The following is a 115,343-nucleotide window of genomic DNA, read 5'->3' as shown; positions in this document are numbered from 1 at the left end:
GAGATGGAAGCGGAAGAAGGCGGCCACGAGCTTGCCGGTCTGGACCGGGTGCCGCTTGAGTCGGGTGTCGAGCCGGATGTAGGCGTACCCGTTGATGGTGCCCGACATCGGCTCCGGCAGCAGGCGGTCGACGCGCGGGTCCCGACCGGACCAGTTCTGCTTCCACTCGCGCACCAGGCGGGGGAAGAGCGTCGTCGCGAAGAGCGGGGACAGCGGTTCCGGCAGCCACGAGTCGCAGATGCTGATCCGCGCCCACTCGGCGCCCTCGATGGGGCTGCGCCAGCGGACGTCCTCGGGCAGCACCACGTCCCGGGTGAGCGGGCGTGCCTGCAGGATCGCGAACCGGCCGTCCGTGATCGCCCACTCGATGTCCTGGGAGGCGCCGAAGTGCTCCTGGACCGCGATGCCCAGCCGGGCGAGCGCCACGGCCTGATCCCCGGTCAGCGAGGGGGTGTCGCGCAGCTCGGGCGGGACGTCGACGACGGTGGCGCCGTCCTCGGTGGGCGTGACCATGAGGGTTTTGTGGGAGTGTTCCGTGCTGAGCAGCCGATGGCCGTCGCGGTCCACCACGTGGCGGTCGGGTGTGACGACGCCGCTGACCACCGCCTCGCCGAGCCCCCAGCTGGACTCGATGACCACTGGTCCGGTGACCGCGACGGTCGGCGCGGTCACGAACATGACACCGGCGGCGTCGGCGGGCACCAGGGCCTGCACGACGACGGCCATCCGTGCCTCGGCGTGCGGCAGTCCTGCCCGGTCCCGGTAGTGGATGGCGTGGCCGTCCCAGAGCGAGGCCCAGCAGCGCAGCAGCGCGGTCACCAGCCGGTCGAACGTCCGGACCCCCAGCTCGGTGTGGTATTGGCCGGCGAAGCTGGTGCCCGCCGTGTCCTCCGAGGTGCCGGAGGACCGGACAGCGACGGCTCCGCCGGCCGGGCACACCGTCCGGAACGCCTCCTCCAGGTCGGTGAGCAGGGTCGCCGGCAGCTCGATCGCCCCGATCGCCGCGCGCAGCGTTCCGGCGGCCTGCTCGTCCTCGCGGGCGAGCAGGGCCAGGTGCGGCGCCACGGCCGGCTGTGCGAACCGCTCATAGACCGAGGTGGGCAGGCAGAACCCCGGCGGCACCGGCACGCCGACGGCGATGAGCTCACCCAGGTTGGCGGCCTTGGCGCCCACGGTCGGCGTGTCGTCCCGGCCGACCGCCGACAGCGCGATGACGTCAGGCATCGTCGGCCACCCGTTGCACCCAGTGCTGGTAGTGCTTGCGGAAGGCGCGGATGCCGCTGTCCCGTTCGACGTAGATGCCATGCTGGTCGCCGGGTTCGAGGGTGTTGAAGATCGGCAGATCCTGGTTCGACGTGACGGTGATCTCCGGCCGGTGCACCAGGTAGTTCCGCAGGTCGCGCAGCCGCCGGCCGCTCGGTTCGATGGCGACGGCGATGTGCTGCACCGTCCGGTTGGGGGCGACCGGCGTGGTGGCGAGCAGCAGCCGGTACTGGATCACGTCGTCGGCCCAGTAGGTGATGCGCTGCCCGGCCGGCCAGCCGTCGACGCGCAGCACGAACTGCTTGGCGTTGATCCCCAGCAGGTTGGCGAGGGCACCGAGCCTGCCGGTGTAGGCCGGCCAGGTCAGCTCCGCGCCCATCCACGCGCCACCGACGATGGGCGGCCCGTGTCCGGTCAGCTCGTCCGGCCGGTCGAGGATCCGCAGGCTCGGCTGGTCGGTGACGTCGAGGCCGTGCAACTCGACGAGGTGGTCCGGGTCGTACGTGTTCTCCAGGATCCGCCGGACGGTCGCTCCGGTGAGGTCGGCCAGCCGGAACCCGCGGGCGAACCCCGCTCCGGCGTCCAGCGCGGGGAACTCCGGCAAGGCGAACATCGGTTCGGCGCTGCCGTACCACACCCAGACGTAGCCGTGACGCTCCGCTGTCGGGTACGCCCTGACCCGGGCGCCGCGCGGGATGCGGTCGACGCCCGGAACAGCGACACAGGCGCCGTCACCGGTGAACCGCCAATGGTGGAACGCGCACCGCAGCGTCCCGTCGACGACCTTGCCGTCGGCGAGGCTGGCGCCCAGATGCGGGCAGGTGCGCGCCAGCACCGTGGGGCGACCGCTGCCGTCCCGCCAGGCCACCAGGCGGCGGCCGAACAGCGTGATCGCTTTCGGCGTACGCCCCAGCCGGTTGGACGGCAGCGCGACGTACCAGCTTGCCGCCAGGTTGAAGCCACGGTCCGTACGCGTGCCGGCCGGATGGTTCTGCACGGTCATCGCCCCGCACCGCCGACCGGCCCGGCGGGAACGGGACGCGAACCGGTCAGCGCCGGTGTGGCGCCGCCTGGTCGAAGCGAGTGACGAAACGCCGTTGCCACGGTGTCTCGACGGCCCGGTGCGAGTAGTGCGCGCGGACGTAGGCAACGGCCTCCGCGGGGGGCACGCCGTCGAGGACCGCCAGGCACGACAGTGCCGTCCCGGTACGCCCGAAGCCGCCTCCGCAGGCCAGCTCGACCCGTTGCGTCCCGGCCCGGTCCAGCACCTCGCGCAGGATGCCGACGAAGTCCGTGCGGTCGGCCGGTAGCCAGAAGTCCCGCCAGCGGACCCAGCGGCTCTCCCACGTCACCGGCTTCGGCGCGGAGCCCACCAGGTAGACCCCGAACTGCGGCTCGGGGCCGTCCGGCAACGGATGCCGCAGGCCGCGGCCGCGCACCAGCCATCCGGACGGCAGTCGCATGACACCCGCCGCGGTCGGCTGCCAGCTGGCTTCGGTCATTCGGAACACCCTCTCCACTACTTGGCCTCGGGGCCGGCCCGGGAGAAAGCCTAGGCGACAGATTCCCCGAACCGGGACGACGCGGCAGGAATCGTTCGGCGGCGTCGTACCCGGTGTGACTGCGGAGCACGGCCGTCACCCCTTGCCGGCGACGAGGACGGCGAACCCCACTCCGGGCAGCTCCGCGAAGGTGCGCATGCCGTCGATGAGCCCCCGCACCTCCTGCGCGTAGTCGCCCAGCGCCGAGATCCGCTCGGAGTTGGCCCGGACCCATGCGTCCACCACGGCGAGGGTTGGCGGGATCACCTGCTCGTAGATGTCCTCCACGTACCGGGTACGCAGCCCGGCGCGAGCGAAGAGCTGGGGATATTCGTCCAGGTACGGCGGCTGGGCCAGGTGGTAGCTCTGGTAGAGCTGTCTGACGAAGTCGTCCCGCTCGTGATCGTCCACTCGTTGGAGCACCGGTTGCGCGACCACCAGCCGGCCGCCCGGCCGCAGCATCCCGGCGATCGCGTTGAGCACGCCGGCCTGGTCGGGTAGGTGCTCAAGCGACTCGATGGCGAGGACCGCGTCGAACGAGTCCTTGTCGTACGGCATGGACGTGGCGTCGACCAGCTCGAACCGTACGCGATCGGCGACCCCCGCGCCCGCCGCCCGCTCGGTGGCGATGTCCACCTGTGCCTGGCTGATGGTGATGCCGACGACCTCGACCGGGACGGTCTCGGCGAGCCGGACGGCGGGACGGCCGGTGCCGCAGCCGAGGTCGAGCACTCGCTGGCCGGGCCGCAGCGCCAGCCGTTCGATCAGCAGATCGGTCAGGTTGTCGGCTGCTTCCCGCATGCCGACGTCCTCGTACCCGCCGTCCGGGAAGTACCCGAAGTGATGACTGTCGCCGAGCATGTCCTCGGACAGCACGGTGATCTTGTCGTACATCTCCCCGACGCTCTCGCGGTCGGGGCGGTAGGAGTCGTTCACGGTGCTCCTTCTTCGGCGCGGTCGACCCAGGTCGCATACTGCTTGCGGAAACGCAGGAGGGCGTGGTCGTGCCGGGTCGGGGTGGGCGCGGCGGTGTCGTCGGCGTCGCGGTAGATGGCGAGGTCTTCGCGGGTGCCCCACCAGTGGTGGGCGCGATAGGCGAGGTACACCAGCCGGTCCCGGACCGGGTTGCCGGTACGGCGGACCAGTGACCAGCCGCGCATGTGAGTACGCCCCGGACCGACCGGCGTGACGCCGAGCAACTCCTTCACCACCACCTCGCCGTCCAGCAGGAAGGTGAGGCGCTGCCCCGCCGGCCAGCCGTCGACGAGGAGTTCGAACTTCTCGCTGCGCAGCCCGAGCGCGCGGATCGCGGCGGGCACCTGAAGGCCGTGGAACTCCAGCCGGGCTCCGGTCCAGGCGTCCTCGGGGATCGGCGGCCCGTTCTCGGCGGCCGAGGCCGGTTCCGGCAGCATGATCAGTTCCGGCATCCGATCGCACGCGACGCCGTGCAGCGCCATGAAGTGATAATGGTCGAAGGCGTTCTCGAGGATCCGGCGCGGCGTCGCGGCGGTCGTGTGCGAGAAGCGGTACCTGAGGTTCTCGTTCCGGCGCTCGGTCAGTGCCGGAACCTCCGGCAGCGGGTAGGCCGGTTCGCCGCCGCCGTACCAGATCCAGAGGTAGCCGTACCGCTCGACGAGGGGATAGGCCCGTGGCTGTCGCATCGAATGCGAGAGCTGCTGCATACCGGGCACCGACGCGCACGCCCCGGTGGCGTCGAAGCGCCAGTGGTGGAACGCGCACCGCAGGCTGCCGTCGACCACCTTGCCGACCGCGAGGCTGGCACCCAGGTGCGGACAGTGCCGCGGCATGATCGATGCCCGGCCGGTCCCGTCGCGCCAGGCGACCAACTCGCGGCCGAACAGGTCGAGCTTCTGCGGCCCGCGGCGCAGCTCGGCAGAGGCCATGGCGAGGTACCAGCCCGCGGCGAGCCGCATGTCGGTGCCCGGCTGCGACGGGGCCGCCCGGCGCGGGTGGCGCGAGATCGGGCTCGTGGCGGTCACGACCGGCTCCTGACCGGGGCGGTCGTGGTCTCGACCCTGCCCACCCACGACTGGTAGTACCGGCGGAAGTGGGCAACACCGTTGTCGTACGGGGTCCGCAGTGTTCCGGCGGTGGCCTCGGTCGTGTCGTAGATCGGGATGTCCTGCTTGGTTCCGGCGCGGCTCTGCCCGTAGAGCATGACGAGGTTGAAGAGCGTCCGCAGCCGGCCGGTGCGCGGCGTGCCCGCCCAGCCGACCTGGGTGGTGACCCGTTCGGACACCGGAGTGATCGCCAGCAGGACCTTGAAGAACTCCTTGCCGTCGACGTAGCCGGTGAAGCGCTGGCCGCCGGGCCAACCGTCGACCAGCAGCTGAAAGGCGTCACCGGCCGCAAACGTCGCCGCCTTGGCCATTCCCCAGCGAGCGGGATCGCGTACCGGGTGCCCGGGCGTGGCGATGCCCTCGAACCAGGCGCCGAGCCACGCGGGGGAGTCGATCGGCGAGCCGTTGTCGGCGGCTTCCGACTGATCGCGCAGCATCCGGAACTCGGTGTGGTCCAGTGACAAGCCGTGCAACGTCTGGAAGTGGTAGTAGTCGAACGCGTTCTCCAGCAGCTGCCGGGCCGTGCCGGTGCTGCGGTCGTTGTAGCGGAAGCCGACGTAGCGATCCCGGTTCTCCGCGAGCGCGGGAAAGTCCGGCAGACTGAACAGGGGCTCGGCGGTGCCGTACCAGACCCAGACGTAGCCGTAGCGTTCCACGGTCGGATAGGGCGTCAGCTTCGCGGTGGCCGGAATGCGCGCGGATCCGGGAATCCGCACGCAGGCGCCGGACCCGTCGAACCTCCAGCCGTGGAACGGGCACCGCAGGCCGGCGTCGTCCACCTTGCCCAGCGCCAGGCTGGCGCCCTGGTGGGGGCAGTAGCGCGGAGCCACGACGGCCCGGCCCGAGCGTTCCCGCCAGGCCACCAGGTCATGGCCGAACAGCTGCAGGGCCACCGGGCGGTCGCGCAGGCGTGCGGTGGAGAGCCCCGCGTACCAGCTGGCCGCCAGGTCCTCGGGAACGGGATCGGCGGCCGGTGCGGGCAGGGCCAGCCGGTCGGTATGCCTTCTGGTCATCTACACGATCCCGTTCAGTGGGTACGGGTGAGGATGTAGTCCGCGATGGCGCACAGCGGCTGAGCACCCGCGCCGAACAACTCGACGTCCTGCTTCGCCGAGGCGATGAGTTCGGTGGCGCGACGGCGCGACTCGTCGAGGCCGAGCAGCCGGGGGAACGTCGCCTTGCGCTGCTCCTCGTCCTTGTGTGGCGTCTTGCCGAGCTCGGCCAAGGTCGACGTGACGTCGAGGATGTCGTCGATGATCTGGAAGGCCAGACCGATCTTCATCCCGTACGACTCGGCGCGGCGGACCAACTCCTCGTCCGCGCCGGCCAGAACCGCGCCCGTCACCACGGCGGCGCTGAGCAGCGCGCCGGTCTTGCGGGTGTGCATGCTCTCCAGCGTCGCCAGGTCGACGTCCTCACGGTCGGCCAGCTGGACGTCGATGACCTGGCCGCCGATCGCCCCGTGGATGCCGATGGTGTGCAGCAGAGTGCGGATCACCCGCAGGACCCGGCTCGTCGGCGCGTCGGTGTGCAAGAGCACGTGCTCCAGCGAGTACGACAGCAGCGCGTCGCCGGCGAGCAGAGCCATGCCTTCGCCGAACACCTTGTGGTTGGTGGGGCGGCCGCGCCGGAAGTCGTCGTTGTCCATCGACGGCAGATCGTCGTGGATCAGCGTCGCGGTGTGCAGCATCTCCAGAGCAACCGCGGTCGGCATCGCCACCTCGGTGCTGCCGCCGCAGGCCGTGCAGGCGGTGAGGCACAGGATCGGCCGGATCCGTTTACCGCCCGCCAGCAGCGAATATCTGATTGTCCGGTACAGCTCGTCGGGCCCGTCGATCTGGATGGCCCGCTCGAGTTCGCGGTCGATGAGCTCACGCTGTGAGCGCAGGCGCGATGGCAGACCAAGCTGTTTCAACATTGACGTTCCCCCATGGGTGAGAAGCCGGGGCAACTGTACGCCGCTCTAAGTGGAGAGTCAATGTTCATCTGTTATGCATTGACTTTGCCCAGCGTTGGCCGGCGGTGTTAATCTGGCGCAGGGCTGATCCACGGGGGTGAAGTTATGATCAGCGCGAGCGCCACCGCTCGACGTCGACGCCGACAAAAGACAATCTGAGCTGGGAAAACGGTGAGGATTCGCGGCAGTCGACACCGTGGTGTCGACCATTTGGCGGCGCTGCGGCGCCGCCATTCCCATGTCGATCTTGACACGCCCCACCTGGCGCCGAACGGACACCCGCGAGGCCTGGCTGCAATTTGGCATTGTCGTTAATTTGCTTTGACAACGATGAACAGGTCCGTTTACATTCATCGCGCCCGCATGGGCGTCACCGACGGTGGAGAAGTGAATGGCGATACCTGACGCCCCGCGGCGGATACCCGTGATCGGGCATGCCGCGGCGCTGCTATCCGACCCGCTCGGCTACCTCTCCACCCTCCCGGCGCACGGCAACGTGCTACGCCTCACGCTCGGGCCGGTGCGGATCGTGGTCGTCTGCGACCCGGAACTCACCCGCAGGGTCCTCGTCGACGACCGCACCTACGACAAGGGCGGCCCCTCCTTCGACTCCGGGCTCGAGGAGTTCGGCGACGGCCTCGCCTCCTGCCCGCACAGCCGGCACCGTCGCCGGCGGCGCCTCGCGCAACACTCGTTTCACCACAGCCGCTACCCCGGATACGCCCGAGTGATGACGGGCCACATCGACACGGCGACCGCCGGCTGGCGGCCGGGCCAGGTCCTGGACGTCCGGGCTGAGATGGCGTCGCTGTCGATGTCGATCGCCGTCGCGACGATGTTCTCGTCGTCGATGCCGGCCGACCGCCTCCGGCAGGCGGTCGGCGACCTGCAGACGCTCGTCAGCGGCATCCACCGCACCATGTTGCTGCCGCCCGTGCTGACCCGGCTGCCACTGCCGGTCAACCAGCGCTACCGGAGGGCCGTCACCCGCCTGCGGCAGACGATCGGCGCCATCGTCGCCGAGCGCCGAGCCCACGCAGGCGACCACGACGACCTGCTGGCCAGCCTGCTCGCCGCCCGCGACGACCAGAGCGACACGTCGTCCTCGCTGACCGAGAACGAGGCGGTCGACGAGGTCATGACGTTCTTCGCCGCCGGATCCGAGACGATCGCCAACACCCTCGCCTGGTCGCTGTACCTGCTCTCGCAGGACGCCGACGTGCGGGCCCGGCAGCGCGCCGAGGTCGAGCAGGTCCTCACCGGCGATGTGGCGACGTTCGAGGACATCCCCGCACTGGAGCTCACCACGCGGATCGTCACCGAGTCGCTGCGGCTCTACCCGCCGGCCTGGATCGTCACCCGAGCCGTCACCGCCGACACCGAGCTCGGCGGGTACCCGATCCCGGCCGGCACGTTCGTCGCCTGGAGCCCGTACCTGCTACAACGCCGGGCCGATCTGTACGAAGAGCCCGACCGGTTCCGGCCCGACCGGTGGGACGCGACGCGCTGCCCGGCACCGCCGCGCAGCGCGTTCGTCAGCTTCGGCGGCGGCGCCCGCAAGTGCATCGGCGACCAGTTCAGCTACGTCGAGGCCACGCTCGCGCTGGCCACGATCACCCGCCGCTGGACCCTCGACCCCGTCCCCGGGGCCCGCGTCAGCCCGGCCGCCTCGACAACGCTCTACCCGAAGAACCTCCGGATGCGGCTCGTCCGGGAGCCATCCTGATGGGGAGCCGGGCGACGACGGCACGCGTACGGGAGCGGCTCCGCACCGAGCACGCGGTGTTGTCCAAGTCGCGCGGCATCTTCCGGGAGTACGTGACCGAGCTGTACTACCCGGCGCAGGAGCTGACCCGATGGCAGCGGGCCCGGTGCACTCCGCTGGCGTTCCTCGTGGAATACCTGGTCTACCGGGTCGACGCCGTCGCCGAGGACAGCCGCGACCTCGACCTCGACGTGGCGGACAACCGGCACTACGACAAGCTGGTCCGCTACAAGGGCAAGTTCGAGGCACTTCTTCGCCGTGCCCGCGCCCACAACGACGCGGTGGCCCGCCAGCTCGACCTCGGCGAGCAGTACGTGCGCCTGGAGAACAAGGTGACCACGCACGGCGTCGCCGACGAGCAGCAGCTGCTCCGGCTCGCCGAGCTGCGCTCCTCCGACGTACGGCTGCTGCACGCCATGACGTTCGCAATCCTCCGCCGGCCGGTCGACCAGGACCTCCTCGACCTGCTGTGGCCGGTGGAGGTGCTCGCCGACATCGGCAACGACCTCGAGCACTACACACAGGACGTGTCGAGCGGGCAGTTCAACACCTATGACTCGTTCGTACGCCTCTACGGCGACGCCGCGCCCGCGCGGCTGCGCGCCCAACTCGACCGGTACGAGGCGCTCTTCCACGAACGTCTCGACAGCTTCCCGGCAGCCCGACGCGACCGCCTGGCCGCGCTCGGCACCCGCCGCTACCGGCAGCGCACCGCCCAGATTCCCCAGCCGACCCTCGAAAGGGCTCCATGACCTCGGACACCGTCGTCGTCACCGGCGTCATCTGTGTGATCTTCTGGCTGATCGCCTACGTGGGAATCATCTACCGCGGCTTCAAGGAACACACCTACGGGATGCCGATCGCGGCGCTGGCCACCAACCTGTGCTGGGAGGCCGCGTACGGATTCTTCATCAACCCCTTCGCCGACCACATCCACACGCTGAGCATCGTCTGGTTCCTCTTCGACATGGTGATCCTCTGGCAGGTGTACCGGTACGGGCCCACCGAGTTCGACGCGCCGGTACGCCGCTACCTGCGGCCGGTGGCGCTCCTCGCCATCGCGGCCGCGTACCCGGCGATGCATCTGGCCTTCTTCGAATTCAACGACCCGGACGGCGAGTACACCGGCTTCGGCATCAACGTGATGATGTCGATCCTGTTCATCACGATGCTGGTGCGCCGGGGCAGCAGCCGCGGCCAGTCGCTCTACATCGCGGTCGCCAAGTTCCTCGGCACGCTGTTCGCCTGGATCGCCACCGCGCTCACCGTGACGACCAGCGTCACCCAGCAGTGGCCGGACAGCCCGGCCTCCTTCGTCGCCGACAGCGTGACGCACCAGGACTATCCGCTGACGCCCCTGGTCAACTATCTCTATCTGCTGGTCTTCATCGCCGACATCAGCTACATCGTGCTGCTACGCCGACGACTCAGGGCCGAGGGCGTGCGGCCCTGGCGGCACTTCTGAGGAGGACGGACATGGCCTGGATCCTGTTGCTCGGCGCCATCGCGTTCGAAGTGACCGGCACGTCGGCGCTCAAACACAGCGCCGGTTTCACCAAGCTCGTGCCCACGATCGTCGTCGGCGTGGCGTATCTGCTGTCCTTCACGCTGCTCGCCTTGGCGGTCCGGCACCTACAGGTGAGCGTCGCCTATGCGATCTGGTCCGGGCTCGGCACCGCGGCGATAGCGATCGTCGCCCGGATCGCCTTCGGCGAAGCGCTGACGCCGGCGAAGATCGCCGGAATCGCGCTGATCATCGCCGGTGTGGCGACCCTCAACCTCGCCGGCGGGGAGTGACCGGGTGCGTACCGCCGTGGTGGCGGTGGCCGAGTACGCCATCTACCTGGTCACCGCCGCATTCGCCGCGTCCTGCTGGCGCCTGCCCAGGCCCTCCCGGCGCGTCATCGCCGTCCAACTGCTGGTGGCCACGGCTGCCACCGCCGCCCTGGTCGGGCTCGCGGCGCTCGCCTACCACAATCCCCGGCCGTTCGCCGACGGCCAGTTGCAGCCATGGTTCCCGCACGACCCCGACAGCGGATTCCCGTCCGACCACACCACCGCGACCACGATGATGGCAGCGCTGCTGTGGCCGTACCGTCGGGCCGTCGCAGCGGCGCTGATGGCGGCCGCCGCGATGATCGGCGCGGCACGGGTTCTCGCGCACGTGCACTGGCCGGTCGACGTCGTGGCCGCGATCGCAATCGGCGTCACCGGCGCGGCGCTGGGCTGGTGGCTCGGCGGGCTGATGATGCGACCACGCCGCCGGACGCCGGCAGGGCCGTAGGTGCACTGGCGTGCCGGCGAACAGCCCGCCGAGGACGGCGGCCAGATCGAGGCCGATCCACGACGGTCACGTCGGTTAGCAGGTGTAGCGCGCCTTGGGTGCGGATCGGCGGTGGGAGCGCTCGGGGTGAGCGGTCCAGGCGGTATCGAGGGCGTGGGCACGCATGGCTTGTTGGGCTGCGGCAATGGCCGTAGTGGACGTCACGGTCTTGACCGCGGCCTCGGAGAACGGGTTTTTGTCGCCCCGACCGAGAACGGACTCCGGAGCCTGCAACCTATACAGGTCGCCTCGCGCGACGGCGGCTGCCGCGACGACCATCCTGTCGTCGGCGAGACGGACTGTTGCCGCGACAGCGCCTCCAGAGGAAACGTCACGCCCGCGACTATCGCACGGCTCTCACCGGGCCAATCGGCACCGAATCCTGTCTGTCAGGCTGGGATGAGGTAGCCGTTCCGGGAGCGTTAGGCCTGCCCGGGGACAGGAAGAGGATCACCGCGACGTCAAGGACGTGATTATTCCTCGTCTGCGACGGGCTGAAGGGCCCGCCTGAGGTGGTCACGAACGTGCGGCCCCAGACTGCGGCGCAGACGCGCCATCGAAGTAATCGAGTGGCACTCGACTGGCCCGGTACCATGTTGTAGCACGTCGGTATGAATCACTGTAGATCATCGTGTGAACGGCAGGACCAGTGGTTTTCCGGTCGACGACTACAACAGACGGTGGTGAATCATGCGGATGCAGCCGCGCCAGGAGATCCTCGACATCTGGCGGGCCACGGTGCGCAGTTGCTGGCAGAACGGCGAATGGCACTGGGGCGGTCGGAGTGGCTCCAACTCGATCAGTGATGCCGAGCAACTCCTGACCCTGCTACTCCCGGCGGCCAAGGTCCCCGCGCTGTCGCTCGACGACCCGGACCGCGCCGACGACGAGGTGATCGAGGCGCTCAACCCGATCGGCGGCGCGATCGAAATTCCCCGCCGGCTGGTCGGCGTGATGATCGACTATTTCACGCGGTACACCGACGACACCGGCACCCCGACCTTCAGCGGCGGAAGCTACCTCACCCCGCTGGACGGTGGCCCGGAGCTCACCGACGAGCAACGCTCTATGGACATCGTCGACTCTTTCGCGGTGTCCGTCACGCTGGCCCTGGCAACGATCGGTTTCGTCAAGGTCTACCGCAACTCCACCCAGCGGCGCGACCTGCTGGCGCAACTGGACGCCCTGAACGAGATGGCCAGCGCGCGGCTCACCGCGGCCATGGTCGGCCTGCTTCGTAGCTTCAGCACCTCGGTCTTCACCGCCACCGACGAATACGGCCTCCGGCTGTGCGACATGATCAATCAGGACGAGCTGCCGCGCCGGGAACTCGTGGCGTCGCTGCGCGAACAGCTGCGGGAAACGATGGCCAGCCTGCGCAGCGTGATCATCGGGTCGGGTCGGGTGACCGAGGATCTGGACAACAGCGAGATGCTGTTCGAGTGCGGCTGGTCCTGGGGCCTCATCACCGAGGCCGAGGAGGTGCCGACCACCGAGTCGATCGGCCTGCAGCGCGAGGGCTCGGCGGAGAACGCTCCCTACCTCTACTTCACCGTCATCGCGATGGACGCGATCGAGGATCTGAACTCCGAACGCACCCGCCTGCTCGGGTTGCTCAACGAGGAGCAGCAGCGGCTGTCTCGGGCCCTGCTGCTGCGCTGGGAGCTGACCCGGACCTACTGGGCGACGGTGGCGACCTTCGGGAACCGCCGACGGTGGCCCATCGAGGACATTCCCTGGCGGACGACCGACGGCGACCGGACCGACTACTACACCCTCCAGGCCACGTCGCTGGCGGTGAAGGGCCTGGTCGCCGGCGGGCGCGGCGACGAGGAGCTCGGCCGGATCGCCTCGGTGCTGGTGGAGCTGGCGCAGCGGGCGCGGATCACCCGCCGCGCCTCGCCCGACGAGCCGGCGCTGTTCGTGCACGCGCCGGGCAAGCAGGTGACCCTGAACGCCGAGCGGTCCAAGCCGATCATGTCGTGGAACGTCAACGAATACTCCACGGTGCTGCTCCAGCGGGCCACCACCGTCGCTGGCCTGCTGAGCAACGCCCGGCGACGCAGCGAGCTGCTCGAACTGGCCGACGAGGTGTGGGATCACCTGCTGCTGCGGCGTATCCCCGACGGCCGGCACCGGGGCCTGTGGGATCATGCCGGCGGTGCCTTCCCCGGGCTGGCCACCAAGCCGGACGCGCCCTCCTGGTACCTGACCGAGCGGGTGGTGCAGGGGCTGGTCAACGCCGGTCAGCTGCTCTGGGAGCGGCCCTTTCCGCGAGCCGGCCGGCTCGCCACGTACTCGCAGGACCTCATCGACGAGGCAGAGTACCTCTTCGACCGGGAGTTGATGCGCGGCACGTTCGCCGGGGAGGCGATGCAGCGCAGCATGCGTAGCATCCGGGCCAGCCTGCGCCGCGCGCAGTTGGTGGTGGACGAACGCCCTGGCACCGCGGCGGCCCTGGCGAACACCCTGCTGCTGCTGCTCAACGACATCGCCACCGGGCAGCAAAAAGCCAGCGAGGGGATCTGAATGCTGGTCTTCGTCACGTCACACAAGGGCGGCACCGGGCGTTCGGTGACCGCGGCGAACATCGCCTACCGCAGCGCGCTGTCCGGCCGTCCCACCTGCTACCTCGACTACGATTTCGGCTCGCCGACGGCCGGCATCACCTTCCAGATCCCGCAGGCGGTCAACGGCGTGGAGGGCGCCGGGCCCAACGGTGGCGGGCTGCACCGGTACCTGCGGGGGGAGATCCCGTCTCCGGAGCAGTTGGACGTCTGGGGCACCTCGGAGCGGGCCAGCCTGCGCCAGCGGCCCACCGGGTCCGGTCCGCTGGTGCTCCTGCCCGGGCAGCGCAACGGCAGCGAGTTCGGGTTCACCAACGACATCGCCAAGCGCTGCGCCGAGCTCTTCCTCCGTCTCGAAGAGGAGTTCGACCTCACCCTGGTGGATCTCAGCGCCGGCCGGTCGTACGCCAGCCAGATCGCGCTGGCCGCGACCGCCACCCCGACCCTGCGCAAGGTCACGGTTCGCTGGCTGGTCTTTCACCGGTGGACTCCCCAGCACGTCACCGCGGCCTCGGACCTGGCCTTCGAGGCGGGTGGGATCGTGGCGATGGGCAAGGAGTACGGCCACGAACCGGACCGGCTGCGCGAGTCGCTGCGGTTCATCCGTACGGCGGTGATCGATCCACGCGGCCCCGAGGTCGGCCACCTCGACCTCGCGCAGCAGGCCTTCCTGCGCAAGTGCGACGCGGAGCTGTCGGAGCTGGCCCGACGGCGGGGCGTCGGGCGCACCACGCTGCTCGGCACGGTTCCCCTGGATCCGCTGCTGCAGTGGCGGGAGCAGCTCATCTCGGACCACGACGTGCAGAGCAAGATCGCGAACGTGAAAACCGTGGACGCTTTCGTCGATCTGACCGAGAAGCTCTTCGACGAGACGGCATGGGAGATTGTGTGATCAACGTGGACGTCAGGTTCCAGGAGGCAGCTGCGGTGCGTCGTACAGAGAGCGTGGCGTATTCGCACCTGTCGGTGGAGTTGGGGCACTTCTACGCGGAGGACTTCGGCGACGGGTGTCAGGAGCTGCGCCGCAAGTTCGAGCGGATCGCGGCCTGGTCGAGCGCCGTCCCGGCCCTGGCCCGGCAGGGGCTGGCACCGAACCGCCAACCGCGGATCAGCACCTGCTTCATGGTGGACGACTACTTCCACCGTTTCGGCACGCCGCACGAGGTGATCCCGCAGGTGCAGAGCGCCGCGGCGGAGCACGGGCTGGTGCTGGACTACGTCGCCCGGGAGTCCAGTTTCGCCCGTTACGACGGGCTCGAGCTGGCCCAGTTGGTGGTCGACACACTGGTCGTGGAGCCGCCCCGGCACACCACCGGCAGTCGCCCACCGCTGAGCGAGTCCGGCTGGCTCTCCAACGGCAAGCGGTCGCCCGGGCATGTCGACGCCCCGGCGATGACCCTGCCCCGGCCGTGGTCCCCGCCGGTGCAGTCCGGCGATCCCCAACATTCCATCTTCGTCGACATCGAGTTGTGGTCCGGCGAGCCGCAGACCCGGGTGTGGGCGTGCGCGCTGCTCGCCTCGGTCTGGCAGTTGACCCGCCTCGGCGTGCTACGGCACCAGGGCGAGACGATCCGGCAGCCGCGCCGGCTCACCGGGGAGCTGCCCACCGACTGGGATGAGCTGCCGGCGATCCTCCAGCTCAACCCGAGCGCCGCGCCGTTCTGCGCGTACCGCACGCTGACCCTGATGGACATCCAGTACCTGCCGGTGGAGTTGGCCGTACGGACCATCCTCGGCCAGGTGGCGGTGCCGTCGGCCGTCGCGCAGCAGGTCGCCAAGCGCGCCGGCGGTGAGGGCCTGCGACTGCCCAGCGAGCTGGTCGACCGGTTGAGCTACGTGTTCGTCGGCGAGTGAGCGCCCGCGCTCAGCGCTGGCAGGGCTGGTCGACCGCCATCCGGTCGGCCAGGTCGCGCAGCAGGGCCATGTTGCTCACGCTGATCTGATCCCGGATCCAGTTGACCGACGACTTCCACTGCCGGCTGAACCCGGGCACCTGCTCCAGCCGGTCCCAGATCGGCCGCAGCCGCGGATGGACCCGAGCGCCCGGCAGCCACAGGTGCAGCAGGTGTTCCAGCACCGGACGCAGCCGCTCGATGTGCTCCTGCCCGGCGGCCGGCCGGGTGACCGCGGCCTCCACCAGGGAGGAGAGCATGGTGAGCAGCCAGTCGTGCAGCGCGAGATCTTCGCAGAGGCCGGCCACGGCGGCCGGCACGTCCTGCGGGCCGACCACGAGTTCGACCGTACGCAGCGTGGGGGAGTCCACGGTGACCACCGCCGAGACCTCCCGGTCCGTCCCCTGGTCGACCCGCGTGGTCCAGCGCAGCCGGGTACGCGCCGCGCGCAGCGGCGGGCGCCGGTCCAGCAGGTCGGACATCTGCACGCCGTCGATCACCCGGCCGGTGATCGCCTCGAGGTTGAGCACGTCTGCGTTGTTGCCGTGCAGGAAGCCCGCGATCAGGTCCGCGGCGTCCAACTTGCCGACCGTCTCCAGGACGCCGGGATTGGCCAGGTAGTGCGACCAGGGCTGGCGGCGCTTTCCGTCGACGACCTGGATGACCGAGGACGCCTGCACGATCCGGCCGCCGGTGATGATGGCCCGGGTGACCACCGCGCCCACCCCGCGCAGCTGGCGCTGCCTGGCGCTGGGTAGCCAGCAGTCCACCCCGGTGCGGACGTCCGGTGACACCGCGTAGAGCGACGGGCGTCGAGAGGTCAACACCATCTCGCCCTCGACCAGGCTGAGCGCCTCGGAGCTCTGCTCCTGGGACAGCGCCGTGCTGTGCTGCAGCAGGCTGGTGTGCACCTCACCCACCGTGAGCATGGCTTCCTCCACATCGCCGCCACCGGTCCGTGGTCGCCCGCGGACTGCGGTCCCATGATGATTGATGCACGCCGCCGTGACCCGCACCGACACGGATTTGTGTGGATTTGCCGGAACCCCTTGGAGCGCGGGATTCGGCTTGCCCGGATCCGTAACTGTCCTGGCGGCCATCATAGGCCCACGGTTGATGGGATTCCCAAGCGGTAGAGGTGGCGATCATTCGCGGGTCAGAAGGATGTGACAGCAACTGATATTTTGAATGGTGCGGTCGCCAGCCACTCCCTGGAGTTTGCCGTCCATGAAGGTCTACATTTCGGCCACCCAAAAAGACCTGCTGGAATATCGCGCTGCCGTCCACGTCGTGGCACGCCGTCTGGCAATCGAGGACGTGGCCATGGAGGCGTACAGCGCCGACATCCGGCCGCCGCTGGAACGCTGCCTGATCGACGTGCGCCGGTGCGATCTCTACGTGGGGCTGTTCGCCTGGCGGTACGGGTTCCGCCCGCCCGGCCAGGGGTCCTCCATCACCGAACTGGAGTACCGCGAGGCCCTCGCCGCCGGCAAGCCCTGCCTGATCTTCCTGCTCGCGGAGGACACGCCCTGGCCGGTTCACCTGATCGACCGGGACGCTGACTGGCAGCAGGTCGTCGCGCTGCGCCGGGAGCTCAAGGAGCGCCACCTCTGTGCCTTCTTCTCTTCGGTGGACGACCTCGCCGCCAAGGTGACCGTGGCACTGGCCGAGGTGCGTAGCGGGCGGTCCCCGGCCCGCGAGCCCGCCGACCCGGACACCCACCTGCCGGAGTCCGTGCGCAGCCACTACTACAAACAGTTGGCGCTGAGATACCAGGCCGTTCCGCTGGACGCGGTCTCGCCCCGCCCCACCATCGGCTACCTCACGGTCGGGTTGTCGCAGGTGTTCGTGGAACCCCGGGTCCACGAGGACACCCGGCCGGAAATGCCGCTGGCCTGGTGGCGCTGGGCGGGCTCCGCCGCGGACGGCAGCGCCCGCGGGCTGCCCGGGGTGGTCAACCCGGAAGAGGTCGAGCGGCTCTGGGAGGAGTACGCCGCCAAGGACGCGCTGGTGTTGTTCGACGTGGTGTGCGATCCGGGCCGGCGGTCGATCGTGCTGCTCGGTGATCCCGGCTCCGGCAAGACGGCGGCCGCACGGTACCTGGCGCTGGCGCTGGCCGGGGAATGCTCCGAGCCCCGGCTGGCGGCGCTGGACGGATACCTGCCCGTCCTGATCGAGCTGCGGTCCTACGCCGCGCACTGCGGCGACGGGCGGTGCGACGGCCTGCTGGACTACGTCGGCCACCGCCACCAGCAGGGGCTGGCCGGGATCGACCAGGACGTGCTGAAGGCGTACCTGCACCAGGGCGGCCAGGCGCTGTTCCTCTTCGACGGCCTGGACGAGGTGTTCGACCCGACGCAGCGGGAGGAGGTGGCCGCCCAGATCGGCGCGTTTGTCAGCGAGTACCCGGGGGTGCGGACGGTGGTCACCTCGCGGGCGGCCGGCTACCTGCGGCACACCTTCGCCAACGCCGGCTTCGACCACTTCACCCTGGAGGATCTCGACGACGAGCGGATCGCCCGGTTCCTCGGCAACTGGTACCGCTACGTGATGCCCACACCGGCGGCGGAGGCGGACCGGCAGCGGCGACAGATCCTCGACGTGGTGCACAGTTCCCGGGAGATGCACGAGATCGCCGGCAACCCGTTGCTGCTGATGCTCATGGCGATCGTCGGCCGGGGCCACCCGCTGCCCCGCAACCGGCGCCGGCTCTACGAGCACGTCACCGACGTACTGATCTCCGAGTGGGACGTGACCAAACAACTGCGGGAGAGCCACGGCGACGTGCCGCAGCTGGATCTGCAGGCGAAGCGCCGGCTGGTGCGCCACCTGGCGTATCGAATGCAGTTTCGGGGGTCCGGTCCCGCCGGAAACTACGTCGAATCCGACGAATTGGCCCGCATCTTCCGGGACCACCTCGTCACATTCTACGGTTTTGACAACGAGCGGGCGCTCACCCTGGCCTACTCGATGATCGACCAATTGCGGCAGCGAAGCTTCATCCTGGAACGGTACGGGTTGCGGCTGTTCGGGTTCGTGCACCGCACGTTCCTGGAGTTCTTCTGCGCTGAGGAGATCGTGGACAGGTTCGAGCATGATCCGGACGCCTGGGGCCTCGACCAACTGCGCGCGCTGTTCCGGGAGCACTGGGCCGACCCGTCCTGGCGGGAGGTGCTCCGGCTGGTCGCCAGCGCCCTGCCCGCCCGGGCCGCCAATGATCTGGTCACCCTGCTCGCCACCGAAGCCAACCAGCCCTGGCCACCGCTGAACTTGACCGGCCCGCCATGGCACCTGGTGCTGGCCGCGCAGTGTGTGGCGGAGGCGGCGCAGCCCGCCGAGCTGGCCGGCGCGGGCGACGCGGTGCTGTGCCAGGTCGTGCGGTTGATCGAACACGGCATCTCCGCCGACGACCCCAACCTGGTGGAGCTCACCGAGCAGGAGCTGCTCTCCTCGATCCGGGTGCTCGGGCCCAGCTGGCCCGGCCGCGACGCCTTCCTACAGTGGTACCGCCGTCGCGGGGTGCGGAGCAGTTGGCGCTCCGGCTCCGCGTTCGCCACCCGGATCGCCGCGGTGCTCTCCGCCGCCGACGAGCAGCTGACGCAACTGCTGGTCCGGGAGCTCGGGCAGGGCCGCGAGCGGCAGGCCCACCTCACCCTGGTCGCGGGACTGGCCGAGACCGCCGGGCGGCCGGACATCACCGGCCGCAGCCGCCGCCGCTGCCGGGACCTGCTGCTCGCCCAGGCGCAGGTCGAGGTCTCCACCGCGGTGCGGCAGGCCGCCGTACGGGCGCTGGTCGCGCACTTCGGCACCGACGTCGATTACGTCGACGTGCCGCGCGACCTCGCCGACTCACCCGATGTCGCGGTGCGCGCGCTGGCCGTGCAGTCGCTCGGCGGCCGGACCGAGCTGGCCGAGGATGCCCGCCAGGTGCTGGCCAGGGCCACCGAAGACCCCGCCGCCGCGGTGCGGCGGGCCGCCGCCGACGTGCTCGCCACGCGCTGCGCCACCCTGCCGGGCGCAGCTGGGACACTGCAACGGTTGCTGACGACCGACACCGACCCCGGCGTGGTGCAGTGCGCGCTGAAAGGGCTGCTGACCCTGCCGGATCACGCCGAGACCGCCCGCGCGGGGGCGCTGCGGCGGGTGACCGGCGACGCCCCGGACGAGGTGCGGCGTTGCGTAGTGACCGAGCTGCTGCCCGGGCGGGCCAGCCCGGAGAGCACCGAGCTGTTGCTGAAGCTGGCCTGCGCCGACACCTCCGCGCGGATCCGCGCGGTGGCCGTGCAGCGGCTGGCGCTCGTAGCTGACCCGGAGGGGCGCTGCCGAGCCCGGCTGATCGATCGGATCGAGCAGGACGAGGACGCCGCGGTGCGGGCAGCCGCCGTGGCCGCGCTGATCGACCGGGACCGCGCCGACGACACCGGATGGAACGTGGCCAGGCACGCGGCTCGTGCCGACGAGGACGCGACGGTTCGCCTCGCCGCGGTGCGCGCGCTGGTTGAGGCGTACCCGGACCACCGCACCGGAGAACTGCTGCTGGAACGAGCTCGCCGCGATCCGACCGCCAGCGTCCGGCTCGCGGCGGTCGACCTGCTCACCGCCCGTCCGCCGCGCGGCGACGCGACTCGTGATCTGCTCATCAGCCGCGCCTCCCAGGAGCGGGACCCGATCGTCCGGTTGCGGGTCACCCTCCGCCTGGCCCACCTCGCCGACCCGCCCGACCCTGAGGTGCTGGCGTGCCTGGCCGAACAGGCAAGTCGGGACCCGGACCCGAACGTGCTGCGCGCGGCCGCCCAGGCGCTGGCCCGGTACGGCGAGACCGACGGCCTGGTGGAGACGCTGTGCCGGCGGGCCCGCCGGGACAGCTACGTCGGCATCCGACTGGCCGCCGTGCAGGCTCTCTGCAAGCACGGGAGCCCCGATGTGGTGACCGACGTGCTGCTGGAGTGCGTCGAGTCGGACACCGACCCCACGGTGTTCGACGCGGCGGTGCGCTGCCTGACCGAGCAGGGGGCGGCATCCATGGCGGTGACCCTGCGGCTGATGCGCCGCCTGGCTGACCAGGACCCGGCGATCCGCGCCCGCATCGCCGCCGCGCTCGGCACGCACTTCGGGGCGGACCCGGAGGTCCGGGTGCTGCTGGTGGGGTTGGTCCGCGACGACCCGGCCCTCGAGGTCCGGCGCCGGGCCGTGGAGCAGCTGGGAGCCACGCTGGCCGACCCGGACCTGCTGCTACGACTGGCCGACGACAACGACTGGGAGATCCGGCGCACCGCGCTGCTCGCGCTGACCCGGCACTACTGCGGCGACGCCCGCACCCGCGACGTGCTCCTGCGGCTCGCCCATCAGGAGGACGACGGCACCGTACGGCGGCTGGCCGGGCAACTGCTTGCCGCGCTGCCTGACACCGGGCCCGACGACTTCCCGTGACCGGGCCCGCCCGCTCGCCCGGCCGGCGTTGGTGGCGACGCCGATGAACAGGTCGGGGGCGTCGGATTGTACGCGCCGAGCCCGGTTGTATCGATCCCGTCAAATACCATATGACTCATGACAGACCCGGCCGCTGGCTCGTCCCGCCTGGCCGTATGGTGGCTGCGAGTCGTTTTCGGATTCATCGGACTGGGCGCCTTCATTCTCGGCTACGTCGGCTTCGAGCGCCTGCTTGAGTCCCGGCCCGACACCGCGCACAATCCGTACGACGTGTTCTACTACGATTTGCAGCTCTTCGTTCTCGGCGCCGAACCCTTTCAGGACCCCGGGCCCTACCCGTGGCAACTGCAGGTCGCCCGGTTCGCCGCCCCGCTGTTCACCCTGCTCGCCGTGGCCGAGGCAAGCCGGCTGCTGTTGGCCGCCGAGAGCCGCCGCCTGCGGGCCCGGCGGGCCCGCAACCACGTCCTGGTCTGCGGCGACTCCCAGTTCGCCCACATGCTCGCCGACCGGCTCTTCGCCGACGGCGAACGCGTGGTCGTGGTGCGCTCCGTACCGTTCGGACCGCTGGAGTACCGCCTACGCCGCTATCTCGGTGTCATCGGCGACCCGGCCAGCCCCGCGGTGTTGCGCGGCGCCGGCCTGTCCCGGGCCCACACCGTCTACGTGTGCAGCGAGGACGACGACCGCAACCACGCGATCGCCAACACCGCCAGCCGCCTCATCCAGGACCGCCGGCAACCACCCCGGGTCTACGTACTGGTCCACGACTCCGAGATGTGCCTGTCCCTGCAGGCCCGACGGCTCGGCGCCGTCGGATTCAGTCGGCTGCGGCTGGACTACTTCCACGTCGACGACGTCGCGGCCCGCGCACTGCACCGACACCACCCGCTGCCGCGCCCCAGCGGCCGGCCCGCGAGGGTGCTCATCGCCGGCACCGGCAGCTTCCGCCGGACCCTCCTGGTGGAAACCGCCCGGCACTGGCGGGCACGCCTGGCCGACACCCCGGCCGGCCACCTGCCGGCCCCGCTGCGGGTGGACCTGGCGGCCCCGGACGCCAGCACCGAACTCGCCGCCGTGGCGTCGCGCTATCCGTTCCTGACCGCCACCTGCGAGATCACCGCGTACGATCTGGAGCTCGACCGGCTCGCGAGGTTCGACCGGCTCGACCGCCGCCGCTACGACCGCATCTACATCTGCGCCCCGGACGAGACCAACGGGCTGCAGTTCGTGCTGGACACGCCCGCCCTCTGGCAGAGCGCGGATAGTTCGGTCTTCGTTCCGGTCTACCGGCAGGCAGCGCTTGCCGCCGCCTTCCACGGCGATGCCCGCCACGATCTGCTCGACGAAGTACACGGCAAGCTCCGCCTCTATCCGGTGTTGACTCACGCCTGCGATGCCCGGCTGATCGCCGAGGACCTCACCGAGCGGCTGGCCCGGCTGATCCACGAGCGGTACCTCCAGGCACAGCAGGGTGCCGGGCTGCGCCCCGGCGGCGCGCCTGCGATGGTGGGCTGGTCGCGACTGCCCGAGTCGCTGCGACGGGCCAACCGGGCCCACGTCCAGGACATCGCCGCCAAGCTGCATAACCTCGGGTGCGTCGTGGCGCCCCGGCGTGGCGGCACCGGCGACGCTTCCGCCGCCGGAGAGGCCATCGACGACCGGATCGAGGAACTCGCCCGCCTCGAACACGAACGGTGGTGCCGGGAACGGCGCGGGGAGGGCTGGACGCACGGCGAGTTCCGCGACGACGTCCGGCGGCGGCATCCCGCCCTGCGGCCATGGGACGCGCTGCCCCTCGACGTCCAGGAGCAGAACCGCGCGGAGATCCGGGCCCTGCCCGACGTGCTCTCCGACAGCGGGTTCGAGCTGATCCGGCTGGCGCCCGCGGTGCCCAAGCAGCGGGAAGGACCGGGGGATGCCGACTGAATCCGCACCGGTGCGCGTCGGCATAGCCGGGCACATCAACCTGACCCGCGACACCGAGTTGCTCGTCGCCGACGCGCTCCGCGTCGAGTTGCGGCGGATCAGCGACCGTCCGGTGCACGGCGTAACCTGCCTGGCCGCCGGGGCCGACCAGGTCTTCGCGCGCACGCTACTGGACATGGGCGGCACGTACGAGGTGATCCTGCCCGCCCGGGACTACCGCACCGCCGTGATCGCCCCGGAGAACCGAGCGACCTTCGACGAGCTGCTCGCTCGGGCGGCTGCGGTCGTCCACCCCGGCTACGACCGCTCCGGCACGGCCGCCTACGTGGCCGCCAACCGGGAACTGGTGCGACGGGTTCAGCGACTCGTGGCGGTCTGGGACGGTGATCCGGGCTGCCACGCGGCGGCGACCGACCGGACCGTCGACTGGGCGCGGCAGCAGGGTGTCCCGATTACGATCCTCTGGCCCGTCGGCGCCCGCCGGACGAATGCCGGCGACTGACGTGGTGCCCTAACCGCGGCTGCGGCCGGTGGCCAGCAGCATGCTCAGATATCCGTCCCGCAGGGGCGTCCGGGGCCGGACCTCGTGGACGTCCAGGTCGTACGCGCTGGTCGCGATGCTGGCAACCACCTCGGCGCGCTGCAGCGCCACGGCCGGGAACAGGTGCTCGCCGACGTGGTAGCCGCGGGAACCGAGCATGACCGTCACGACGAAGGGCGAGTCAGGCCGCAGCGCGTGCAGGAAGCTGCCGATGGCGTGCTCGGCTTCCGCCTGGTTGGCCGATATGGAGCAGGCCACGAAGAACATCGTGCCGGCGTCCCAGGCGCACCTGGGCAGGTCGAAGACACTGGTCCGCAGCACCCGGCCCACCTGAGCCAGACGGCCCCGCGGGTCGGTTACCGCCGAGTACGCCGGGTGCTCCGCGCACACCTGCCAGTACGGGTCCCAGAGCTCGTCGTAGCTGGCGATCTGCGTGCTCAGCCAGCGCACGTTCGACGCCGACCAATCACACAGGTCGAGCGTGCGCGCGATGGGCAGCAGCGACAGCGCCGGGTAGAGGTTCGCCCCCGACCCGACGTCGACACAGCACGCGTCGGAGAGTGTCGTCTCAGCGAAGAAGTCCCTGGTCCGGCGGAGGATTTCACGATCGTCGGCACGCAGCACCGCGTAGTTGTGCCGGACGTATGCCTGGGGGTCGAAGCTGTCCCATTCGACGTCGGAATTCGCCGGCCCCGGGGACTGGATCGACGATGAGGGCGTCGACGACTCGCCACAACCGCCGCCAGCCGCAGGGATCAACGCCATCGAGGCGCCTCCATCCATGTTGGTGGATCACACTGGTCGTCGTAGCGGCGCTTTTCCCTACTGACCCCTGTGTAGCGGAGGCGGTGGTGGCTGGCAAGTGGTGGCACCGCGGCAACTGCGGCAATCGACGAAGCACTGCCGCTGGTAATGGCTATCGATATTGACGAGCCGGGAGTTGTCCACCCTTACGTCGCGGTTCACGGTTCCCAGGGTCTCTGCGAGTTGCCGGGGCTCGGAGAACTGCTCCACGGCCTCGGTGACGGTCAGCTCCAGCGCTTGGTCAATTGCCCAGGGCCCCGGCACAGTCGCGGAGCGTCCGATCCCACCCGACGTTCAACTGCCTTGCGGGAATCCCGTTCCGCTCCTTGAGGGTGGCCCGAGATCCTGGGCAGGGCCTCGGTCTCGCAGGTCCTGCGCTATGTCCGGTCTCCCGCGAATGCCCCGGGAGGCCACCGCCATGCCGCTCGATGCCGCCCCGTGCACCGGGCAGTTGGGTGGCAGCCTGACGGTTGCGCCCGGCACTCGGTCGGAGACCTGTCTTTCGGCCCCTATGGAGCTGCCCCGTCTACGCGCCCGCTCCATCGGTAGCACAAACGGGGCAGCTCCATAGGGGCCGACGGAGGGTGGGCCGACTCGGCGAAGGCTGTCCTGTCAGGGGCCGTCCTGCCAGGGTCCGACTCGCCAGGGTCCGACTCGGCAAGGCCGACTCGGCAGGGGACGACTCGGCAGGGGGCGACCCCTGCCGAGTCGGCGGGGGCCGATGGTGTCGGCAGCGCGCGCATCTCCTGGGGCCTGCCGAGCCGGAGACCCTCCCGACCGCCGGGTCCGAGCCGGTGCCCGGAAGGCGCGAGTACAGCAGCCCCAGGTGCCCGTCGATATCGATGATCGTCGCGACCGTGGAGCGGGGGTCGCGGGACAGGCCGTCATCAACGGCGTCGCGTAGTGGCCGCTTCACCAGATCTCTCATCACGTGGCCGGGCCCGGTCGGCCCGTGCTGCGGATCAGGACCGGGACGTTGCGGTGAGCTTCGCGATGTCGGGTGCGTAGACGGTCATCCAGTGCGGATGCAGACGGTAGTAGACAATGTCGTTGTCCCAGTCGAAGGAGTCTTCGCCGTAGAAGCCCTTGAAGTACGCGAGCAGGTCCGGCCAGTCCTCGGCCGGCTCGCCGTCCTGGGGATTGAGAATTTCCACCGTGCCATGCGTGAACACGCCCAGGTCCTCGCCGCGCATGTGCGCGGCGCTGACGGCGGACCGGACGGCGAGGTGGCGCGCCTTGGCCGCGCCGCGCGCCGTGCCGAAGTGCCACTTCCCGTGCAGGAAGTGCCCGTCCACGCCGCTGATCCGCGGCTCGCCCTTCGCCGTCACGGTGGCCAGGGCGAGGGTGCACATGCCGGTGAGAACCTGGGTGAGCTGCTCGGCGGTAAGGCTGCGCTCGCTGTTGATGATCGAGCGGAGGTGCGAGGTGGAGCGGGCGAGGGAGGCATCAAGGAGGGTTTGAAGCTCATTGAGCTCTTCTGGCGTTTCGCGCATGAAGATCCTTGTCTATCCGTGATGCCCGGCCCACGACCACGTGGACCGGTGACACCATGCTCGACCCAAAACCTGACACCTTGTGTCGCAATTCTTCACCCGTCTTGCGGACACCACCCGGCGATTCGTACCGCCTGATCCGGTCAGGTGCCCAGCTGGCTGGCCTGCCGGACGACCGCGCGGCGCCGGACCCGGGCGGCGGGGTCCACGACGAGCGAGCGGATCGCCGCGAAGCAGCGGTTCGTCGGGACCAGCATCTGCTGTTTTAGGCGGGCACTGCGCTGGTGCTTGGTGATGTACGGGCGCAGCAGGGCTTCCCAGACGCCGATGGCGGCGTTGACGTCGTCGGGGTTCTCTCGCAATGCCCGGCCGAGCTCAGCGCCGCCCTTGAGGGACGTGCTGGCTCCCATCCCTGAGTAGAGGTTCAGGCACCAGGCCGCGTCGCCGAGCAGCATCACCCGTCCCTGGCTCCACCGCGGCATCCGCACCTGGTGCACCGAGTCGAACAGATAGTCGGTGGCCTGCGGCAGGGAGTCCAGGACGTACCGCACCAGGGGATCGTCCATGCCCTGGTAGACCGTGCGCAGCCGCTCGACTGGCTCATCGGTGAATTCGGCGTCGACGTCCTTGGTGCAGTAGGTCAGTAGCGCCGTCGGTGCCCGGTCGGCCAGCGCGAACACCCACGCCGCCCGCTTGGAGCGGGCGCTGATGATGCTGTCCTGCGGAGCGAAGCCGGGCACCTGCTCGGGCAGCTGGAAGGCGCAGATCATCGCGTTCCAGTGCGTCATGAAGCGCTCGTGCGGGCCGAACACCATCTGGCGCACGCTCGACCGCAGCCCGTCCGCGCCGATGACGAGGTCGAAGGACTCGTCGTACCGGGTGCTGGTGGCGGCGTCGCTGAGCCGTACCTCCACGCGGTCGTAGCCTTCGACGATCTCCACAGGTGTGGTGGCGTAGCGGACCTCGATGTCGCTCTCGCCCGCCGCCGGCTCGGTGATCCCGCGCCAGAGCGCGGCTTCGATGTCGCCGCGCAGCACCGCGCTCGGTCGTCCGGGCAGGTCGAGGAAGCCCAGACCAGGTCTGCGGGCCCCGGCGCGGTTCAGGGACCATACGGTCCCGCTGTCCGGCGTGCGGGTGTGCAGGTAGTCGGCGATGCCGAGGTCGTCGGCCGCTTGCCTGCCGTCGGGAAGCAGGCCGATGAAATAGCCGCCGATTCGGCGCTCCGGGGCCCGCTCGATGATCACCGGCGCCCATCCGGCCCGGCGCAGCCCGATCGCCGTGGCCATGCCCGCGATCCCCAATCCCACGATCAATGCGCGCTTCTGCATGAACCACTCCTCGTTGGTGCGGACGCCCTGCCGGAGGGGCGGGCGAGATTGCTCGGCGGCTGGCACGCCGGTTCGCGGAGGACCGCCCGTGGTGGCAGCCACAGTGGGCGATCCTCCAGGCGAACTACGGCACCAGGACGATGCGCTCCTCTGTCTCGGCGGTCCACGCCTGCGAGATCTCCGCGAGTGGGGTGCGCCGGGCCCGCACCTCGATCGCGCCCTCGGCCACCGCAACGGCCAGCTCCGGCAGTTCTTGGATGAATTCGCGGGGGGAGACGGAGCCGATGCCGCTGCCGACGATCTGCAACTGGGCGCCGCGCAGGGCAGCGGACGGGATCGGTGCGAGATCGCCGGCGATCGACCCGATCTCGATCCAGGTCAGCGGGACGCTGCGGTCGGTGCGAGCGGTGAGCAGACGCATCATGGCCTGGCCGGTGGGTTCGCCCCAGACGTAGTCGAGGACGACATCGACATCGGCTGCCTGCTCGATCTTGTCGAACGTAATCGCCTCGTCGGCGCCGAGCGCGGGCAGAGTGGCCAGGCGCGCGGCGTCGCGGCCGGCGGCGATCACCTGGGCGGCGCCGAATCGCTTGGCGATCTGGATCGCCATCCGTCCGGCGCTGCCGGTGGCGCCGAGCACGAGGACCCGCCGCCCCTTCGGGAAGTCGATGCGGCGGCGCAGCGCGACCCATGAGGACATCCCGGGGTTCATCGCGGCGGCGATCTGCACGGGATCGATGTTGTCCGGCAGGAGAACGCTGCGGCGCGGGTCGATCACGGTTCGTTCGGCGAACGTGCCCAGGGCCGTGTCGTCCAGCGCCGCATAGCGAAGCCGCCCCTGGTTGTCGCGCACGACGCCGTCGGCGCCGGGAACGAGCGGCAGTACGCCGCTGCTGGAGTAGTGCGAACCGTCGGCCTTTGCCCTCGTCAGGTGGTGCAGTCCGGCCGCGAGAACCTCCACGACCATCTCGTTCTCGCCGGTGGCGACCGGTTCGGGGTGCTCACGGTAGATCGGCGGCACGTTGAAGGCGGTGATGACGGCGGCGTGCATGTGGTCCTCCCTAAGTCGTTGGTATTGCCAACAAGAGTGATGATGGTTGGTAATGCAAACGATGTCAAGGGTGGATGCCGCGCCGCTCGCGATCGGCGCTGACCTTCCGAGTCACCGCGAGCGAGGGTGGCGGTGGTGGTCAGGGTGGCGGCGGGGCGCCGTGCGGCGATGCCACGAGGGGGGGAGGTCGCAGTCGGAGAGTCGACGACCTCGTCGAGGGGATCTGGGTCGGTGGCGCCAGGTTCGGCCGGGGACGCGTCGCGCGCGCCGAGGGAGGCGCCGGAGGATCGCCGCCGGGCGGATGTGGTGCGAGCCGGGAGCCCTGGCCAGTGCGGTGCCTGGCCCTGCTGGAGGGTGTGATTGGCCGCCCGCCTGAGCTGGCGTGCCAGGAGATGGCGGCGAGGAGGGTGGCGGCGAGGAGGGTGGCGGCGAGTGCGGCGACGGTCGCGAATGAGGGCCGGCCGGCGGAGTGCAGCAGGACCATGAGGGTGGTGGGCGGGCCCGCAATCAGCACGCTTTGATTGGCATTGCGAACCATGTCAACTAGCATGCGGACATGACCACCGACGTGCCGGCCGGCGGCTCCGCGGACCCGCTCGTGGACGCCCTCGTCCGCAACGCCTTTCAGGTGATGGGCGTGCTCACCCGGATCGGCGCCGAGCATGACCTGTCGTTGACGCAACTGCGGGTCTTTGGCCTGCTGCGCGATCGCAGGCCGCGGATGACCGAGTTGGCCACGTTCCTCGGCTTGGACAAGTCGACGATGTCCGGCTTGATCGACCGTGCCGAGCGCCGGGGGCTGCTCGCCCGTGGCAGGAGCGCCGAGGACCGCCGAGCCGTTGACGTGTTCCTCACTGCGGCCGGCTTTGAACTGACCGAGCGGCTCTACGGCGAGGTCAGGGCCGCGCTGCTGCCGGCAACCGGCCGGCTGGACCCGGAGCAGCGCCATCGGCTCGCCGAGCTGATCGAACCGATCCTCACTCCCGTCACTGGCGCCGGGGAGCCCTCGCCGAAGAGAACCCCGGCGCGCCGCCCGGAACTCGCTACCGACTGACGGTCGTCCAGCGCGACCCGGCAGACGTCCCACGGCCCTGAGGGGTAGTCGACCGGGCCAGTCCCACCATCTCGTATGAGTCAGCAGGTCGAGTGGAACAGCCCGCCGACCTGCTGTGTTGCGGCCAGGTCGTTGTAGATATCTACGGCTTGCGTTGTCTCGGCGACGTGGGCGATCACGCCTCGCTCGTCGAGAAGCTTGAGCGTGCGCGGGTCAACCTGAAGCCGAAGCTGCATGCCGCGCGACAGGACGACCACGGTGGCGCCGTGTCGGAGGAGTTCCTCGACGTCTTCGGGCTGGATGCCGGGACTATGGCGGGTTCCGGTTTCGGCCCAGTCCCACTCCTTGCCTCCGCCGGGATAGAGCTTGAAATCCTTGCCCGCCGAGAGACCTTCGACCTCCAAGCGCCCCCACGAGGCCGCCAAGATCCTCGGGGACTGCCCGGTACGGTCGGTCAAATCAGCTTCATTCGACACGGCAGGGCACCTAATTTCTGTTGTTGATTCTGGAGCGTGGGAGCTTAGTGGACATCGCGTGTCGGTCCCAGGCATCGCTACCGGCGACCGGCCCCCACCTCGGACCGCACCCGCTGGTCGCGCTCGACCCGCTCGACCCGCTCGACCACGGCGCGTGATCCGCTCCGCCCCACCTGGCCCACACCGCATCGAGGGAGAGGCCGAGGACGTCGGCCGCCCACCATGCACTTTCACGGAAAGCGTGGCCATTCCGCGTCCCATGACCACTCTTTCCGTGAAAGCGGGGGTGTCGGGCGGGGTGCCCGCGCGGGGGGCGTGAGGAGTGGGTCAGGTGAGGAGTGCAAGGGTGTCCCCGGTCGTCAGTTGGCCGGGGACACCCTTGTAGCTGAGGTTGTGCCGCGATCATTGGATCGGTTTGGGTTTTACGGGCAGTCGAACCAGCGGGTTTCCTCGCCGTCGCCGTAGTAGGCGTTCATGGGGCAGTTGTACCAGGTGTTGGTGGCGTACGCGTAGATCTGGGCGTATTCCGGGTACCATTCGGATCCGTTGCTGCCCTTGTAGACGCCGATGAAGTCGGGGCGCCCGATGTCGTACCACGAGAAGGGCCCGAAGTAGTCGTTGCTGTTGCGTTCGAAGTTGTCGGCGGCGTTGTCGAGGTTGATGTAGCCGGGGGACTCGGCGAGTGTTCCGTACACCTTCATCCGTACGGTGGCGTCGGTGCCGGCTCCGTCGATGTTCGCGGTGTGTACGAAGATTCTGTACTGCTCGACGGCGTTGGTGCCGATGCCGGTGGTCCTGGCGGCCGGGGTGGCGTTGGCGGCGGTGCCGCCGACCAGCGTTGCCATCATCATGACGAGCGCGCCGCCGACCGCGATGGGGATCCGGAATTTCATGGTGACTTCCTCCTGCCGGAAAGTGTGGATGTTTGCTGCTGTCGCAATCGAACTCTGACAGCGGCCGCTGTAGCGCGGCTGACGTGGCGCTGAAATGCCGGCACCGTCCGGTGTCCGACTGAGCCGTCCAGGTCGCTTGTTCCGCCGCTAACCTGAAGTCGAACCTTGTGGTTGAGGCGGGGGCGGACCAATGCGAGTCAGGCTTCTCGGGCCGGTCGACGTGACCGCGAGCACCAAGACCGGCACGGTCTCCGGAATCCGGCGCAAGGGTGTGCTCGCGGTGCTCGCCCTGCACCCGCGCGTGATCGTCAGCACCGACCGCCTGATCGACGTGATCTGGGGCGACCAGGCCCCCGCGACCGCGCCGAACAGCCTGCAGAGCCACGTTTCCTACCTGCGGCGCGTCATCGGCGCCCGGAGCGCGATCGTGGGTCGTTCTCCGGGATACATGCTGGATCTGCCGGGCGAGGCCACCGACGTCGAGGTGGCCGAGCGGCTCATCCGCGAAGGCACCCGGTCGACCGACCACGGGCACGCCCGTACGGTGCTGGCCAGTGCCCTTGAGCTGTGGCGGGGTCGGTCGTTGGTCGACGTCGCCAGCCTCGACTGGCTGCACGAGCAGGCCGAACGCCTGGAACAACTGCGGCTGGTCGCGGTCCGGGCACTGGTCGACAGCCGCCTGGCGCTCGGCGAGCACGCGCAGCTCGTACCGGAGCTGGAGCTGTTGACCCAGGAACATCCCCTCGACGAGCACATCCACGAACAGCTCATGGTGGCGCTCTACCGGGCCGGCCGACAGTCCGACGCACTCGCGACGTACCGGCGGTTGCGCCGTACGCTCCGCGACGACCTGGGCATCGAGCCGAGCCCGGCGTTGCGCAACCGGGAGAGCGCCATCCTGTCGCAGGACCCGGCGCTCGCCTGGTCCGCGCCGGCCGGCGAGGTGGTCGCGGTCGCGGCCCGAGCGTCCGCGCCAGCCCAACTACCCCCGGCGGTACGCGCCTTCGCCGGTCGGCGCAACGAACTGCGCTGGCTCGACGAACGACTCAACCGGCCGGGTGAGCCGGATCCGCCGGCGATGGTCATCTCGGCCGTCTCCGGCACGCCGGGGGTGGGCAAGACCGCGCTGGCCGTGCACTGGGCCCACCAGGTCGCCGACCGCTTTCCGGACGGCCAGCTCTATGTCAACCTGCGCGGCTTCGACGCCGGTGGGGCGGTGCTGGACCCCGCCGACGCGATCCGCGGATTCCTGGACGCTCTCGGCGTACCGGTGGAGCGCATTCCGGCTGGCCTGTCCGCCCAGGCCGCGCTTTACCGCAGCCTGCTGACCGGCCGGCGGGTCCTCGTCCTGATCGACAACGCCCGCGACGCCGCGCAGGTCCGCCCACTGCTGCCCGGCTCGGCCGGCTGCCTTGCCGTGGTGACCAGCCGCAACCAGCTCACCTCCCTGGTCGCCGGCGAGGGCGCCCAGCCGCTCGCTCTCGACCTGCTGCCCGCGGCCGAGGCCCGGGACCTGCTGGCCCGCCGGCTGGGCAGTGACCGGGTGGCCGGCGAGCCGACCGCCGTCGACCAGATCATCGCGAGCTGCGCCCGGCTGCCCCTCGCGCTGGCCGTCGCCACCTCGCTGGCCGCCATCCGCCCCGGCTTCCCGCTGGCGGCGCTGGCCAGCGAGCTACGCGACGCGGCCGACGCGTTGGACGCCTTCGACGGTGGCGATCCGGCCACCGACGTACGCGCCGTCTTCTCCTGGTCCTACCAGGCGCTGAGCCCGGCGGCCGGTAGGTTGTTCCGGCTGGTGGGGTTGCACCCCGGTCCGGACATCGCGGTGCCCGCGGCGGCCAGCCTGGCCGGCGTCTCGCTGCGCCAGTCCCGGATGCTGCTGGCCGAGCTGGCCCGCGCACACCTGCTCATCGAACACGCGCCCGGCCGGTACGGGATCCACGACCTGTTACGCGTCTACGCGACCGAGCTGACCCACGACCTCGACAGCGACAGCGAGCGTCAGCTTGCCGTGCACCGGGTCCTCGACTCCTACCTGCACGTCGCGTACGCCGGTGCCCGGCTACTCCAACCGTTCCGCGATCCGATCGACCTGGAGCCCGCCCGCGGTGGCGTCGCGGCGGTGGCGCCGGCCGACGCCGAGCAGGCGATGGCCTGGTTCATCGCGGAGCATCAGGTGCTGCTCAACGCCGTCACCCGCGCGGCCGACGACGGGCTGTACGCCCACGCCTGGCGGCTGGCCTGGACCATGGCCGACTTCTTCGACCGCAAGGGTCACTGGCGGGACTGGGCGGCGACTCACGAGACCGCGCTGACCGCCGCCGACCTGCTGGCCGACCGTCGGGCCGCCGCGAGCGTACGCACCGGCCTCGGCCGTGCCCGCGCCCAACTGGGCGAGTTCGCCGAGGCGCACGCCCAGCTCCGGCAGGCGGCCCACCTGTACGCCCTACTGGGCGACGTGACCGGCCAGGCGCACGTTGCCCGGAGCCTCGCCTGGGTCTGCTCCCGGCAGGGGCGTCATCAGGAGGGGCTGGCCCACGCCCAGCGCGCACTGGAGCTGACCGAGGTCGTCGGCGACTGCGCCCTGCAGGCCCGCGCCCTCAACTCGGTCGGCTGGCAGTACGCCCAGCTCCACGACCACGGCGCGGCCCTGCACTACTGTCGGCGGGCGCTGCAGCTTCTGCGCGAGGTGGGCGACCGGTTCGGTGAGGCCAACACCTGGGACAGCCTCGGCTACGCACACCACCACCTCGGCGACCACCAGCAGGCCACCGCCTGTTACCAGCGGGCGGTGGAGCTGTTCCGCGACCTTGGTGACCGCTACTACGAGGCCGACACGCTCACCCACGCCGGGGAGAGCCACCAGGCGGCGGGCGACCCGGAGGCCGCCCGGCTCGCCTGGCTGCGGGCGTTGGACATCCTCGGCGCGCTGGGTCATCCCGACGCCGACCGGCTCCGCGCCATCCTCCGTCGCCACCCGACGCACCCCCTCGTACGCCCCACAACCCGTCACCCTGCGGCTGGTCCGCCGATCGGAAACTCACGAGGCCAGTCGCTCACGTGCGTGGCGACCGGAGATGGTCAGTTCAACACCACGTTCGGACTGGTTGATCTCGGCCCACACCGCATCGAGGGAGAGGCCGAGGACATCGGCGATCGCAGCGATGGTCGGGAAGGCAGGGGTCGCCACGCGGCCCGACTCGATCTTCCGGAGGGTCTCCGGTGAGACGCGTGCACCGAGCGCGGTCTCGAGCATCGACCGCTCTCCCCTGGCGCGACGCAACAGGGCACCGAGGCGCTGTCCGCGCTCGACCTCTGCGGGTGTGAGCGGCAACCTGACCATGGCTCCGATTCTAGACCGGGATAGTATGGCCGGGATAGTTATTGGTTGCATGAGGAGGGCGCCGCATGATCGAGATCCTGGACCCCACCGAACTGCCCCGGGCGAGGGAGGCGGGTGCCCTGGTCGCTGACATTTTGCAGACGCTGAAGAGCCGCAGCGCGGTGGGCACCAACCTCCAAGACATCAACCGGTGGGCCGAGGCCATGATCGTCGAGGCTGGAGCGCTGTCCTGTTACGTCGACTACGAGCCATCCTTCGGACGCGGGCCGTTCGGCCACTACATCTGCACGTCCGTCAACGACGCCGTGCTCCACGGACTGCCGTACGACTACCCGCTTGCCGACGGCGATCTGCTGTCACTCGACCTCGCCGTCTCCAAGGGCGGAGTCGTTGCGGACTCTGCCATCAGCTTCATCGTGGGCGACTCGAAGCCCCCGGAGAGCGTCGCGCTGATCAGCGCGACCGAGCGCGCGCTGGACGCGGGGATAGCCGCTGCCGGCCCCGGGGCTCGCGTCGGCGACATCTCCCATGCCATCGGCTCGACCCTCCGCGAGGCGGGGTATCAGGTCAACACCGAGTTCGGAGGTCATGGCGTCGGGTCGACGATGCACCAGGACCCGCACATCTCGAACACCGGGCGGCCCGGCCGTGGATACAAACTGCGCCCTGGGCTGCTGTTGGCACTGGAGCCGTGGGTCATGGCGGACACCGCTGCCCTCGTCACCGATGCCGACGGCTGGACGCTCCGAAGCGCGACAGGCTGCCGGACGGCACACAGCGAGCACACGATCGCCATCACCAGCGACGGAGCCGAAATCCTCACCTTGCCGAGGCGGGCGCACCCCTGAGGTCGCAGCCACGCCTGCCCCTGTGCCGGGTGAACCGTACGCAACGAGCGTAGGCTGGGCCATCGACGATGTTGCGTGGAAGGCAGGAGAGCGGTGGAGATCATCGAGGTAGCCCCCCGCGACGGCCTGCAGAACGAGGCCGTGCTCGTCTCCACCGACGACAAGATCGCGCTGATCGAGCGCAGTATCGCCGCGGGGCTGCGCCGGATCGAGGCGACCAGCTTCGTGCATCCCAAGCGGGTTCCGCAGATGGCCGACGCCGAGGCCGTGATGGCTGGTGTTCCGCGCCGCGCCGACGTCTCCTACATCGGCCTGGTGCTCAACCGCCGCGGCTTTGACCGGGCGATCGCCGCCGGGGTGGACGAGGTGAACTGCGTGGTCGTCGCCTCGGAGACCTTCAGCCAGCGCAACCAGGGCATGTCGGTCGCGGACTCGGTCCGCACGGTGCGTGACCTCGCCGACGACGCCCGCGCCGCCGGGGTCGCGCTGTCGGTCACGATCGCCACGGCGTTCGGCTGTCCGTTCGAGGGGGAGGTGCCGGAGGCGACCGTGTTCGACCTGGCCCGGCAGGCGGGGGAGTTCGGGGTGGACGAGATCGCGCTCGCCGACACCATCGGCGTCGGCGTCCCCGCGCAGGTGGCCCGGCTCGTGGCCGGTGTCGCGGCGGTGGCACCGGGCCCCCGGCTGCGCTGCCACTTCCACAACACCCGCAACACCGGCTACGCCAACGCCGTCGCGGCGCTGGACGCCGGGGTGACGGTGCTGGACGCCTCGACCGGTGGCATCGGCGGCTGCCCGTTCGCGCCCGCCGCGACCGGCAACATCGCGACCGAGGACCTGGTCTATCTGCTCGATCGCAGCGGCGTGGAGTCCGGCGTCGACCTGCGGCAGCTGATCGAGACCGCCGACTGGCTCAGCGGCGTGCTGGGTAGCGCCGTCCCCGGTCAGCTCACCCGGGCCGGCGTCTTCCCCGGCTGAGCCGGCGAGCACGGGCTCCGGCGGCCTGGGATTGTGCACGGTGTGCGGCCGGCGGTGACCGCTGCCGAACGGCTCGCCCACGGCGGTTGACGGCGCGCGGATCTCATGGAAACACTGTTACCTCCATGGATACGCGACTGGATTGCCGGAGGTGGACGTGCCGACCACGATCGTTGTGGGCGCCGGGCCGGGTGGCCTGGCCTGTGCCATCGCCGCCGCCGACGCGGGCGGCACCGTGCTGCTGCTGGAGAAGGCGCCGGACGTTGGGGGCGCCCTGCCGTACTCCGGCGGGCACCTGTCCGCCGGCGGCTTCTCGCTGCAGCATGCGCGGGGCATCACCGATGACCCCGAGCGGCACTTCGACGACATCTGGCGGATCAGCCGGGGCACCGCGCGGGCCGACCTGACCCGCCTGACGCTGCGCGAACAGCCGGCGGTGCTGGAGTGGCTGCTCGCCGCCGGGCTCGCCGTCGATCCGGGCACCCCCCGCATCGTGTACGGGCACGAGCCGTACCGCACGCCGCGGACGGTCCACGCCACCACCGTCCCCGGCGGTCCGGCGATCCTGGCCGCGCTGCGCCCGATGCTCGACGCGCATCGGGCCGCCGGCCGCATCGACCTGCGTTGCGAGGTGCGCGTCACCGAGCTGCTGACCGAGGGCGGCGCGGTGGTCGGGGTGGCCACGGCCGACGGCGCGCGGTGGCGGGCACCCGCCGTGGTGCTGGCCACCGGCGGATTCGGGTACGCGCCGGAGCTGTTCGCCGAGCTGGAGGGCGCCCCGCTGACCACCTCGGCGGCGCCCACCTCGACCGGCGACGGCCTGCTCATGGGCCGGTCCGTCGGCGCCGGCCTGCAGGGCATGGGCCGCTACATTCCCACCTTCGGCGGGCTGCCCCCGATCGACGGCGACCTGCGGGTCGACTGGGTGCACCGGCCGCACCTGGTGGCGCCGGAGCGGCCGCCCTGGGAGATCTACGTCGACCGGGCCGGGCGGCGCTGGATCGCCGAGGACGAGCCCAGCATCGACCACAAGGAGCGGGTGCTGACCACGGTCGACCGGATGACCTTCTGGACGGTCTTCGACGCCCACGCCTTGCGCGAGTCGCACCCGATGGTGCAGGGCTGGAGCGCGGCCGAGCTGGACGCCCGGTGTGGCCGGCGCCGGGGCGTGCACCGGGCGCCCGGGCTGGCGGAGCTCGCCGGGCTGGCCGGCATCGACCCGGCGGGGCTTTCGGCCACGGTGGCCCGCTACAACGGTTTCGTCGCCGACGGCCGGGATGCCGACTTCGGCCGGGCGCACCTGCCGGCGCCGATCGTCGAGCCGCCGTTCTACGCGCTGGAGAACCATCCGGTCACCCTGATCACGTTCGCCGGCCTGGACGTGGACGAGATGCTGCGGGTCCGCCGCGCGGACGGCACGACGATCCCCGGCCTGTACGCCGTCGGCGAGGTGATCGGCTCCGCCGCCGTCAATGGCAACGCGTTCTGCTCCGGCATGTGCCTGACGCCGGCCATGGCCTTCGGCCGGCTGGTCGGGCGTCGCGTCGCGCGGGGCGCGAGCTGAGCCGGTCTCGTCCCGGGGCCCGGCGAAGTCGTGCGGGTCTCCGGCCTGGGGCGGGGCGGTTGGTGGAGACGCGCTCTTGCCGGTGGGAGCAGCGCGGGCAGGACCGTTCCAGCACCTGGCCCTTGCAGGCCCCGGGAAATGAGTCCGCTTGCCGAGGTCGTCGGTCCCTGCCGGGTCGGCCTACCCTCTTTCGGCCCCTATGGAGCTGCCCCGTTTGTGCGCTCGACGGAGCGGGAGCGTAGACGGGGCAGCTCCATAGGGGCCGCTGGGTAGGCCCCCGACCATGCGAGTGTTCGCCAGGCCGCCAGCCGCCAGCCGTCAGCCCGGCGTGCGGGACGGCATGGGCGGCGTAGCGGCGGCCCCACCGGGGCATGCGCGCGACCGGCGGCGGAGCAGGGTGGCCGGGGCCTGGTTCTCGGCCTGGCTGTCTGTAGCGGACATTCGCCCCGGGCCGGTTCAGTGCGCGAAGGCGAAGCCCTCCGCGCGCAGCCTGGCGGAGCTGATCGGCACGAACGGGGTCCTGATCTCGCCCCGGTAGGTCAGCGCGGGCCAGCCCCCGGCGGCGCAGAGCTCGTCGAGGACGGCCCGGTTGGTCTGCGGCACGGCCGCGTCCGGCACCGCGTTGAACACGCCCGTGAGGTCGCGGCTCACCACGAAATCGAGCGCGGCGGCGGCGTCGCGGTAGTCGATGCGATAGTGCAGGGCGTCGGCCGAGAACGGCACGCTGCCGCCGAGCATCTCGTGGGCCAGCTTCACCCGGGTCGGATAGTCGAGGTCGCGCGGATGCCCGTACACGTCGGGGATCCGCAGCGCGGCGCCGCGCGGGGCGGCCAGCACGGCGGCCTCGGCGGCGATGAAGTTGCGGGGTGAGGCGTCCGGGTCGTCGGTGACCGGGGTGGCCTCGTCGACCAGCGCGCCATGGCCGGCCCCGTAGACCGACACCGAACTGGTGAAGATCACCCGGGGGTGCGCGGCGGCGGCGGTGCGCGCGGACGCGGTGAGCGTGTCGGCGTACTCGGCGATGCGCTGGTCGGCGTCGAAGGCTCGGGCGATGCGCGGGCTCACGGTGAGCACGACCGCGTCGGCGTCCCGGGTGGCCCGCTCGACGGCCGCGCGGTCGCTGCCCCGGAGGACCGCCACCTCGGTGCAGACGGGCGCCAGCTCGGGCACCCGCTCGGGGGAGGTGGTGGTGCCGACCACGTGGTGGCCGGCCGAGACCCAGCGACGGGCCAGCTCCATGCCGACGTTGCCGCAACCGATGATCACGTAACGCACCTGGACCTCCCTCAGGGAAACGCCGTTTCCCACTCTGCCCCATCTCGGGTCCCCCTGCCAAGACCGTTCCGCGAACCCGCCGCCGACGCCGCGGTGTCCGCGGAGTCGATCGCATCGGCCGACGCAAATCGCCTGTCGGGCTATTGACAGGAGGGTGGGCCGGCTGCCTTTATGAACCTATCCAATTTTGGAAACCACCGTTTCCGCTAGCGAAACAGTGGCCAGGGGTGCACCGTTCCCCACAGGAAGGAGAGCGGGACCGCAATGGGATTGCTCAGAACTACGGCTACAGCGGTGGGGGTGGCGGCACTGGCCGCCGTCGCGACCGCGGTCTGCGTGTCCCCCGCGCAGGCGTACGGCCCCACCCCGGGCAACCTGGGATGCCGGCTGTACTTCAACGACGCCGGTACCGGCAGCTCGCCGACGAACTGGGCCGACTCGTTCGGGCTCACCCAGACGCCGGCGACGCCGAGCCCGGGGCAGACCGTGACGGTGACCTTCACCGCGGCGGCCGGCCCGCTCAACGGGCCGGTCGCACTCAACCCCGGTGACGTGCCGGTCGTGGTGGAGGCGACGCTGGGTGGCGCGCAGAGTGGCCCGGTCACTCTCACCCAGCCCAACTACCCGGCCGTTCCGGTCGCCGGCAACGCCCCCACCGGCCCGATCACCGCCACCGGCACCTACGTCGCCGGAGCGACGGGAGCCTCGACGCTGACGGTCAACCGGGTGATCCTCAACAACCCGGTCGCCAAGACGTACTGCTCGGCGGCGGGCGACCGGGACCACAAGGCGGCGCCGGTCCCGACCTCCATCGTGGAGAGCTTCACGGTCTTCGGTGGCACGGTCTCGGTCACCTCGGTGACCGGCCAGACCGTGACCGGGTCCGCCCGGGCCGGCAACGTCATCAACTACGCGGTGACCGGTCTCGCGCCGTCCACCGCCCTGACCGCGACACTGCGCGCGGCCAACGGCACCGGAACGCCCGAAGGCTCCGGCACGGGCACGACCGGCGCCACCGGCGCCGGCACCGGCACGCTCACGGTGCCCAGCGGCGCCACCACGGGGGCACGTACCCTGGCGGTCTCGGACGGGACCAACACGGTCTCCGTCCCGATCACGATTCTCGGCTCGCCGGGCATCGCGATCACCCCCAGCGGTGGCGGCTCCGGCACCGTGGTGACGGTCACCGGCACCAACTGGAACCCGGGCAGCACGGTCACGATCCGCGGCTACAAGGCGCTCACCGGCGCCCCGCCGCCGCCCGCGACGGGCGACCCGGCGACGACGGCCACGGCCGGTGCCACCGGTGGGATCAACGCCACCTTCACCGTCACGGACAGCACCACCGCGTACGTCGGCGCGCAGTCCGGCGCCCTGTTCGCGATCTCCGCCTGGACGGGGTCGGCTGACTCGTGCGTTGCCAAGACCGGCTCGGCCACGACCGGCAACTGCACCCTGTCGTACAACCTGTCGCAGACCGTGACCGCCGGAAACCTGTCGATGGCTCGCGCCGCCGGCACCGGCAACATCGCGTTCTCCGGCGTCACCGTCGGCGGCAGCGTGCAGACGGCGACGGGCAGCCTGTCGACCGTCACGGTGACCGACTACCGGGGCAGCACCTTCGGGTGGAGCCTCGTCGGCACGGTCACCGACTTCACCGGCACCCCGGGCGGAACCATCGCCAAGAGCAACCTGTCCTGGACGCCGGCCTGCGTCGGCACCGCCGGCGCGACCAACGCGGTCACCGCGGTGGCCGGCACCCCGGGCACGGTCGACACGGCGACGCTCTGCTCCGCGCCGACCAGCGCCACCGGTACGGGCGGCAGCTTCGACGCCTCGGCCGGGCTGTCCCTCTCCGTGCCGGCGAACCAACTCGCCGGTGCCTACGCCGCGACCCTCACGCTCACCCTGAGCTGAGGACCGCCTCGACGTGGGGGCGGTCGGCCGAGCCGGCCGCCCCCACACCGACCAGTCGAAGGGTGCAACCGCGTGCGTCACCCCCTCTGGCCACGTCGCCTCCGTACCGGTGCGGCTGCCTTCGTCGCCGCTGTCGCCGCTGTCGCCGCTGTCGCCGCTGTCGCCGCTGTCGCGCTGGCCGTCGTCCCGGCCGGGCCGGCCGCCGCGGCGGACAACGGCGAATGGGCCGTCGTGCCCACCCCGCCGGCCAACGCCGGGCCCACCCCCCGGCTCTACTTCTTCCTCGAGTCACCCGCCGGCCGGACCCTCACCGACTCGGTGCGGGTGGTCAACCGCACCGACACCGAGCGCACCTTCACCCTGTACGGCGCGGACGCCTACAACACGGCGCGCGACGGCGGGTTCGCGCTGCGCCGGCGCGACGAGAAGCAGTCGGACATCGGGGTGTGGACGGCGGTCGGCGCCGGCACCGTGGCGATCCCGCCCAAGGCGCAGGCCGACATCCCGTTCTCCATCACCATCCCGACGAACGCCAGCCCCGGCGACCACGTCGGCGGGATTGTCGCGATGGAGGCCGTCCCGGGCGGCCGGAGCGAGAGCAACGGCGTCGCCGTCGCGGTGCAGCGGGCCGTCGGCGCCCGCATCTACCTGCGGGTCGCCGGGCCGGAGGTGCCCGGCCTCAACCTCGCCGATCTGGACCTGACGCACCCGACGCCGTGGCTGCCCACGCCGGTCGACGGCGCCCTGGAATACACCCTCGTCAACACCGGCAACCTGCACCTCGCCCCCACCATCACGGTCGCCGCCTCCGGCGTGTTCGGGCACCGGGTCCGCCAACGTGGCGCCACTCCCCAGCTCGACCTGGTGCCGGGCGCCGAGGCGCGGATGCGTGCCCAGTTCACCGGGCTGTGGCCGGTCGACGTCGTCACCGCCACCGTGACGGCGAAGGCTGACGGTGGCGTGTTGGCGGTGCGGACCACCCGTACCGTGGTGGTCAGTTGGACCGGCCTCGCCGCACTCGCCGCGCTGGTCGCCGCCGGGGTCGTGGCCTGGCGCAGGCGCCGCCGCGCCCAGGTGGCCCGTCCCCGGGGCGTCCGGCCCGTCCGCGCGCATGCGGAGGTCGGATGACGAGGATCGCGCGCACCCTGACCGCCGTCTGCGTGCTGGCCGGCGGGCTGGCACTGCCCACCGGCCCGGCGTGGGCGGCCGAGGGACTCACCCTCGCCGCCCCGGCGGCCGCACCGGGCGACCGGCTCGGGGTGACCGGCACCGGCTGGCCCGGCGGCGCGCTGGTCCAGCTTGTCACCTGCGGGCAGCTTGCGATCGGCGGCTCGGCCTCCTGCGACACGCGGGCCGCCCTGGCCGTTCCGGTGCGCCCGGACGGCACCTTCGCGGTGCGGTTCGTGCTCAGCACCCCGCCGGTGCCCTGCCCGTGCGTCGTGCATGCCACGCTGGTCGGCGGCGCCGCGCGCGGCCAGGTCGACGCGCCGCTGGAACTCACCGGGCACGCCATGGGGGCCACCCCCACGGTCTCCGCCGCCCCGGTCCGGCTCGACCTGGTCGAGGCGAGGATCGTCGGCCGGCCGAGCTGGCGGAGCCTGGCCGGCGCGGCGGCGACCCGGACCCTCGTCTACACCGTGCACAACCCCGGGCCGCAGCCGCTGCCCAACCCGCCCCTCAACGTCCGGGTCGGCCGGGACGGCGGCGGCGACCGGGTCAGCACGCCCGGCACCGACGGCATCCGGCCGGGCGAGACGCGCACCTACCGGGTGCCCGTCACCACCCCGTTCGCCGCGTTCGGGCGGTACACCGTGCAGGCCGACCTGGGTGGGTTCGGCCCGGCCGAGGTGTCGTTCCGGACGTACCCGTGGGGCCTGTTCGTGGTGCACCTGCTCGGCGGGGCGCTGATCGTCGTGGGCGTCGCCCGCCGCATCGCCAACCGCCGCAACCGCCCACCGCTGCCCGCGACGGCCGCCGCCCCGGCCGGAACGCTGCTGCCCTCCGTCGTGCGGGTCGGCTCGCTCGGGGCGTACCTCGTCTTCGACGACGCTCCCGGTGCCGGTCGGCTGCGTCGGCGGGCCGGCACCCACCTGAGCGTCGCCGCGCTGCGGGACCTGCTCGGCGACGCCGGACTGCCGAACGGACCCGGCGCCGATCCGGCCGCCGGCGCCGCGGTCGTCGACCTCGCCGCCCTCGACGCGGTGCTCGCAGCCCGCCCGGGCGCGGCCGCGCCGGCCGGAGCACGCGGCGGCAACCAGACCGCCGCCGCCGTGATCGACCTGGCCGCGCTCGACACCTACCTCGGGGGCCCTCGATGAGCCGCGATCCTGGCAGCCACGCCGCCGGCTGGGACCGGACCCTGACGGTACGGGCGGCCGTCGCCGCCGTCGCCGCGCTGCTCGCCTTCGTCGGCTGCGGCGCGGTGCTGCCCGGCGTGGGCGGCGTCGACGGCACCGGCGTCGGGCCCGGCGTCACCGCCGACGCGGTCACCGTCGTGTTCGTCGGCACCGACCTGACCAAGACGGCGAACCTGACCGGGTTCAACACGGCCTCGGCCGGCGACCCGGTGCGCCAGATGCGGGCGCTGGAGAGCCACGTCAACGCCAACGGCGGCATCGCCGGCCGGCGGATGCGGGCGGTCTTCCGTAACTTCGAGGCGAGCGACGACTCACCGGCCGCCGAGGAGAAGCTCTGCAACCAGATCACCCAGGACGACCGGGCGTTCGCGGTCGTGCTCACCGGTCAGTTGCAGGCCAACGCCCGCCCCTGCTACGCGCAGCGGCGCACCCTGGTGCTGGACGCCACCCTGATCACCATCGACCAGGCGACGAACGAGCGGTTCGCGCCGTACCTGTTCGCCCCGGCCTACCCCGCGTACGACGACTTCGTGCGCGCGTACCTGCCGGCGCTGGCCGCGCAGGGCTTCTTCGACGGGGCCCGGAAGGTGGGCATCGTCGCGGTGGACGCACCGGCCAACCGGGCGATGTACGAGCAGCACGTGGTGCCGTACCTGAAGCAGCGGGGAATCACCCCGACCCCGGCCTGGATCGACTCCACCGACCTGGGCACCCTCAACACGGGGCTCAACCAGGCCGCCGTCGACCTGCGGGCCAAGCGCGTCGAGCGGGTCTTCTTCCTCGGCGGGACCCGGCTGGCCTCCTTCTTCCTCACCTCGGCCGCCGCGCAGGGCTTCACCGCCCGGTACGGCATCTCCAGTTACGACAATCCCAGCTTCCTGATCGGCAACCCGGACATCATCCCGCGCGAGGCGCTGACCGGGGCGGTGGGCATCGGCTTCAACCCCAGCCAGGACGTCGCCGACCGGGAGTACGCCTTCCCCGCCACCGACGCCGAACGCACCTGCCTGGGCATCTTCGCCGCGGCGGGTGAGTCGTTCGGCACCCGAGAGAACGCGCGCGTGGCCTTCCCGTACTGCGACGCGGCCCTGCTGCTGCAGGCCGGCGCGAAGGACCTCGGCGCGGACCTCAACGCGCACCGGTGGCTGGCGGCCGTGGGCAGCCTCGACACGTGGTTCCAGCCGGCGACCGGATTCTCCGGGCGGCTCGGCCCGGGCCGGTTCGCCGCCTCGAACGGCTACCGGGCGTTCGGCTACGACAGCGGCTGCGCCTGCTTCACCTACCGCGGGGAGGACGTTTCCTTTGCGACCCGATGACGACACCCGCCGGAGCGTCCCGCCGGGCATCGCCCGCGACGGTGCCGGGGCATGGCGGTCCCGGAGCGCGGGCTGGGGCGCGGGTACGGCCGGCGGCCTGCTGACCGGGGTGCCGCTGCTCGGCGCCGCGGGACTCGCCCGGGGTCTCGGTGTCGACCTGACCAGCGTGCTGGCCGCGGTGATCGCCGCCGCGGTGGTCGGCGCGGCCGCGACCGTCGCGGTCGTGCAGCGGGTACCGCACCGCCATCCGGTACGGGCCGCGCTGCTCGTCGGCGCCGGGCTGGGCGCGGCGCTGCTGCTGGTGGTCGACGTCGCCGCCCCGGTGCCGGGGCTGTTCGCGCTCACCGCGCTCGGGCTGCCCTGGGCGGTCCTGGTGGTGGCCGGCCGCGCGGTCGCCGCCGGAACGGCCACCCTGCGGTACTGGCACGTGGGGCTGCTGAACGGGCTCGGCCTGGCCGCGCTGCTCGCCGGTGGCACCGGCGGCGGGTCCGGGTACCACTGGGCGGCGGCGGGCGGCCTCGCGGCGCTCGGCGCGCTGGCCGGGGCGACCGCCGCGGAACTGCCGGGCGACGCCGGCTGGCCACCGGCGCTGCGCACCCTGTTCGACAACGCCACCCGCCCACCCACCGCGCGGGTCGCCGTGCTGGCCCAGGTCGGCCTCGGCCTGGTCGTGCCCGGCGCGCTGATCTTCGCCGCCGACATGCTGCGCGCCAGCTTCGGCCTCGGCCCGCGCGGCGCCGTCGGCGTGGTCGGCGACGCGCTGCTCGCCGGGGCCGCGCTCGCGGTGCTGCTGCACGGCGAGCGGGCGCTGCGCCTCGCCGTCGCCGCAGCCCCGGCCGGGCTGCTCGTCGCCGCCGGTGCGCTGCTCGTCGGGGCCGCCCCCGCCGCGCTCGGCGTCGTGCTGTTCGCATCGGGCCTGGCCGCCGCCGTCGGTGCGCTGGTCGCGCTCGCCGTCTCGGGCGAGGGCGTCGCCGCCGAGGTGCTCCACCCGGACGCCCGCCCCGCGTTCGCGGCGGCGGCGTCGGTGCTGCACCTGGCCGGTGGCCTGGGTGGCGCCGGCGTGTTCGCCCTGCTCGGCACCCGGTACGGTGCCGGTCCGGCGTTGGTGGTGGCCGCGGCGGCGGTGCTGGTCGGCTCCGGCTACGCCCGGCGGCTCCGGCGCACCGCCGCAGCCGACGCCGAGCGGTTGGCCCGGGTGCTCGCCGACGAGGCGGAGGTCGCCCGGCTACGGCGCGGCGGCGTGCGTCCGGCCGCCCTCTCCAGCTCCGGGATCGACGCGGCGTACGGCCCGGTCCAGGTTCTCTACGACGCGGCCGTACGTGTCGACGACGGCGAGATGGTGGCGATCTGCGGCCCGAACGGGGTCGGCAAGACCACTTTGCTGCGGGTGCTCTCCGGGCTGCACCGCCCCACCGCCGGGGTGGTCCGGCTCGGTGGGGTCGACGTGACCGCGCTGACCGCGCCCCGCCGGATCGAGCTGGGCATGTCGACAGTGGTCGGTCAGGCGGTGTTCGGTTCGCTCACCGTCACCGAGAACCTGCGCATGCACGGCTACGCGCTGGGTCGGCGAAGCGACGCGGTGCACCGGGGGGTCGACGCGGCGTTCGCCGTCTTCCCCCGCCTCTACGAGCGGCGGGACCAGGTCGCCGCCACCCTGTCGGGCGGTGAGCGGCAGCTGCTCGTGCTCGCCAAGACGCTGATCCAGCGCCCCCGGATGCTGCTGGTCGACGAACTGTCGCTCGGCCTGGCCCCGGTCGTCGTCGGCGGCCTGCTGGAGATGCTGCGCCGGCTCAACGCGCGGGGCACCTCGCTGCTGGTGGTGGAGCAGTCGGTCAATGTGGCGCTGTCGCTGGCCGACCGGATCTATTTCATGGAGAAGGGTGCGATGGTCGCCGAGCACACCGCAGGCGAACTGGCCGGTCGGCCGGGGCTGGTCCGGGCCCTGATGCTCGGCGGCCACGCGCCGGCCGAGGACGCCGAGCCCGCGCCCCGGGCACAGGACGCCGAGCCCGCGCCCCACACCGCCCCGGCGGACGGGGCGGTGATCTGGTGATCGGCGGTTTCGACTTCGGCCCGGACCGCATCGTGCTGGGCCTGTTCACCGGCCTCACGTACGGGCTGCTGGCGGTCGGGCTGGTGCTGGTCTACCGGTCCAGCCGGTTCGTCAACTTCGCCCACGGCGCGGTCGGGGTGTTCGGCGCCGCCGTGCTCGGCCGGCTGGTCGGTGACGGCGTGCTGTCGTACTGGCTCGCCCTGCCGGTCGGGATGCTCGCCGCCGCCGCGGTCTCCGGCGCGATCGAGCTGAGCGTGGTCCGCCGGCTGCGCCGCCGGCCCCGGGTGATCGGCATGATCGCCACCCTCGGGCTGTCCCAGTTCGTGCTCGTGCTCGCCCTGCTGGTGAACAGCTCGGGGGCCAGCGGCCCGGCGTTCCCGGCGCCGCCCGGCATGCCGTCGTTCACCGTCGGCAACACCCCGGTCGGCCCGGCGTTCACCGCGATGCTGCTGCTCACTCCGGTGCTGCTGGTCGGGCTCGCCATGTTTCTCAGGCGCAGCCGGTTCGGGCTGGCGATCCGGGCCGCCGCCGACGCCCCCGACGCGGCCACCCTCAACGGCGTCACCGCGGCCCGGATGGCGACCCTGGCCTGGTCGATCGCCGGCGCCGTCGCCGCCTTCTCGGCGATTCTCGTGGCGCCGACCCAGGGCACCCAGTCGATCGAGTCGCTCGGCCCGGCCCTGCTGGTGCGGGGCCTCGCCGGCGCGGTGATCGCCCGGTTCTCCTCCGTACCGATCGCGTTCGGCGCCTCGCTGGGCCTCGGGGTGGGGGAGCAGATCCTGCTGTCCGGTCGATCCAGCGGCGGCCTCGTCGAGCTGGCCCTCGTCGCGGTCATCCTGGTCGCGCTGCTCGCCCAGCCGGTCCGCGCGCGCCGCGACGGCGAGGACGGTGGCTGGGGCCGGATCGGCGCACCGCCGCTGCCCGCCGCGTACCAACGGATCTGGCTGCTGCGCAACCTGGGCCGGGTCGTCGCCGGAATGGGCTTTGCCGTCGCCGTCGCGCTGGCCTTCGTGATCAGCAACGAGAGCGCCTCGGTGCTCATCGCGATCATCGGCTTCACCCTGGTCGGCCTGTCGATCGGGCTGGTCACCGGCGTGGCCGGGGAGCTGTCCCTGGGCCAGTTCGCGTTCGCCGGCATCGGCGCCGCGGTGTCGGTGCAGGTCTCCGTGCGGACCGGCAACCTGTTCCTGGGGATCCTCGCCGGCTGCGCGGCGGCGGCGCTGGCCGCAGTCGCGGTCGGGGTGCCGGCGCTGCGCCTGCGCGGGCTCGCCCTCGCCGTCACCACGCTCGCCTTCGCGCTGGCCACCAGCGCGTTCCTGCTGCGGCAGGGATGGCTGCTCGGCGACGGTGCGCAGGTGCCCAAGCCGCGCATCCTCGGCCACACCTTCGACCTGGCCACCGACTACTACCTGCTCGCGCTGGTGGCGCTGCTGCTCGGCCTGTGGGTCACCGCGAACCTGCGTACCGGTGCCTTCGGGCGGATCCTGGTGGCGCTGCGCGACAACGCCGACGCCGCCCGGGCGTTCACCGTCGCGGTGCCGGTGCGGGTCCTGCAGGCGTACGCGGTCGCGGGTGCGCTGGCCGGCCTCGGCGGGGCGGTGATCGGCCACGGGCAGACCCAGCTCACCGTGAACACGTTCCCGGCCTCGGCCAGCATCGACGTCGTCGCCACCGTGGTGGTCGGCGGGATCACGCTGCTGGGCGGCCCGCTGCTCGGGGCGTTCCTGATCGTCGGCGTGCCCGGATTCCTGGAGTTGGACATCATCGGCCAGGCCGCGCTGACCCTGGTCTGGCTGGTCGTGGTGATCGCGCTGCCGGCCGGGCTCGGCGGGCCGGTGCTGTGGCTGCGTGACCGGATCGCCGCGCTGATCGCCCGCGGTCGCGGCGCACCGCCACCGTCCGCCGCCGACGAGGTCAGCGGGTCCGCCCCCGATCGGACGACCGGACCCGTGACCGCACCCGTGGCCGGGCCGGCGCCGGCCGCCGTCGGCGCAGGTGGCGCGATCACGCTGCCGCCGCGCACCGTCCCGCTGCAACCGGCGGTGGCCGGCGAGCCGCTGCTCTCGGTGCGCGGGGTGGCCCGCTCCTACGGCGGCGTGCGGGCCGTCGCCGGGGCCAGCCTCGACGTCGCCGCCGGCGAGGTGGTCGGCATCATCGGCCCGAACGGGGCCGGCAAGACCACGCTGTTCGAGATCATCGCCGGCTTCACCCGCGCCGACCGGGGCGCGGTGCTCTTCGCCGGCCGCCCGGTCACCGGGCTGTCGCCGCAGCGGCGCGCGGGCCTCGGGCTGGTGCGCTCGTTCCAGGACGCCCGGCTCTTCGCCACCATGACGGTGTTGGAGACCGTCATGGTGGCCGGCGAACGCACCGCGCCGACCAGCCTCCTCGCGGCGGCTCTCGGCGCCGGCGGCCCGGACCGGGCCAAGCGCCGCCGGGCCGAGGAGCTCGTCACGCTGATGGGTCTGGCCCCGCTCGCCGACCGGTTGGTCGGTGAGCTCTCCACCGGCACCCGCCGGATCGTCGAGATCACCTGCCTGCTGGCGTTGGAGCCGGCGCTGCTGCTGCTCGACGAGCCCTCGTCGGGGGTCTCCCAGGCCGACGGCGTCGCGCTGGGCGAGGTGCTGCGCCGGATCCACGACGAGCTCGGGGTCACCATGGTCATCATCGAGCACGACCTGCCGCTGCTCGCCCGGCTCGCCGACCGGCTGGTCGCGATGGACGGCGGCCGGGTCATCGCCGACGGCACGCCGCAGGAGGTCCGCACCCACCCCGACGTGGTCCGCTCCTACCTCGGCACCGACCACGCCGCCGTCAACCGCTCCGGCGTGCCCGCGCAGCGTACGACGGTGCCGTCGTGAGCCCCGCCCGCATCGCCCCGCCCCTTGCCCGCGCCGGCCTGCGCCGAACCTGTCAGGAGATCGCCGTGCGAACCTTCCGCCGCGCGTCCACGCGCCCGGGCGGCCGACCTGTCGGTCGTAAAGCCCGGGCGCTCACGCTCGCCGTCCTGCTCGCCACCGGCAGCGGCCTCGCCGTCGCGGCGGCACCCCCGGCCGCGTTCGCCGCGCCGACCCTCACCGTCAGCGAGACCACCGGGCTGACGGACAAGCAGCAGGTCGTCGTCGACGGCTCGGGATTCAGCCCGAACCTGAAGCAGATCGCCGTCGGCCAGTGCGTCGCCGGCTTCAAGGGCCCGACCGACTGCAACCTCGCCGGCGGCGCCGCGTTCGTCAACGCCGACGGCGGCGGGAAGCTGCCCACGGTCACCCTGAAGCTGGCGCAGAAGTTCGGCAAGTTCGACTGCACCAAGCAGGAGTGCGTGGTCGCGGCGCAGATCCTGCCCGCGAGCGGCAACGCCGGCGAGGTCGAGGCCAACAAGGTCTCGGTGGCGTTGACGTTCGGCAAGAAGCCGGCGCAGAGGCCCGCACCGACAACACCAGCCGTCACCCCACCCACGTCCGCGGCACCGCCGGCAGCCACCACGTCACCCTCGACCGGGCCGGCGGTCGCCGCCGGTACGTCGGCGCCGACGCTGGTCAATGCCAACCCGGTGAGCGCCGGCCCGGACCGGTACGCGGTCACCGTGCTGGTCGGCTCCGGCCTGCTGCTGCTCTGCATCGGCCTGCTCGTGCTGATGCCCCACCGGAACCGGAGGTCCCCATGACCCGACGTCGTTTCCCCGTCCGGATGTCGGCGCTCGCGCTCGTCCTGGCGCCACCGCTGCTGCTGCTCGCGATCCCGGCGGCGGTCCCCGCCCGGGCGACGCCGCCGGCTGCGGCGGTCGGTCCCACGACCGAGACGCTGGGCTGCCGGCTCTACTTCAACGACGCCGGTACCGGCAGCTCGCCGACGGTCTGGCAGGACACCTTCACCCTGACCCAGTCGCCGGCCGAGCCGAAGGTCGGCGACACGGTGACCGTCACGCTCACGGCGAAGGTCGGCCCCGACAACGGGCCGGTGGGGCTGAACGCCGGTGACGTTCCGGTGAACGTCACGCTGGCCCTGGGCGGCTCCCTCTCCGGCAGCGCGACGCTGCGGATGTCGTCGTACCCGGCGCGGGCCGTCGCCCCGGCGACGCCGCTCGGCCCGATCACCGCGACCGGCACCTACTTCGCCGCCGCCGCCGGAGCGGCGACGCTCACCGTCGGGCGGGTCACGTTCGCCAACGCCTCGGCGACGACGCACTGCTCGGCGGCCGGCGACCGCGACCACAAGGCGGCACCGGTGCCGACCTCCATCGTGGAGAGCTTCACCGTCGGCGGTTCCGGCACCGCGACCCCACCGCCGAGCCCGTCCGCCTCCGCGACGCCGTCGCCGTCGGCGTCCGCGTCGCCGTCGCTCCCGCCGCCCACGACGAGCGCCCCCCCGCCGGCGAAGAGCGAGGAGGTCGACACGCCGGCCCAGCCGTTCGGCCCGAAGAGCGTGAAGCTGAACTGCAAGACGCTGAGCAGCCTCTCGGCGTGGACTGCCACGCACACGCTGACCATGTCACCCAGCAATCCTGGTCGGGGCGCCAAGGTGACCGTGAGCCTGAAGTTCTCGGCCGGCCCGAAGAGCGGGCCGGTGCCGGTGGGCGCCGGTGACCTGGTGCCCAAGGCGACCGTCAAGGTCGGCGGGGTGGGCAGCGGCACGGTGAACCTGAAGGGCCCGGCGTACGGCGCGATCGCCGCCTACGCCGTGGTGCCCGGTGCGACGCTGACCGGGACGTACACCACCTCGCAGGCGGGGCTGGTCTCGCTGACCGTCAGCAACTTCCTCTTCGACCACTCGCAGGTCGACACCGAGTGCAACGCCGGCGCCGACCCGGTGACCGGCCCGGCGATGACGTCGATCGTCGCCAAGTTCACGGTGAAGTCGCGGGCCGCGACCGACGACGAGGGCGATGGCGGAGGCGAAGGGTCGCTGCCGACCACGGGCGAGGGGGGCGTGACGGCGCTGCTGCTGCTCTGGTCGAGCGCGGCGCTGCTGTTCGGTATCGGCCTGGTCGTGGTGCTGCCGAGGCGTCGCGGTACCGCGCGGAGCTGAGCCAGCAAACGACGCGGGCCGGGGAGGCACCCCCGGCCCGCGCCCTTGCGGATCGCCGGCAGCGCCGGTGCCAGAGGGTGGTTCGGGGCTGCCCGTCCGTAGCCGAGCACCGTCTCGGCGGTTGAGGAAGCGCTCGCCCCGGAACAGCTCGGTCGGCTCGTGAATCCTGTTCCGCTCCTTGAGGATGACCCGAAATCTTGGCCAGGGCTTCGGTCTGTCTGACCGGTCCTGCGCTGTGTCCCCTCTCCCGCGAATGTTCCGGGGACGTCGGCCGTCTCGCGCCGCCCCATGCCGCCCCGCACGCCGGGCAGTCGGGCGGTGGCCTGACGATTGCGCCCCGCGCCCGGTCGGGGGCCTGTCCTTCGGCCCCTATGGAGCTGCCCCGTCTACGCGCCCGCTCCACCGGTAGCACAAACGGGGCAGCTCCATAGGGACCAACGAAGGGTAGGCCGAACCGGGGAAGGCCGCCCCGAGGAAGATCGCCCCGGCAAGGGTCGATGGTGTCGGTAGCGCGCATCCCCTGGGGCCTGCCGAGCCGGATACCCACGACTTTGCGGGGCCCTGGGATTGCGCTGGATCGAGCACGATCCTGCACACCGGGCCGATCGCCGGCGGTTCCCGAGAGGACGCCGGGTCCCGGAACGCTCCGGAACTGGTAGGTCTCCGTTCGTCGTCAGGGCGGCGGTTGGTTTCGGTTGGTGGCGACTGCGCTTGCCCGCCGCCGGAGACGTGGCCGTGCGTCTCCCGCACCTCGACACCCGCCCCACGCCCGCAAGGGACATGCAGCCCAGAACAACCCTCTCAGTGCTCGCGGAGCAGGGACCCGGCGCCGTACACCTTGTCGGAGATGCCGTTCTCGCGCAGCGCCATCCACCACGTCGCCGCGTTGATGGCGATCACCGGCTTGCCGAGCCAGCGTTCGGCCTCGTCGGCCAGCCCGACCATCGACAGGTTGGTGCCGCACTGGACCAGGGCGTCCACGTCCGGGCCGTCCACCGCCAGCAGCGCCCGGCGCAACTCGTCCTCCGTGACGTGGGCGATGGAGACCGCGGTCGGGCACTTGAGCCCTTCGATCGCGGCCACCTCGAAACCGATCTCGGAGAAGAACTGCACGACATTCGTGTCGCCGATCGGCTGGTACGGCGTCACCACGCCGATCCGGCGCGCGCCGTAGAGGCGCAGTGCCCGCTCGCACGCCTCCGCCCCGGTCGCCACCTCCAGCCCGGTGGCCGCCTTGATCTGGGCGACGAACTGCCGGTTGCCCTCGACGCCGCCCCAGAACGTCTCCGCGGACATGCCCATCACCATGTAGTCGGGCTCGCAGGTCAGCACCCGCTCGCAGGCGGCGCCGATCTCGCCGCGGATCTGCGTCAGGAGGTTCTCGAAGTTGCTGTCGCTGGACAGGTCCTGGTTGCGGATGTGGATCCGGGAGAAGTGCGCGGTCACGCCGGGCACCGTCATCCGGTAGAAGTCCGGCTCCACGATGGTGTTGGTCGACGGGGCGAGGACGCCGAACTTGCGGCGCCAGCCGAGCGCGTCGGTCATGGCCTGACGGCTCCTTCCTGGGCGGGGGTCGGGTGGGAACTGGCCGGGGCCAGGGTGTGCGCACGCGCGGTCAGCCACGCCGCGACCAGCAGCGCCGCCTGGCCGAGGGTGTTGGTGCCCTGCTCCGCCCACTGCAGAGCCAGGGTCTCGTGCTCGGGGTGGTTGCGCAGCGGCACCAGCAGCAGCACGCAGGCCAGCCCGGCGACGTAGAGCGCCACCGCGCCCCAGGCGCGCCGTCGGCCGGCGATGACCGCGGCCAGGACGCTGATGGTGGTGACGCCCGTGGTGGCGAGGGCGAAGACCGGTGCGAAGATGGCGTACGCGGCCGCCACTGCGGCGGTGACGGCCAGCAGCGCGGCGAACGGCCACCACGGCACGATGCGCCCGCGCAGCGCGCCGGCCAGGCCCCAGATCAGCCCGACCGCGCCGACCGCCATCAGCGGGAACAGCGCCGCCTCCAACCAGGGCAGGTCGACCGAGAACCCGGCCAGCAGCAGCTTCCAGGTCGACTTGGCCAGGCCGCCGAGGCCGATCAGGACGGCGCCGACGCGGGCGACCGGGCCCACCCGGGGCACGACCCGCTCGGAGAGCCCGGCCAGGATCCAGAACCCGACCAGCGCCAGGCCGGTCGGCACGAAGTCCTCCAGCGCGAGGACGACGGTGTAGTCGCTGCCGTTCACGGTGTGCCCTCGCGTCGGATCACCCGGGGCCGCCGACGGAGTCGCCGAAGAGGTCGCGCTTGCGGAAGCCGGCGACGGCGAACCGTCCGGCGGCCTTGCGGTTGGTCAACCAGGCGGCCCGGCTGCCGTTGCGGCCCCCGGCGAGGACCCGGTCGGCCAGCCACGGGGTGACCGTCTCCACCCGGTCGCCGAGGATGTTGAAGATCTTCTTGGCCTTCGCCAGCTCGTCCGGCGGGTAGTCGTGGGTGAGCAGGTCGGTCACGACGATGCCGGGGGAGAGGTGGTGCACGGTGACCTTGTCGGCGACCCCGGCTGCGGCGAGCTCCTTGGCCAGCCCGTCGGTCAGGTAGGTGACCGCCCGCTTCGAGGCGCCGTACCCGGTCAGCCCCGGCCGGGCCTGGCCGTTGGAGCCGAAGCCCTCCATGTTCCACAGCGCGCCGTGACCCTGCTCGATCATCGCGGCCAGCACCACCGCGCTGGCCCGGGCCACCCCGCCGAGGTTCGCGGCGAGTACCCCGTCCAGGTCGGCCGGCGCCAGTTCCCACAGCGGGCGGCGCGCGTGGTTCGTACCCGCGTTGTTGATCCAGATGTCGACGCCGCCGAACGCCTCGGCGGCGGCCGACCACAGCGCGGACACGTCGGCGCGGTCGGTGACGTCCGCGCGCACCCCGAGCACCTCGGCGCCGGCCGGCGCCGAGCCGTCGGAGCGCAGCGCGGCGAGCGCCGCGGCCACCGACTCGTCGCTGCGTCCGCAGAACGCGACCCGGGCGCCGTGGGCCAGCAGCGCGCGCACCAGGCCGGCGCCGATGCCGCGGGTGCCACCGGTAACCACCACCGCGGTCATCCGGCCGCCTCCCAGGTGAGCAGGCCGTGCAGGACGCTGTCCAGCACGTTGCCCCGGAACAGCTCGTACACCACGGCGAGGCGCCCGCCGGCGGACATGCCCGGCTCGGCGTCGATGGCGAACTCGCGGCCCTTGACCTTCCACACGTCGCCGCCGTCGGCGTGGAAGTGCCAGGACGGGTAGCTGGCCCGGCCGAAGCCCTGCGCGTTGCCCCAGGCGTCGGGGCCCTCGAAGAAGAGCCGGTCGCCGTCGCGGCGCTGCTCGACCACGTACCGCCGGTCGAGGCCGGCGCCGGTCCAGCTCACCACCCGGCGGGTGCGGAGCAGGTCGATCGGCTCCAGGCCGAGCCGCACCGCGACCTCGCCGCGCAGCTTCTGGTCGGCGCCCCACAACTCGCAGCTGCCGGTGTACGCGCCGGCCTGCTTGGTGGGCAGGATGTGCGGCACCGGGCCGCGCCGCTCCTCGGCCGCCAGGAACCGCGCCACGCGCTCCCGGGTGTCCGGGTTGGTGTCGTGGTCGAAGCTGCGGGTGTAGACGCCGTTGAAGCAGCCCACCACCGTCCAGCCCTGGTAGAGCATCGACGAGTAGACCTGGGTCTCGCCGTCGGGCAGCACCTGGTTCCAGGTGTTCAGGTCGACCTGCCAGCCGGGGCCGTAGTAGTGCGAGTCCACGAACGACCCGTACGGCTGGCCGGTGCCGAAGAAGTCGGGGCCGGTGTAGACCCGGTCGGCGTCGGAGTCGATCACGCCGAAGGCGAAGGGCGCGCCCAGCCGGTAACGCCCGGCCAGCTCGCCGCCGCCGACCAGCCCGCCGTCCATGTAGTACGTGGTGACGCCGTCGGCGTGGACCGACGAGCGGCGAATCTCCTCGAAGCCCTGCCAGACGCCGGTGGCGGTGAACAGCGACGGCCGGCCGTGCCATTCGCCGGCGATCCGTTGCTGCCACGCGCTCGGTTCGGTGGCCGCCGGTGCGGTTGTCGGTGCGGTCGGTTCACTCATTGCCGATCAGCTCCGCCCGGATCCGGTCGGTTGCCGGCTCGCCGATCAGCCGGGTCACCCGGGCCCAGACCGGGTCGACGTCGGGGCTGAACAGGTTGACCCGCACGGCGGTGTCCCGGGCGGCCAGGTCGGTGTCGGCCAGGCCGGCCACGACGTCGGCCGGCAGGCCGTCGGTCACCAGCGCGGACCAGTGCTCGGCGTACGCGGAGACGGCGGTTCCGATCTTTCGGAACGCCTCCTCGGTGGCCCGGCTGACCAGCATCCACGGCGACATCAGCGCGTTCTGGCGCGGCCCGATGTCGGGCCGGCTCAGCCCGTCCATCGCCTCGGCCTCGGTGAAGACCTCGGTGAGTGGCTGGTATGCCGCGTCCAGGTAGGGCAGGTGGCTGCTCAGCTCGGCCCGGGGAATCAAATCCAGGTGGTACGCGTAGTAGTCGCCGCCGTAGACCGAGTCCAGGGTGAAGTGCGGGATCGCGCTGTCGGCGGCCGTGAAGGCGAAGACCATGTGGCTGTCGAGGTGGATCATCGGGACGACCAGCCCGACGTAGACCACCTTGGCCACCGGCTGGCCCGGTGCGCCCCGCCAGACCCGCAGCGCACCCACCGGGTCGGGCGACATCGGGCTGCTCAGCGGCTCGTCGACGACCGCGGTGAGCGGGTGCCGGGCGGTCAGGTGGGCCACCGCGTTCTCGCAAAGCTCTAGCGGGAGACTCATTGCTGCTCCTTCGTCGTCGCGCCGTTGGTCGGCTCGGGGCTCGCCTGCGCCTCGGCCCCTGCGGCGGCCTCGGCGCCCTCCTCCTCGGTGATGCGTTCGAGCCCGATCCGCTGCGACTCCGCCACGGTCGGGTGGTCGCCCTTGGCCTTGTGCACCCAGGCGCGGGCCAGCTCCGGGTTCTCCCGGCGGGCCGGCGAGGGGATGACGGTGGCCTCCCGGCGCGGCACGTCGCCCGTCACCCGGTCCGCGTCGGAGAGCATCCAGCCCCGCTCGGCCAGCTCCTGGCGGCGTCGCCGGTAGTGCACCGCGATGAGGTCGCTCTTGACGTGCAGCTCCGCGCCGAGGTCGAACGGGAGCAACTCGGGGCGGACGTTGTTCACCACCTCGGCGTCCTGGTAGAAGATCCGGATGACGCGCTGCACGGCGTTGCGGTTGGCCCAGGCCCCGGTGAAGAAGGTGCGCAGCGCGACCCACTTGACCAGGGTGGTCGTCTCGTCGATGGGGACGTTGGTGTCGTAGATGATCAGCTCACCGATCGGCAGCCGGACGTGCAGCTTGATCATGTTGGGCAGCATCCAGCCGGCCGAGGTGACCACGGGCGGGCGGTTGGCCAGGTCCGCGTTGTTGCGGTTGACCAGCGACCAGAGGCCCTTGGAGCGCGGGGGGTGCAGGCTGACCGTGGCGAACGCCGACCACTCGTCGCGCACCTCGACCTCGTACTCGGGAACCTCGGGCTTCTCCCGGTTGCCGAAGACGCCGCCGTGCACGAAGGGCGCGTGCGCGATGTCGCAGCCGTTCTCCAGGATCCGCTCGTAGTTGGCCTTCCACAGGAACTCGCCGGTCACCGCGCGGTACTTGCCGCCGTTCTCCACCAGGTTGTCGAACTCCGGCCAGACCGGGATCGGCGGCCGCTCGGCCTCGGGCAGGTCGCCCATGAAGACCCAGACGAAGCCGTAGCGCTCCTGCACGGGGTACGAGTCGACCCGGGCCTTGTTCGGGATGCTCCGGCCGGGCTGGTTCGCCGGGATCCTCGTGCACGCCCCGCCCGGCTCGAACTCCCAGCCGTGGTACGGGCAGACGATGTTCTCGCCGGCCGTCCAGCCGCCGGAGAGCGCCGCGCCCCGGTGCACGCACAGGTCGGACAGGGCCACCACGCGCCCGCGCGGGGTGCGGTAGAGGGCCAGGTACTGGCCGAGCACGGTGATCCGGGCCGGCTTGGTGGTGACCCGGTCGGAGAACTCGACCGCGTACCAGAAGTTCTTGAGCATGGTGGCTTACCTCCGCCGGAACGAGGCGATCGAAGAGGTGGTGTCGAGCTGTGTCAGCAACCGGTCGAAGCCGTCGGCCGGTTCGCCTCGAAGGTGGACGGCGAGGAACCCGGACAGCAGGTCGACCAGGAGCGCACGGGTGGTTTCCGGGTCGGCGGTCGCCTCCTCGTCGAGGAAGGCGCGCGCCGAGGTGGGGTCGAGCGGGTGCACGATGCCGAAGTGGTTGGCGCCGGCCAGCCGCACCAGCAGGTTGGTGCCGCCCGCGTCGGGCAGTGCCTCGTCGAAGGTGCGGGTGATCGGGTCGGCGCGGGCGGCCGCGTCCTCGCCGTACCGGTCGGCCGAGCCGTTGATCACGCCGTCGTTGGTGCCGGCGAGCAGCATGACCGGGCAGTCCACCTGGGCCGGCAGCACGGTGCCGGCCGGCCAGCCGAGCATGGTCGCCACCATGGTGTGCGCCCCGTAGGTGGCCACCGCACGGACCTCGGGCAGGAACCGCGCCGACTGCAGCGCCACCGTGCCGCCGGCCGAGTGGCCCAGCAGCGCCACCCGGTCGAGGTCGAGCAACCCGTCGAGCGGCCCGGTGAGCTGCGCCAGCGCGTCGAGCACCGGGCGCAGTGACGGGCTGGTCGGCCGGCTGCCGTAGCCGTCCGGCCGGGCCGCGTCCAGGTCGACGCCGGGAGTGATCCCGTGCAGGCCGGCGAAGAGCACCCCGACCCAGTCGTAGGTCACCGCGACGACGCCCCGCGCCGCCAGCTCCATCGCCAGCCAGCGGTAGGCGTCCTGCCCGACGTTGACCCCGGAGACCAGCAGGACCACCGGGTACGGCGCCCCGGCCGGGTCGGCCGCCAGCACCCCGCTGAGCCGCTCGGCGTCCGAGCCGGTGGGCCGGGCCGGGTAGTAGACCCGCAGGTGTGCGGTGTCGAACGGGGCCGGTGCGCCGGGGACGCGCACGGCCCACCAGACCGACCGGACACCGCTCATGCCGACGGCCGGGGGAGTTCGCGGTCGCCGCCCCAGAGCGCGCGGACGAGCCGGTCGGTGGTCTCCTCGCCGAAGTAGCGCACGCCCATCACGTTCGCGGGGTCGCGGTCGGCGATGTTGCGGCGGATCCGCAGATCGGTCTCGGCGAGCGCGGCCCGCTCCTCGGCCGGCACCGGCTCGGCCTCGTCGACCCAGCGCAGCCAGCGGTCGACGTGGGCGTGGGTCACCTGGCTGACCTTCTCGATGTTGTCCGGGCTGCGGTCGAAGGAGTAGCAGTACGCCGTCGGCGACAGGCTGGCCCGGATGAACCCGGCCCGGCTGACGAAGTAGTCGAACGCCGGGTCGGCGCGCAGTTGCAGCCACTCCTCGTTGACCGGCTCGTAGTACCGGTCGTAGTAGTCGCCGTGCTCGACCATGTTGACCCGGGGCACCGAGTCGATGTAGAACCAGCCGCCGGGCCAGACCAGCAGGGCCAGCCCCAGGTGCGGCACCCTGACCTGCGGGCCCAGCCAGCACGTCAGGTGCAGGTTGGCGAAGCTGGCCGCCGGGTTGCCCAGCCAGGAGTGCACGAGCCAGTCGACCTCGGGCCCGGTGTACGCGGCGAGCGAGCCGCCCGGCCCGTTGGGGTAGTCCCCGTACTGCTCCAGCGGCTCGGTGGACGGGTCGCGGGTCAGCTCGAACCGTGCGGCGATCTTGGCCTTCAGCTCGTCCAGGAGGACCTGGTACCGGTGGAACGTCTCGTGGACGTCGACCGTGGGGGAGTTGTCGAGCATGTCCTCGACATGTTTCAAGGTGTCGGCCACGGGTCAGCGCCTTTCGGTGAGGGCCTGGACGAGCCGCCACGGGCGGCCGTCGACGAGGTCGGTTCGGCGGGAGACGAGCCGGTTCGCCGCCTGCGCCGGGGCCACCACGGCATGCGTGACGGGCCGGTCGGCGGCGATGTCGGTGCGCAGCGGGCTGCTGATCCGGCCGGTGAACGGCCCGGCCCAGGTGGTCCAGAGGGTGAAGTCGGCGCTGAGCGCGAAGACCGCGGCGCCCGTGCCGAGCGGCCCGGCGGCGATCACGTTGAGCCGGTTCTCCGCGGCCCGCTCCGGCAGGCCCAGCGCCAGCTCCCAGGGCTCGCGCGGGGTGAACGGCACGGCGACCACATCGGCGTCGGCGAGCGCGGCGAGCCGGAACGTCTCCGGGAAGATCGCGTCGTCGCCGACCACGATCGCCAGCCGCCCCCAGGGCAGGTCGAAGGTGCGCAGCGCGTCGCCGGGCCGCACGGCGTCGCGGGCCGCGCCGGCCCGATGCAGTTGTGGCTGCTCGCCGACCACGCCATCCGGGCCGATGAGCAGCCCGACCGGGCCGTCGGCGCCGCGGGCGGTGGCCACGGCGTACGCGTCGGTGCCGCGCAGTGCCGGTGCCAGCGCGGCGGCCACCTCGGCCGGCCCGACGTGCGCGCCGAGGGCGTTCTCGGCGAGCACGGCGAGCAGTGCGCCCTCGGTGACCGACCTGCCGAGCAGGTCGGCTGCCTGCCCGGGGTCCCGCGGCCGGAGGACGGCGACCGGCAGGCTCGACGCGCCGGGCGGCCGGCGGCGGCCGGTCGGCGCGTCGCCGAGCGGGCCGTAGAGTTCCGGCCGGCGGGCCGCGAGGAGGTCGGTGCCGTCCGGGCGGTGCTTGTCGTCGGCGCGCTCCGGAGCGATGTCGGCGATGACGACGGCCTCCCCGGTGCGCGGGCCCCTGGCCACCACCGTGCCGTCCGGCGCGACGATCTGCGACTCGCCGGCCCCGTGCAGCCACTGCTCCGGCACGCCGAGGCCGCGGCTCATGGCCGGCAGGTGCTCGGCGGGCAGCAGCGGGCCGACCTTGTTGGCGGCGATCACCCAAACCCGGTTTTCCGCGGCCCGCACCGGGATGTGCAGCGCGGCCTCGTCGGTGGCGAACGAGTTGAGGCTGTTCAGCAGCACCTGCGCGCCGCGCAGCGCGAGCCCGCGGGTGGTCTCGGAGATGACGCCCTCCATGCAGGCGTACATGCCGAGCCGGCCGATCGGGGTGTCGAGCACCGGCCCGACCTCGGTCGCCGGGTCGAGGTGGTCGTTCTCGGCGCCCATCAGGACCTGCTTGTCGCAGCTGCCGAGCACCGCCCCGTCGGGGCCGAGGAGGAAGTTGGTGCCGCCGGTGCGCCCGTCGGGGTGGGCGTGCGTGACGTTGATCTTGATGTACACCCGGTGCTCGGCGGCGCTCGCCGAGATCGCGGTGAGGAACGTGTCGCCCGGCCGGGTGGCCAGGGCGTGCGCCTGGGCGCGGTCGGTGTACCAGGACAGGTGGTGGCAGAACTCGGGCAGCACCACGAGCTGCGCGCCCTGCCGGGCGGCGTCGGCGACCAGGCGCAGGCAGGTGGCCAGGTTGGCCTCGATGTCCTGGCCGGCCTCGAACTGTACGGCGGCAACCCTGATGGTCATTCCCGCTCCGGTTCCCCTAGCGAAACGCTGTTTCCAGAACATACACTCGGGCGACGCCGGGGAACAGGGGGAAGAGCGGGTGTTTACCCACGTGGTACTGATGAAGTTCGCCGATGCGGCAGATGCTGCCAAGGCGAAGTCGCTGCTGGAAGGCCTGGCCAGCACAATTGATGAGATCGCGACGCTGACGGTCGCCCTGGACACGCTGCGGACCCCGGTCTCCTACGACCTGTGCATGATCAGCACCCACACCGACGCGGACGCGCTGCGGGCCTACCAGTCCCACCCCGCCCACCTGGAGGTGGCGGGCTGGCTCAGGCCGCGCCTCGCGGCCCGCGCCGTCGTCGACTACTAAAGGCAAGGCCGGGCCGCCTCGGGCGGCCCGGCCTCAGCTCGGATACGCGTTGGCGGGCAGCCCGGCGCCACCGGGCCGGAACGGGCCGGGGGCGTGCACGACGCAGGTCTGCGCGTACTCGGCCAGCCCCTCCTCGGCGTACTCACGGCCGTAGCCGGAGCGCTTCACCCCACCGAACGGCGCCCGCAGCGACAGCCCGGTGCGGTTGTGCGTGTTGACGAAGACGAAGCCCGCCTCGACCCGGCGGGCCAGCGCGAACGCCCGATCCTCGTCGGCCGACCAGACGGAGCCACCAAGGCCCAGCTCGTCGGCGTTGACCCGGGCCAGCAGTTCGTCCTCGTCGTCGTAGCCCAGCAGCGGCACCGTCGGCCCGAACTGCTCCCCGGCGACCACCTCGGCGTCGTCCGGTGCGTCCAGCACGAGCGTCGGGGTCACGAAGTGCCCGCCGGCCAGGTCGGTGCCGCCGTCGACGGTGCCCAGCGGCAGCGCGGTGGCTCCCCGGGCGACGGCCGCCGCGACGATCCGCCCGATCCGCGCGGCGGCGCCGGCCGAGATGACCGGGCCCATGCTCACCCCGGGCGCGAGCGCGTCACCGACGCGCAGCACCTCCGCCGCGGCGGACCGGTACGCCGCCACGAACTCGTCGCGGCGGCTGCGGTGCACGTACAGCCGCTTCGCCGCCATGCACACCTGGCCGCTGGTGGCGAAGCTCGCCAGGACCAGCCGGCGCATCGGCTCGGCGCCCAGGTCGGCGTCGGGCAGGAAGATCGCCGCGTCGTTGCCGCCCAGCTCCAGCACGACCGGGGTGGTCTGGGTGGCCGCGGTCGCCGCCACCTGCCGGGCCGCCGCGCCGCCGCCGGTGAACGCCACCTTGCGCACCAGCGGGTGCCCGACCAGCGCCGCTCCGGCGGCGGCGTCGCCGTGCACGACCGCCAGCGTCCCGTCCGGCAGCGCCCCGGTGAGCAGGCGCAGCGCCTCCGAGATTGCCAGCGGGGCCAGCGGCGAGGGCTTGACCACCACCGCGTTGCCGGCGGCGAGGGCCGGGGCCACCTTGAGCAGGGTGAGGATGATCGGCGCGTTCCACGGCGTGATCGCGGCGACCACCCCGTACGGCCGGGGCAGCCGCAGCAGCCGGCCGGCCGCGTCGTCGATCTCCCGCTCCGCGTACGCCGCCGGGGCGTGCTCGACGACCCAGCGCAGGTACGTGGCGGCGAACCCGACCTCGCCGCGGCAGTCGGCGAGCACCTTGCCCGACTCCCGGGCCAGCAGCTCGGCCAGCGGTTCGAGCCGCCCGGCGATCGCGTCGGCGCCGGCGGCCAGCGCGGCGAGCCGCCGCGCGATGCCGGTGGCCGCCCAGCCCCGCTGCGCGGCGTCGGCCCGGCGGACCAGGGCGTCCACCCGGTCGGGCCCGCTGACACCGACCGTGCCGACCAGCTCGGTGACCCTGGACGGGTTCTCCCGCTCGATCACCGCGCCGGGCGGGCCGTCGCCGGGCGCCGTCATGCCCGCGCCACCGGCGCCCCGGCGTCGGGACGCAGCGAGGCGATCATGGAGCTGCGCAGCAGGTACGCCCGGGCGGCCGCCGGATCCTCGGCCAGCGCGCGCAGGCCGGCCAGGTGCGCGGCCCGCAGCTGCGGATCGGTGACCCGGATCCGGCGGTAGTTCTGGTCGGAGACCTCCTGCACGTAGGTCAGGGCGATCCGGCGCCGCTCGTCGGCCACCGCCGTCACCCGCCGGTCCAGCTCCCCGTCGGCCACCGCCGTCACCGCCCGGTCCAGCTCCCCGCCGTCCGGTGCCGCGCGGCCCGAGGCCAGCACCTCCGCGTAGGCGACCGCGTCGTGGATGCCCGAGTTCATGCCCAGCCCGCCGAGCGGGTTGTTGACGTGCGCGGCGTCGCCGGCCAGCAGCACCCGCCCCCGCCGGAACGCCGCGGCGACCCGCTGGTGCACCCGGTACAAACTGGCGTGCGCCACCCGCCACGGCCGTCCCGGGTCGGCGATCGCCCGCAGCCGCTCGTCGAGCCGGCCCAGCTCGTGGGCGTCGGGGGTGTCGTCGGGGGTGGGCAGCAGCACCCGCCAGTGGTCCGGCGTGCGCAGCAGCACCGACCACTCGACCGGGTCGAAGACGTAGTTGACGTACGCCAGCGGGCCGAGCAGCGCCGGCAGGTCCTCGTCGGTGGAGGCCACCAGGAACCGTTCGGGGTAGGTGATCCCGTCGAACGGCAGCTCCAGCGCCCGCCGTACCGCGGAACTGGCGCCGTCGGCCGCGATCAGCCAGTCGCCGGCCACCTCCCGGCCGTCCCCGGCGACCGCGACCACGCCGCCGTCATCGTTGTCGGCGGCCTGCCGTACCGAAACGACCGGCCAGCCGAAGCGGACCCGGGCCGCCGGCTGCCGGGCCAGGTGGGCCAGCAGGATCCGGGTCAGCTTGGACTGCTCGCACTGCACCCGGTACGGGTACGGCGTGTCGCCGGCGAGCACCGCGAGGTCCAGCTCCGCGATCAGCCCCTCCCGGCGGTCCCGGTAGGCGAACGTCGGCGCGACCAGCCCGCGCGCCAACAGGTCCGCGCCGACCCCCAACGCGTCGAGCATTTCCAGCGTCGGCGGGTGGAACGTGGAGGCGCGGGACTCGGCGGCGAGCTGGTCGCCGGCCTCCAGCACGGTCACCTCGCAGCCCCGGCGGGCCAGCGCGAGCGCCGCGGTCAGCCCGACGGGCCCCGCCCCGGCGATCAGCACGTGCATCAGGCGTACCTCCGATCGAGAGTCAGCGCGTCGTCCTGGCCGACCAGTGCGGTGAACGACGACCAGGCGAGCCGGGGCACCGCGTCGGCGTGGCCGTCCCGGCCGATCGCGGCGTAGGCGGCGGCAGCCGCGCGGAGCGCGGCCAGCATCGGCGCGACCGGGTGGAGCACGACCCGGACCCCGAGCGCGCCGAGCGCGTCGTCGGGCGGGAAGGCGCGCACGCCGGCCGCCTCCGAGCGGTTCACCACCAGGGGTACGCCGGGCAGCGCGGCACGCACCGCCGCCAGCTCCTCGGCGGTGTCCACGCCCTCCAGGAAGACCGCGTCGGCGCCTGCGGCGGCGAACCGGCCGGCCCGTTCGATCGCCTCGTCGAGGCCGGCCACCGAGTAGGCGTCGGTGCGGGCGATCAGCACCAGGCCGGTGCCCGCCTCGGCGATCGCCCGGATCTTCGCCGTCGCGCCCGCGGTGTCCAGCAGCTCCTTGCCGGCCAGGTGGCCGCAGCGCTTCGGGCTGACCTGGTCCTCCAGGTGCAGCCCGGCGACGCCGGCCGCCGCGTACCGCTGGGCGGTCCAGACCGCGTGCAGCGGGTTGCCGTAACCGGTGTCCGCGTCGGCGATCAGCGGCACGCCGGCCAGCGCCGGGACCAGCCGGGCGGCCCGCTCCGCGACGTGCGTGCCGTGCAGGTAGCCCAGGTCGGGAAGACCCAGCTCGACCGCGGCGCAGACCGCACCGGACAGGTGCACGGCCCGGTGCCCGGCCCCGGCGGCCAGCGCGGCGGTGAGCGGGTCGTGCACGCCGGGGGCGTGCACCGGCGAGGCGCCGCCCAGCAGCGCCCGCAGCACGTCGGCCGGGCGGGCGGGTGCCGTGCCGTCGTTCGTCGTGCTGCCGGGTGTCGTGCCGCCGGGCGCGACCGGGGGCGCATCGCTCGCCGGGACGGGCTCGCCCGGGTTCATGGCCGGCCGTGCAGCGCGAAGCCGCCCTCGACGCCGACCACCCGCGGGTTGGTGAAGAACCGCAGGGTCTCGGCGGTGCCCTCCTCGCCGTACCCGGACAGCCCGAACGCCGGGCGCGGGCTGAACAGGTGCAGGCTGAGCACCGAGGAGCCGTTGACCTTGACCTCGCCGGCCCGGATCCGGCGGGCCACGGCCAGCGCGGCCTCCTCGTCCGCGCCGAGCACGTACGCCTCCAGCCCGTACGAGGTGCCGTTGGCCAGCGCCACCGCCTCGTCGACGGTGGCGTACGGGTGCACCGCCGCCACCGGCCCGAAGATCTCGTCGCCGGTGTGCGCCGCCGCGACGCCGGTGACCAGCGTCGGGGCGAGGAAGTTCCCGCCGGCCAGCGGCCCGTCGGCCGGCAGCGTGGTGCCGGTGACCGCCGTCCCGCCGTGGGCCAGCAGCTCGTCGCGGGCGGCCACCACCCGGGCCAGGTGCCGGGAGTGCACCAGCGGGCCGAGGTCGGTCGCGGGGTCCAGCGGCGCGCCGGCGACCAGCCCGGCGAGCCGGTCGGCGATCGCCCCGACGATCTCGTCGTGCCGGTCGGCGGGCACGATCAGCCGGCCCAGCGCCCGGCACCACTGGCCGTTGAGCGTGCTGAGCAGGTCGACCGCGGCCCGGGCGACGTCGGCGACGTCGGCGTCGGGGAGCACGACCAGCGGATTGTTGCCGCCGAGTTCGAGCTGCACCGGCTTGATGTCGTAGGCGCAGGCCGCCGCGACCGCCCGCCCGGCGGCGAGCCCGCCGGTGAAGGAGACCGCCCGGATCCGGGGATCGCCGACCAGGGCCGCGCCGGCCTCGGCCCCGCCGTGCACGAGCTGGAACACCCCGGACGGCACGCCTGTGGCGGCGAGCGCGGCCCCGATGACGGCGGCGAGCCGCTGGCTGCCGTGCGGGGCGTACTCGCTGGGCTTGAGGATCGTGGGGCAGCCGGCGGCGAGCGCGTTCGCGACCTTGTGCGCGGCCATCGGCGCGGGCGCGTTCCACGGCACCACGCAGGCGGCCGGGCCCCAGGGCAGTCGTTCGGCGTGCACGATCCGGCCGTCCTCGCGGTGGAACTCCTGGCTCTGCGGGCCCTGCCGGAGCTGGGCGGCGGCGAGCCGGAACGCGCCGCCGAGGATCACGCCCAGCGGTGTGGTCTGCCGGATCGGCACGCCGGTGGTCGCCGATTCCAGCGCGCAGATCTCGGCCGCGACGCCCTCGACCGCCTCGGCGACGCCGTCCAGCACGTCGGCGCGGGCGGGGGCCGGCAGCGCGGCCCAGCTCCCGGCCTCGTGTGCCGCCGAGGCGGCGGCGACGGCGGCCCCGATCCGGTCCGGCGGCGTGCCGGCGGCGGGCCGCCGCACCGCCCCGGTCGCCGGATCCTCCAGGTCGAACCCGAGCGGCGTGTCGCTGTGCGCCCAGACCCCGTCGACCAGGTCGGCGAGGTCCGGCAGGTCCGGCTGGTCGGGCTGGTCCGGCTGGTGGGGCCCGGTCACCCGGCCACCGCCGCGAAGAGGTTGTTGGACCGGTCGCTGGTGACCGAGCCGGCGGCCTCCAACCGGCCGCGCTCCGGCGGGAACGTCATGACCAGCCCCATCGCCAGGTCGCGCAGCGCGCGGCCGACGGGCCCGTTCATGGTGGCACCGGACGTGCCGGACGCCTTGAGCGCGCCGACCGCCACGTCGAAGCACGCCTCGCAGATCGAGCCCTTGGCCAACCGCCACTGCCGGTAGACCTCGGCGTGCGGGCGCAGCGGCGGCTCGCTGGTCTCCAGCAGCAACTGGCGGCGCAGCCAGAGGTACGCCGTCTCCAACCGTTCCGTCATGTCACCGATGATCACCTGATGCATGGGGCTCTCCGCGACCGGCCGGCCGGTGTCGGCGAAGGTCTTCTGGGTGAGCCTGGTCAGCGTGTCGTCGTAGACACTCTGTGCCGCGCCGACGTAGACCGCCGTGATGGCCAGCTGGTTGCCGACGAAGCTGCCCCTGCTGCACTGCAGCATCTTCACGAACGCGCCGGGCACGGTGAGCGCCTCGTCGGCGGGAATGAAGACGTCGTCGAGCCGGATGCCGTGGTTGGCCGAGCCGCGCATGCCGATGCCGTCCCAGGCCGGCCGTGAGGCGACCCCGGCGGCATCCCGGGGCACCAGGAACAGTGCCAGCCCGTCCGCCGTCTCGTGCCCGGCGAGCCGGGCGGTGACCAGATAGGTGTCGGCGACGCCGGTGGCGCAGCCGAACGACTTCTCGCCGGTGAGCGACCAGCCTTCGACGCCGTCGCGGCTGGCCGGGGTGGCGGTGGTGGAGATGGCGATGTTGGCCGACGAGCTCTTCACCGCCTCGCTGGCGAAGTTGGCCAGCCACACCCCACCGGCCATCCGGGTCAGCACCTTCTCGGCGAAGGCCCGCACGACGGGGACGTCGGCGTCGTCGAAGAGGCCGCGCTCGATCGCCTCCAGCGGCAGCAGGCCCCGGGAGGCGCTGGTGTTGTGGAAGAAGAAGGCCAACGCCGTCGACGGGCACGCGCTGCCCATCGCGAAGGTGGCGGCGGCGAGGTCGCGCAGGCCGCCGCCGAGGCCGCCGTACTCCTGCGGAACCACCAGGCCGAGCAGCCCGGCATCGCGCAGCAGCGCGACGTGCGCGGCGGGGAACACCCCGTCGGCGTCGGCCTGCGCGGCGGCGGCCCGCAGCGCGGGCAGCACCTTCTCCACCCGGGCCGCGCGATCCTGCTCGGCCGGGGTGAGGTCGTCGATGAGCCGTCCGCCGGTGGACATGTGCGTCACTCCTCTGGGTTGTTGGCGGGGAGCCGGGGACAGGACACCCCGAGTTGCCGGGCGAGAAAGACCACGTCGCGGGTGCGCAGGGCACCCGTGCGACCGCCGAGGGTGGTGTCGAAGCCGGTGACCCCGCTCTTCATCGCGACCATGGCGTTGACCAGGCCGAGCCCGCGCTGGGCCCGCAGCCGCACCCGGAGTGCGGCGCGGCGGGCGCGCACGGTGGCGTCGGCGAGCACGGCCCGCACCTGCACCGGGCTGGCGTCGGCCTCCTCGACCAGGGTGACGGCGGTGTGCCCGGCGCGCAGCAGCTGGTCCAGCTCGGCGAGGGTGGCCTCCTCGCCGCCGGCCCGGAAGGCGTCGGCGATCATCGGGCCGGGGGTTGCCCGCACCGTGAAGCCGGCCGTCGCCAGGGTGTTCGCGCGCAGGCGGGAGAGTCGGCCCCCGATCGCGATGTCGATCCTCTCCGGCAGCGGGTCGGCGAGCTGGCTCCACGCGCTGGAGTGGAACAGCAGCGGGGCACCGACCCGGGGGGTGCTGGCGGCGAGCACCTCGCCGACGAAGATCGTGTGGTCGCCGCCGGGGTAGGCGTGCACGACGCGGCAGTCCAGCCAGGCGGTCGCGTTGGCCAGGACCGGGCAGCCGGTCTCGGCGTGCGCCCAGTCCAGCCCGGCGAAGCGGTCGGTGACCTCGGGGCACATGCCGGCGAAGCGCTGGCCGATGCCGGCCTGGCCCTTGCCGAGGAAGCTGATCGCGAAGACGCCGGCCCGCTCCACCAGGGCGTGGCTGGGAAGGTGGACGCCCAGGCAGACGGAGACCAGGGGCGGGTTGAGGCTGACCGAGGAGAACGAGCTCGCGGTCATGCCGTGCGGCCGGCCGTCGATGACCGTGGTCACGACACCGACGCCACTGGGCCACTGGGCGAGGGCCGAGCGGAACGTGATGCTGTCGACCGACACTGGCAAGTTCTCCGTTTCGCATTAGGAAACGTCGTTACCATCAACGTAACGAGGGGCGGTGTCCCGTGTCAACCGCCGTTCGGGCCGGGCGGCCTTCGGTCGGTGACGCTCAGGACACGCCGTTTCGCTGGGTGGAATCGAGCAACCTACACTGGTCCGCAGACCGGACGGACGAACAGTGCTGTGGAGGGCCACCCATGACCAGTCGGACATCCGAGGCGACGGCACGGGCCGTGGCGGAGGACGGCGACGGCCAGTCCCGCTCGATCGCGGCGGTCGAGCGGGCGATGGACGTGCTGCTCTACTTCGGGCGCAGCGGGCGCCCGGACCTGGGCGTCACCGAGATCGCGACCGCGTTGGGTTTGACCAAGGCCGCCGTGCACCGCATCCTCACGGCGCTGCGCAGCCGGGAGCTGATCACTCTCGACCCGAGCACCCGTCGCTACGCACTGGGCCACGCGGCCGTCACGCTCGGCCGGGCCTACCTGGCCCGCACCGACCTGCGCGCGATGGCCGGCCCGGAACTGCGCGCGCTGGCGGCCGAGACGGGCGAGACCGCCACGCTGTCGCTGCGCCGGGGCGACACCCGGCTGTACGTCGACCAGGTGGTGCCCGAGCACGAGCTGCGGCTGGACGTCAACATCGGCATCCCGTACCCGCTGCATGCCGGCAGCTCGTCCAAGGCGTTCCTGGCCTTCGTCGCCGAGGACGAGCTCGCCGCCTACCTGGAGCGGCACCGGCTCGACGAGCTCACCGACCGCACCATCACCGACCCGGCAAAGCTGCGCAAGGAGCTGGCCGGCATCCGTAAGCGCGGCTACGCCACCTCGCGCGGCGAACGCCAGCCCGGCGCGACGTCGATCGCGGCGCCGGTCTACGACCACGACGGGCACGTGGTGGCGGTCGTCAGCGTGGCCGGGCCGGTGGGGCGGTTCAAGCCGGAGTCGCCCGAGCTGGCGAAGTCGCTGCTGAAGGCGACCAGCCGGATCTCCGCTCAGCTCGGCTACAGCGCCGCCTGACCGACCTGCCCGGGTCACAGCGCCGCGAAGGGCTTCAGCACGCCGAGCGCCGCGGCCGCCAGCACGCTGCCCCAGATGCCCCACACGTAGGGCAGGCACCCGTCGATCGCCCGCCGCATCGCGCGCTCCACCTCGGGCGTGGATCCGGTCGTCATCAGCGCGCCGAAGGCCGGCCCGAACGGGCGCAGGGTGAGCCGGATGCCCAGTCCGCAGGCGATCGCGACGCTGTAGAGCAGGATCTTGCCGCCCAGCCACTTCGGGTTGGTGTCCACGCCGAACGGTGCGGCGGCGAGGAGCGTGTAGAGCGCGGTCCCGGCCAGCCCGGCGATCAGCGCGATCCGGACCGTCCAGTCCGCCCGGCGCACCCACCGGCGGTGGCCCGGGCGGTGGTGGTCGGAGATCGTGGCGGCCAGCCACCCCGCCGCGAACACCCAGAGCAGCGCGACGATCGGCCAGCCGAACGGGTTGATCCCGAAGACCCGCGCGCCGTGCGGGTCCAGCGCCATCAGCGTGACGCCACTGGGCAGGAAGAGCACCAGGCAGATCTTGGGACCCAGGTCGAGCCCGCTCATGATCTTCAGCGCGGTGGCCCGGGCGGCCGGCGTGAGATCGGGCTTGAGGACGAACCGGCTCGACCAGAAGACCCCGAGATCCCCGCCCAGCCAGAAGACGAAGAGCACGATGTGCAGCAGAATCCACCAGCCGTACGGGTGCGGTCCCATCAAGCCTCCTTGACGTCTCGGCCACCAATGGAAACACTGTTTGCGTAGTCGAAACAATAGCCGCGACTCGTCGGGGCGTTGTCGAGCGGAGGGGCCGAAGCCGTTGAGGTCGTACCTGTACGTGCCCGGGGACGCGTCCGACAAGCTGGCCAAGGCGGCGGGGCGCGGCGCGGACGCGGTGATCGTCGACCTGGAGGACGCGGTGCCGCCGGACGGCAAGGACGCCGCCCGCTCGGCGGTCGCCGCCTTCCTGCGCTCCGCGCCGCCCGGGGTCGCCTGGTGGGTGCGGATCAACCCGGGCCGGTTGGGCCACGTCGACGCGGCGGCCGTCGTGGGGCCGGGGCTCGCCGGGCTCTGCGTGGCGAAGGCCGAGTCCGCCGCCGAACTGGCCGCCCTCGACCAGGTGCTCGGCGCGGCCGAGTCGGCGGCCGGGTTGCCGGCGGGCACGACCGCCGTGGTGCCGCTGCTGGAGTCGGCGGCGGCCGTGGTCGCGGCCCTCGACATCGCCCGCGCACCCCGGGTGCGGCGGCTCCAGCTCGGCGAGGCGGACCTGCGCGCCGACCTCGGCGTCACGCTCGGGCCGGACGAGCGGGAACTGCTGTTCGCCCGCTCGCAGGTGGTGCTGGCCAGCGCGGCGGTCGGCATCGAGCCCCCGGTGGCGCCGGTCAGCACCGACTTCCGGGACCTGGTCGCGCTGCGCGCGTCGACGATGGCGCTGCGGCGGCTCGGCTTCGTCGGCCGGGCCTGCATACACCCGGCGCAGGTCGCGGTGGTGAACGAGGCGTTCACCCCCGCACCGGACGAGGTGGCGACGGCGGCGGACCTGGTGGCCCGCTTCGACGCGGCGGTCCGCGACGGCGTGGGGGTCTGCCTCGACGCGCGGGGCCGGCTGGTGGACGAGGCGGTGGTCCGCTCCGCCCGGCGCCTGCTCGCCCTGGCGGTGTAGGCGCCCGCGCCGGGAATCCCCGGCGCGGGCGGGCGTGGTGCGGCGGTGGGCATGGTCGGCCGGGACCGGCGCCTCAGGGGGCCGGGGCGGTCAGCGCGAGTAGCGCCGATGGCGTCACCCCGGCGCCGGTGGCGCCGAGCACGGCGTCGCGCAGCGCGGCGATCCGCGTCGGTGGCACCGCCCGCTCGGCGTTGAGCTGGAACTTCGTCGCCAGATCGGCCGCGCTCAACGGATGCTGCGGCCCGCCGCGCGACGAGTCGACCCGGTGGGTGAGGAGGGCGCCGCCGCGGGTCCGCACCCGCAGCACCGCCGCGAACGCGCGGGGGAACAGTTCCGACGCCCGGGGGTCGGCCACGCACCGGACCCGGGCCGCCAGCGCCAGCCGGTCGGCCGGCAGCTCGCCGGCGAAGTCGTCGAGCGACAGCCCCAGGCCGCCGCCGCCGAGCAGCGCCGCCGCGATCGTGTACGGGCCGGAGAACTTCGCGTGGTACGCGCTGCGCGGTCGAATCTTCTCGGCTGCGGGTTCGGCGATGGTACGCAGCACCGGGGCGGCCACCCCCAGCTCGATCTCGGCTACATCGGCCGGGTCGAGCCCGCCGGCCCGCAGCGCAAGGGCGCAGTCGATGCCGGGGTGGGTGAAGTGGTTCGACGGGTACGGCTTGTAGACCGTGCGCAGCACCTCCCAGTCGGTGCCCAGCCCGCGCAGCAGCGCGTCGGCGGTGAAGTCGCCGGTGTGCGCGGTGAAGAAGCCGAACCGTCCTTCCAGCACGGTCGGTGGCCCGGTCAGCCCGTCGGCCGCCAGCACCGCCGCGCTCACCCCGGCGTGGGCGGCCCAGCCGCAGTGGGCCTGCTTGACCGAGCCGCCGGTGCGGTTGGCCTCCAGGATGCCGGCGCCCATGCTCGCGGCGATCCCGATGGCATGTCCGATGCCTGCGGCGTCCAGGCCGTAGAGCAGGCCGGCCGCGACGGCCGCGCCGATCGTGCCGCAGATCGAGGTGGCATGCTGGCCCCGCTCGAAGTAGACGTTGACCCCGGTCCCGGGCAGGTAGCCGGCCATGCCGAGCCGGTTGGTGATCTCGATCCCGGCGGCCACGGCCGGGACCAGGGCCGCGCCGCCGGCAGCCGCACCGGCCCCGACCGCCTCCGCGGCGGCGAGCGCGGCCGGCACGACGCTGGCGCTCGGGTGCAGCACCGAGGGCAGGTGCGTGTCGTCGAAGTCCAGCGAGTGCGCCAGCACCCCGTTGACCAGTGCGGCGGCCGGGGCGGGCAGCCGGTCGCCGGAGCCGATGACGGTGGCCTCGCCGACGCCGCCCCAGCGCCGCACGGAGCGCAGCGCGGCCGCCGCGGCGTCGGCCCCCGGGTCGGCGTGCGCGGCCAGGGCCAGCCCCAGGATGTCCAGCACCCGGCCGGGAATGTCGGCGCGGACGGCGGCGGGCACCCCGTGGTCGCGGCAGTCGACCGCGAAGCGTGCCAGCCGGGCGCTGAGCGTGGGCTCGTCCCCCGGCACGTTCGCGGCCCCGGCCGGGCTTCCGCCCGCCGTCATGGCAGGACCGCCAGCGGGCGGACCGGGGCGCCGGTGGCCCCGACGATGGGCAGCGGGTTGAGCACGAACAGGAACTCCCGGGCCCCGGTGTCCAGCAGCGGGGCCAGGTTCATCGTCTCCACGATGTTGATCCCGTGCTCCACCAGCAGGATCCGGTGCACCGGCAGGGCGGCGTGGCCGCGTCCGGGCGCGAGGTGCTCGAAGGCGATCGTCTCGCCGCCGACCACCCTGGGCGCGCGCTCGGCGAGCCAGCGCGCGGCGGCCACCCCGGGGCCGGGAACGCCGTCGGCGAGCCCGACGAACGCCGCACCCTCGCCCCACCGGCGCGACCAGCCGGTGCCGATCAGCACCGCGTCGCCCGGCGCGATCCGGGTGTGCCCGGCGGCCCGCTCCAGGTCGTCCGGAGTGATCTCGTAGCCCGCCGGCAGCACGGCGGTGGAGTGCACGGCGGCGACGTCGAGCAGGACGGCCCGTCCGACGTACGGGTCGAACGTCTCGATGCCCAGCTCCGCGAAGCCCTCGTGGGACTGGGCTGCCGCGGCCGGCCGGCCGCCGTGCACGAGCCCGTCCTGCGAGACGTGGGCCAGCGCGTCGACGTGGGTGCCGACGTGCCCGCCGGTGATGATGACCTCGTTGGCCGCGCTGCCGCCGTCGGCGCGCACCAGGTCGCCGTGGCGGCGCTCGATCACCATCCGGAACGGCGGGTGGTTCGGTGACTGGGGCATTCCCCGGCGCATCGGCTGGGCCAGGTCGATGACCCGGGCCCCGGCCAGTGCCGTCCACAGCGCGGTGGCGCCGGGGGCGAGGTCGGTTTGCGGTCCACCGGTGCGTGGGCCCACTCAGATCACGCCTCTCGACTGCAGGTCGGCGAGCTCGTCGGCGCGCAGGCCGAGCCGGTCGCCGTACACGGATTGGTTGTCGGCGCCGGGCGGACGCCCGGTCCACGCGATGGCGCCGGGTGTCTCGGACATCCGGTACAGCACGTTGGGCATCCGCAGCGGGCCGAGCACCGGATCCGGCACCGTGGTCACGGTGTCCAGGGCCTGGTACTGCGGGTCGGCGAAGACGTCGGCGATGTCGTAGATCGGGGCGACCGCCGCCTGGGCCGCCTCGAACTCGGCGACCACGTCGGCGAGGTCCCGCTCGGCGATCCAGCCCCCGACGTAGCCGTCGAGCTCGTCGGCGTGCTCTGCCCGGGTGACGCCGCTGGCGAACCACGGCTCGCCGATCACCTCGGGGTGCCCGACGAGCCGCAGCACCCGTTCGGCGATCGCCTGGGCGCTGGTGGAGATCGCCACCCACCGGCCGTCGCGGGTGCGGTAGGTGTTGCGCGGTGCGTTGTTGACCGACCGGTTGCCGCTGCGCTGCTGCACGGTGCCGAGCTGGTCGTACGCCATCGCCTGCATGCCGAGCACGGTGACCAGCGGCTCGATGATCGCCAGGTCGATGACCTGCCCCCGGCCGGTGCCGGCGGGTCGGCCGGCGTCGCGGTGGTAGAGCGCGGTCATGACGGCCTGGGCGCAGGTGAGCGCGGCGATGCCGTCGGCGAGCCCGAACGGCGGCAGAGTGGGTGGCCCGTCCGGCTGGCCGGTGATGGCCGCGAAGCCGCTCATCGCCTCGGCGAGGGTGCCGAAGCCGGGCCGGTCACGGTACGGCCCGTGCTGGCCGAACGCGGTGACCCGGGCGATGACCAGCCCGGGATTGTGCTCCAGCAGCGAATCCGGGGCCAGGCCCCAGCGTTCCAGCGTGCCGGGCCGGAAGTTCTCGATCAGCACGTCGGCCTCGGCGAGCAACCGGCGGGCCAGCGCGGCGCCCTCGGGCCGGCCGAGGTCGAGGGTGACCGTCTGCTTGTTGCGGCCGAGCATGGCCCACCACAGGGGCACGCCGTCCTTGGCCGGGCCGTGTCCCCGCGCGGGGTCACCCTTGACCGGATGCTCGATCTTGACGACCTCGGCGCCGTAGTCGCCCAGGATGGTGGCGGCCAGGGGGCCGGCGAAGAGCGTCGAGGCATCCACCACGGTGATGCCGTTCAGTGCGCCGGGCACGGGACCTCCGCTGGGACCGGTCGAGGTTCGGGACGCCAATCTAACCGCCCTTTCTCAACAATGGAAACCCCGTTACATTGTCCGAAACACCAAGGACATGAAGGGGGTGCGCGGTGGCGCGTTACGACCTGCTGGTCAAGGGGGGCACGCTGGTGCTGCCGTACGTGGGAACGGTGCGGGCTGATCTCGCCACCCGTGACGGCCGGATCGCCGCCATCGGGGTGGACCTCGACCCGGCCGACGCCGCCGAGGTGCTCGACGCCGACGCCAAGCTGGTCTTCCCCGGTGCGGTGGACGCGCACTACCACCTGGGCATCTACCGGTCGCTCGCCGAGGACGCCGCCGAGGAGACCCGCTCCTCCCTGGTCGGCGGGGCGACCACGGTGCTGTCGTACTTCCGGACCGGGCAGCACTACCTCAACCGCACCGGCCCGTACGGCGAGATCTTCCCGGAGGTGCTCGCGGCCGTGGGTGGGCGTGCCCACACCGACTACGGCTTCCACCTCGCGCCGATGGACACCGCGCAGATCGGCGAGGTGCCCGCGCTGGTCGGCGAGCACGGCGTGTCGTCGTTCAAGTACTACATGTTCTACAAGGGATTCAACCTCAGCGCGGACTCGCGCGACGCCAAGTCCTTCACGATGAGCGACGAATACGATCTTGGGCACCTCTACCAGATCATGGAGGCGGTCGCGGCGGCCAACGGCCCGGACCGGCGCGTCTCGCTGTCGCTGCACTGCGAGCAGTCCGAGCTGATGCGGCTCTTCATCGACCGGGTCCGGGCGGCCGGCGACCCGCAGACCCTCAAGGCCTACTCCGACGCCCGCCCGCCGCTCACCGAGCGGGTCGCGATCGGCGAGGCCACCACCCTGGCCGGGGCCACCGGCTGCCCGGTCAACCTGCTGCACCTCTCCTCGGCCGACGCGCTGGACGCGGCCCGGGCGGCCCGCGCCGCGCTGCCCGGTGCCGACATCCGGGCCGAGGTCACCCTGCACCACCTCTGCCTGTCCTACGACGCGCTGACCGGGCTGGCCGGCAAGGTGAACCCCCCGATCCGCACGGTGGCCGACACCGAGGCGCTGTGGGCCGGCGTGCTCGACGGCTCGGTCGACTGGGTGGCCTCCGATCACGCGTGCTGCCTTGAGGAGAACAAGGGCACCGAACTCTGGCCGGCCCTGCCCGGCTTCGGCGGCACCGCGCTGCTCTACCCGCTGCTGATCAGCGAGGGGATGCACAAGCGCGGGCTGTCGCCGGCCCGGGTCGCGGAGCTGGCCTCGGCGAACCCGGCGCGGGCCTATGGGCTGTGGGGGCGCAAGGGCAACCTCGTGGTGGGCGCGGACGCCGACCTCGCGATCGTCGACCCCGACCTGGAGCAGGAGGTCACGGCCGACCTGCTGCTGTCCGGGCAGGACCACTGCCCGTTCGAGGGGCGCAAGGTCCGCGGCTGGCCGGTCGCCACGGTGGTACGTGGGCACGTCGCGTTCCGGGACGGCGCGGTCACCGGCCCGCCGCGAGGGAAGTACGTCGCCCGTTGACATCCACTCCGCCGCCCTGAGGAACGGATATCTCCTCCACGCTGCGTGTCGTGGCGGACAACTATGCCACCCACAACCACCCGAACGTCAAAGCCTGGCTCACACGCAACCCACGGATCACCATGCACTTCACCCCGACCAGCGCCTCATGGATGAACATGGTCGAGATCTTCTTCGGCGTCATCACCCGCCAGGCCATCCGCCGCGGAACCTTCACCAGCGTCCCCGACCTCATCCACGCGATCCGCACGTTCATCGACGCCTACAACCAACGCTGCCAGCCGTTCAGCTGGACCAAGACCGCCGATCAGATCCTCACCAAAGCCAACCGTCAAAGGACCTCAGACACGCGACACTAGGTCTATGCGGCCACCACGAGGCTGGCTCGTTGCCTGTCCACCGACGTGAGCATCGAGCCGACGCATGTGCTTGTCCCGCTGATCAGGGCCATGGATCAATTGGAGTCGGTTGCCAGGGCACTGGCCCCCACGGCGAGCGCAGTGAGGACGCCGCGCTGCCGGTGAGCGGGCGGCGACGGACTCCTGTGATTCAGCGCGCGCGGCGGTAGTGCATGGCCACCGCGCCGTTGCGGAGCGGCTCCGCCGAGAGCAGCTCGAGCTGTCGCGTGCCGGGCAGCCCGCCCTGGTACAGCGTCGGGCCGTGGCCGGCGATCCTGGGATGGACAAGCATCTTGTACTCGTCAATCAGGTCCAGCCGGTCGAGCTCGGTCGCGAGCTTGCCGCTTCCCAGGAGGACCCCGGCCGGCGTCACGTCCTTGAGCTTCTGCACGCCCTCGCGCAGATCACCGGCGATGTGGTGGCTGTTGGCCCACGGGAAGTCCTTACGCGTCGACGACACCACGTACTTGGGTTTAACCTCCAGCTTGACCGCCCACTCGCGTATGGCCGGCGGCGCCTCCTCGTCGCCGCGGGCGACGGCCGGCCAGTCGCCCTCCATCATCTCGTAGGTGACGCGACCCCACAGCATTGCCCCGCACTCGTCCATGAGACGGGTGAAGAAGGCGTGCGTCTCATCATCGGCGATCCCCTCCTGATGGTCGACGCAACCGTCCAGAGTGAGGTTGAGGCTGAAGGTAAGGAGTCCCATGCCCGGCGACTCTAACGCCACTTCGGCACCGCGTCAGCAAGCTCGCGGTACACACAGCCTGTCTCGTGAAGTCGTCGATCTGGACGGGCCTGCGCTCGCCCGCGGGCAGTCCCAGTTGGTCGAGCGCAGGCCGCTGAGACCACCTGCACCCCAACATGATTCTTGAAGGTAGCCGGTGCCATCGCGATGGCACCGAGAGGCAGACGCGCGACGGCCTCCTACGGATCTCGGCACGCGCGGTAGGCGTGACCGGGAGGCGCCGCGGCGGTGAGAACCCGGCTGCGGCACCTCCCGTCGCCACTACATTCCGTCGCCGCTCCACGGGCCCCGCGATCGGGACCGCACCGGCAGGCTGGAGATGACCGGTGCCTCGTCGTGCTCGTGGTAGTTGGTCGCCGTGCCGCCCCACTTGACCCACTCGTCGGTGGTGTACCAGTTGATCAGCTCGCCGTCCGACCGGATGATCCAGTCGATGTCGGTCTCGGCGACGAAGTGGCCGTGCTTCACCCCGGCCGGCCGGAAGCAGTAGGTGCCCTCGTCGATGTCGCCGAAGTTGTACGCCATCTTTCCGCCGAGCGTGTAGAACTCCTCGTAGCAGGGGTGGTGGGCCAGCCGGTGGTCGCTCCAGCCCTTGTGGGCCCGGATCAGCCGGGTGTAGAAGTTGGTCACCGGGTCGCGGTGCAGCAGCTTGATGTAGAGCGGGGTGATCGGCCCGATCGTCGGGGCGGCGGTCCACTCCATGGCGTTGGAGTCCTTCACCGTCACCTCGCCGACGGCGGTGTCCCAGCGCGCGGAGGCCGGATCCCACTGCGCCTTCCCGACGTCGAAACCGCAGTCGCCGTACTCGCGCCAGTGCAGCACCGACGAGCCCTCGCGGATCTTGATCCAGTCCATCGGTACGCCCCGGGGCACCTGGAGGTAGCCGCCGGGGCCGATCTCCTGGCCGCCGTAGGTCAGCGAGCCGGACTGCACGAAGAACTCGGTGTCGGCGTGCGGCACGCCCGGCCCGCGCCCCCAGTCGCTGTCGAAGCTCAGCGACAGGGACGACGACCCGTCCTCCTCGTCCACCGAGAGCCGGCGTTCGCGGGCCCCGCCCTCGCCGTGCGGCAGCTCCCCGACGTGCCAGATGTAGTCGTTTTCGTGAATCAGTTCGACGTGCGCTCGCACCCGCTGCTCCTCAGTTCGCGTTTCAGGGTCGTCCCGGCGGCGTTGCGGGCGGCGCCCCCGGCCGGAGGCGTCAGGGCGCCCGGTGGCCGGCGATGGTGAGATCGGTGTCGTCCGGGACCAGCATGGCTGCAATGGAAACACTGTTTCCGTGAGCGCGGCAAGACCATCGCCCGCTTTGTTCCCCCTAGCGAAACGACGTATCCGGGCCCTACGATGCGTCGCATGAATGGGGCACTGTCCGACGTCAGGGTCTTGGAGACCGGCACGTTGCTCGCCGGTCCGTTCTGCGGCCAACTCCTCGGCGACTTCGGCGCCGAGGTGATCAAGCTGGAGGACCCCGGCCGGGGCGATCCCATGCGTCAGTGGGGCCGGGAGAAGCCGCACGGCCAGTCGCTGTGGTGGCCGGTCGTGGCCCGCAACAAGAAGTCGGTCACCTGCGACCTGCGCAGCGAGGCCGGGCAGGACCTGCTGCGCCGGCTGGTGGTCGAGTCGGACGTGCTGCTGGAGAACTTCCGCCCCGGCACGCTGGAGCGGTGGGGGCTCGGCTACGACGTGCTCAGCGCGCTCAACCCGCGCCTGATCCTGGTCCGGGTCAGCGGCTACGGCCAGACCGGGCCGTACTCGCCGCGCGCCGGCTTCGGCTCCATCGGCGAGGCCATGGGCGGCATCCGCTACGTCACCGGCGAGCCCGACCGGCCTCCGTCGCGGGCCGGAATCTCGCTCGGCGACTCGCTCGCGGCGACCTACGCCGCGTACGGCACCCTCGCCGCCCTGCACGCCCGGGAGCGCAGCGGCCGTGGCCAGGTGGTCGACTCGGCGATCTACGAGGCGGTGCTGGCGATGATGGAGTCGCTGCTGCCCGAGTGGTCGGTGGCCGGTTACCAGCGGGAGCGCACCGGGGCGATCCTGCCCAACGTCGCGCCCAGCAACGCGTACCCGACCGCCGAGGGCGGCGACATCCTGATCGCCGCCAACCAGGACACCGTCTTCCGCCGGCTCGCCGAGATCATGGGCCGCCCCGAGCTGGCCGACGATCCCCGGTACGCCAGCCACGGCGCGCGCGGCGCCCACCAGACCGAGCTCGACGAGCTCATCGCCGAGTGGACCGCCACCCACACCGCCGCCGACCTGCTCGGTCGGCTGCACGCCGGCGGGGTTCCGGCCGGCGGCATCTACACCGCCGCCGACCTGCTCGCCGACCCGCACGTCGCGGCCCGCGAGGCGATCGTGCGGGTGCCGCACGAACGGTTCGGCGAGCTGCCGATGCAGGCGCCGGTGCCGAAGCTGTCCGCCACCCCCGGCGCCGTGAACTGGGCCGGGCCCGAGCTGGGCCAGCACAACGACGAGGTGTACGGCGACCTGCTCGGGCTGAGCGCCGAGCGGCGCGCGGCCCTCCGCGCGGACGGGGTGATCTGAGATGTCCGACGGTGCCGCGCACGGCGGCGCGCTCGATGCCGACTACGCCGGCGCCGGGTTCGCCCGCAGGCTCGGCTGGGGCACCCGGCCCGGGCTCGTGCTGGTCGACCCGGTCGCCGCGTACGCCGTACCCTCGTCGCCGCTGTTCCTGGCCACCGCGGACGCCGCGCTGGCCGCGATGGCCGCGATGGTGGCGGCGGCCCGCGCGGCCCGGGTTCCGGTGGCCTTCACCGCGGTGCGGTACGTCGACGAGTCCTGCGCCGAGGCGCCCCTGTTCGCCGCGAAGGTGCCGGGGCTGACCGCGTTCGCCGCCGGCAACCCGCTCGGCGACTTCTCGGCCCAGGTGACGCCCGCCCGGGGCGAGCACGTCGTGTACAAGCACTACGCCAGCGCCTTCGCCGGCACCTCGCTGGCCGCCTGGCTCACCGCGGCCGGCGTCGACACGGTGGTGCTCGGCGGCTTCTCCACCAGCGGCTGCGTCCGCGCGTCGGCGGTCGACGCCCTCCAGCACGGGTTCCGCCCGATGGTGGTGCGCGAGGCGTGCGCCGACCGCGATCCCGGCCCGCACGAGGCCAACCTCTTCGACCTCGACGCCAAGTACGCCGACGTGGTGCCGCTGGCCGACGCGGTCGCCCGGTTGGCCGGCGACTGACCGGACCCGTTCTCCCGACTTGAGTGGGCAGGAGCAGTCATGCGTAAGGCAGTCATCACCGGCAGCACCAGGGGGATCGGCTTCGCGCTCGCCCGCGAGCTGCTCTCGCGGGGGCACCGCGTCGTCGTCTCGGGGCGCACCCGGACGGCCGTGGACGACGCCGTCGCGCGGCTGCGCCCGTTGGCCGCCGCCTCGGCCACCGTCCACGGGTTCGCCGTGGACGTCACCGACGCCGCGCAGGTCGAGCGGGTGTGGAGCGCCGCGGTCGACGCGCTGGGCGGCGTCGACCTGTGGATCAACAACGCCGGTGTCGCCAACACCACCCGGCGGATCGTCGAGACCGCGCCGGAGGACGTCCGGACGATGGTCACCACGAACATGCTCGGCACCGTGTACGGGTCGCAGGTCGCCGTCCGCGGCATGCTCGCCGCCGGCGGCGGCCAGGTCTTCAACGTGCTCGGCGGCGGCAGCGACGGCCAGATCCGCCCCGGCATGGGGGTCTACTCGGCCACCAAGCGAGGCCTGGACTCCTTCACCCGGGCCCTGGCCAGGGAGGTCACCGGCACCGGCGTGCGGATCGGCCAGATCCGCCCCGGCATCCTCATCACCGAGGGGTGGCTGCGCGAGGCCGCCGCCGCGCCGGAGCAGGTGGCGCGGCAGCGCAGGCTGCTCAACATCCTCTGCGACCACGTCGACGACGTCGCGCCGCACCTGGTCGAACGGATGCTGGCGAGCACCAGGAACGGCGACGCGATCGCGTGGCTCACCACCGGCCGGATGACCCGCAAGTTCCTCATCCCCGGCAAGCGGGACGTGCTCGCCCGCTACGGACTCTGACCGACTCGGGAAAGGACGGCACCGGGTGAAGGGTGTGCAGCTCAACATGGCCGCCGGGATCCGCGAGTTCGGCCGGGCCACGCCCGGTCGGGTCGCGGTCGTCGACGGCGACCACGCCGTGACGTTCGGCGCGCTCGACGAGCGCTCCAACCGGCTCGCGTCCGCGACGCTCGCGCGCGGCATCGCCCCCGGTGAGCGGATCGCGGTGCTGAGCAACAACCGCTACGAGTACTTCGAGATATCGGCGGCGATGGCCAAGGCCGGCATCCCGACCGTACCGCTGAACACGAAGAACAACAGCTCGGACAACGCCTACATCCTCGCCCACTCGCGGGCGAAGGGGATCATCCTGGCCGACGAGCTGGCCGGCAACGTCGACGGGCTGCTCGACGACCTGCCGCTCGTGCTCAGCTTCGCCGGCGAGGTCGGCGAGCGGTACGAGACGTTCCTGGGGCAGGGCCGCGCGGTCGATCCGCAGGTCCCCGTCGACGAGCTCGACCCGTTCTGCGTCACGTACACGTCCGGCACGACCGGGCGGCCCAAGGGCGTCCTGCTGACCCACCGGGGACGGGTCCTCACCGCGTTCGGCGTCGGGCTGGACTACGGGCTCGGCCCCAACCGCAGCACGATCGCGGTCGCGCCGATGTTCCACGGCGCGGGGTTCGCGTTCGCCTACGCCGCCCCGATGCTCGGCGGCTCGTGCACCGTGCTGCCGACCTGGGATCCGGAGCGGCTGCTGGACATGATGGTGGACAGCCGCGCCTCCACGGTGTTCCTGGTGCCCACGCACGCCCAGCACCTCCGCCGGTTCTGCGCGGAGCCGGCCGCCCGGTACGACCTGTCGGCGCTGCGGACGCTGTACTTCAACGCCGCCGCGTTGCCGGTCGCGCTGAAGGAGTGGGTGATCGCCGCGTTCCCCGGCGTCGACGTGCACGAGCTGTACGGCTCGACCGAGTGCTCCATCGTCACCAACCTGCGCCCGGAGTTCGCCCTGCGACGGGCCGGCAGTGTCGGGCATCCCTGGTTCTGGAACGAGGTCCGGCTCACCGACGACGACGGCAACGAGGTCTCCCCGGGTGAGCCCGGCGAGCTGTTCGCCCGCTCGCCGCTGCTGCTGGCCGGGTACCTCGACGACGAGGAGGCCACCCGGGCCGGGTACGACGCGGATGGGTTCTTCTCCGTCGGGGACGTGGCCGTGCGCGACGAGGAGGGCTTCATCACCATCGTCGACCGGAAGAAGGACATGATCATCGCGGGCGGGGTCAACATCTTCCCGCGCGAGATCGAGGAGGTCATCGCCCGCCACGGGCCGGTCGACGAGGTCGCCGTGGTCGGCGTGCCCGACGAGGTGTACGGCGAGCGCATCGCCGCGTTCGTGGTCGGTCGCCCGGGGACGCGGATCGACGTCGGGGCCCTGGAGGGCCACGTCCGGCAGCACGTGGCGCGCTACAAGGTGCCCCGCGAGTGGCACGTCGTCGACGCGTTGCCGCGCAACCCGAGCGGCAAGGTCCTCAAGCGGACGATCCGCGACGAATACCTCGCGCGCGATGAAGTGCCACCTTCTGCGGATGTTCGGTGTCGAAAGGAGAGCGACTGATGGGGCTCAAGCAGGGCTGGACCGGGCGGTTCTTCGAGGACTTCGAGATCGGAGACGTCTACCAGCATCCCCTGGGACGCACCGTCACGGAGACCGACAACACCTGGTTCACGCTGCTGACCATGAACACCAACGAGATGCACTTCAACGCCGAGTACGCCGCACGGTCGGAGTTCGGCAAGCCGCTCGTGGTGTCGACGCTCACGGTGGCCATCGCGGTCGGGCAGAGCGTCACCGACCTGACCCAGAACGCGTTCGCGAACCTCGGCTGGGACGAGATCCGGATGAGCCACCCGGTGTTCGCCGGTGACACGCTCTACAGCGAGTCGATCGTGCTGGCCAAGCGCGAGTCCGCGTCCCGGCCGCATGCCGGCATCGTCACGGTGCGCACCCGCGCACTCAACCAGCACGGCGACGAGGTCTGCTCCTTCAAGCGCACGTTCTACGTGTACCGCCGGGGCGCCGAGCAGTTGGAGAACCTCTTCCCCGTCGGGAAGGCCCCGCTCACCCTCGACCGCGGCAACGGCGACGGCGACGGCGGGGGAGCGGCATGAGGCTCACGTACCAGCCGTGGGGTGCGACGCTCGCGGAGCTGGCCGACGCCGGGCGCCGGGCGGAACGCGCGGGCGCCGAGGTGCTGTGGGTCTCCGAGCTGCACCGCAGCGCGACCGGCACCGCCGCGGCCCTGGCCGGGGCGACGTCGACCGCACGGATCGGCACCGCGATCGTCCTGGCGTTCACCCGCAGCCCGATGATCACCGCGCTGGAGGCGCTCGACCTGGACGAGCTGTCCGGCGGCCGGTTCGTGCTCGGCCTCGGCTCCGGGGTGCGCCGGCTCAACGAGCAGTGGCACAACGTCCCGTTCGGCAAGCCGGTCGGTCACCTGCGCGAGACGGTCCGCAACATCCGGCTGTTCTGGGACGCCTGCGCCACCGGCACCGAGATCCGTGCCGACGGAGAGTTCGAGCCGATGCGCATCCGCGGCTACGAGCGGCCGTACGCGGTGCCGGAGCGGCCGATCCCGGTGTACCTGGCCGCGATGGGCCCGCTGATGACCCGGCTCGCCGGCGAGGTCGGCGACGGCTGGCTCAGCCACGAGCTGTGCTCACCGGCGTACCTGCGGGAGCAGATCCTGCCCGACCTCACGCTCGGCGTCGACCGCGCGAACGGCAAGGCACGCCACGACCTCGACGTGGTCGTCTCCGCGTGCTGCTCGATCGCCGCCGACCCGGCGCTCGCCCGCCGCCGCGCCGCCGGTCTGGTCGGCTTCTACGCCACGGTCCGCACGTACGCCGACTTCTTCGCCTTCCACGGCCTCGCCGAGGACCAGCAGGCCGTCATCGACGCGTTCCGGGCCGGTGCCGGCGCGGCCCAGCTCGCGGGCAGCGTCAGCGACCGGATGGTCGACGCGCTCACCATGAGCGGCACCCGCGACGACGTCGCCGCCCGGATCGCGGCCTACGCCGGCATCGCCGACACCGTGAAGCTGAGCCCGCCGACCCACGGGCTGCCGGCCGCCGAGACCCGTGCGGCCCAGGACGAGATCATCGCGCTGATCGGTGAGCTGACGGGAGCGTCCGCATGAGGCCACTGGAGGACCTGCGCATCATCGCGGTCGAGCAGTACGGCGCCGGGCCGTTCGGCAGCGTGCACCTGGCCGACCTCGGCGCCCAGGTCATCAAGATCGAGGACCCGCGGGCCGGCGGCGACGTCGGCCGGTACGTGCCACCGTACGCCGAGGACGAGGACTCGCTCTTCTTCGAGACGTTCAACCGCAACAAGCGCAGCATCTCCCTCGACCTGAACACCGCCGCCGGGCGCGGCGTCTTCGAGCGACTCGTCGCGGTCTCCGACGTCGTCTACTCCAACCTGCGCGGCGACGTGCCGGAGAAGCTGCGCATCCGGTACGACGACCTCAAGCACCTCAACCCGCGCATCGTGTGCGTGTCGCTCTCCGGGTTTGGGATGACCGGGCCGCGCAGGCGGGAACCCGGCTACGACTACGTGCTGCAGGGTCTCGCCGGCTGGATGGAGCTGACCGGCGAGCCGGACGGGCCGCCCACCAAGTCCGGGCTGTCGCTGGTGGACTACTCGGGCGGCTTCGTGGCCGCGATCTCGCTCCTGGCCGGGGTGCACGCCGCCCGCCGCGACGGCGTCGGGATGGACTGCGACGTCAGCCTGTACGACACTGCGGTGTCGATGCTGACCTATCCCGCGACGTGGCATCTGAACGCCGGGTTCCGGCCGGTCCGCACGCACCACTCGGCGCACCCGTCGCTGGTGCCGTTCCAGGCGTTCGAGGCCAGGGACGGCTGGCTCGTCGTCGGCTGCGCGAAGGAGAAGTTCTGGGCCCGGCTGTGTCAGGTCGTCGGCCACCCGGAGTGGGCCGAGGCCGGCTCGCCGTACGCGACCTTCGCCAGCCGCCGGGAGCACCGCGCCGACCTGCTGCCCCGGCTGGAGGCGATCTTCCGGCAGCGGACCGTCGACGACTGGCTCGGGCAGCTCCACGCCGGGTCGATCCCGTGCGGCCCGATCAACGACGTCGGCGCGGCCCTGGCCGACGAGCACACCGCCGCCCGAAACCTCGTGGTCACCACCGACCACCCCCGGTACGGCGAGGTACGGCAGCTCGCGTCCCCGGTGCGGGTCGGCGACGAGACACCCACCTACCGCCGGGCGCCGCAGCGCAACGAGGACCTCGCGCTCGTCACCGAGGAGATCCTGGGCCTGGACGCGCAGCAGGTGGCGGCGCTGCGGGCGGCCGGCGCGTTCGGCGACGCCGGGCCGGCGCCCGGCGCGGCCACCCCCGACGCCCTCGACACCTCCGACAGCCCCGACACCCTCGACACTTCCGACAGCCCCGACACCCTCGACACCCCGGCCGCGTCACGATGATCGCCGAGGAGCTTGCCGAGTGGGGCACCGGCCGCGTCGAGGTGCCGGCCGTGGTGCGGGCCGCGGCGCTGCGGCACCTGCTCGACGGGGTCGGCGCGGCGCTCGGCGGGTTGCGCGCCGGCCCGGTGGCGGCGGGGGCCGGCGGGCCGTCCCCGATCCCGGCCGTCGCCGTCGCCCGGGCGCTCGGCGGCCCGCCGGAGGCGACGATCATCGGGTCGCGGGGCCGGGTCGGTGCGCCGGCCGCCGCGCTCGCCAACGGCACGCTCGTGCACGCGCTGGACTTCGACGACACCCACGCCGGCGGCCTCGTCCACGCGACGGCCGTGGTGCTGCCGGCCGCGTTCGCCGTCGGCGAGCAGGTCGGCGCGGCCGGCCGGGCCGTTGTCGAGGCCGCCGTCGTCGGCTACGAGACCGTGTGCCGGGTCGCCGCCGCCGCGCCGCACGGCTTCCACGCCCGAGGGCTGCACGCCACGATGGTGGCCGGTGTGTTCTCCTCGGCGATCGTCGCGGCCCGGCTGCTCGGCCTCGACGCCGCGCGGGCCACCGACGCGCTCGGCATCGCCGGCAGCCAGGCCGGCGGGCTCCTCGCGTTCCTGCACGGCGGGGCGTCGACGAAGCAGCTGCACCCGGGGTTCGCCGCGCACGCCGGCATCCTCGCCGCCCGGCTGGCCGCCGCCGGGGCCAGCGGCCCGGCGAACGTCCTCGACGGCCCGCACGGTGTGTACGACGCGCTCGCCGCCGGCCCGGTCGACCTCGCGTCCGTCACCGCAGGCCTCGGCGCGCGCTGGGAGACCACCCGGATCGGCATCAAGCCCTACCCGGCGTGCCAGCTCTCGCACGCCGCGATCGACGCGGTCCGCGACGCGGTGCGCCGCGGCGGGGTCCGGCCCGGCGACGTCGCCGCGATCGACGTCGACGTGCACCCCGACTCGGTGCCCACGGTCTGCGACACCCGGCGGGACCTGGCGCGGCCGGCGTCGCCGTACGCGGCGAAGTTCTCGTTGCCGTGGAGCGTCGCCGCCGCCGCCGTCGACGGTGACCTGAGCACCGCGACGTACGGGCCGGACTCGCTCGGCCGGCCCGAGGTGGAACGCGTCGCCCGGCTGGTGCGCTGGCACGTCACCCCCACCGGCGGGGCCGCGGCCGACGCGCCCGGCGCCGCACGCATCACACTTGTCGACGGCTCGGCCGTCACCGGCGGCGTGCCGCGCAGCGCGGGCGGCCCGGACAATCCGCTCACCGACGAGCAGCTCGTCGCGAAGTTCCGCGGCAACGCCGGTGGCGACAGCGCCGACGTCGTCGACCTGCTGCGCCGCCTCGAAGAGTTGGACACCATCGAACCGCTCATGGCGGCGCTGGCCGCCGCCGGCACAGGCAGGGGCCGCCCGTGACACCGCACGCCATCAGACCGCGGTCCTTCCGCTGGTTGCCGTACGACGGGTTCACGTTCTGCCTCGGCCTCGCCGAGGGCGACGCGGCCTGGACCTCCGGCCACACCTCCGCCGCGTTCGACGAGGCCGTCGGCAGGATGACGGTCAGCGGGGACCTGGCGGCGCAGGCGCGCACCGCGTACGAGAAGGTGCTGACGATCCTGGCGGCCGCCGGGCTCGGGCCGCAGGACGTCACCCGGGTCACCGAGAACGTGACGGTCGCCGGGCTCGCCGAGTACGAGTCCGCCGCGGCGGCCAGGCGGGAGGTCTTCGGCGACCACGAGCCCGTGCTGCGGACGGTCGTCGTCGAGCGGCTCGTGCGGCGTACCGCGCTGCTGGAGGTCGAGCTGCACGCGGTCCGCGGCGGCGGCGAGGTGCTGGCCGCCAGCGAGCCCCGGCGGGCCGGCACCTGGCGGGCCTCCACCGTGCGGACCGGCCACGACGGGGCGGTGTACCTGCCGACGATGCTCCCGGTCGACGCCACCGGCGCCGTGGTCCACCCGGGCGACTTCGCCGCGCAGTACGCCTACTGCCTGGACCGGGCGGGGGAGCTGCTCGACGCGGTCGGGCTGTCCCTCGACGCGGCCGTCACCACCTACGACTACTCGACCCCGCAGACCCGAGACGTGTACCGCCGGACGCACCGGGTGCGGCGGGACCGCCTCGGCGGCGCCGGCGTCTACCCGGGCGCGGGCGGCATCCTGATGAGCCGGCTGCACCACCCGGACGCGCTCGTCGCGATCGACGTCACCGCCTCCCGGCACCCCCTGGAACTGGTCAACCCGGGCTGGTCCCGCTACGACACCCTCACCTACGCCCCCGGGGTCCGGGCCGGCCGGACGCTGTACATGTCCGGCTTCGCGGCGCTGGACATGCAGACGCAGCAGGCGCTGCACCCGGGCGACCTGGTGGCGCAGGCCGAGGCGACGTACGGCGCGGTCCTGCACCTGCTGCGCCACGCCGGCCTCGGGCCGGAGCACCTGCTGGAAACCACCGAATACTGCGTCGAGTCCGCGCTGCCGGCGTACCGGGGCGTGGCCGGCGTGCGGGAACGGCTGCTCAGCCCGCCCTGGCCGGCGTCGACCGGGGCGATCTGCAAGGCCCTGCTGCGCCCCGAGTTCCTGTTCGAGGTGTTCCCGACGGCGGTGTACCCGGCAGCTCCGCCGCCGGGCGGGGCGGAGGGGACGGCGTGAGCCTGCTGACCGACGAGCTGCGCGCGCTGCTGGGCGCGCGGCGGGTGTACACCGCGCCGGAACCGCTCGGCGCCGCCGCCGGCCGGTACTTCGGCATGGCCGTCGGCGACGACAACCCGCTGTACTCGGACCCGGAGTTCGCCCGCGCGCAGGGCCTGCCGGGCGTGACCGCCCCGCCGACGCTCATCTGCGAGACCAACCAGTACGCGAACCTGCCGATGGACGGCGACGGCTACGCCGGGCACTCGTGGCGCCTCGACGTCCCCGGCACCCGCCAGGTCCGCGGCGGCAACAGCTACACGTTCCACCGCCGGGTACGCCCCGATGACGTCGTCACCGCGACCTGGGAGATCCACGACCTGGCCGAGAAGCAGACCCGCACCGGCGCGGACATGCTCGTGGTCTCCTCTCGCGCGACGTACACCAACCAGGACGGCGAGCTGCTCGCCGTCAACGAGGAGACGATCATCCTGGTCAGCCTGGGCGGTGCCGCGTGACCTCGCGGATGCCACCGCACGTCGGGGATGCGCTGCCCGCCCTGGAGCGCACCATCACGCTCACCGACATGGTCGCCTACGCCGGCGCCACCTGGGACTGGTACCGCCTGCACTTCGACCCCGAGTTCGTGGCCGCCGCGCGGGTCCCGGGCCCGGTCGTGGACGGGCAGGTGTTCGGGGCGCTCTTCGTCGAGCTGCTGCAGGACGCGCTCGGGCCGCGCTGCTTCGTGCACGAGCTGTCGTTCACGTTCCGGAACCTGATGTTCGCCGGCGAGACCGTCCGGTGCGAGGGCACCGTGGTCGAGGTCGGTGCCGACCGCGTCCGGGTCGACCTCTCCGCCACGATCCTGACCAGCGAGTACGGCCCGCAGCGGCCGGCGGCCCGCCCTGCCCACGCGACGGTCCTGCTGGGCACGGTCGACGGGCCGGGCGCGCGGTGACCGGCGTCGCGATCGTCGGCGCGGCCGAGTGCGACCTCGGCAGCACCGGGAAGTCCACGCTCACGCTGCAGACCCAGGCCGTCACCCGGGCGCTCGCCGACGCCGGGCTGACCCTCGCCGACGTCGACGGACTGGCCACCACCGGGGTGTCCCGCTTCTCCACCACACAGCTCGCCGAGTATCTCGGGCTGGAACCCCGCTGGGTCGACTCGACGTTCGTCGGCGGGTCGGCCGCCGAGATGATGGTCGCCCGCGCTACGCAGGCGATCGAAGCCGGCCAGGTGTCCACCGTGGTGATCAGCTTCGCGTCGAACCAGCGCTCCGCGCGCTCGCGCAGCCTCGGCGGGGTCGTCGAGGAGCACACCCCGGAGGCCCAGTTCGAGACGCCGTACGGCCCGCTGTACCCGCTGTCGTACTACGCGATGGCGGCGCAGCAGTACTTCCACCGGTACGGCGGGACGCGGGAGAAGCTGGCCGAGATCGCGGTCGCCGCCAGGGAGTGGGCGCTGCTGAACCCGGCCGCGTTCCGCTACGGGGCCGGGCCGCTGACCGTCGACGACGTGCTCGCCGCGCCGATGGTCTCCAGCCCGCTGACCGTCGCCGACTGCTGCCTGGTGACCGACGGCGGCGGGGCGGTCGTGCTCACCGCGCTGGACCGGGCCCGGGACCTGCGACACCCGCCGGTGCGGGTCCTCGGGTACGGCGAGCGCTCCACGAACACGTCGATGACCGCCGTCGAGGACCTGACGGTCACCGGTGCGCGCGAGTCCGGCCGGGAGGCGTTCGCCCGGGCCGGCATCACCCCCGCCGACGTGGACGTGCTGGAGGTGTACGACTCGTTCACCATCACCGCCGCGCTCAGCATCGAGGCGCTGGGCTTCTGCGGGCCGGGTGAGGTGCTCGACCTCGTCCAGGACGGCCGGATCCGTCCCGGTGGTGGGCTGGCGCTGAACACCTCCGGCGGTGGCCTGTCGTACTGCCATCCCGGCCAGTTCGGGGTGCTGCTGCTGGTGGAGGCGGTCCGCCAGCTGCGCGGCGAGGCGGGTGCCCGGCAGGTGCCCGACGCCCGGGTGGCCGTGGCGCACGGCACCGGCGGGATCCTGTCCACCCACGCGACGGTCGTGCTGGGGGTGCGGCGATGAACGTGCCGCCGCCCGACGACGTGACGGCCGGCTGGTGGGACGCCACCCGGGAGCACCGCTACACGCTGCAGACCTGCGGGTCCTGCGGGCACGTCCAGCATCCGCCGCGAGCGCTCTGTACCGCCTGCTCGTCCACCGTGGACCTCGGATTCGTCGGGGCGTCCGGCGGCGGCGTCGTGGACGCGTTCACGGTGGTGCACCGGGCACCCGCGCCGGGGGTCGCCGTGCCGTACACGATCGCCCGGATCCGGCTCGCGGAGGGGCCGATCGTGCTGTCCACCCTGGACGGCGAGGACTGGCGGATCGGGGCCCCGGTCCGCGTCGGCTGGCTCGATCTCGACGACGGCCGGGCACTGCCGGTCTTCCACCGCTGACGGAGGCTCACCCATGGACTTCACGCTCACCGAGGAGCAGCAGGACTTCCGCGCCCTGCTCCGCACGTTCGTCGACCGCGAGATCATCCCGGTCGCGCGGGAGTGGGAGCACGCCGGGCGGTACCCGACGGAGATCGTGCGGGGGATGGCCGAGATGGGGCTGTTCGGCATCACCGTGCCGGAGGAGTACGGCGGCCTCGACCTCGACCCGGTCTCGTTCGCGCTGGTGTTCGAGGAGCTCGCGCGCGGCTGGATGGGCATCGCCGGCATCCTCGGCAGCCACTCCCTGGCCTGCCGGATGATCGCCATGCACGGCACCGAGGAGCAGAAGCGGGCCTACCTGCCCGACCTCGCCACCGGCGCCCGGCGGACCGGCATCGGCCTCACCGAGCCGGACGCCGGCACCGACCTGCAGGGCATCCGCACCACCGCCCGCCTCGACGGCGACCACTACGTCGTCAACGGCACCAAGATGTGGATCACCAATGCGCGGTACGCCGACCCGCTGCCGGTGCTGGTCAAGACCGACCCGGCCGCCATGCCCGCGCACACCGGCATGAGCGTGCTGCTCGTCGACGCGGCGCTGGAGGGCTTCCAGGTCCTGCGGGACATCCCGAAGCTCGGCTACAAGGGCACCGAGTCCTGCGAGATCCTCCTCGACGACGTGCGGGTGCCGAAGGACCGGTTGCTCGGCGGCGTCGAGGGCGTCGGCCTCAAGCAGACGTTGTCCGCCCTGGAGTGGGGCCGGGTCAACATCGCCGCCCGGTCGGTCGGCATCGCGCAGCGCGCCCACGACGAGGCGCTGGCCTACGCCCAGCAGCGCAGGGCGTTCGGCCGGCACATCGCCGAGTTCCAGGCGATCCAGCTCAAGCTCGCCACCATCGCGATCCAGTTGCAGGCCGCCCGCCTGATGGCGTATTGGGCGGCCGACGCGGTCCGGCGCGGTCGCGCCGACGGGCAGACCGGGATGGCCAAGGTGTTCTGCTCGGAGGTCGCCCTGGAGGCCGCGATCGACGCGATGAAGGTGCACGGCGGCTACGGCTACTCCACCGAGTTCGAGGTCGAGCGGCTCTACCGGGACGCGATCCTGATGAGCATCGGCGAGGGCACGAACGACATCCTGCGCACCGTCGTCGCGAAGGCGCTCGTCCGAGGCGAGGTGACCGTCTGACGCCTGCGCGACCCTACCGGCACGGCGCGGCTCGGCCGATCACCGTGGAGCATCCCCTCGGGGCGAGTTCCACCGACACGGCGGCGGTGCTCGTGCTGGCGGCCTTCGTGGCGAGGGCGCCGATGTCGAGGCTCCGGCCGGTGCCGTCGGTGATGACTCCGGCGTTCAGCCGCAGGTAGGCGACGGGCAGGCCGAACACGGCCGCCGCGGCCTCCAACAGCCGCTGACGGGCTACGGCCGCAGCGACCCGGAGGGGGACGCAGGCCGAGACGGTCGTGTTCGATCCGCCGGTCAGCTGGTGGAACACCGGTTCCGGCCGGGCATCGGCCAGCGTGACCTGGACCCGCCCTCGCGGTACGGACAGCTCCTCGGCGATCAGCGTGACAGCCGAGGAGGTGAAGGCCTGACCCGCCGTGGCTCGGGGCCACGCGCACGACACGGCCCCGTCCCGGCTGACCTCGACCGAGATCAGTCCGGATGTCGGCAGTGCCGCCGCGGTCATGATGTCGTTGAGGCCGAGCAGCTCTGTCATGTCCGACGACGGTGACTGGGCGGCTGCTGTGGCCGTCGTCGCCAGTTCGGCCGCGGTCACGAGGATCGGGGCAGCGAGCACGTACCCGAGGATCCATCGCGGGGGGACGGGTTCCACCATGGTGGCCAGGGCTCCCGGCACCGCGCCCGCCAGCAAGCCCTCGCGCCTGCTCGGCTCAGTCATGCCCTCAACTCCTTACCGATCCGCTCCTGGCCGGCGTGCGGTACAGCGGTGCGTCGGCGGTGCTCCGGGAGGAGCCAGGGACGCGGAACCGGTCCGCGCCCTCGGCCGTGACTGCGACGCTCCGGATCAGGATCCGCGGTTGCCGAGCGGAATCTCAATGTTGATCGACTGCCCCTCGGACAGGAAGAGCAGGGCCAACTTGCGTAGGAACTCGTCGAAGAGCCAGTAGCACTTCGGGGCGAGGGGGAACGGCAGCAGGGCCTCCCGGACGGCGATGAACGGCTTCCAGGAGGTCTGCAACAGCGAGTCCCAGAGCAGGTCCCGGGGAATCCGAAGCCAACCGGCGATCTGGTTACCGAGCATGAACCGCGTGAACGACCCGAGGATGGGCTTGCTCAGGATGCCGGCGTCGATCTCCCGACCGAGGCCGACCAGGATGTCCGCCAGCGCGATGCCCTCGGGCGTCGGTGCCAGCACCGGGTCGAGGACCTCGCTGGCCTGTGCGTTGGCCTCACTCCACGACGCGGGGATGTACTCGTCCTTGATGCCCAGCATGTGGGCGGCCACCTGCCACAGGTGGAGGAAGGCATCCGCCTCGGCGGCAGGGACCGGAACCCTCCATTCGGTCAGCTTCCGCATGACCGTGGTCGGCAGGCTGTGCCAGGTGACCATCAGGTCCCGCTGACTGATCGGGATGTCCTCGGGGGCGGCATCCGCCCACTCCGGCGACTTCGGCAGGAAATGACGCACGCCGGCGTGCGCCAGCCGGGTCTTGACGGCGGTCACGATCATCGAACCGTCGGGCTGGTAGGCGTTCGCCGTCCCGATGTCGTACCCGAGCTTGGCGGTCTTGGAGATGCGGTCCTTCATGTCCGCGCCGCCCTTGGAGTAGTAGACGGCCCGGGCCTCCTTCGGAATGACCGTGCTCATCATTCCGCTGGCCAGGCCGTACAGCACGCCGAGGTAGAGCCCTCGCTTCTCGTTGAACCGCACCGCGGTGGCGAGCTTGCCCTGGTCGACCCAGGACGGTAGCTGGCGGGCGCTCTCGATGAAGGTGCGCACATCCGCCGGTAGCCCGGCCGGCAACGGCTGACCGTTCCTGGTCCAGGTCCGTAGCAGAGCGTTGACCATGGGCCCGTCGCCCCGCTCGATCAGCGCGGCGACCAGCGGGTCGGCCTCCTCATCCCACACCCACCGCGGGTCGACGCCCGCCCCGGCGCCCGCCACGGAACCGGAGGGGGACCAGGACCAGACCGACTGGGCCTGCGCCGGCGCGGCGACGCTCAACGCGCCGAGCGCGCCCAACGCCCCGCCGGCCTTCAACATCTTGCGTCTGCTCAGTGGCTCCATGTTTCATCCTCCCGGGTCAGGCCCATTGATACGGTGAAACGTAGATTGCGCCCGTGTTTCACATGAGAGCACATTGTGGTGGGCATCACAATGCTGATCATGGGGTTGGTCTATGTCTGGCTGAGCTTGCCTGCGTGGACGCCCAGGCCGTGTACACCGCACCGGCGAACCCGGGTCGCCCAGGCAGCTCGCCCCGGCATTCGCGGACGTCGGCATCGTGTTCAATCACCGGTCGGTGCCGTACGGTGGGGAACCGCCCGGCGGCCGGCTTTCTGTCCGGCCACCGGGTGCCGCGTAAAGCGACTGGAATGACCAGGAGGCGCAGAGGTGACCGCGAATGCGACGCCGGGCGAAGGCGGGCAGGGCCTGACGGAGCGGGTGAGACGCTTCATCGATCATCAGGTGATCCCCGCCGAACGCGAGATCGAGACCGACCCCGAGGTCCTCGCGGGGCTTCGCGCGGCCGCCCACGCCGCTGGCGTGTTCGCCCCGTCGGCACCTGTCGAGTACGGCGGTATGGGATTGTCGATGCGCGAGCAGGCCGACGCCCTCGAAGAGGCCGGTCGGAGCCTGTTCGGCCCGCTCGTCATGAACTGCGCGGCACCCGACGAGGGCAACATGACGCTCCTGGAACACGTCGCCACGCCGTCGCAACGCGAGCAGTACCTCCGGCCGTTGGCCACCGGCGACGCTCGCTCGGCGTTCGCGATGACCGAGCCCGCCCCGGGCGCCGGGTCGGACCCCGCGGCGCTCACCACGACGGCCGTGCGTGACGGCGGCGACTGGTTGATCGATGGCAGGAAATGGTTCATCACCGGCGCCGACGGCGCCGCCTTCTTCATCGTGATGGCCCGCACGGGCACCGACGCCGCGACGATGTTCCTCGTCGACGCCGGCACTCCTGGCCTGTCCGTCGGCCGGCACATCCCGACCATCGATGCCGGCTTCACCGGCGGGCACTGCGAGGTGGTGCTCGAGCGCTGCCGGGTGCCGTCGTCCGCCGTGCTGGGTGAGGTCGACCGCGGCTTCGCCAATGCCCAGGTCCGGCTCGGGCCCGCTCGCCTCACCCACTGCATGCGCTGGCTCGGTGTCGCCCGCCGCGCTCATGAGATCATGCTCGGCTACGTCGTGGAGCGGGAGCTGTTCGGTAGCCGGCTCGCCGATCTCGGCCTGGCACAACACCTCATCGCCGACAACGAGATCGACATCGCGGCGTCCCGGTCGCTGATCCGCACCACCGCCGTGACGCTCGACCAGCGTGGACGCGCGAACAACGAGACATCGATCGCCAAGACGTTCGTCTCCGAGGCCGTCGGGCGCATCGTCGATCGCTCGGTCCAGTTGTGCGGCGCGCAGGGCGTCTCCCACGATCTGCCGCTGGCGCGGTTCCTTGCCGAGGTGCGCCCGTTCCGCATCTACGACGGCGCGTCAGAGGTGCATCGCTGGGCGGTGGCCCGCCGCGCCGTCCGGCGGTACGAGGCCGCTCGATCCGGCCCGGCAACGCCTGGCTGACCAGGCACAGCCCGGCCGGTGATGGCCCGCGCCGGGCAGCGGCCGGCATGACGACCGAGCCGGCCGGTGATGGCCCGCGCCGGGCAGCGGCCGACACCATGGCCGAGCCGGCCGCCGCAGGCGTGGGCGTGGGCGTGGGCCACCGGGCTGGCCGCCCGGCCAGTTGACGGCCTACCTGGGTGCGCGTCCGCCGGACGCCGATCCGGTGGCGTCGTGGCACGCCGCACCCGGGTTCGTGACGAGACCTCCGCAGAGGGGAAGCCGACAGTGACGATGGTCAAGGGATCACTTCAGGGCAAGGTCGCCTGGGTGACGGGCGCTGGCCAAGGCGTGGGAGCGGCGATCGCCGAAGGGCTGGCGGAGGCCGGCGCGTTCGTGATCCTGCAGTCGCGCCGGTTGGAGGCGCTGCAGGCGGTGCGGGACAGGATCGTGGCCAACGGTGGAACGGCGGAGATCGTCGCCGGTGACGTCACCGACGAGCGCACTGCCGATGCCGTCGTGGCGCTGGCCCGGCAGCGATGGGGTCGGCTCGACATCCTGGTGAACAATGCCGGGATCAGTCCGGCGCTGCGACGCACCGAGCGGCTGAGCGTCGCGGACTGGCAGCAGGTGATCGACACCAACCTGTCCGGGGTGTTCATCTGCACCCGCGCCGCCGGCGCATTCATGATCGAGCAGGGCGCGGGCAGCATCGTCAACATGTCCTCGGTGCACGGCCAGGTCGGCTTGCCGCGACTGGCCGCCTACAGCGCCAGCAAGGGCGGAGTCGAGCAGCTCACCCGGACGCTGGCGCTGGAGTGGGCGGCGGCCGGTGTCCGCGTGAACGCGGTGGCGCCCGGTTACCTGGAGACGCCGATGACGGAGGGGCTGCGCAGCCACGACGAGTGGTCGGAACGGTTGCGCGCACGGATCCCGATGGGCCGGTTCGGCCAGCCGCAGGAGGTCGTCGGCGCTGTCGCGTTCCTGGCGTCGGACGCGGCCAGTTATGTCACCGGCAGTGTCCTGCACGTGGACGGTGGTTGGACCGCGCAGTGACGACCAGCGTGGCGGAGAGCCTCCGCCGCCGCGCGGCTTGTCCTCAGTAGACCTTCACCCGGCGGGTCCCGTCGATCCCGCCCCTGCGCCGTACTCGCGGTGTCGCGCCCTGCGCCGTGCTCGCGCGTCTCCGGCAGCGACGTCCCGGTTCACCGCCGGGCCACCCCGTCGGGCCACCACGCCGGGCCAGCACGCCGGGGCCGCCTCGGTGGTTAGCCGGCGTTCGCCCGCCGGTCACGCCGGTAACTCGGATGAGCACGTACTCGTGATCGCTCCTTCCCAGAAAGTTAGCCCTCGTTTACAGTGCTGTCATAGGCTGCGGCGCCCTCGACGCACCACACTGAGGGGTACGCCGACCTCAACTCACACCACCACCAGGCCCGGTTACGGTTGAAGGAGTACCCCATGGACCCTGCCGAGACCCTCGCCGACCACTGTGCCAAGACAGCCGGCGACCTGACCGTTCCCGCCCTCCTGCACCGAAACGCCACCGAGTTCGCCGACCTGCCGGCGCTGACCACGCTGCACCGCGACGACACCCGCACGTGGGCCGAGCTGCGCGACGAGGTCGCCGAGCTGTCGGGCGGCCTGGCCGAGATCGGCCTGGAGCCGGGCAACCGCATGCTGATCATGATGTCGAGCCGGCCGGAACACTGGCTGGTCGACCTCGCCGCGGTCCATCTGGGTGCGGTGCCCTCCACGATCTACCCGACGCTGAGCACCGATCAGATGCGTTACCTGGCGCTGCACAGCGGTGCCCAGGTGCTCGTGCTGGAAGGCTCCGCCGAGCTGGCCCGCTGGCGTGCGATCCTGCCCGACCTGCCCGACCTGCGCCGGATCGTGCTGGTCGACGAGGTCGAACCCGGCGACACGACCGCGCAGAGCGTGCCGTTGTCCCAGGTGCGTGCCGCCGGCCGGTCCGCGCACCGAGCCGACCCGGGCGCCTTCGAGCGGCGCTGGCGCGAGATCCGCCCCGAGCAGCCGGTGACGGTGCTGTACACGTCGGGGACGACGGGCGACCCGAAGGGCGTCGTGCTCAGCCACCACAACGTGATCTATCAGGCCGTGGTCCTCGAGGCCACCGTGTCCGTTCCCGATCACGCGGCGTCGGTGGCCTACCTGCCGCTGGCCCATATCGCCGAACGGGAGCTGGGCATCTACAACCCCATCTACCGCGCCGGCCACGTGACCATCTGCCCCGACGCCACCCAGCTCATCCCGGCCCTGCGCGCGGTCGGTCCCGTGTCGTTCTTCGGCGTGCCACGGGTCTGGGAGAAGATGGCCGCCGGCGTCCAGGCTCAGCTGGCCACCGCGGAGCCGGCGGTGCAGGCCGCCTTCAACGCCGCGAGCGCCGTGACCCTGGAGGCGTACGAGCTGCGCGCGGCGGGCCAGGCCGTGCCGGACGAGCTGGCCGCCCGGGTGGCGCAGGCCGACGCCACGGTGCTGCGACCGATCCAGTCCACGCTGGGCCTGCAGAACATGGTCTGGGCCGGCAGCGGCGCCGCCCCGATCCCCGTCGAGGTCCTGCGGTTCCTTGCCGGGCTCGGCATCGACGTGCTGGAGGTGTGGGGGATGACCGAGACCACCGGCACCGCCACCATCAACACCCCGGAGCGGTTCCGCACCGGCACCGTCGGCCGACCCAACCCCGGCCTGCAGGTGCGCCTCGCCGACGACGGCGAGATCCTCGTGCGCGGGCCGTTGATCTGCTCCGGGTACCTGGCCGGCGACGGCAGCGTCGAGCCGATCACCGACGCGGACGGCTGGCTGGCCACCGGCGACGTCGGCACGATCGACGAGGACGGCTTCCTCACCATCACCGACCGCAAGAAGGAACTCATCATCACCTCCAGCGGGAAGAACATCTCGCCGGCGCACATCGAGGCGCTGCTCCGGGCGCATCCCCTCATCGGTCAGGCGGTCGCGATCGGCGACCGGCGGCCGTACATCACGGCCTTGATCGTGTTGGATGACGAGATCGCGCCCCAGTGGGCGCGGGCGTGCGGCGTCAGCGACGCGCGGCTGCCCGGCCTGGCCTCGGACCCGCAGCTGCTCGCCCAGATCCAGGCCGCCGTCGACGCGGCCAACGCCAAGCTCGCCCGGCCCGAGCAGGTCAAGGCCTTCCAGGTGCTGCCGTCGAGCTGGACGCCGGAGTCGGGCGAGCTGACCCCCACGTCGAAGCTGCGGCGTCGCGTCATCGTCGATCGTTACCGCGAGAGCATCGACGGCCTGTACCAGGCGGCGAGTGAGGCTCGTTGAGTCCTCCAGCGGCCCCGGCCCCGGTCGTGGGTCGGGGCCGGCGGCGGCACGGGCGAGCCGGCTACCCCGGGTCGAGGTCGGGCGGCGCTGGTGGCGCACCCAGGTCTGCGGGGGAGTACCCGTGGGGGTAGCCGGGGTAGGTGCGGTTGCGCGGTGCGTGGGTCAACTGGCTCGCGGTACGCGGCGGCAACAGCCGCACCACCGCCGCCCGAGCGTGCAACCCGCCGTTGACCGCCGCGGACATCCAGCGCGGCGCGGCCGGGAACCCGAAGGCCGCGCGGAGCTCGGCGGGAAGCAACGCGAGCACCCCGAGCCGTACGAACCGGCGCAGCGGCGTCGGGTACCACGAGGCGAACAGGTCCAGGGTGCGGGTGCCGACTCGCTGGTTGGTCGGGGCGTAGCGGAACGTTGCGCGCTCGTACTCGCGCTTGAAGTCCCGGAACGCGTCGAAGTCGTCCGGCACGTCGCGGATGCCCATCCGGGCGCCGACCGCCCGGTAGTAGTGGAACGCGGCCAGCCGCTCGTGATCGTGCAGCCGACGCCAGCCGAACCGGTCGAGCCAGTCGATCGGCTCGTACACGAACGTGGAGAGCACGTAGCGCATGTCGTCGTTGGAGATCGCGTACCGGCCGTGCGCCCGGTTGACGACCCGCAGCGCCTGCCTGCCGCGCGGCGAGTCGTACCCGTGCTCCGCGATTTCCGCCATCAGCAGCGCGGTGTCGTCGTACCGCTGCTGCGCGCGGAGCCGGAACTCGCCGGTCGCGTCGAGCAGTGCCGAGATGCTCGGCACGCAGTACGTGCGGAACAGCGCGAACTCCAGCGCCCGCTGGTAGTCGAAGGGGAACTCGTACCCGATCGAGATCCGGTAGATCTCGTGATGGTCCCGTACCGGATCGAGCGCCTCGATACGACGCAACCAGCCGTACCGACCGCCACCAGCCATCGCGACCACCTCACAAGCAGAGTCGGCGCCGGCACGGCTCGTGTCAAGGCCGGGTCCGGCGTACGGCGAAAGGAAGCATCATGAACGCGAGCACGGCCCGAGCCCGCTTCTCGGAGCTACGCCGACAGGACGGCCGGGTTCCCGCCGTCGAACTCGACGAGATCTGGGCCGCACTGGACACCGTCCGCCCCGAGGAGATCCTCGGCGCGTGGAAGGGCGGCGAGTTCGACACGGGGCACCCCCTCAACGGTCGCCTCGACCAGGTGAGGTGGTACGGCAAGACCTTCGTCACCCGCACCGACGCCAAGCCGCTGATCTGCCGCGACGACAACGGCGAGCTGTACTCCAACACCGTGCTCGGCAAGGGCGAGGCCAGCCTGTGGACCGTCGAGTTCCGCGGCGAGTCGACCGCGACGATGGTCTACGACGGCCAGCCGATCTTCGACCACTTCAAGCGCGTGGACGAGAACACGCTCATGGGAATCATGAACGGCAAGCACTTCTCCGTCCACGGCCCCTTCTTCTACTTCCTTCTCGATCGCGTCGCCTGAGTGCGGTCGCGCGAAGGAGTTGTCATGCGGATCCGGGCAGCCGTCACGGAGACCCCGGGCGGACCGTTCGTCATCCAGGCCGTGGATCTCGAAGCCCCACGGCCGCACGAGGTGCTGGTCAGGATCGCCGCGGCCGGCCTGTGTCACACCGACCTCAGCATGCAGGCGAGCTGGCCCCGGCGGCTCACTCCCATGGTCTTCGGCCACGAGGGGGCCGGTGTGGTCGAGGCGGTCGGCGCGGACGTGACCGGTCTCGTGCCGGGCGACCACGTCTGCCTGACCTTCAACAGCTGTGGTGGGTGTGAGCAGTGCGCGGCCGGCCACCCGGCCTACTGTCACTCCCAGCGGACCTTGAACACCTCCGGTGGCCGTGGCGACGGCACCACCCCGCTGTCCCGCGACGGGGCACCCGTGCCCGGCATGTTCTTCGGGCAGTCCAGCTTCGCCACGTTCGCGCTGGCCCAGGAGCGCAACGCCATCCGGGTTCCTGCCGACCTGCCGGCCGTCGTTGCCGCGCCGCTGGGCTGCGGTGTGCAGACGGGGGCGGGTACGGTGTTCCACCGTCTGCGTCCTGAGCCGGGAAGCTCCCTGGTCGTCATCGGCGCCGGCGGGGTCGGGCTCAGCGCGCTGATGGCCGCGATCGTCCGGGGCTGCGACCCGGTCGTCGTCATCGAGCCGGTCGCCTCGCGACGCGCCCTGGCCACTGCGCTCGGCGCCAGGGCTGCTCTGGACCCGAGGACGGCGGACGACCTCGTCGCCACCCTGCTCGACCTCACCGGCGGCGGCGCACACCACATCGTGGACACCACCAGCCGGCCGGAGATGCTCCGCCAGGCCGTCAACGCCCTGCGTCCCCGGGGCGACCTCGCCCTCGTCGGCGTCGGCAGCACCGTCACGTTCGACGTCATGAGGCTGCTCAGCAAGGGCATCCGGGTCCACGGCGTGATCGAGGGCGACGCGGACCCGGCGCGCTTCATCCCCGAGCTGGTCGACCTCTACCAGCGTGGCCTCTTCCCGCTGGACCGGCTCATCACCACGTTCCCCTTCGAGAACATCGCGGACGCCGTGGCCGGCATGCTCGACGGCACGGCGATCAAGCCCGTCCTGACTTTCGGCTGAGCGACCAAGCATCGAAGATGCCCTCTTGCCGGTCGAGTCAAGCTCCTCTATGTTAATAGAAAATCACACGCCCGGATAGCTCGGAACCTGTTCGTAGCGCCGTCGCGAGCTGCAGGGCGATGTCTAGCCGACCGGGAAGTGGTGCGAATGGAAAATCTCAACAGAAGAAGAGTCCTGACCCTCGGTGCGGCGCTGGGTCTGGTGGCGGCGACGGAGACCCCGAAGGCATGGGCGTGGTCGTCCGCCAACTCGATCGCCGGGACCAACTCGGTCACCGACCCGTGGGACGTCTGGGACGACGCCACCGACCCGCTCCTCGTTTCGCTGCTCGACAACGGTCAGGTCCCGGCCGTCAACACCGCGTTCAAGTCGTTCATCAAGAACGGCGACCCGATCCCCAGCGGCCTGCCCCCCGCGCTCACCACCTACCTGAGGACATACAACAAGCTGCCGTCCTGGGCCGACCAGGCCAAGCTCGACCGCGCCGCCCAGTTCAACAAGCGGATGAGCATGTACCTGTTCCTGCTGTACGGCCTGGGCAGCGGAATCATGAGCACGGTGATCCCCCGGGAGGCCCGCAACGTCTACTGGTCCGAGGGCGGCGCCGAGATGAAGTCGCGGGCGGCCAAGACCTTCACGTACGGCTACGACATGAACCCGGTCGATGCCTTCAAGCCGACGGGGAAGTTCATCACCACCTCCACCAAGACCCGGCTGACGCACGCCGCGGTGCGGCACCTGCTGCCGCAGTCAGCCGCGTGGCGAGCGGTCACGGACAACCCGATCCCGATCAGCAACGGCGACATCCTGATCACCTTCCACAGCCTGGGCACCTACGTGCACAGCAAGCTGGCCGAGTGGCGCAAGTACGGCCTGAAGGTGTCGGCCGCGGAGGAGGAGGCCTACCTGCACATGTGGCAGGTCTCGCTGCACCTGCTGGGCGTGCGCGACGAGTTCATCCCCGCAACCTGGGCTGCCGCGCACGAGCAGTCGGAGTACGCACTGACGCCGATCCTCGCCTCCACGCGGGAGGGCGTCGACCTGGCCGACACCCTGCTGAACCTGACCTCGTCGGTCGACCTGGGCATCACCAAGGGCTTCCAGCGCGAGTTCTCGCGCTACCTGCTCAGCGACCAGATCGGCAACTGGCTGAGGCTGCCGCGTGACCTCATCTCACGGGGCGTGATCGAGGCCGGGTGGCCGACGTACATCATGTTCCGCGAGGGGCTGTCGCCGGTCATGCCGGGCACCTTCTCCATGTTCGACAAGTTCATCCGCGGCCTGGCGATGCTGTTCCTCAACAACGGCACCTCGGCGAGCCACACTCCCATCACCATTCCGACCCGGAACCGGCCCGGCTCCTGAGCCGGCGCCACCGGTCACCGGGTCAGGGCGCCGGTGACCAGGGCGGTGACGGCGTCCCGGTGGCCGGGCGTGTTCTGCCAGCGCAGGGCACGCCCGGCCTCGACCACGACGCCGAACCCCGCATGGACCAGCAGCCGGGCCTGTCGCGGGTCCAGCTCCGGACGAACCGTCCGCAGCTGCTGCTCCCAGACGGCAATGTGCTCACGCTGCGCGACGATCAGGGGGCGCCGCAGGTCGGCCGGAAGGCCGGCGACCTCGGCCTGGGCGACGCTGTTGAGCGCGTTGTGCTCGAAACAATAGGCCACGTACGCCGCCGCCAGCGCGACCACGGCCTGACGCGGATCGGCCGCCCGGCAGAGGCTCCGGTCCACGGCCTGGGCCAGCAGTCCCGCCGCCTGCAGACAGGCGGCCACCAGGATGTCGACCTTGCCGGGGTAGTGGCGATAGATCGCGGACGGGGCGAGTCCCACCGCCTGAGCGATCTGGACGTTCGTGACGGTGGCGAACCCGTCCCGCGCGAACAACGGAATGGCCGCCGCCAGGATCTCCGCGCGCCGCGTGCGCGGCACCGGCTGGGCGGGCAGCTCGACCAGGTGCGCGGTGCCGGCGGCGGCCACCGGATCGGTGGCGACCACGCCCAGGGCGGATGCCAGCAACAGCTCCTCGACGCGGCGTTGGGCGATCGAGGTGTGGTGCATCGTGATGGATCCGATCGCACCGAGGGTCGCCATGGCCCGCAGGCGCTCGTCGGGCAGCGGGTACTCCCGCCGCACCATCTCGGTGACCCGCTCCACGACGTACGCGAACTTGGTCCGAAGCAGCCGGCGGTCCTCGCGGGCGAGGTAGCGGGCCTCCCACCGGTAGAGGCCGCCCGACGACCGGTGGGAGACCGTCACCCGGGTGAGGGCGAGGAGCACGTCGCGCAGGGCCGCCTCGGGAGGCCACTCGTCGACCGCCGCGATGAGATTGTCCACTATGAGGTCGGCGCACTCGGCGAACAGCGCGTACTTGTTCGGGAAGTGCCGATACAGCGCTGCCGCGCTGATACCCACGACGGCGGCGAGGTGCTCCATGGACGCACCGTGGTAGCCGCGCTCGCTGAACACCTGACCAGCCGCTTCGACGATGAGCTGCCTGCGGTTGCGGGGTCGGGTGGCCGCAGCCGGCCCGGTGGTCACCGGACCAGTCGATCAGACGTGGGTGGACACAAAACCATGCGTGCTAGTCAATCACAGCACCAGCGAAGCCCTCGGAGCTGTCGCGGGCCCGGGATGCGTCTCGTTGGTCAGGCCCACAGCACCGCGAGGGCGAGGCGGGCCGTCTGGGCGTCGTAGCCCTCGGTGCGGTCGAAGCGGCCGAGCCGGCCGATGTCGGTGACGACGTTGAGCGCGGCGTGCACGAGCACGCGGGCATCGGCGGCCGGCAGGTCCGGCCGCACCGTGCCGACGAGCCGTACCCATTCCTCGACGTGCAAACGTTGAGCCCCGCGCAGCTGGTGGCGGTCGTCGTCGGGCAGGTTGTTGTTCTCTGCCAGGTAGACCGCGACGAGGTCGCTCTGGCCGAACGCGTAGTCGACGTATGCCTGCACGACCCGGCGCAGGGCGTCGGCCGGGTCGCTCGCCTCGGCGATCGCCGCGATCGTGGTGCCGGCGAGGCGGTCGGCGGCGCGGTAGTAGGCGGCTGCGAGCAGGTCGGCCTTGCTGGGGAAGTGCCGGTACACGCTGGAGGCCTGCATACCGGCCGCGCGCCCGATGTCCTCGACGGCGACGGCGTGGTAGCCGTGGCGGTGGAACAGGCGGATCGCCTCGATCAGCAGCAGTTCACGGCGCGACGCCGGGCGCACCGGCGCGGTGTCCGGCTCGGCGCGCTGTTGCGGCGGGGGCGGCTGCGGCGCGTCGGCCCGCAGCAGGGTCCAGGCGACCCGGGTGAGCAACTGCGCGGTGTCGGTGCCGGTCGCCGCCGGGCGGTAGGTGGTCACGCTGCCGAAGGCGCTGAGCGCCCCGTTGACCAGCAGCTCCGCCTGCCCGGCAGTCAGCTCGGGCCGAAGCTCGCGCAGCGGCCCGGCGAGGCGGCCGACCAGCGTGGACAGGGTCGCGGCGAACTCCCGCCGATGCTCGGGGGCGAGGTAGCGGCCCTCCCACTGGTACAGCCCGGCGACCCGCCGTTTGCTCACCACGACACCGGCGACCGTGCTCAGCAGTTCGTCGAGGACACCCTCGGTGGTGCTCGCGCGCGGCTCGACGGTCGCGGCGAGCAGGGCGCCGACGACCTCCCGGGTGGCGTGCACGAGGATCGCGTACTTGTTCGGGAAGTGTCGGTACACCGCGGGGCCGCTGATGCCGACGACGGCGGCGACCTCGTCGACGGAGACCCGGTGGTAGCCCCGCTCGCAGAACAGCTCGGCCCCGGCCAGCGCAATGCGGTCCTTGCGGTCTTTCGGCCGCTTAGTCGTTACGGGGCCCGTCCCGCTCGCCGCTGGTCGCACCCCTACAGGTTAGCGCCACCTCGCGCGAGGGCCGCGGCCGCCGTGGGCCTTCGGCCTCGTCGTGAGCCGCCGATGCCGGAGGCGGCCAGCGTGCTTTGCGCGCGAGCTCCTTGACAAGCGACCGCGGGCTCCCCGAAAGTTAGGCTGAATTCGCATTCGGTGAGCAGCGAGGAGCTTTGCCATGACGACCGAGGCGTTCATCTACGACGCGCTGCGCACACCGCGCGGCCGGGGCAAGCCGAACGGATCGCTGCACGGGGTCAAGCCGGTTTCGCTCGTCGCCGGTCTGATCGAGGAGACCCTGCGGCGGATGCCCGATCTCGATCCGGCGCTGATCGACGACATCGTGCTCGGGGTGGTGTCCCCGCTGGGCGACCAGGGCGCCGACATCGCCAAGACGGCCGCCCTCGTCGCCGGCCTGCCCGACACGGTGGCCGGCGTCCAGCTCAACCGCTTCTGCGCCTCCGGCCTGGAAGCCGTGAACATCGCCGCGCAGAAGGTGCGTTCGGGCTGGGAGGATCTCGTCCTCGCCGGCGGCGTCGAGTCGATGTCCCGGGTGCCGATGGGATCCGACGGCGGGGCGTGGGCGCTGGATCCGGAGACCAACTTCACCACCGGATTCGTCCCGCAGGGCGTCAGCGCGGACCTCATCGCGACCCTCGACGGCCACGACCGCGACGTGGTCGACGGCTACGCGCTGCAGTCGCAGGCCCGGGCGGCGAAGGCGTGGGCGAACGGCTACTTCAACCGCTCGGTCGTGCCCGTGCGGGACCGCAACGGGCTGGTCGTCCTCGACCGCGACGAGCACATCCGGCTCGACTCGACCGCCGAGGGTCTCGCCGCGCTTCGTCCCTCCTTCGCGGGCATCGGGGAGAAGGCCGGCTTCGACGCGGTCGCGCTTCAGAAGTACCACTGGATCGAGCGCATCAACCACGTCCACACGGCGGGCAACTCGTCCGGCCTCGTCGACGGCGCATCGTTGGTCGCCGTCGGCAGCGAGGCGGCCGGCGCGGCCGCCGGTCTCACCCCTCGGGCGCGCATCGTCGCCGCCGCACTCAGCGGCGCGGATCCCACGATCATGCTCACCGGCCCGGCTCCGGCCGCACGCAAGGCGCTGGCCAAGGCCGGCCTCGGCGTCTCCGACCTCGACCTGGTGGAGATCAACGAGGCGTTCGCGGCCGTGGTCCTGCGGTTCGTCGCCGACCTGGGCCTGAGCATGGACATCGTCAACGTCAACGGCGGTGCGATCGCGATGGGCCACCCGCTGGGCGCCACCGGAGCCATGATCCTCGGCACGCTCGTCGACGAGCTGGAGCGACGCGGTGGTCGCTACGGGCTCGCCACGCTCTGCGTCGGCGGCGGCATGGGCATCGCGACCGTCATCGAAAGAATCTGAGGAGTCACGAATGGTCAACACGATCCGGTGGGAGCACGGCGACGACGGCATCGTCCTGCTCACCCTCGACCACCCCGGGCGTTCCGCGAATGTGATGAACGACGACTTCGGTGCGAGCCTCGCGGCGACCGTGGATCGGCTCGAGGCCGAACGCGACCAGCTCGCCGGCGTGATCATCACCTCGGCGAAGAAGACGTTCTTCGCCGGCGGCGACCTGGACGCCCTGCTCCGGCTGACGCCCGCCGACGCCGAGGCCTCCGAGGCCGACACCCGGCTGCTCAAAAACGCGGTGCGCCGGTTGGAGACACTCGGCCGTCCGGTCGTGGCCGCCATCAACGGATCGGCCCTCGGTGGCGGGCTGGAGCTCGCCCTGGCCTGCCACCACCGCATCGTGCTCGACAACCCGGCCATCGAGATCGGCTTTCCCGAGGTGACCCTCGGCCTGCTGCCGGGCTGCGGTGGCGTCGTGCGCACCGTCCGGCTGCTGGGCGTGGCCGACGCGCTGGTCAACTGGCTGCTCCGCGGCCAGCGGCGTCGACCGCAGGACGCACTCGCGCACGGGTTGGTCGACGAGATCGCCGCCGATGAGGTGGGCATGATGGACGCCGCCCGCGCCTGGATCGCCGCCAACCCCGACGCGACCCAGCCCTACGACCGCAAGGGCTACCGGATGCCCGGCGGGACCCCGGCCAACCCGGCGCTCGCCGCCCAGCTGCCGGCCATGCCCGCCACTCTGCGCAAGCAGCTCAAGGGCGCGCCCTATCCCGCCCCCCGCAACATCCTCGCCGCCGCCGTCGAGGGTGCGCAGGTCGACCTGGACACCGCCTTCACCATCGAGGGCCGGTACTTCACCGAGCTGGCCACCGGCCAGATCTCCAAAAACATGATCAAAGCGCTCTTCTTCGACGTGCAGACCGCCGGCTCGCGGGACATCGGTGCGGGCCACCCGCCGGTGCAGCGGGTGGCTGTCATCGGCGCGGGCATGATGGGCGCCGCCATCGCCTACGTGTGCGCCCGCGCCGGGATGCAGGTCGTGCTCAAGGACGTGACCATCGAGGGGGCGCTGCGGGGCAAGGCCTACTCGGCCGGCCTGCTCGACAGGGCCGTCTCCCGGGGCCTGTCCGCACCGGACGAGCGCGACGGGATCCTGGCCCGGATCCAGGCGACCGAGGACCTCGCCGACCTGGCCGGCGTCGGCCTCGCCATCGAGGCGGTCTTCGAGGACCCCGCGCTCAAGCACAAGGTGTACGCCGAGATCGAGCAGGTCGCGCCGGACGCGCTCATCGCCTCCAACACCTCCACCCTGCCCATCACCATGCTCGCCGAGGGTGTCAGCAGGCCGGAGGAGTTCATCGGGCTGCACTTCTTCTCGCCGGTGGACAAGATGCCGCTGGTCGAGGTGATTCGCGGCGCGCGCACCGACGAGGCCACGCTGCAGCGGGCCCTGGGCATCGTCCGTCGGCTCCGCAAGACGCCCATCGTCGTCAACGACAGCCGTGGCTTCTTCACCAGCCGGGTCATCGGGACGTTCACCAACGAGGGCGTGGCGATGCTGGCCGAGGGGGTCCCGGCGGCCACGATCGAGCAGGCCAGTAGCCAGGCCGGATACCCTGCCCCGGTCCTCGCGCTGATGGACGAGCTCACCCTCACCCTGCCGCGAAAGATCCGGCAGGAGACGGCTGCGGCGACGGTTGCCGCCGGCGGCACCTGGCAGCCGCACGCCGCCGACGCGGTGATCGACCGGATGATCGACGAACGCGGCCGGCCCGGGCGCTCGGGGGGCGCCGGCTTCTACGACTACCACGAGGGCAAGCGGGTCGGGCTCTGGCCCGGCCTGCGGGACGATTTCGGCGGTACGAACCACGACACGCCCTTCGACGACCTCAAGGAGCGAATGCTCTTCATCGAGGCGATCGAGTCGGTGCGGTGCCTCGAAGAGGGCGTGCTGACCTCGGTGGTCGACGCCAACGTCGGCTCGATCCTGGGCATCGGCTACCCGAGCTGGACCGGCGGCGTCCTGCAGTACGTCAACCAGTACGAGGGCGGTCTGCCGGGCTTCGTCGCCCGCGCGCGGGTGCTCGCGGAGCGCTACGGTGACCGGTTCATCCCGCCCCCGCTGCTGTTGGCCATGGCTGACCGGGGTGAGCGGTTCGAATAGACCGGTCAGAGTCCGGCGGCGAGGCGTTGGGCGTTCATGTACGCGATGGCCTCGACGGAGATCATCGGGTTGACGCCCAACGACGTCGGGAAGGTGGACGCGTCGGCGAGGACCAGGTTCGGGACCTCCCACGTGGCGCCGTCGGGTCCGGCGACCGAGGTGGCCCTGCTGCCGCCCATGCGGGCCGCGCCCATGATGTGCAGGGCGGCCATGGCGATCTGGCCGGGCGCGGTCCCCAGGGTGTCCGTGTACCGGATGAAGTCGTCGATGGAGCCCGTGCCGCGTTCCCAGATCCTGCCGCGCTGATGTCCGGAGAAGAGCTTGCGGGCGCCGGCCGCCTCGACGATACGGGCGGCGCCGGCGATCCCGGCCCGCATGTGGGCGGCGTCGTAGGCGGAGATGCGGTAGTGCACCACCGGCTCGCCGTCGCTGCCGACCTTGACGTGTCCGCTGTCGCGGTCGCGGGTGATGATGCCGACCCCGCTGAGGTTTGGCAGCGATCGCATCTGGTCCAGGTGGGTCCGGGCTCCCGTCCAGCTCATGAACGACACGGCGGTGGCCGGGTTGGTGGCGGCGGTCTCGTAGATGACGCCGTAGCCGCGGCCGTCGAGATCGGCGTGTTCGGTGGAGTACCGGGTCTGCATCCCGCCCTCCCACGGTCGGACCTCCTCGGCGAACACGCCCCAGACACCGGTGGCCGGGTGCAGATGCAGGTGCCGGCCGATGTTCGGATTGGTGAGGCCGGAGCGGTGTAGCAGGGCCGGCGTCTGCACGCTGCCGGCGGCGGCGACCACGGCGCGGGCGCGAATGGTCACCGGGTGGCCGTCGGCGGTGTGGCCGGCGACCCCGGTCGCCCTGCCGGCCTTGACGGTGACGGTGCGGACGTCAACGCCGACGACGAGCCGTGCGCCTGCCCGCTGGGCGTCGACGAGCCAGGTCTTGGTCGCGGACTGCTTGGCGCCGATGCGGCAGCCCAGGCCGCACCGTCCGCACTCGATGCCGGTGTCGCAGCCGTCCACGTTGCGCGGCATTTCGTCGACGTGCCAGCCGAGCGTGGTCAGTCCGCGCTCCATGAGCGCGTCACGGGACGAGATCCGGCCGTGGTCGCGGTTGACGCCGAGCCGGGACCACACCGCGTCGAGGCAACGGTCGTACTCGTCGGTGGCGAACTGCGGCACGCCCAGCGCGGCCCACTCCGCGCGCACGCGCGGCGGGGTGCGGAACGACGTGGTGTAGTTGACGACGGTGCCGCCGCCGAGGCACTGTCCCTGAAGGATGCTGAGCTGGCCCTCCGCGGTGGCCGAGGGGCCCGGGGCGTAGAGCCGCGACAGCCCGGCCAGTTCCCCGCCGTCGAAGTCCTTGTCGTCGTAGTACCCGCCCTTCTCCACGACGATCACGTCCAGGCCTCGTTCGGCGAGGACGGCCGCGGCGGTGCCGCCGCCGGCACCCGACCCGACGACGACGACGTCGCAGCCCAGGGTGGTCGGCTCAGCCGGGCGGATCGGAGCCAGTACGGGTTCGGGGGCGTCGGTCCTGGTGCCGAGCGGGCCGGGGTAGCCGATGGCGTGCCACAGCGGCGAATGACCGGTCGGCCCGGGGGCCATGTAGTAGGACAGGGTGGCGGCGCCCTTGAGTGCCTGGAAGAGCGCCCGTTTACGGGTGATACCCGAATCGGCCAGGGCACGCAGCGTCTGCTCGCGACGCTGCTGGGTCTGCCGGGAGAACCGCCGCGCGCCTCCGCCGAGGATCAGCTGGGTGGCGGGGGAGTCCCACAGATCCAGCAGCCGGAGGAACTGCTCGACCTCGGCGGCGCGAGGGTTCTGCAGGACCATCGCGGCCATGATCTCGACTGCGCCGAGTTGACTGGCCGACGGGAGGTCGGCCCCGTCCCCGGGTGCGAACGTGTCGCAGATGCCTTCCAGGGCGGCGCGCTGCTTGGCGGACAGTTCCATGGTCTCTCCGTTCAGGTGCGCGGGGTCACGCCTGGTCTGGGCCGGGCGTGGTGGTGGTGCCGAAGCAGGTCTCGGCGATGCCGCGCCGGCCGGCGAGCTTCGACAGCGGACCGGGCGGGCGGATTCCGCTGGCAGAACGGTGCGGCCGGCGAGTGCGTGACAGCACTCGCCGGCCGGGGCGTCCAGGCGGCGAACCTGGTCGCCCGCAGCGCGTCACTGCAACTGGTCGGACAGTCCGTAGGTCTTCGCGATGATCTCGCGCTGGATCTCGCTGGTGCCGCCGTAGACGGTGGACACGATCGAGGATCGGACCAGGCGCTCCATGTCGAACTCGGTCGCGTACCCGTAGCCGCCCATCATCTGCATCGCGTCGAGGGCGACGCGGCGGGCGGTCTCGGTGGCCTTGAGTTTGGCCATCGAGCTCTCCCGGGGCAGCACCGTGTCCGGAGCGCGGTCGACCTGGGCGGCGGTGTCGTAGACCAGTAGCCGAGCGCACTCGATTTCGGTGGCCAGGTCGGCGAGGCGGTGCCGGATCACCTGGAAGGACCCGATCGGTCGGCGGAACTGACGCCGGTTCCGCACGTAGTCCACGACGTCGTCGAAGGCTCGCTGGGCGGTGCCGAGCATCAGGCTGGCGAGGATCAGCCGCTCCATGTTGAGCCCGGCCATCAGTTGCCGCCAGCCGTGGTCGATCTGGCCGACCACGGCGTCGGCGGGCAGCACGCAGTCGGTGAAGTAGAGGTCGTTGACCTCGCGGCCGCCCATGGTCTCGATGCCGGAGATGGTCAGTCCGGGCGTCGTGGCGGGGACCAGGAACATGGTCAGGCCGTTGTGGTCGCCGGCCCGACCCGACGTGCGGGCGACCAGCAGGATGCGCTCGGCGAGATGGGCGTTGGAGCACCAGGTCTTCTGGCCATTGATGACGAACCCGTCGTCCCGGCGCTCGGCGCGGCAGCTCAGGTTGGCCACGTCCGAGCCGGCCTCGGGCTCGGACATCGCGACCGCCTCGATGACGCCCCGGGCCACCCCGCCGAGGATGAGCTTCTTCTGCTCCGCCGAACCGAACCGCTCGTAGGTGGCCGCGACGATGATCGACGTGGTGAAGCCGCCGATCGGCGCCATCGCCCTGGCGGTCTCCTCCAGGAAGAGGCACAGCTCCACCATGCCCGCGCCGCCGCCGCCGAACTCCTCCGGCAACGACAGGCCCAGCCAGCCGAGGTCGGCCATCTTGCGGTACAACTCCGGGCTGTGGGTCTCCCGCCCGCCGTCGGTGAGTTTCTGCCGCTGCTCACGGGTTCCGGCCTCGCGGCGGCAGAAGTCCTGCACCGCCGCGACAAGCGAACGTTGCTCGTCACTCCATTCCACAGCTGACCTCCAGTGTCGCAAAGGGATTGACAACAAGGCTAGACTATCGAATATCAAATGTCAGGAGGCTTCCGATGACGTCTCTCGTCGAGCAACCTCGCCGGCTCCACGTCGTAGACCCGATAACCGGCGAGTCCCGCAGCGACTACGACCTCGCCGACGAGGCCGCAGTGCACGCCGCCGTCCGGCAGGCGCGCGACGCGGCCGGCTGGTGGGTCGCCCTGGACGCCCGGCAACGACGGCGTCATCTGCTCGCCTACAAGGCACTCGTCGCGAGCCGCATCGACGAGTTGGCCGAGCTCATCCGCAGCGAGACCGGCAAGTCGATCGCGGGGGCCCAACTGGAGGTGATGCTCGCCGTCGAACACCTGGACTGGGCCGCCCGGCACGCCCGGCGGGTGCTGAAGCGGCGGGCGGTCTCCTCCGGCCTGCTCGCCTTCAACCAGGCCAGCTCGGTGGAGTACGTGCCGTACGGCGTCGTCGGCGTGATCGGGCCCTGGAACTACCCGGTCTACACGCCGATGGGGGCGATCTCGCACGCGCTGGCCGCCGGCAACGCGGTGGTGTTCAAACCCAGCGAGTTCACCCCCGGCGTCGGTGTCTGGCTGGCGCAGCGCTGGAGTGAGCTGCTTCCCGATCGGCCGGTCCTGCAGGTCGTCACCGGTGACGGCACGACCGGGGCCGCGCTGTGTCGCGCGGCGGTCGACAAGATCGCGTTCACCGGATCGGCCGCGACGGGGCGTGCGGTCATGGCCGCCTGCGCCGAGCGCCTGATCCCCGTCGTGATCGAGGGTGGCGGCAAGGACGCGCTCATCGTCACGGCCGATGCCGACCTCGACGCGGCCGCCCGGGCCGCCGTGTTCGGCGGCCTGGGCAACGCCGGGCAGACGTGCGCCGGAGTCGAGCGCATCTACGTCGAGCAGGCCGTGTACGAGTCGTTCGTGGCCAAGCTGGCCGAGCTGGTGCGGCAGGTCCGGCCGGGTGCCGAGCCGGATGCGGCCTACGGGCCGATGAGCACGCCGGCTCAGCCCGGTATCGTGCTGAGCCACATCGCCGACGCGATCGACCGGGGTGCCCGGGTGGTGGTCGGTGACGCGAGTTCGGTGCGGCCTCCGTTCGTCGAGCCGGTTCTGCTGGCCGACGTCCCCGAGGACAGCGTCGCGGTCACCGAGGAGACGTTCGGTCCGGTGCTGGTGGTCAACCCGGTGGCCGACGTCGACGAGGCGCTGCACCGGACGAACGCGAGCAACTACGGGCTCTCCGGCTCGATCTTCACGCGACATCGCCGCCACGGACTGGCGCTCGCCGCACGGCTGCGGGCGGGTGCGGTGTCGGTCAACTCGGTGCTCGGGTACGCCGGCGTGCCGTCACTGCCCTTCGGCGGCGTCGGCGACTCCGGCTTCGGGCGGGTCCACGGCGCGGACGGCCTGCGCGAGTTCAGTCGGCCCCGGTCGGTCACCTGGCAGCGGTTCCGGCCGCCGATCGATGTGCTGACGTTGCAGCCGGCCGCTTCCGCCATGCGGGCCTCGCTGGCGATGTTCAAGTGGCGTCATGGTCGCCGGTGACTCACCCGCTCCACACTCCCAGACCATCGAGATGCTTGACCAACCGTTCGGCGCCGTCGGTGAAGTGGCGGGCCATGATCGGCCGGATGGTGACCGGGTCGTGTGCCTCGAGCGCGACGAGCAGGGCCTCGTGATCGGCGATCATGCTCGCCCGCCACTCCGGGTCGGCCGCGTAGAACCGCGACGGGGTGTAGCGCGTCGCTGTCCGCAGCAGCCAGGACAGCTTGCGCGCGTCAGCCAGCCGGTTGATGCTGCGGTGGAACTCGAACTCGAGCTGCTCGACCCGGCTGGTCTGCCTGGCCTGGACGGCCCGGCGCAGCCGCTCGTGCTGCTGCCGCAGGTCGTCGAGATGGGCCGGCGTGATGCTGACGGCAACCCGGGCGGCGAGTTCTCCGGCGATGTCGCCCTGCAGGCCGAACACGTCCATGATGTCCTGCCGGAACAGCGGCGCGACCACGTGGCCGCGACGTGGCTGCAGCTCGACCATGTCCTCCGAGCGCAGCATCAACAGGGCCTCGCGCACCGGCGTGATGCTCAGCCCGGTCTCCTGGGCGACCTCCTCGAGCCGGATCCGGTCACCGGGGCGCAGCTGGCCGGACATGATCCGGTCGCGCAGCAGGTTTGCCACCGTCTCTGACAACTGAGGATGAGAAACGCCTTCGACCTTGCTCCGCTCCGCCACACAGGTCAGACTATCAAATGTCAAATCTTTGGAGAGATGGGTCGATGGGCATGTCCGTGCTTGAGACCGAACCGGCCGGCTGTGGGCTACGGGCCGCCACCCGCGCCGGAGTCCGCACGATCTGGTTCGACCGGCCCGACCAGCGGAACGCGATGACGCTGGACATGTTCCGCGACTACTACGCGGCGCTGCTGGCCGCCGACGCGGATCCGCAGGTGCGGGCGATCGTGGTGACCGGCGCCGGCGACTGGTTCTGCGCGGGCGCCGACCCGGAGGCGCTGGAGGCGCTCCTCGACGAGCGTCACCGCAACCGGCTGGTGGACGAGTTCGGCTTCGTGCCACATCTGCCGATGACGCTGGGGACGCCGATCGTCGCCGCGGTCAACGGCGGCGCCGCCGGCCTCGGCCTGGTCCACGCGCTCTATGCGGACGTGCGCTTCCTGGCGGCGCCGGCACGCCTGTCCGCCGCGTTCAGCCGGCTCGGCCTCATCGCCGAGTACGGCAGCGCCTGGCTGCTGCCCCGGCTGGTCGGCGTGGGCAACGCGCTGGATCTGCTGGTGTCCGGCCGCAAGATCGACGCGGCGGAGGCGTTCCGGATCGGGCTGGTACAGCGAGTGCTCCCACGCGACGAGGTGCTTGCCGAGGCGCAGGCCTATGCCGCCGATCTTGCCGCGCACTGCTCCCCGGCGTCGATGGCGGTGATCCGGCGGCAGGTGTGGTCGGGCCTGGAGACCGGGGCGGCCCAGGCGGCCGCCGACGCCGGCCGGCTCATGGCCGCATCCCTCGCCGGGGCCGACTTCGGTGAGGCCCTCGCCAGCCGGGTCCAGG

96 protein-coding genes and 2 pseudogenes (2 of these 98 cut by a window edge) are annotated in these 115,343 nt (G+C 72.2%); 53 read left to right on the top strand and 45 right to left on the bottom strand.

Annotation, left to right across the window (positions count from 1 at the left end; genetic code table 11):
- The 7 genes from GVV04_RS21620 to GVV04_RS21590 form a co-directional block, all read right to left on the bottom strand.
- On the bottom strand, nucleotides 1-1,224 hold the 5' end (the start) of the coding sequence (locus GVV04_RS21620; RefSeq protein ID WP_161689880.1) for a PEP/pyruvate-binding domain-containing protein. It extends 1,296 nt beyond the left edge of the window; only the first 1,224 of its 2,520 coding nucleotides appear in the window; it begins with the start codon at nucleotides 1,222-1,224; its stop codon lies beyond the left edge, outside the window.
- Nucleotides 1,217-2,266, bottom strand: a complete 1,050-nt coding sequence (locus tag GVV04_RS21615; RefSeq protein ID WP_161689879.1) for a Rieske 2Fe-2S domain-containing protein — start codon at nucleotides 2,264-2,266, stop codon at nucleotides 1,217-1,219. The genes GVV04_RS21620 and GVV04_RS21615 overlap by 8 nt, the downstream gene beginning before the upstream one ends.
- 46 nt (nucleotides 2,267-2,312) lie before the next feature.
- Nucleotides 2,313-2,765 carry a protein-tyrosine phosphatase family protein gene (locus GVV04_RS21610; protein WP_161689878.1) on the bottom strand — a complete coding sequence of 151 codons (453 nt, stop codon included), beginning with the start codon at nucleotides 2,763-2,765 and terminating at the stop codon, nucleotides 2,313-2,315.
- A gap of 135 nt (nucleotides 2,766-2,900) precedes the next feature.
- On the bottom strand, nucleotides 2,901-3,740 hold the full coding sequence (locus tag GVV04_RS21605; protein ID WP_161689877.1) for an SAM-dependent methyltransferase: 840 nt from the start codon (nucleotides 3,738-3,740) through the stop codon (nucleotides 2,901-2,903).
- The gene (locus tag GVV04_RS21600; protein WP_201753868.1) at nucleotides 3,737-4,804 is read right to left on the bottom strand and encodes an aromatic ring-hydroxylating dioxygenase subunit alpha; all 1,068 of its coding nucleotides are present in this window, start codon (nucleotides 4,802-4,804) and stop codon (nucleotides 3,737-3,739) included. Before GVV04_RS21600 ends, GVV04_RS21605 begins: the two co-directional genes overlap by 4 nt.
- A complete protein-coding gene (locus GVV04_RS21595) occupies nucleotides 4,801-5,898 on the bottom strand; it encodes a Rieske 2Fe-2S domain-containing protein (protein ID WP_161689876.1) in 1,098 nt (365 codons plus the stop codon). Before GVV04_RS21595 ends, GVV04_RS21600 begins: the two co-directional genes overlap by 4 nt.
- Nucleotides 5,899-5,912: 14 nt before the next feature.
- A complete protein-coding gene (locus GVV04_RS21590) occupies nucleotides 5,913-6,836 on the bottom strand; it encodes a polyprenyl synthetase family protein (RefSeq protein WP_201753867.1) in 924 nt (307 codons plus the stop codon).
- 397 nt (nucleotides 6,837-7,233) lie between these two features.
- On the opposite strand from GVV04_RS21590, the gene GVV04_RS21585 reads away from it, so the two are divergent.
- The 8 genes from GVV04_RS21585 to GVV04_RS21550 all read left to right on the top strand — a co-directional run bounded on the left by GVV04_RS21585 (nucleotide 7,234) and on the right by GVV04_RS21550 (nucleotide 15,351).
- Nucleotides 7,234-8,568 (top strand): cytochrome P450, encoded by a 1,335-nt coding sequence (locus GVV04_RS21585; RefSeq protein WP_161689875.1) that lies wholly within the window; start codon nucleotides 7,234-7,236, stop codon nucleotides 8,566-8,568.
- Nucleotides 8,568-9,359, top strand: a complete 792-nt coding sequence (locus tag GVV04_RS21580; protein WP_161689874.1) for a hypothetical protein — start codon at nucleotides 8,568-8,570, stop codon at nucleotides 9,357-9,359. Before GVV04_RS21585 ends, GVV04_RS21580 begins: the two co-directional genes overlap by 1 nt.
- Nucleotides 9,356-10,072, top strand: coding sequence for a transmembrane-type terpene cyclase (locus GVV04_RS21575; RefSeq protein WP_161689873.1), 717 nt, complete (start codon nucleotides 9,356-9,358; stop codon nucleotides 10,070-10,072). The genes GVV04_RS21580 and GVV04_RS21575 overlap by 4 nt, the downstream gene beginning before the upstream one ends.
- 11 nt (nucleotides 10,073-10,083) lie before the next feature.
- Nucleotides 10,084-10,404 carry a DMT family transporter gene (locus tag GVV04_RS21570; protein ID WP_161689872.1) on the top strand — a complete coding sequence of 107 codons (321 nt, stop codon included), beginning with the start codon at nucleotides 10,084-10,086 and terminating at the stop codon, nucleotides 10,402-10,404.
- A gap of 4 nt (nucleotides 10,405-10,408) precedes the next feature.
- Nucleotides 10,409-10,891: a phosphatase PAP2 family protein gene (locus tag GVV04_RS21565; protein ID WP_161689871.1), complete on the top strand. Its 483-nt coding sequence runs from the start codon at nucleotides 10,409-10,411 to the stop codon at nucleotides 10,889-10,891.
- Nucleotides 10,892-11,620: 729 nt separating this feature from the next.
- Nucleotides 11,621-13,459, top strand: coding sequence for an SCO2524 family protein (locus tag GVV04_RS21560; protein WP_161689870.1), 1,839 nt, complete (start codon nucleotides 11,621-11,623; stop codon nucleotides 13,457-13,459).
- Nucleotides 13,460-14,389, top strand: coding sequence for an SCO2523 family variant P-loop protein (locus GVV04_RS21555; RefSeq protein ID WP_161689869.1), 930 nt, complete (start codon nucleotides 13,460-13,462; stop codon nucleotides 14,387-14,389).
- On the top strand, nucleotides 14,374-15,351 hold the full coding sequence (locus GVV04_RS21550; RefSeq protein WP_201753866.1) for an SCO2522 family protein: 978 nt from the start codon (nucleotides 14,374-14,376) through the stop codon (nucleotides 15,349-15,351). The genes GVV04_RS21555 and GVV04_RS21550 overlap by 16 nt, the downstream gene beginning before the upstream one ends.
- A gap of 10 nt (nucleotides 15,352-15,361) precedes the next feature.
- Here the strand turns inward: GVV04_RS21550 and GVV04_RS21545 are convergent, their stop codons facing one another.
- The gene (locus GVV04_RS21545) at nucleotides 15,362-16,318 is read right to left on the bottom strand and encodes an SCO2521 family protein (RefSeq protein ID WP_161689867.1); all 957 of its coding nucleotides are present in this window, start codon (nucleotides 16,316-16,318) and stop codon (nucleotides 15,362-15,364) included.
- Nucleotides 16,319-16,577: 259 nt separating this feature from the next.
- Between GVV04_RS21545 and GVV04_RS21540 the strand changes: the two genes are divergently transcribed.
- The 3 genes from GVV04_RS21540 to GVV04_RS21530 all read left to right on the top strand — a co-directional run bounded on the left by GVV04_RS21540 (nucleotide 16,578) and on the right by GVV04_RS21530 (nucleotide 23,247).
- The gene (locus GVV04_RS21540) at nucleotides 16,578-20,819 is read left to right on the top strand and encodes a HEAT repeat domain-containing protein (protein WP_328822502.1); all 4,242 of its coding nucleotides are present in this window, start codon (nucleotides 16,578-16,580) and stop codon (nucleotides 20,817-20,819) included.
- Nucleotides 20,820-20,936: 117 nt separating this feature from the next.
- Nucleotides 20,937-22,745: a RyR domain-containing protein gene (locus GVV04_RS21535; RefSeq protein WP_161689865.1), complete on the top strand. Its 1,809-nt coding sequence runs from the start codon at nucleotides 20,937-20,939 to the stop codon at nucleotides 22,743-22,745.
- Nucleotides 22,735-23,247 carry a hypothetical protein gene (locus GVV04_RS21530; protein ID WP_201753865.1) on the top strand — a complete coding sequence of 171 codons (513 nt, stop codon included), beginning with the start codon at nucleotides 22,735-22,737 and terminating at the stop codon, nucleotides 23,245-23,247. The genes GVV04_RS21535 and GVV04_RS21530 overlap by 11 nt, the downstream gene beginning before the upstream one ends.
- A gap of 9 nt (nucleotides 23,248-23,256) precedes the next feature.
- On the opposite strand, the gene GVV04_RS21525 is transcribed toward GVV04_RS21530, so the two are convergent.
- The 4 genes from GVV04_RS21525 to GVV04_RS21510 form a co-directional block, all read right to left on the bottom strand.
- Complete coding sequence (locus GVV04_RS21525; protein WP_161689864.1) at nucleotides 23,257-24,051, bottom strand: SCO2525 family SAM-dependent methyltransferase; 795 nt, start codon at nucleotides 24,049-24,051, stop codon at nucleotides 23,257-23,259.
- 1,001 nt (nucleotides 24,052-25,052) lie between these two features.
- Nucleotides 25,053-25,583: a pyridoxamine 5'-phosphate oxidase family protein gene (locus GVV04_RS21520; RefSeq protein WP_161689863.1), complete on the bottom strand. Its 531-nt coding sequence runs from the start codon at nucleotides 25,581-25,583 to the stop codon at nucleotides 25,053-25,055.
- Between the two features lie 143 nt (nucleotides 25,584-25,726).
- Complete coding sequence (locus GVV04_RS21515; RefSeq protein ID WP_161689862.1) at nucleotides 25,727-26,911, bottom strand: FAD-dependent monooxygenase; 1,185 nt, start codon at nucleotides 26,909-26,911, stop codon at nucleotides 25,727-25,729.
- A gap of 124 nt (nucleotides 26,912-27,035) precedes the next feature.
- On the bottom strand, nucleotides 27,036-27,962 hold the full coding sequence (locus tag GVV04_RS21510) for a quinone oxidoreductase family protein (RefSeq protein WP_161689861.1): 927 nt from the start codon (nucleotides 27,960-27,962) through the stop codon (nucleotides 27,036-27,038).
- A 556-nt stretch (nucleotides 27,963-28,518) separates the two neighbouring features.
- Here GVV04_RS21510 and GVV04_RS21505 point away from each other — a divergent pair.
- Nucleotides 28,519-29,016, top strand: a complete 498-nt coding sequence (locus GVV04_RS21505) for a MarR family winged helix-turn-helix transcriptional regulator (RefSeq protein ID WP_161689860.1) — start codon at nucleotides 28,519-28,521, stop codon at nucleotides 29,014-29,016.
- Between the two features lie 80 nt (nucleotides 29,017-29,096).
- Here GVV04_RS21505 and GVV04_RS21500 read toward each other — a convergent pair whose 3' ends face one another.
- Together GVV04_RS21500 and GVV04_RS21495 are read right to left on the bottom strand one after the other, a co-directional pair.
- Nucleotides 29,097-29,492, bottom strand: a complete 396-nt coding sequence (locus GVV04_RS21500; protein ID WP_328822501.1) for an Mth938-like domain-containing protein — start codon at nucleotides 29,490-29,492, stop codon at nucleotides 29,097-29,099.
- Between the two features lie 422 nt (nucleotides 29,493-29,914).
- On the bottom strand, nucleotides 29,915-30,385 hold the full coding sequence (locus GVV04_RS21495; RefSeq protein ID WP_161689858.1) for a PLAT/LH2 domain-containing protein: 471 nt from the start codon (nucleotides 30,383-30,385) through the stop codon (nucleotides 29,915-29,917).
- 190 nt (nucleotides 30,386-30,575) lie between these two features.
- Between GVV04_RS21495 and GVV04_RS21490 the strand changes: the two are divergent.
- Nucleotides 30,576-33,296, top strand: a pseudogene (locus GVV04_RS21490) (BTAD domain-containing putative transcriptional regulator); the annotation flags it as partial.
- A gap of 129 nt (nucleotides 33,297-33,425) precedes the next feature.
- Here GVV04_RS21490 and GVV04_RS21485 read toward each other — a convergent pair.
- Nucleotides 33,426-33,728, bottom strand: a complete 303-nt coding sequence (locus tag GVV04_RS21485) for a helix-turn-helix domain-containing protein (RefSeq protein ID WP_161689857.1) — start codon at nucleotides 33,726-33,728, stop codon at nucleotides 33,426-33,428.
- Nucleotides 33,729-33,793: 65 nt separating this feature from the next.
- Here GVV04_RS21485 and map point away from each other — a divergent pair, with 65 nt between their 5' ends.
- From map to GVV04_RS21470, 3 genes are all read left to right on the top strand, one after another.
- Nucleotides 33,794-34,576, top strand: a complete 783-nt coding sequence (gene map / locus GVV04_RS21480; protein ID WP_161689856.1) for a type I methionyl aminopeptidase — start codon at nucleotides 33,794-33,796, stop codon at nucleotides 34,574-34,576.
- A gap of 93 nt (nucleotides 34,577-34,669) precedes the next feature.
- Nucleotides 34,670-35,554, top strand: a complete 885-nt coding sequence (locus GVV04_RS21475; protein WP_328822500.1) for a hydroxymethylglutaryl-CoA lyase — start codon at nucleotides 34,670-34,672, stop codon at nucleotides 35,552-35,554.
- A 157-nt stretch (nucleotides 35,555-35,711) separates the two neighbouring features.
- The gene (locus GVV04_RS21470) at nucleotides 35,712-37,118 is read left to right on the top strand and encodes an FAD-dependent oxidoreductase (protein ID WP_201753864.1); all 1,407 of its coding nucleotides are present in this window, start codon (nucleotides 35,712-35,714) and stop codon (nucleotides 37,116-37,118) included.
- 456 nt (nucleotides 37,119-37,574) lie between these two features.
- On the opposite strand, the gene GVV04_RS21465 is transcribed toward GVV04_RS21470, so the two are convergent.
- Nucleotides 37,575-38,393, bottom strand: coding sequence for an NAD(P)-binding domain-containing protein (locus GVV04_RS21465; RefSeq protein ID WP_161689853.1), 819 nt, complete (start codon nucleotides 38,391-38,393; stop codon nucleotides 37,575-37,577).
- Nucleotides 38,394-38,693: 300 nt separating this feature from the next.
- Between GVV04_RS21465 and GVV04_RS21460 the strand changes: the two genes are divergently transcribed.
- The 8 genes from GVV04_RS21460 to GVV04_RS21425 all read left to right on the top strand — a co-directional run bounded on the left by GVV04_RS21460 (nucleotide 38,694) and on the right by GVV04_RS21425 (nucleotide 51,058).
- The gene (locus GVV04_RS21460) at nucleotides 38,694-40,310 is read left to right on the top strand and encodes a WxL domain-containing protein (protein WP_161689852.1); all 1,617 of its coding nucleotides are present in this window, start codon (nucleotides 38,694-38,696) and stop codon (nucleotides 40,308-40,310) included.
- A gap of 72 nt (nucleotides 40,311-40,382) precedes the next feature.
- Complete coding sequence (locus GVV04_RS21455; protein WP_161689851.1) at nucleotides 40,383-41,438, top strand: WxL protein peptidoglycan domain-containing protein; 1,056 nt, start codon at nucleotides 40,383-40,385, stop codon at nucleotides 41,436-41,438.
- On the top strand, nucleotides 41,435-42,628 hold the full coding sequence (locus GVV04_RS21450) for a hypothetical protein (protein WP_161689850.1): 1,194 nt from the start codon (nucleotides 41,435-41,437) through the stop codon (nucleotides 42,626-42,628). The genes GVV04_RS21455 and GVV04_RS21450 overlap by 4 nt, the downstream gene beginning before the upstream one ends.
- Nucleotides 42,625-43,983, top strand: coding sequence for an ABC transporter substrate-binding protein (locus GVV04_RS21445; protein ID WP_161689849.1), 1,359 nt, complete (start codon nucleotides 42,625-42,627; stop codon nucleotides 43,981-43,983). The genes GVV04_RS21450 and GVV04_RS21445 overlap by 4 nt, the downstream gene beginning before the upstream one ends.
- A complete protein-coding gene (locus GVV04_RS21440; RefSeq protein ID WP_161689848.1) occupies nucleotides 43,970-46,036 on the top strand; it encodes an ABC transporter ATP-binding protein in 2,067 nt (688 codons plus the stop codon). The genes GVV04_RS21445 and GVV04_RS21440 overlap by 14 nt, the downstream gene beginning before the upstream one ends.
- Nucleotides 46,033-48,894: an ABC transporter permease subunit gene (locus GVV04_RS21435; protein WP_161689847.1), complete on the top strand. Its 2,862-nt coding sequence runs from the start codon at nucleotides 46,033-46,035 to the stop codon at nucleotides 48,892-48,894. Before GVV04_RS21440 ends, GVV04_RS21435 begins: the two co-directional genes overlap by 4 nt.
- Nucleotides 48,891-49,697 carry a neocarzinostatin apoprotein domain-containing protein gene (locus GVV04_RS21430; RefSeq protein ID WP_161689846.1) on the top strand — a complete coding sequence of 269 codons (807 nt, stop codon included), beginning with the start codon at nucleotides 48,891-48,893 and terminating at the stop codon, nucleotides 49,695-49,697. The genes GVV04_RS21435 and GVV04_RS21430 overlap by 4 nt, the downstream gene beginning before the upstream one ends.
- Complete coding sequence (locus GVV04_RS21425) at nucleotides 49,694-51,058, top strand: hypothetical protein (protein WP_161689845.1); 1,365 nt, start codon at nucleotides 49,694-49,696, stop codon at nucleotides 51,056-51,058. The genes GVV04_RS21430 and GVV04_RS21425 overlap by 4 nt, the downstream gene beginning before the upstream one ends.
- 801 nt (nucleotides 51,059-51,859) lie before the next feature.
- On the opposite strand, the gene GVV04_RS21420 is transcribed toward GVV04_RS21425, so the two are convergent.
- Genes GVV04_RS21420 through GVV04_RS21380 form a run of 9 tightly spaced genes read right to left on the bottom strand, consistent with a single transcriptional unit; the run spans nucleotide 51,860 to nucleotide 60,536 of the window.
- Nucleotides 51,860-52,603 carry a maleate cis-trans isomerase family protein gene (locus GVV04_RS21420; protein ID WP_161689844.1) on the bottom strand — a complete coding sequence of 248 codons (744 nt, stop codon included), beginning with the start codon at nucleotides 52,601-52,603 and terminating at the stop codon, nucleotides 51,860-51,862.
- Nucleotides 52,600-53,283: a hypothetical protein gene (locus GVV04_RS21415; protein ID WP_161689843.1), complete on the bottom strand. Its 684-nt coding sequence runs from the start codon at nucleotides 53,281-53,283 to the stop codon at nucleotides 52,600-52,602. Before GVV04_RS21415 ends, GVV04_RS21420 begins: the two co-directional genes overlap by 4 nt.
- Before the next feature lie 19 nt (nucleotides 53,284-53,302).
- Nucleotides 53,303-54,127 (bottom strand): SDR family NAD(P)-dependent oxidoreductase, encoded by an 825-nt coding sequence (locus GVV04_RS21410; RefSeq protein ID WP_161689842.1) that lies wholly within the window; start codon nucleotides 54,125-54,127, stop codon nucleotides 53,303-53,305.
- Nucleotides 54,124-55,125, bottom strand: a complete 1,002-nt coding sequence (locus GVV04_RS21405; protein ID WP_161689841.1) for a hypothetical protein — start codon at nucleotides 55,123-55,125, stop codon at nucleotides 54,124-54,126. The genes GVV04_RS21410 and GVV04_RS21405 overlap by 4 nt, the downstream gene beginning before the upstream one ends.
- Nucleotides 55,118-55,840, bottom strand: a complete 723-nt coding sequence (locus GVV04_RS21400; protein WP_161689840.1) for a hypothetical protein — start codon at nucleotides 55,838-55,840, stop codon at nucleotides 55,118-55,120. The genes GVV04_RS21405 and GVV04_RS21400 overlap by 8 nt, the downstream gene beginning before the upstream one ends.
- Complete coding sequence (locus GVV04_RS21395; protein ID WP_161689839.1) at nucleotides 55,837-57,108, bottom strand: aromatic ring-hydroxylating dioxygenase subunit alpha; 1,272 nt, start codon at nucleotides 57,106-57,108, stop codon at nucleotides 55,837-55,839. Before GVV04_RS21395 ends, GVV04_RS21400 begins: the two co-directional genes overlap by 4 nt.
- A 6-nt stretch (nucleotides 57,109-57,114) precedes the next feature.
- Complete coding sequence (locus GVV04_RS21390) at nucleotides 57,115-58,089, bottom strand: alpha/beta hydrolase family protein (protein ID WP_201753863.1); 975 nt, start codon at nucleotides 58,087-58,089, stop codon at nucleotides 57,115-57,117.
- Complete coding sequence (locus tag GVV04_RS21385; RefSeq protein WP_161689838.1) at nucleotides 58,086-58,892, bottom strand: oxidoreductase; 807 nt, start codon at nucleotides 58,890-58,892, stop codon at nucleotides 58,086-58,088. The genes GVV04_RS21390 and GVV04_RS21385 overlap by 4 nt, the downstream gene beginning before the upstream one ends.
- A 3-nt stretch (nucleotides 58,893-58,895) precedes the next feature.
- The gene (locus GVV04_RS21380; RefSeq protein ID WP_161689837.1) at nucleotides 58,896-60,536 is read right to left on the bottom strand and encodes a nitrilase-related carbon-nitrogen hydrolase; all 1,641 of its coding nucleotides are present in this window, start codon (nucleotides 60,534-60,536) and stop codon (nucleotides 58,896-58,898) included.
- A 79-nt stretch (nucleotides 60,537-60,615) separates the two neighbouring features.
- On the opposite strand from GVV04_RS21380, the gene GVV04_RS21375 reads away from it, so the two are divergent.
- On the top strand, nucleotides 60,616-60,891 hold the full coding sequence (locus tag GVV04_RS21375) for a Dabb family protein (protein WP_161689836.1): 276 nt from the start codon (nucleotides 60,616-60,618) through the stop codon (nucleotides 60,889-60,891).
- Between the two features lie 33 nt (nucleotides 60,892-60,924).
- Here the strand turns inward: GVV04_RS21375 and GVV04_RS21370 are convergent, their stop codons facing one another.
- Genes GVV04_RS21370 through GVV04_RS21345 form a run of 6 tightly spaced genes read right to left on the bottom strand, consistent with a single transcriptional unit; the run spans nucleotide 60,925 to nucleotide 68,335 of the window.
- Nucleotides 60,925-62,394 (bottom strand): aldehyde dehydrogenase family protein, encoded by a 1,470-nt coding sequence (locus GVV04_RS21370; protein WP_161689835.1) that lies wholly within the window; start codon nucleotides 62,392-62,394, stop codon nucleotides 60,925-60,927.
- Nucleotides 62,391-63,632 (bottom strand): FAD-dependent oxidoreductase, encoded by a 1,242-nt coding sequence (locus tag GVV04_RS21365; RefSeq protein ID WP_235966512.1) that lies wholly within the window; start codon nucleotides 63,630-63,632, stop codon nucleotides 62,391-62,393. The genes GVV04_RS21370 and GVV04_RS21365 overlap by 4 nt, the downstream gene beginning before the upstream one ends.
- A complete protein-coding gene (locus GVV04_RS21360) occupies nucleotides 63,632-64,585 on the bottom strand; it encodes an isocitrate lyase/PEP mutase family protein (RefSeq protein ID WP_161689834.1) in 954 nt (317 codons plus the stop codon). The genes GVV04_RS21365 and GVV04_RS21360 overlap by 1 nt, the downstream gene beginning before the upstream one ends.
- Entirely contained in the window at nucleotides 64,582-66,102 is a 1,521-nt protein-coding gene (locus GVV04_RS21355) for an aldehyde dehydrogenase family protein (protein WP_161689833.1), read from the bottom strand. The genes GVV04_RS21360 and GVV04_RS21355 overlap by 4 nt, the downstream gene beginning before the upstream one ends.
- Nucleotides 66,099-67,376, bottom strand: a complete 1,278-nt coding sequence (locus GVV04_RS21350; protein WP_161689832.1) for an acyl-CoA dehydrogenase family protein — start codon at nucleotides 67,374-67,376, stop codon at nucleotides 66,099-66,101. The genes GVV04_RS21355 and GVV04_RS21350 overlap by 4 nt, the downstream gene beginning before the upstream one ends.
- A gap of 5 nt (nucleotides 67,377-67,381) precedes the next feature.
- Nucleotides 67,382-68,335 carry a flavin reductase family protein gene (locus GVV04_RS21345; RefSeq protein ID WP_161689831.1) on the bottom strand — a complete coding sequence of 318 codons (954 nt, stop codon included), beginning with the start codon at nucleotides 68,333-68,335 and terminating at the stop codon, nucleotides 67,382-67,384.
- 197 nt (nucleotides 68,336-68,532) lie between these two features.
- Between GVV04_RS21345 and GVV04_RS21340 the strand changes: the two genes are divergently transcribed.
- Nucleotides 68,533-69,354, top strand: coding sequence for an IclR family transcriptional regulator (locus GVV04_RS21340; RefSeq protein ID WP_161689830.1), 822 nt, complete (start codon nucleotides 68,533-68,535; stop codon nucleotides 69,352-69,354).
- A gap of 14 nt (nucleotides 69,355-69,368) precedes the next feature.
- Here GVV04_RS21340 and GVV04_RS21335 read toward each other — a convergent pair whose 3' ends face one another.
- The gene (locus tag GVV04_RS21335) at nucleotides 69,369-70,076 is read right to left on the bottom strand and encodes a hypothetical protein (protein ID WP_161689829.1); all 708 of its coding nucleotides are present in this window, start codon (nucleotides 70,074-70,076) and stop codon (nucleotides 69,369-69,371) included.
- Between the two features lie 103 nt (nucleotides 70,077-70,179).
- On the opposite strand from GVV04_RS21335, the gene GVV04_RS21330 reads away from it, so the two are divergent.
- Entirely contained in the window at nucleotides 70,180-71,022 is an 843-nt protein-coding gene (locus GVV04_RS21330; protein ID WP_161689828.1) for an HpcH/HpaI aldolase/citrate lyase family protein, read from the top strand.
- A 73-nt stretch (nucleotides 71,023-71,095) separates the two neighbouring features.
- Here GVV04_RS21330 and GVV04_RS21325 read toward each other — a convergent pair whose 3' ends face one another.
- Genes GVV04_RS21325 through GVV04_RS21315 form a run of 3 tightly spaced genes read right to left on the bottom strand, consistent with a single transcriptional unit; the run spans nucleotide 71,096 to nucleotide 74,610 of the window.
- Nucleotides 71,096-72,565: an MmgE/PrpD family protein gene (locus GVV04_RS21325; RefSeq protein ID WP_161689827.1), complete on the bottom strand. Its 1,470-nt coding sequence runs from the start codon at nucleotides 72,563-72,565 to the stop codon at nucleotides 71,096-71,098.
- Nucleotides 72,562-73,404 carry a cyclase family protein gene (locus GVV04_RS21320; RefSeq protein ID WP_328822499.1) on the bottom strand — a complete coding sequence of 281 codons (843 nt, stop codon included), beginning with the start codon at nucleotides 73,402-73,404 and terminating at the stop codon, nucleotides 72,562-72,564. The genes GVV04_RS21325 and GVV04_RS21320 overlap by 4 nt, the downstream gene beginning before the upstream one ends.
- Nucleotides 73,405-74,610, bottom strand: a complete 1,206-nt coding sequence (locus GVV04_RS21315; RefSeq protein ID WP_161689826.1) for a CaiB/BaiF CoA transferase family protein — start codon at nucleotides 74,608-74,610, stop codon at nucleotides 73,405-73,407.
- 113 nt (nucleotides 74,611-74,723) lie between these two features.
- Here GVV04_RS21315 and GVV04_RS21310 point away from each other — a divergent pair, with 113 nt between their 5' ends.
- Complete coding sequence (locus tag GVV04_RS21310; protein ID WP_161689825.1) at nucleotides 74,724-76,145, top strand: dihydroorotase; 1,422 nt, start codon at nucleotides 74,724-74,726, stop codon at nucleotides 76,143-76,145.
- A 41-nt stretch (nucleotides 76,146-76,186) separates the two neighbouring features.
- A pseudogene (locus GVV04_RS21305) lies at nucleotides 76,187-76,504 on the top strand (transposase); the annotation flags it as partial.
- 190 nt (nucleotides 76,505-76,694) lie between these two features.
- Here GVV04_RS21305 and GVV04_RS21300 read toward each other — a convergent pair.
- Nucleotides 76,695-77,252 (bottom strand): dihydrofolate reductase family protein, encoded by a 558-nt coding sequence (locus tag GVV04_RS21300; protein ID WP_161689823.1) that lies wholly within the window; start codon nucleotides 77,250-77,252, stop codon nucleotides 76,695-76,697.
- 300 nt (nucleotides 77,253-77,552) lie between these two features.
- Nucleotides 77,553-78,419, bottom strand: a complete 867-nt coding sequence (locus tag GVV04_RS21295; protein WP_161689822.1) for a DUF4437 domain-containing protein — start codon at nucleotides 78,417-78,419, stop codon at nucleotides 77,553-77,555.
- 222 nt (nucleotides 78,420-78,641) lie between these two features.
- On the opposite strand from GVV04_RS21295, the gene GVV04_RS21290 reads away from it, so the two are divergent.
- Genes GVV04_RS21290 through GVV04_RS21225 form a run of 14 tightly spaced genes read left to right on the top strand, consistent with a single transcriptional unit; the run spans nucleotide 78,642 to nucleotide 92,063 of the window.
- On the top strand, nucleotides 78,642-79,835 hold the full coding sequence (locus GVV04_RS21290; RefSeq protein WP_161689821.1) for a CaiB/BaiF CoA transferase family protein: 1,194 nt from the start codon (nucleotides 78,642-78,644) through the stop codon (nucleotides 79,833-79,835).
- Nucleotide 79,836: 1 nt separating this feature from the next.
- The gene (locus GVV04_RS21285; RefSeq protein ID WP_161689820.1) at nucleotides 79,837-80,487 is read left to right on the top strand and encodes an isochorismatase family protein; all 651 of its coding nucleotides are present in this window, start codon (nucleotides 79,837-79,839) and stop codon (nucleotides 80,485-80,487) included.
- Between the two features lie 39 nt (nucleotides 80,488-80,526).
- Complete coding sequence (locus tag GVV04_RS21280) at nucleotides 80,527-81,324, top strand: SDR family oxidoreductase (protein ID WP_161689819.1); 798 nt, start codon at nucleotides 80,527-80,529, stop codon at nucleotides 81,322-81,324.
- Between the two features lie 25 nt (nucleotides 81,325-81,349).
- Nucleotides 81,350-82,921 carry a class I adenylate-forming enzyme family protein gene (locus GVV04_RS21275; protein ID WP_328822498.1) on the top strand — a complete coding sequence of 524 codons (1,572 nt, stop codon included), beginning with the start codon at nucleotides 81,350-81,352 and terminating at the stop codon, nucleotides 82,919-82,921.
- Complete coding sequence (locus GVV04_RS21270) at nucleotides 82,921-83,475, top strand: MaoC family dehydratase (protein WP_161689818.1); 555 nt, start codon at nucleotides 82,921-82,923, stop codon at nucleotides 83,473-83,475. The genes GVV04_RS21275 and GVV04_RS21270 overlap by 1 nt, the downstream gene beginning before the upstream one ends.
- On the top strand, nucleotides 83,472-84,506 hold the full coding sequence (locus GVV04_RS21265) for an LLM class flavin-dependent oxidoreductase (protein WP_161689817.1): 1,035 nt from the start codon (nucleotides 83,472-83,474) through the stop codon (nucleotides 84,504-84,506). Before GVV04_RS21270 ends, GVV04_RS21265 begins: the two co-directional genes overlap by 4 nt.
- Entirely contained in the window at nucleotides 84,503-85,816 is a 1,314-nt protein-coding gene (locus GVV04_RS21260) for a CaiB/BaiF CoA transferase family protein (RefSeq protein WP_161689816.1), read from the top strand. Before GVV04_RS21265 ends, GVV04_RS21260 begins: the two co-directional genes overlap by 4 nt.
- Complete coding sequence (locus GVV04_RS21255) at nucleotides 85,813-87,207, top strand: MmgE/PrpD family protein (protein ID WP_161689815.1); 1,395 nt, start codon at nucleotides 85,813-85,815, stop codon at nucleotides 87,205-87,207. Before GVV04_RS21260 ends, GVV04_RS21255 begins: the two co-directional genes overlap by 4 nt.
- Entirely contained in the window at nucleotides 87,204-88,439 is a 1,236-nt protein-coding gene (locus GVV04_RS21250) for a Rid family hydrolase (RefSeq protein WP_161689814.1), read from the top strand. The genes GVV04_RS21255 and GVV04_RS21250 overlap by 4 nt, the downstream gene beginning before the upstream one ends.
- Entirely contained in the window at nucleotides 88,436-88,936 is a 501-nt protein-coding gene (locus GVV04_RS21245) for an FAS1-like dehydratase domain-containing protein (protein ID WP_161689813.1), read from the top strand. The genes GVV04_RS21250 and GVV04_RS21245 overlap by 4 nt, the downstream gene beginning before the upstream one ends.
- Nucleotides 88,933-89,376, top strand: a complete 444-nt coding sequence (locus GVV04_RS34055) for a MaoC/PaaZ C-terminal domain-containing protein (protein WP_161689812.1) — start codon at nucleotides 88,933-88,935, stop codon at nucleotides 89,374-89,376. The genes GVV04_RS21245 and GVV04_RS34055 overlap by 4 nt, the downstream gene beginning before the upstream one ends.
- Entirely contained in the window at nucleotides 89,373-90,518 is a 1,146-nt protein-coding gene (locus GVV04_RS21235) for an acetyl-CoA acetyltransferase (RefSeq protein WP_161689811.1), read from the top strand. The genes GVV04_RS34055 and GVV04_RS21235 overlap by 4 nt, the downstream gene beginning before the upstream one ends.
- Complete coding sequence (locus GVV04_RS21230) at nucleotides 90,515-90,892, top strand: Zn-ribbon domain-containing OB-fold protein (RefSeq protein ID WP_161689810.1); 378 nt, start codon at nucleotides 90,515-90,517, stop codon at nucleotides 90,890-90,892. The genes GVV04_RS21235 and GVV04_RS21230 overlap by 4 nt, the downstream gene beginning before the upstream one ends.
- 13 nt (nucleotides 90,893-90,905) lie before the next feature.
- Complete coding sequence (locus GVV04_RS21225; RefSeq protein ID WP_161689809.1) at nucleotides 90,906-92,063, top strand: acyl-CoA dehydrogenase family protein; 1,158 nt, start codon at nucleotides 90,906-90,908, stop codon at nucleotides 92,061-92,063.
- A gap of 13 nt (nucleotides 92,064-92,076) precedes the next feature.
- Here GVV04_RS21225 and GVV04_RS21220 read toward each other — a convergent pair whose 3' ends face one another.
- Entirely contained in the window at nucleotides 92,077-92,778 is a 702-nt protein-coding gene (locus tag GVV04_RS21220; protein WP_235966508.1) for a molybdopterin cofactor-binding domain-containing protein, read from the bottom strand.
- Nucleotides 92,779-92,904: 126 nt separating this feature from the next.
- Nucleotides 92,905-94,128 carry an oxygenase MpaB family protein gene (locus GVV04_RS21215; protein ID WP_161689808.1) on the bottom strand — a complete coding sequence of 408 codons (1,224 nt, stop codon included), beginning with the start codon at nucleotides 94,126-94,128 and terminating at the stop codon, nucleotides 92,905-92,907.
- 327 nt (nucleotides 94,129-94,455) lie between these two features.
- Between GVV04_RS21215 and GVV04_RS21210 the strand changes: the two genes are divergently transcribed.
- From GVV04_RS21210 to GVV04_RS21200, 3 genes are all read left to right on the top strand, one after another.
- Nucleotides 94,456-95,640 carry an acyl-CoA dehydrogenase family protein gene (locus GVV04_RS21210; RefSeq protein ID WP_161689807.1) on the top strand — a complete coding sequence of 395 codons (1,185 nt, stop codon included), beginning with the start codon at nucleotides 94,456-94,458 and terminating at the stop codon, nucleotides 95,638-95,640.
- 273 nt (nucleotides 95,641-95,913) lie between these two features.
- Nucleotides 95,914-96,675, top strand: coding sequence for an SDR family NAD(P)-dependent oxidoreductase (locus tag GVV04_RS21205; protein WP_201753924.1), 762 nt, complete (start codon nucleotides 95,914-95,916; stop codon nucleotides 96,673-96,675).
- A gap of 405 nt (nucleotides 96,676-97,080) precedes the next feature.
- Nucleotides 97,081-98,934, top strand: coding sequence for an AMP-dependent synthetase/ligase (locus tag GVV04_RS21200; RefSeq protein ID WP_161689805.1), 1,854 nt, complete (start codon nucleotides 97,081-97,083; stop codon nucleotides 98,932-98,934).
- A 61-nt stretch (nucleotides 98,935-98,995) separates the two neighbouring features.
- On the opposite strand, the gene GVV04_RS21195 is transcribed toward GVV04_RS21200, so the two are convergent.
- Nucleotides 98,996-99,877, bottom strand: a complete 882-nt coding sequence (locus tag GVV04_RS21195; RefSeq protein WP_161689804.1) for an oxygenase MpaB family protein — start codon at nucleotides 99,875-99,877, stop codon at nucleotides 98,996-98,998.
- Nucleotides 99,878-99,957: 80 nt separating this feature from the next.
- Between GVV04_RS21195 and GVV04_RS21190 the strand changes: the two genes are divergently transcribed.
- The 3 genes from GVV04_RS21190 (at nucleotide 99,958) to GVV04_RS21180 (ending at nucleotide 102,912) form a co-directional block, all read left to right on the top strand.
- A complete protein-coding gene (locus GVV04_RS21190) occupies nucleotides 99,958-100,428 on the top strand; it encodes a DUF4334 domain-containing protein (protein ID WP_161689803.1) in 471 nt (156 codons plus the stop codon).
- Between the two features lie 24 nt (nucleotides 100,429-100,452).
- On the top strand, nucleotides 100,453-101,547 hold the full coding sequence (locus GVV04_RS21185; protein ID WP_161689802.1) for an NAD(P)-dependent alcohol dehydrogenase: 1,095 nt from the start codon (nucleotides 100,453-100,455) through the stop codon (nucleotides 101,545-101,547).
- A gap of 147 nt (nucleotides 101,548-101,694) precedes the next feature.
- The gene (locus GVV04_RS21180; RefSeq protein ID WP_161689801.1) at nucleotides 101,695-102,912 is read left to right on the top strand and encodes an oxygenase MpaB family protein; all 1,218 of its coding nucleotides are present in this window, start codon (nucleotides 101,695-101,697) and stop codon (nucleotides 102,910-102,912) included.
- Between the two features lie 14 nt (nucleotides 102,913-102,926).
- Here the strand turns inward: GVV04_RS21180 and GVV04_RS34455 are convergent, their stop codons facing one another.
- Both GVV04_RS34455 and GVV04_RS21170 read right to left on the bottom strand, forming a co-directional pair.
- Nucleotides 102,927-104,090, bottom strand: coding sequence for a TetR/AcrR family transcriptional regulator (locus tag GVV04_RS34455; RefSeq protein WP_161689800.1), 1,164 nt, complete (start codon nucleotides 104,088-104,090; stop codon nucleotides 102,927-102,929).
- Between the two features lie 107 nt (nucleotides 104,091-104,197).
- Nucleotides 104,198-105,397, bottom strand: a complete 1,200-nt coding sequence (locus tag GVV04_RS21170; protein ID WP_161689799.1) for a TetR/AcrR family transcriptional regulator — start codon at nucleotides 105,395-105,397, stop codon at nucleotides 104,198-104,200.
- A 181-nt stretch (nucleotides 105,398-105,578) separates the two neighbouring features.
- Between GVV04_RS21170 and GVV04_RS21165 the strand changes: the two genes are divergently transcribed.
- On the top strand, nucleotides 105,579-106,793 hold the full coding sequence (locus tag GVV04_RS21165; protein ID WP_161689798.1) for an acetyl-CoA C-acetyltransferase: 1,215 nt from the start codon (nucleotides 105,579-105,581) through the stop codon (nucleotides 106,791-106,793).
- Nucleotides 106,794-106,803: 10 nt separating this feature from the next.
- Complete coding sequence (locus tag GVV04_RS21160; RefSeq protein WP_161689797.1) at nucleotides 106,804-108,951, top strand: 3-hydroxyacyl-CoA dehydrogenase NAD-binding domain-containing protein; 2,148 nt, start codon at nucleotides 106,804-106,806, stop codon at nucleotides 108,949-108,951.
- 5 nt (nucleotides 108,952-108,956) lie between these two features.
- On the opposite strand, the gene GVV04_RS21155 is transcribed toward GVV04_RS21160, so the two are convergent.
- Together GVV04_RS21155 and GVV04_RS21150 are read right to left on the bottom strand one after the other, a co-directional pair.
- Nucleotides 108,957-110,903 (bottom strand): GMC family oxidoreductase N-terminal domain-containing protein, encoded by a 1,947-nt coding sequence (locus tag GVV04_RS21155; protein WP_161689796.1) that lies wholly within the window; start codon nucleotides 110,901-110,903, stop codon nucleotides 108,957-108,959.
- Nucleotides 110,904-111,116: 213 nt separating this feature from the next.
- Complete coding sequence (locus GVV04_RS21150) at nucleotides 111,117-112,268, bottom strand: acyl-CoA dehydrogenase family protein (protein WP_161689795.1); 1,152 nt, start codon at nucleotides 112,266-112,268, stop codon at nucleotides 111,117-111,119.
- A gap of 74 nt (nucleotides 112,269-112,342) precedes the next feature.
- Here GVV04_RS21150 and GVV04_RS21145 point away from each other — a divergent pair, with 74 nt between their 5' ends.
- On the top strand, nucleotides 112,343-113,833 hold the full coding sequence (locus tag GVV04_RS21145) for an aldehyde dehydrogenase family protein (RefSeq protein ID WP_161689794.1): 1,491 nt from the start codon (nucleotides 112,343-112,345) through the stop codon (nucleotides 113,831-113,833).
- Nucleotide 113,834: 1 nt separating this feature from the next.
- Here GVV04_RS21145 and GVV04_RS21140 read toward each other — a convergent pair whose 3' ends face one another.
- Nucleotides 113,835-114,515: a GntR family transcriptional regulator gene (locus GVV04_RS21140; RefSeq protein WP_161689793.1), complete on the bottom strand. Its 681-nt coding sequence runs from the start codon at nucleotides 114,513-114,515 to the stop codon at nucleotides 113,835-113,837.
- Nucleotides 114,516-114,565: 50 nt separating this feature from the next.
- Here GVV04_RS21140 and GVV04_RS21135 point away from each other — a divergent pair, with 50 nt between their 5' ends.
- Nucleotides 114,566-115,343 carry the 5' portion of an enoyl-CoA hydratase-related protein gene (locus tag GVV04_RS21135; RefSeq protein ID WP_235966506.1) on the top strand. 38 nt of this gene lie beyond the right edge of the window, so 778 of the gene's 816 nt are visible here — the first part of the coding sequence; its start codon is at nucleotides 114,566-114,568; the stop codon falls past the right edge of the window.

Origin of the sequence: Micromonospora rubida (genome assembly GCF_009908295.1) — a bacterium.
In the GTDB taxonomy this organism is placed as follows: Bacteria; Actinomycetota; Actinomycetes; order Mycobacteriales; family Micromonosporaceae; genus Micromonospora; species Micromonospora rubida.
The sequence above is the reverse complement of the archived record's forward strand: the minus strand, read 5'-3'. Positions and strand labels throughout refer to the sequence as shown.

Coding starts and splice junctions, on each gene's coding strand:
- GVV04_RS21550 (WP_201753866.1), top strand. CDS start 14,374: ATGGGAGATTGTGTGATCAACGTGGACGTCAGGTTCCAGGAGGCAGCT.
- GVV04_RS21540 (WP_328822502.1), top strand. CDS start 16,578: ATGGTGCGGTCGCCAGCCACTCCCTGGAGTTTGCCGTCCATGAAGGTC.
- GVV04_RS21290 (WP_161689821.1), top strand. CDS start 78,642: ATGAATGGGGCACTGTCCGACGTCAGGGTCTTGGAGACCGGCACGTTG.
- GVV04_RS21365 (WP_235966512.1), bottom strand. CDS start 63,632: ATGCACGTGCTGATCGCCGGGGCGGGGCCCGTCGGGCTGACCGCGGCG.
- GVV04_RS21420 (WP_161689844.1), bottom strand. CDS start 52,603: ATGACCGACGCGCTCGGCTGGCGCCGCAAGTTCGGCGTCCTCGCCCCG.
- GVV04_RS21340 (WP_161689830.1), top strand. CDS start 68,533: ATGACCAGTCGGACATCCGAGGCGACGGCACGGGCCGTGGCGGAGGAC.
- GVV04_RS21200 (WP_161689805.1), top strand. CDS start 97,081: ATGGACCCTGCCGAGACCCTCGCCGACCACTGTGCCAAGACAGCCGGC.
- GVV04_RS21595 (WP_161689876.1), bottom strand. CDS start 5,898: ATGACCAGAAGGCATACCGACCGGCTGGCCCTGCCCGCACCGGCCGCC.
- GVV04_RS21180 (WP_161689801.1), top strand. CDS start 101,695: ATGGAAAATCTCAACAGAAGAAGAGTCCTGACCCTCGGTGCGGCGCTG.
- GVV04_RS21380 (WP_161689837.1), bottom strand. CDS start 60,536: ATGACCATCAGGGTTGCCGCCGTACAGTTCGAGGCCGGCCAGGACATC.
- GVV04_RS21610 (WP_161689878.1), bottom strand. CDS start 2,765: ATGACCGAAGCCAGCTGGCAGCCGACCGCGGCGGGTGTCATGCGACTG.
- GVV04_RS21510 (WP_161689861.1), bottom strand. CDS start 27,962: ATGCACGCCGCCGTCATCACCGCCTTCAACGTGCCGCCGATCTACCGT.
- GVV04_RS21495 (WP_161689858.1), bottom strand. CDS start 30,385: ATGAAATTCCGGATCCCCATCGCGGTCGGCGGCGCGCTCGTCATGATG.
- GVV04_RS21350 (WP_161689832.1), bottom strand. CDS start 67,376: ATGTCCACCGGCGGACGGCTCATCGACGACCTCACCCCGGCCGAGCAG.
- GVV04_RS21395 (WP_161689839.1), bottom strand. CDS start 57,108: ATGCTCAAGAACTTCTGGTACGCGGTCGAGTTCTCCGACCGGGTCACC.
- GVV04_RS21265 (WP_161689817.1), top strand. CDS start 83,472: ATGAGGCTCACGTACCAGCCGTGGGGTGCGACGCTCGCGGAGCTGGCC.
- GVV04_RS21230 (WP_161689810.1), top strand. CDS start 90,515: ATGAACGTGCCGCCGCCCGACGACGTGACGGCCGGCTGGTGGGACGCC.
- GVV04_RS21270 (WP_161689818.1), top strand. CDS start 82,921: ATGGGGCTCAAGCAGGGCTGGACCGGGCGGTTCTTCGAGGACTTCGAG.
- GVV04_RS21285 (WP_161689820.1), top strand. CDS start 79,837: ATGTCCGACGGTGCCGCGCACGGCGGCGCGCTCGATGCCGACTACGCC.
- GVV04_RS21225 (WP_161689809.1), top strand. CDS start 90,906: ATGGACTTCACGCTCACCGAGGAGCAGCAGGACTTCCGCGCCCTGCTC.
- GVV04_RS21545 (WP_161689867.1), bottom strand. CDS start 16,318: ATGCTCACGGTGGGTGAGGTGCACACCAGCCTGCTGCAGCACAGCACG.
- GVV04_RS21425 (WP_161689845.1), top strand. CDS start 49,694: ATGACCCGACGTCGTTTCCCCGTCCGGATGTCGGCGCTCGCGCTCGTC.
- GVV04_RS21185 (WP_161689802.1), top strand. CDS start 100,453: ATGCGGATCCGGGCAGCCGTCACGGAGACCCCGGGCGGACCGTTCGTC.
- GVV04_RS21335 (WP_161689829.1), bottom strand. CDS start 70,076: ATGGGACCGCACCCGTACGGCTGGTGGATTCTGCTGCACATCGTGCTC.
- GVV04_RS21585 (WP_161689875.1), top strand. CDS start 7,234: ATGGCGATACCTGACGCCCCGCGGCGGATACCCGTGATCGGGCATGCC.
- GVV04_RS21215 (WP_161689808.1), bottom strand. CDS start 94,128: ATGGAGCCACTGAGCAGACGCAAGATGTTGAAGGCCGGCGGGGCGTTG.
- GVV04_RS21160 (WP_161689797.1), top strand. CDS start 106,804: ATGGTCAACACGATCCGGTGGGAGCACGGCGACGACGGCATCGTCCTG.
- GVV04_RS21145 (WP_161689794.1), top strand. CDS start 112,343: ATGACGTCTCTCGTCGAGCAACCTCGCCGGCTCCACGTCGTAGACCCG.
- GVV04_RS21505 (WP_161689860.1), top strand. CDS start 28,519: ATGACCACCGACGTGCCGGCCGGCGGCTCCGCGGACCCGCTCGTGGAC.
- GVV04_RS21370 (WP_161689835.1), bottom strand. CDS start 62,394: ATGACGGCGCCCGGCGACGGCCCGCCCGGCGCGGTGATCGAGCGGGAG.
- GVV04_RS21195 (WP_161689804.1), bottom strand. CDS start 99,877: ATGGCTGGTGGCGGTCGGTACGGCTGGTTGCGTCGTATCGAGGCGCTC.
- GVV04_RS21165 (WP_161689798.1), top strand. CDS start 105,579: ATGACGACCGAGGCGTTCATCTACGACGCGCTGCGCACACCGCGCGGC.
- GVV04_RS21325 (WP_161689827.1), bottom strand. CDS start 72,565: ATGACGGCGGGCGGAAGCCCGGCCGGGGCCGCGAACGTGCCGGGGGAC.
- GVV04_RS21190 (WP_161689803.1), top strand. CDS start 99,958: ATGAACGCGAGCACGGCCCGAGCCCGCTTCTCGGAGCTACGCCGACAG.
- GVV04_RS21555 (WP_161689869.1), top strand. CDS start 13,460: ATGCTGGTCTTCGTCACGTCACACAAGGGCGGCACCGGGCGTTCGGTG.
- GVV04_RS21450 (WP_161689850.1), top strand. CDS start 41,435: ATGACGAGGATCGCGCGCACCCTGACCGCCGTCTGCGTGCTGGCCGGC.
- GVV04_RS21615 (WP_161689879.1), bottom strand. CDS start 2,266: ATGACCGTGCAGAACCATCCGGCCGGCACGCGTACGGACCGTGGCTTC.
- GVV04_RS21205 (WP_201753924.1), top strand. CDS start 95,914: ATGGTCAAGGGATCACTTCAGGGCAAGGTCGCCTGGGTGACGGGCGCT.
- GVV04_RS21515 (WP_161689862.1), bottom strand. CDS start 26,911: ATGCAGAAGCGCGCATTGATCGTGGGATTGGGGATCGCGGGCATGGCC.
- GVV04_RS21255 (WP_161689815.1), top strand. CDS start 85,813: ATGATCGCCGAGGAGCTTGCCGAGTGGGGCACCGGCCGCGTCGAGGTG.
- GVV04_RS21445 (WP_161689849.1), top strand. CDS start 42,625: ATGAGCCGCGATCCTGGCAGCCACGCCGCCGGCTGGGACCGGACCCTG.
- GVV04_RS21560 (WP_161689870.1), top strand. CDS start 11,621: ATGCGGATGCAGCCGCGCCAGGAGATCCTCGACATCTGGCGGGCCACG.
- GVV04_RS21575 (WP_161689873.1), top strand. CDS start 9,356: ATGACCTCGGACACCGTCGTCGTCACCGGCGTCATCTGTGTGATCTTC.
- map (WP_161689856.1), top strand. CDS start 33,794: ATGATCGAGATCCTGGACCCCACCGAACTGCCCCGGGCGAGGGAGGCG.
- GVV04_RS21405 (WP_161689841.1), bottom strand. CDS start 55,125: ATGAGTGAACCGACCGCACCGACAACCGCACCGGCGGCCACCGAACCG.
- GVV04_RS21580 (WP_161689874.1), top strand. CDS start 8,568: ATGGGGAGCCGGGCGACGACGGCACGCGTACGGGAGCGGCTCCGCACC.
- GVV04_RS21525 (WP_161689864.1), bottom strand. CDS start 24,051: ATGGCGTTGATCCCTGCGGCTGGCGGCGGTTGTGGCGAGTCGTCGACG.
- GVV04_RS21360 (WP_161689834.1), bottom strand. CDS start 64,585: ATGAACCCGGGCGAGCCCGTCCCGGCGAGCGATGCGCCCCCGGTCGCG.
- GVV04_RS21485 (WP_161689857.1), bottom strand. CDS start 33,728: ATGGTCAGGTTGCCGCTCACACCCGCAGAGGTCGAGCGCGGACAGCGC.
- GVV04_RS21400 (WP_161689840.1), bottom strand. CDS start 55,840: ATGAGTCTCCCGCTAGAGCTTTGCGAGAACGCGGTGGCCCACCTGACC.
- GVV04_RS21410 (WP_161689842.1), bottom strand. CDS start 54,127: ATGACCGCGGTGGTGGTTACCGGTGGCACCCGCGGCATCGGCGCCGGC.
- GVV04_RS21530 (WP_201753865.1), top strand. CDS start 22,735: ATGCCGACTGAATCCGCACCGGTGCGCGTCGGCATAGCCGGGCACATC.
- GVV04_RS21535 (WP_161689865.1), top strand. CDS start 20,937: ATGACAGACCCGGCCGCTGGCTCGTCCCGCCTGGCCGTATGGTGGCTG.
- GVV04_RS21570 (WP_161689872.1), top strand. CDS start 10,084: ATGGCCTGGATCCTGTTGCTCGGCGCCATCGCGTTCGAAGTGACCGGC.
- GVV04_RS21260 (WP_161689816.1), top strand. CDS start 84,503: ATGAGGCCACTGGAGGACCTGCGCATCATCGCGGTCGAGCAGTACGGC.
- GVV04_RS21155 (WP_161689796.1), bottom strand. CDS start 110,903: ATGGAACTGTCCGCCAAGCAGCGCGCCGCCCTGGAAGGCATCTGCGAC.
- GVV04_RS21280 (WP_161689819.1), top strand. CDS start 80,527: ATGCGTAAGGCAGTCATCACCGGCAGCACCAGGGGGATCGGCTTCGCG.
- GVV04_RS21300 (WP_161689823.1), bottom strand. CDS start 77,252: ATGGGACTCCTTACCTTCAGCCTCAACCTCACTCTGGACGGTTGCGTC.
- GVV04_RS21520 (WP_161689863.1), bottom strand. CDS start 25,583: ATGCGCGAAACGCCAGAAGAGCTCAATGAGCTTCAAACCCTCCTTGAT.
- GVV04_RS21390 (WP_201753863.1), bottom strand. CDS start 58,089: ATGAGCGGTGTCCGGTCGGTCTGGTGGGCCGTGCGCGTCCCCGGCGCA.
- GVV04_RS21220 (WP_235966508.1), bottom strand. CDS start 92,778: ATGACTGAGCCGAGCAGGCGCGAGGGCTTGCTGGCGGGCGCGGTGCCG.